We start from the raw sequence: 115343 nt of genomic DNA, 5'->3' as shown, positions 1-115343 counted from the left end.
AGATATGATTGACGCAATTCGATGTAGGAATCCAAAAATCCGCATACTTCTTCTGCCCCCCAAACATGTATATTTTTTATTCTATCTTGATATTTAGGAATTAAGACATTATCAATTCTGTCTTTCAATCCTTTTTGAAAAACAGGGGTTAAAGGCACATTAGTAATAAGTATGTAATTATCACACTGAATCTTATATACATTGATAATTTTATCTAGTTCGCTATCTAATTCAGAAAAAAGTAATTTTCGAGCTTCTTTTTGCCCTATCTGTAAGGTGTCATGGAATTTAGACTGAAATATCCATTTTCCATCCCAAGTTTCTCTTGTAGATGGATAATTCGCTCTGCCTTCATAGGTAGCTTCCCGCCCACCATCACTGCCCATACCATAAACCTTAACTCCTGGACCAATAACATTCTGTACTAGTGATTGTGACAATTCTTCAAAGCGCTGATGCCCTAAAGAAATCAAGTTATATTTAGTCATATTTTTCTGTCCACCTCTTATAAAATTATGGAATAGTCCCTGTATACCAGGACTTACGATCTATTATCCAATAAAAAAAACTTATTTCCACTATGAAATACATTTTTGAGCAATAAAACCTGCTTATGACAGGACGTATCTCACTCTCTCCATTAAACAATACACTTATTCGCCACCGCCACCATCTTCGCGGGCATCTCTTCCCGCAGTCGCCATACAAAGCTCATCGGTTTGTTCCCCTCATGACTGACATAATCGGCTTCACCCAGGAAGACAAATGGAGACGTATAATTATGCTCCTCCTTATACTCACGGACAAAGAGGGCAATTCGATTACCTTTATCTCTGTGTTGAATATAACGCTGCGCCGTAGCCGTATGCTCTGACACCCGGCTCTGAGTCTGCCAGTGAAATAGCCGCTCGTTAATCGCATAATCCTCATACAGCGTAGATGGAGAGAAATCTTTATCCGATTTGTTCAATGTAATGAAGAAGATATCGGTATGTTCATCGGCAAAATACTTCACGCCTTCACGGAAGGCGGGTGATCGCTGGGCATTCCAATAACCGAAGGCGGCGAGAACTTGGTCGATGGAGTACATACAGTGGATATCCAGTGGACAAGTGTACGGGAATGGATTGCTTTTATCCACAAATCGCAGATGAGCCAAATTATATTTGAAAATATCCACAAGCTCTGCTCGGAATGCTTCACAAGACAGCACACGCTGCACACCCTCTTCGATGCTGCTCAACCCTAATCTCTCGGGCGCAGCCCGGTGGAAGGTGTAATAGAACATGATCAACATGCGCCGTTCATCGGTGGTCGTTGGTTCTTTACCTTTTTCGATATAGTCGATTAGAAAGTTCAGCCAGCTTCGGGAGTTAATCGTCAGCACAGATGGCAGTCTGCGGATGTACTCTTCGTGTTCATCTTCAATGGGTGCTGTTAATCCGGCTTCGGCCAACATGCCGCGGAAATACCTTTTCCCCGTGCGTCCACCATACAATTCATAGAGAGTCATCCCGTGATGTTCCACAAAATGAGCCAAGGTCAGTGGCAGTCCGGTGTCTTTCTGGAACGTTTGCAGCTTCTGGATCAACGCTCTGCGATTACGACTCATCTGCTTCAAGTTGCGCATAATGTATTCCTTCGCTTGCTTTTCCAATTGAATGAACGTGCCGCGTGGCAGGTTCGAGAAGCCGTTCTCGACGTAGTACGAGATGGAATGTTTGGTAGCGCCGATCAGAGCACGGAACTTATCCTGGAACCTGTACTCCTGATGCGCTTGCCCGATGAAGTCGAGCACGGTCAGGCACTCTTTGCCAACCGCCATCCGTAGTCCACGTCCCAACTGTTGCAGGAATACGGTCAGGCTCTCAGTAGGACGCAGGAACAGGATGGTGTTCACCTCAGGGATATCCACGCCTTCATTGTACAGATCAACGACAAAGATCATGCGCAGTTCCCCGTTCACCAGCTGTCCTTTCGCAGAATGACGCTCCTGTTCGCTCGACCCACCATGCAGGGCCATGGATGGAATGCCGGCTTCTTTAAATATTTTTGCCATATACATTGCATGATCCACCCCTACGCAGAAACCAAGCCCCTTCACATCGTCCAGATCAGTTACGTATTTGTTCAGACTTTGGATGATCTGGTTGGCACGGATTTTGTTATGGGTATAGAGCTTCTCCAGTTCATTCAGATCGTAGCCTTTACGCGACCACTTCACCTGAGATAGATCGACAGTATCGGTGACGCCAAAATATTGAAACGGACTCAGTAGCTTCCGGTCAATGGCATCGGTTAGTCGGATCTCGGCGGCAATCGTATGATCGAAGTAGGCGGTAATGTCTTTGCCATCCATCCGTTCCGGTGTTGCAGTAAGTCCTAGCAAAATCTTCGGTTCGTAGTGGGACAATAGTTTCTGGTATGAAGGTGCAGCGGCATGGTGGAATTCATCCACAATGATGTAATCGTAATTGTCTGGGCCGGTGATCTCCGTCAGCTTCATAGCGTTAAGGCTCTGAATGCTAACAAACAAGTGGTCCAGCGCCTCTGCTCGGTGATTCCCGACATGCAGCTCACCAAAGTTCATATCCTTTAGGATATACCGGAACGTGTCCCTGCTTTGCTTCAAGATTTCTTCCCGATGGGCGACAAAAAGCAGCTTGGCTCCCGCATGGCTTGCCCGGAATCGCTTATAGTCGAAGGCAGAGATGACCGTTTTGCCAACGCCTGTGGCGGCAACGATCAGGTTGCGGGTTCGTCCATACAGCGTACGCTCGGCGTCCAGCTGCTCCAGCACTTCTTTCTGATAATCATAAGGCTGGATGTCGAGGTGAAAGTAGTTGGACTGATCTTTTTTACGATTCAGAGCCGCCTTCAGCTGTGCCTCATGTCCTTCATCCTCAGCAACATATCGCGTAAATTCGCGGTCATTCCAGTAACTCTCGAAGGTCGCTTCAATCTTGCGCAGCACATCGAGTGAATCCTTCTCCGTCACCTTGAGGTTCCACTCCATACCACTGGTCAGCGCCGGGTTGGACAGGTTAGAGGAGCCGACATAGGCTGTCGTGAATCCAGTATCACGGTGGAAAATGTACGTTTTGGCGTGCAGCCGAGTCACTTTGGTATCATACGAAATCTGGATCTCTGTGTTAGGTAATTTGCTAAGTTCAGTGATGGCCTTCAGGTCGGTTGCTTCCATGTATGTAGTTGTGATGATACGCAGCTTGCCACCGCTCATCGTGAATTGTTGAAGCTGTTCCAGAAGTAGGCGAAGCCCGCTGAATTTGATAAATGACACCAACCAGTCGATCCGATCGGCGGTCACGATCTCCTTTTGCAGCTCCAGTAACATACTCGGCTCGGACTTGGCACCTGTGAACAAAGAGCTTTGGGAGATCGGCGTATCTGGACGAACGATTTTGGTATCCCGGACCGCACGAATGCTGTTCAGCTTGGAGTACACATGGGTCAGCACTTCCCCCTGCTCATCCAGTTGTAATTCGTTGTATTCTTCTTCCCCCAGTGTGCCTTTCAGGGTAGCAATAATCTCATTACACGTTCGAATCTGCGCCAACACTACTGTCTTATCTTCCGTCTGTTCCCGTACAATCTTGAGCGCTCGCCGAGTCACCGCCGCCAAATACGTGGACAGCAGCTTGCGCGCTTCCTCTGCATCCAACTTCTCGGTCCCAATGTTATACACATCCGGGTCCAACGCCGAAATCTCCTGTCTGGTGATTGTGTTGATAAGCTGTTCATATATGCCTTGTTTCATGAATGTACCTCGTGTGGGTGTAGGATGGTTGTGGATAGTTCTCTATGTATATGATGAGCTAAAAATTGTTTCTTCTATATTATCGACCAATCTATGGAAGATTTCATTAGTTGTTTGATTTCATAGGAAAAAGCACCTCTACTTTTGGTTTGGTAGAAGTGCTCAATGATATGACTTTAAGTCATGCATAGATACGCGCAGCTCATATCATCTTTTCACTGTATCGATTGGATTATAAGTTAGTATGACAGTCTACTCTCTTAAATTGAAAATAAGGTTATCATTTTATCTTTAATAGAGATTGATAAGTAATTGCTTGTTTTTTGAGTTTGAATATCAACAAACAGGCTAGTTATCTCCTTTTGTAGTACCAAAAGCTCGGCTGGAATAACAAAAACATTCATTTTCTTTATATTCAGACCCTCATCATCAATTTCGATCTCAATTCTCTGTATATCATCGTCAGCACGCAAAATATCAGCTAGACAATAGACAATCTTATCTTCTCTAGCCTCCTTAACCACTTTTTCTCCTAATAACCCTAAGAGAACTTGATAATTCGGATCTCCGTCTTTAAATATATTAATTAACTCAATGATTAGGTCATTCAGAGAAATATTTCTTAATTTCTCTTCCATCCTCTCTCTTGAATCATCTAGAAACCACGATTCGAGGTCCACTAATGTATCGTCTATCACTCCTAGAACATATGGCTTAGTGTAAAGAAAATCCTTATTCATTGTTCAACCCACCTTTTTGAATGGCGTGTCACTTATATAGTCGAGTATATTTTACTGCCCTTACGCTAGAGTAAGTTCTTTCATCACGATGTCTGATTTCTCTTGCCACCCGTTCATAAAGAAAAGCACTTCTAATTTAGAATCTCTCTTGTAGAAGTGCTTAATCCCTTTAAATGAATTATCTATAGATGTATAAGACTATACAATCTTTTCACTGCACCACTTCGGGTCATATGGCATCTTACTTAATTTTAAAATATCGTCAGCGGTGTAATACCATTCGGCATCATCAAACCATAAATAATCCTCGCCGTTATCTTTAAAATACTCTACAACGAATCTAAAGATAAATTTGTACTCATGATTTATATTTTCAATATCTAAAGCCCAGAAGTAATTTTCGTCTTGAGTAAGCCAAGTGAAACTATCAATTGAGTCTTCTTCTACTTGATTAACATTAAATGTGAAATACTTTAAGTTGTCTTTATTATCTATGGTTTTAAAAGTAGATTCATCAACTTCTGATAGAGTCCCTTCAGCAGATATAAAGAGATCATCACGGTATTTATCTTTTATCAAGATGCAAAACATATTCGCTTTTTGCGCTGCTTTCTTAAAATCCTCAATGGCTTTTTCAGGAACATAATTTTCTATCTTTTTTAGGAATATGACAGAACTCATCTCAAACAGCCCACTTTCAATTCTTCTCGATTAGATTTCCCGCTCTCATAATCCGTCTCCGAAGTTGATTTTGCAACTCCTAAAATTTAGATCCTCTACCCTATAAAAACAATTACGTCCTGTCTTTGAAATGCAAGTGGCAACTTTTCTCGAAGTCCCTCTATTCTTTCGACTATTTTATCCCTTTGCTCACCTTTTTAATTCTTTATAGCCCATTCCTTTACCAGAAGTAGTTCCTCAATAATCATCGGCACATCTTCCCCTTCTATATCAACACCAGTTGAGAAGAGATCTATCCATTTTAAATCTAATACTTCAACTGCGGGTGACCATCAATCCTTAAAAAAAGTTTCTGTTGCAACTGGAACAAAAAACTCTTTTCAAAATCATTTTGTGGTTCATGTATCACAGCACTAATAGACATTCCTTAATTCCCTCCGAAATTTGCGAATTATCCCAGGCCTAACGTCCACAATTTTGCCCACTGTCATAGCATATGTAAGACTGGTTACACTATTGTAAGTTTCTTCATCCTTATCAAAGAAAAGTTTCTCTTTTCTACATATGTTCCGAGCAGCACTCGATAAAAGATAAGTCGGCATGCTCTTTCCAAGTCTAAATAGTATAAAAGATGATATCCCCATGAATTAAATCTCCCAATAATAAGATGATACAACTCTTCACTGCTTGCCGACCATAATTAGGAATGAGCTCTACATCATCTATTGTATAGATTCATTTTCTATACTCTCAACTTCTAACATCTTTTGTTCAACCCATTTCATAACCATTTCTGCCTCCTTTAAAGCAATCACTCCCTTTTTACTTTTAAATTTGTAAGTTTCGTAAGCCCATAGTAATATAATTTTCACAAATTCAACTGTCTCTAATTTACAGATCGGTTCAATTTCATCTTCTTCCTCATCATAAAATGGATCTTCAATTATTGTATAGTCTTTATGTGATATAACGCTGGATGCATTTCCTCCATGTCTATATTCGGAGATTCCTCCCCTTAATACTTCAAAATAATTCTCAATATCTTTTCTCAAATCTTCAAATCTCCAAGAAATATCAGATCCTAAAGGATCACTTATCATAGTGGCGAACTCAAGTGTTTTTTCCTCGTCAAAATCCATTACAACCAAATTAAATTCATCCATATATTTTAATTTATATTTATATTTTATCTTCACTAATGTACCCTCCAATTCATGGGTATGCTGAGATTATCTTATCATTTCTCAAAATAAGCTCTATTTCCATACCTGTGCTTGTTTTCCCTATATATTTATTGTTTTATTATATTTACTTTACTATTAAAAGCTTCATTTACTGAATCAATTACCTGTTGTGGTGTCCATTCCTTTGGAAAAAATGTGGATTTGGGTCCTTTTGGTACTCCATTAATTTCAACATTGGCTTGATAGACACCAAACTCATTAGGTGTATCAACTTTCCCAACAATCTTACCGTTAATATTTGGTATCCCGGAACACACGAATACTGTTCAACTTGGAATACACATGGGTCAGTACTTCCCCCTGCTCATCCAGTTGCAATTCATTGTACTCTTCTTCCCCAGCATGCCTTATGTAAGTGGTACCATTAGATGCTTGTTATTAGTAAATATGGTCTCTGCTCTATTATCGTCCAGCATGGGAGAAAATTCATTAGTTGTTTGGTTATAAAAAAAGAGCACTCTCTACCCATTCTGAACGGTAGTAGTGCTACACTTTGGGTGTGAGCTATTATGAAATTAACATGAGTAATCGGCTTCCTGCCCAAAGTAAGTACCCAAATTGAATCGTGACATACATGATGTATTCTATAACCGTTAGTTTCCTTTGCCTTTTGATTTTACGTAACTCTAGAAAGTAAAAGAAGGTACCAATTAGTAAAAGAATCACTGCTAATTCATTAATTGTTTCTAGGATGGATATACTCCTCATCTCCTTTCATACTAAAGAACCTTTTAAATTTTATTAGACATCAATCACACTCATAATTATCATTCGTACCTTGGATTCAAAGCATCTCTCCAAACGTATTCATCCACGAAATTAACCTTTTTCTCACTAAAATAAGCTCGGGTCACTTGCTCCAGATCATTCAAGATTTGGGGCCAATCATTCTCATTAATTTCCTTGGATTCAAAGTCCCCAACAATGTTCAGCCATCGATGATTTAACTGCTGGTACTCCTCGATTCTGGCTTTAAGTTCAGCTTTTACAGGATAACTGGTTATATCCAGCCTCTCGAACGTCATTCGCATGCGGTGAAGTGTAGGTGGCAAAATGTCATCTTGGCCTAAGTCGTTAGTATATAATGCTGCGGGTTTTACCAGCCAGTTGGCTTCTTCGCTGAAACTTAGATTCATCAAGTTATACTTATCTATAATCTGCGTCATATCTGTAAAGTTGTAATAGAGCTGGCTGGCTTGTTCGCCATCCTCAACCATCTCGTTTGTTATTATTTCATTCTTAAGTATTCGGTTAAATAAAATATCATTATTTATAATCGCACTCTTCATATCAACCATATCTTGTCGTACATTCATCGTTAGATACTGCTCATACATTCTTTTTTCTTTATAGAGGCTATAAGTTAGAACAAGTAAGATCACCAAGGCAATACAACATCCGATTATTAAAAGTCGTTTTTTTAGTATCATGGCAAGCTTTTCTCCTAAGATTTTATAGTAAGAAGCACCTCTACGTTTGTGTGTAGAAGTGCCTTTAAGTAGTATCATTATTCCATTTACCTGCTGATTTTTTTAGCTTGATAGCTCCCTTTCAATATAAGGACGGTCAAGTAGAAGAAGAAGGCTTGAAGTTAGATATTTAGTTTGATATTCATCCAACTGATTATTGACCGTCAACAGACCATTCTTCATTCTAAGTAGTTGAGTAGAACCATCTTCTAGGAATAAAAGATTACCCTCAGTATGTTTTATAAGCTTACTAATAATTCTGAAAGTATACTCTATCCCTTTATAAAAAGTACTCCCAAACAATTGAAGCCTAATACATACATTAACATCTAAGTTATAATGTTTTTTAACAAAAGCGATATCGGAAATATCCTCTATCTCAAGAGTCAATGAGAAAAAATCAGAACCAATTACAATTTCTTCATCGTTACTATTAAAAAAAGCCGATCCGTTAACAAATTCAGTGGTATATCTTTTTAACAGTTTCCCTAGAGAATTAAGATCTAAATTAGATCGTAGAAATAATTCGAAATCCATTTTATTTTTCTTCCCCAAATTCGACTTTGTAGCCCACGCAAACTTCTGAGCATCACCTAGATTATATCTCCAACCTGATAACTTAGTCCTAATCTATGAAAAGGGAATTCAACTGAACCATTTAGCTTTTTATCATCCACAGTTATTACACTGTTTTTTCGCATTAATATTGGTTTATCATTCAACTCTAGAAGACAGTCTCCATCATTACCATTAATTAATTTTCCAATGAAGACCATTAGCTCGTCTGCCCAATGACTATAAGAAGATATAATATCAATGTAACAACTAAACTTTAATTCAATATTATAATCTTCACTTGCAAACATAGTACCAGGCCCTCCCTCATTAATGGATAGTGTGAACCCGTCGCAAGGGACCGTTAGCTTATTATTCTCTTCTATTATTTCAACATTTTGAAATAATTTAGTTAATGAATTTTTTAATTCTCTGTATTCAGAGTAACCTCCAAAATAAAAATTACCAAACATATTTTTCCTCCTTTCTAAGGTTTTAATCTCGTTATCTGTCCAATCTAGGATTTTATAGTAAGAAGCACCTCTACGCGGTAGAAGTGCCTTTATGCATTATCTGTAATTCAGTTGTGAGATTTTGTAAAAGCCGAATACTCGATATTCTTAAGAAGTTCTCCATAATGCGTCTGGAGCAATTCAAGGTATGTTCCGTCGAACGTATACTTTCCGTTCTTAAAGAAAAATATCTCTTCTCCAGAAGTGTGATAGAAGACGCCATCTACTCTAAGTGATTCTAATATAGCGAAGGAAATTTCATACATTGTTTTATACCATGATTCATATTGCTGGTTATTCTCCAATTCATAAGATATCGTTTGTTGATAAATAAAATCCTCTTCTTGAAACATCGTTTCATAAGATGCTGCTGGATGATCAGGTGGAAAATTATTATCATAAGTAGTTATTTTCAAACCACCGCTTAGATCAAACTCATCAATGGACAATGAATTGTATTTTCGGTTCATATAATTCACTTCAACATTCTTACTTTCAATTAATTTTTTTAACCATGACGCATCTTGTTTTCCATTCAACTTCAGTGAATATTCCATAACTTGTCTCCTCTACTTTAAGGGAATACTGATATAATCTTACCATCCTTTTTAATTGCAATAACTTCTTCTAAACCTTGGATTTCCCATTCTTTAAATTGCTTAAGCAACGCAGCGTCATCTCCAGACCACTTTGTTAAATTAATTACTACATTCTTGGTTTGTTGCTTAATCACAACCTTTTCTTGAACCTCACTCCAAATACCTCTAATGCCTTTATTTTCAGTTGGTGCATAGCAGTCAAATATACGCCCTTCAATTCTAAAATCGGGATCTCTGTTGGAATCAATTCCATCACTATCCCGAACTTTTGGGTTCTGTTCAATTCGATATCCACTTCTCGCCAATTGATCAGCAGCATCATTTTCTAATTCCAAAGACTGTTTGGTCGCCTTATCCGCATTATTCGGAATTTTTGTTCTCATTCCACTTGGTGAGGCTTCTGGATTACGTGTTCCACTAGGCTTTATTAAATCTCTTGGACTATCATTTCCCTTCCAAGACTCTTTTTTACCTCCTGTTGATCCACCACCAGATCCAATGTCATCCTTCGAACGAAAAGCTTTGCCAAACAAAACATACGCTAGTGCCTGACCTGTCATCGCTCCACCGTAATATCCTGCTCCACTCTCATCGATCTGTTTCTTCTGCTCATCCACAAATTGCTCTATGTCAGACCTGGCTGTTCCTGTGCCCCAGGCGGCATCCCATGCGAATCCGATACCTCGTCCAACATCAACCACTCTTCCTACTGTCATGGCATAGGCCAGACTGGTTAACGTACTAAACGGATTGTAGAATAACGTTTCTGCCGTCTGGCCCATTCCGGTTATCGTTTCGCCAATGGATTTATCGAGCAGCCCTACAGCGAAATTCCGTTTTAATTCTTCCGGTATGTACAATGCTACCTCGCCTGAGCCATCGGTTGTCCTGAAATTCCTTGCGATAAATGTAAACTCATTTTGGATGTTGTCCAGCAGTCCAAGTGTAGCAGGAAAAACTTCTTTCACCTGCATAAAATCCCAGAAGAACCGCTCTCCAGTGACACCAGACCATTCGGACTGCAACAGGTAAATTGACTTTTCCAGTTCCCGTACCATTCGCTCCAGTTCCAGCTTCTTCTGCTGGACGAGCCGGGCTTTTTCCTCTAATACATCGGGATGTACCTGAATACGCTGCATTCTATCTTCACCGCCAACCTGACCGTAGTATATGTACCTAAATTTTAACAAGTTAGAAGGAGGATTGGAATCAAACGGAGGATTCATTTTCACATAGTCTAACTGGAAGTTGGTAAAGATCCTTAGGCAGATATATTGCGCATTCGTGCATGTTACTCCAAAATTCGATCAATTGGTTAAAATGTCCGAAGGCTCGCCATTGCCTAATTCGATTACCCACACCAAGCTCTAAGGTATAATAAACGAAAACATACTAACTGCCACCCTCGTCTCACAGGAGCTAAAATTCCAATTCAAAGGAGGCTCATCTATGAAATTAGAACGACTTGATCATCTCGTGTTAACCGTAGAGAATCTGGAAGCAACGATTGCATTTTATACGAATGTATTAGGCATGCAAGCGGTCGAATTCGGCCAGGGCCGAAAAGCGTTACAGTTTGGACAGCAAAAAATCAATCTGCATGAGCGGGGCAAAGAGTTTGAACCCAAAGCCCATATCCCCACACCGGGTTCAGCAGATCTTTGTTTTCTGGTCAGCACACCTCTGGAGGAAGTCATTACACATTTAACACACCAGAACACGAAGATCGAAGAAGGACCAGTCAAAAGAACAGGTGCACTGGGGCCAATCTGTTCGGTGTATATACGTGATCCTGACGGTAATCTGATCGAACTATCCAATGCTTTGTATGCATAAACCACCAGCTCTCGCTCTCCAGATAGCAGCAAAAAGATCCTGAAAAGCCTCGGCTTCGCAGGATCTTTTTTGATTTACAGCATGAATAATTACATAGCTCAACTATTTACGGTTAGATACCGCTCTCATCACTTGGGAATCGAAAAGGTACTGCCTGCCTTCTCACAACCGATTAACACGTTAAAAACACGTTGCTCACTCTTCATCGTACCGATCCCTTCGCAGGTGTTGGTCGTGATCCCCTGTTTGGAGCCATAGGCATCCCTTGACTTATCATAAGTCGATTGAATGACTGAGCCATCGTATATCAATTCATAGATGACGGCCCCACCTTCGATGGTATACATCGTCACACGAACCTGATCCTGCTGTTTGTTCTTCACATTCTTCACAAAAGTATTCCACTTATCCTTGTTTCGCATGCCTTCGAGAAGCACAACGACATCCCCGCTTTGCTCCGCTTGCTCAGGGTTATGTGGCTCAATAATTTCCGGAAATGAATTCAAAACCACTGGAGAATCCACTGTCGGATCATTTGCCTCACAGGCTGTTAACATTATTAACGCTAACAAAAGCGTGAGCAGTACTCTTTTCATCCAATCACCTCATGAATTAAGACGCTAAATTCTCCGTACATGTTACCTATGTGCTGTTAGAAATAGCTTAAAACACTCAGTACGGATCTTCAATATAAAGGAATTTTTATTATTTGTATGTAACTTCATCCTTCCATAGAGTGTTTATATAACAATGCATTATTTACGTCCATCTCATCCGAAAAAGAGGCGATACACATGCGTTCGGTTAACCCATCCGATGACATAGCAAAAGAAAAACAACGCCCCACTTCACGCTTGAATCATAGACCTAATAGTAAAAGTAAATCGTCCCGACGATTCGCCATTGCAATGGCTGCAGCACTAGTTGCGTCCAGCTTGTTGTTGGAGATGACAGCTGAGCCAATTACTCACGCAGCCCCTAACGTACAGCATTCCGCCAGTAACACTTCTGTTCAATCGAATGCAGTAAATACAGAGAAGAAACTCCACTATACCGCTGTAGAGGGAGCTTATTATTACACAGTCGCCTTGAGAAGTGATGGTTCGGTCTGGACCTGGGGCCGCAATTTGTTGGGAGAGCTGGGTGTGAGCGAGAACATTCGATATCGTCATACATTTAGTCCCATCCGCGTACCGGAACTATCTAATGTAATAGCTATTTCAGCCGCCGGTGGTGGAATCAACGCAGCAGTTCAGGCAGATGGAACGGTCTGGGAGTGGGGTGCTGGCAAACTACCAAGCAAAGTCGAAAGCATCAACTCTGCGAAGGATGTAGTGACTGGTTCTTTCACTGTCGCCCTTCTCCAAAACGGGACAGTCTGGTCATGGCAGCGCCCTAACGCTCAAGGAATCAATTCAGATGATCTCATACGTAAACCACATGCGATTAGCGGACTGAAAGATGTTATCCAGGTTGGATCCGCAGGTCTGCATGGATATGCTTTGAAGAAAGATGGCTCCGTATGGACGTGGAACGAGCCCGACGAATCCGGGAATGTCCTGTCCAAACCTACCAAGATAAAAGGTCTGACCAACATATCTTCGATCACAAGAACAGATACGTCCCTGCTTGCACTGGATAAGAACGGGAAAGTCTGGGGTGTGGACGAGACAGGGAAAGTATTCGCCTTTCATTACGACTTCAAGGTGAAGAAGATGGATGGAAATACGCAATATATGTTAATACTCACGACATCCGGTGAGGTGTACAGCTACGGAAGAAGTGTGAACGGTAAAGAAGGAAAAGTAAACCATTTATCCGGTATTACTGATATTTCAGCAGGATATTACCACAGTCTTGCCTTATCCTCGGATGGAACCGTCTGGGGCTGGGGAAGTGATAAATACGAGGAAGCGGGTGCACCTGCAACGTCATCTGGAGGAATGGTCTACAAACCCGTTCAAGCCAAAATTGGTACAGATGTATATCTTAACGGTGAGCTGTTCCAGTCAATGTATGCCGCTGTTGAAACGCCTAAGACCGTGCAACTGCCAATCAAAGCCATCGCCACAGCACTTGGAGCAAAATTTGAGATTCATCAGGTGAAAGGTAGCCCGAACCACTATACGTTGAATTATGACAATCGGACAATCACAATCCGACCTAACGAGACACAGTATGTTATAACCTCCGCCGATTCCTCTGGGGAGCGAGTCGTGCAGATACCTGAACCCATAAATAACTACTCGGGAGCAACTACAGTGCCTTTTGAGATATTGCGTGGTTTGGGATTGAACGTGTCCTGGGATTCAGAGAAAGCGATGCTGACCATTGACGATGCTGGTAAGAAAGATTCAGGAAGCTAAACGAATCGTTTAACATACAAAAAAATCCCCTTCAGGTAGACGTCTTGTTCTTAACAAATACCGTTTACTTGAAGAGGATTGATATAAAATCATCTCTATCCCTGAACTACTATATCTGGCGTCCTACTTCTCGAACCGGAACCAGCCAAAGTCAAACTGACTACCCGGTAGGAAAATAAAGGTCACCTTCTGCACACCTTTAACCTGCTCAAGCTCAAACACCCGCTCCTCATATCCATCGGACTGTGTGAAATCGACCAGCTGATTGCTCTGTCCATCCTCACCTGCAAAGCGGATATGAATCGTGTTTTTATCGATTGTTGAACGTCCATAGATCACAAGCTTGGACGTGCCTTCTGCCGTGAAGTCCATATTTTCAAACTCCAACGACACATTGTTTCCGATCCCCTCGACATGATCACCCTCGATCTTGAACGTATCCCCATAAAGATGATCGCATGATGCAGCCGTATTCTGTTCAAATGCCCGGCTTTGGCGCTCGAATGAGAAGCCTTTGATATGAATCTTCTGCTTCAGTACAAAGCAGATCGACGTAATCCCGTTCAGCCGCTTGGACAGATGATACGTCTCTTCCTGATACACATTCCATCTGGATTCTTTGTCATACACCACATCTGCCAGCAGTGTACTTCCCTCTTCATCCGGCATGCCTTCCCAGATCTGAATGAAGTACTCTTCACTGGACAACGCAAAGATTGGAATCGTAATGGTATCGGAGCCGTACGGCCCGAAGTCGATATTGCGGAAGCCCACATGTGTCTCCCCGTCCCGGCTTGTCGCTACCCCACGTTCATTGCCGTTACCGACATCCCCTTTGGTGTAATCGTACAGCCCGCCCGTAATAAAGCCGTATGGATCTTTGTAAGCCGTGCCCAGACCCGTTGCTTTGAACTCCAGTTGGGAGATGAGTTTGGTTTTATCCGTACCGTTACTGCTCGTCGCACGAAGACGGAATTCTCCATCGCCCAGAGCAGATACGTTGACCTCCAGGCCATTAGCTTCGACCTTGGCAATGTTGGATTCAATACCTGCATCGTTCACCACTGCCCACTCAATATCCCGATAGGATGTGTTCTCCGGATACAGCTTGGCTTTCACCGTCATCTGCTGTTTCGATGGATCGAATAGCTGTCCACCTTCGCTGATAATCTCGATTTTCCGCAAAGGAATCTCCTGCAGACGTCCCGTCAGAACCGGACGTTCTGTATTACTCATGAGTACGATATGCTCCTGACCTGCAGCGGCACCGGAATCACCTAAGGTACGATCTACTGCGCCTGCAACAGCTCGTGATTCGAACTCGGCAGCTGCACTTTCCAATCCTTCCGATGTCACCTCGATCCGTACCGTTCCCGATTCGTTCGTTGCCCCGATGATGGCCATCAGCTTGCCGCTGAACAGTCTTCTGCTCAGTCCTTTGTATGGATCATAGTCCGTGCTATCTCCATTATCCAGACCCAATAGACGACCTGCACCTGTCACTTGGACCTGCACACGGTTGTTTGCATTTTGCACGGGATTGCCCGCTTCATCTTCCACTTGGATTTCCACGAAAATAAGATCCGTACCGTCCGCTTGCAGCTGCTCCCGATCGGCTTGCAGACGAATCTTCTTCGCATCTGTATAGGATCTTTGCACATCCGTTGCAATAACGTTGCCGTGTTCATCATAAGCGATCGCTTTGAGCTCGCCTTCTTCATATGGCACTTTCCACCAGCCTGCCAGCTGGGTTCCCTTTGCATGGTCGATATCATACGTGCCAATTGTCTTGCCATTCAGCTGCAATTCAATCTTCGGCGCATTACTGCACACGCGTACATCGATCAGCTGACCAGGACTGAAATCCCAGTAAGGGAACAGGTGAACCATCGGACTTTTCTTGTAATCCGTCCAGGCTGCTTGGTAGATATAGTAGGAATCTTTCGGGAACGTTGCTGTATCCAGCTGTCCAAAATACGAATTCTTTGTATGATACGGTGTTGGTTCTCCAATATAATCGAATCCGGTCCACAGGAACTGCCCCAAGGAATACGGCGTATCTCGTTCTGCCAAAATGCAATATTCTGCGGACTTCGCGCCCCAACTTGTTGTACTGTTACCCAAAGCCGAGCACTGCTCATCATCATCTGCCAGTATGGATTGCTCGAACGGGAAGTGATAGATCCCACGGCTCTGCACTACAGACGACGTTTCACTACCATAGATAATCCAGTCCGGATGTTCTTCGTGATGTTTGTCGTAGTATTTCTCCGCGTAGTTATAACCTGCGAGCTTCACGATGTCTGCACATTTTTGTGCGTTTTCCCATGGCATGTAGTTCGAACCAATCGTCACGCCTGCATTCCCTTTTGGATCAAATTCCAATACATAATCCATCAGCATGCGGGTTACTTCCTGCCCCCGCTCATCCGCATGAGTGTCGTAAATCTCGTTACCGATACTCCACATAATCAGACTTGCATGGTTACGGTCACGCTTCACCCAGCTCTTCACATCAGTATGTGCCCATTCCGGGAAAAATCTCGCATAGTCGTAAGGGGTCTTGGCTCTCTCCCACATATCGAACGCTTCCGAAACGATCAGCATACCCATCTCATCCGCAAGTTCCATGAACTCTTTGGCAGGCATGTTATGAGCGGTCCGGATAGCGTTAACGCCCATTTCCTTCAACAGCACAAATCTTCTGCGCAGCGCAGTTAGGTTAAAAGCAGCCCCCAGCGCCCCAAGATCATGGTGTTCACACACGCCGTTCAGCTTCATCTTGACCCCATTCAGGTGGAATCCTTCGTTTGCATCCAACTTGATATTCCTGAAACCAATCCGCTGTGTGACGGTCTCGATCGTCTCATAGCCCTGCTCACCTGTAGCTACTTGCAGTTCCGTTACCAGATCATACAGATTCGGTTCATCCGGGCTCCATAACTTCGGAAGATCGACCTTCAGCTGTTGGCTGTTCGATTGTATCTCTTCATGTCCGGTGTCTGTACCCGCTGCAGCCGTAACGTTCGCTTTGCTGGATACGATCTGATTACCCTGATACCAAATCGTGTGCACAAGTTGTGCGTTCTGATTGAGACTCAGCTCCGTATCCACCTCAACCTGCCAGCCTTCTGGCTGCTGCTGAATCGATACATAGGTACCGTCTGTGACGATATGATTCCGATCTCTCGTTTTGAGCCACACATTGCGATAAATTCCGGCCCCGGAATACCATCTGCTGTTGGGACTCTGATGCACAACTTTGACTACAATTTCGTTGTCACCTTCCACCAAAGCACTCGTGATCTCATGCTCAAAAGCCGAATAACCGTACTTCCATTCCCCCACAAGCTGACCGTTCACATATACGGAAGAATCCATATATACCCCGTCAAAGCAAAGCAGAACCTGCTGCTCATCCTTCGTATATGGGAATGTCTTGCGATACCATCCGATGCTGTCCTCATACAGTTCAAGCGTATTATATATCAGCCAATCATGAGGAAGCTCAACCGGTTCAAACGTTAACCCCGCAGACTCCGTAACCTCCAGCTTACTTTTCGCAAATTGCCATCCATCCGTAAAAAGCTTTTTCTGATTCATCTCAGCTCTCACTTTCTGTGTGTATTATGATTGCGGTTACAAACAAAAACAGACCATTTTCCGAAAACCTTTTCGAAAATAACTTGGTGAGACAATAACACTTTACCCGATTATACCATCTGACCACCTTTGTACGTCACTTTTTGAGCAGATTGAAGAAAAAAAAGGGCCCGCTTTAGATATCCAAGTCGGGACCTTACGAATTCCACCATATATATAACTACATTAATCGTTCATTGCTCGAATCGGTCTGTAGAATGCCCGAATATCATCAGCCAGCAACTCCGGTTCTTCCAAAGCCGTAAAATGCCCTCCACTAGGCATGGAGGTCCAGCGCGTTACGTTCAGGTTTTGCATCGCCCAAGACTTGGGCGGCAGCACGATATCCGCAGGAAATATGGCAATGCCTGTCGGAACTTCTATACGTCCCAATGGTGGCAAGGAATGTGAATTTTCGTAGTACATACTTGTGGATGATCCTATGGTGTTCGTAACCCAATAGATCATAATATGAGTCAGCAACTCATCCTTGCTAAATAGTTGATTGAGGTCACCTTTACAGTCGCTCCAAGCACGAAATTTCTCAATGATCCAAGCGGCCAAACCTACTGGCGAATCGGAAAGCCCATAGGCAAGTGTCTGAGGTTTGGTTGATTGAATGGACATATAACCCCCCTCTTGTGAAATCCATGTTGAAGCATTTTTCTTGTACTCTCGTTCTTCCTCTGAGCGTTCTGCCTCATCCTGGGAAGATAAGAGATCTCTTATGATACCAATATCCGTTAAGTGGATTCCAACTAGAAGTTCAGGATTATTCGATGCCAGATAACGTGTAACGCCAGAACCAATATCTCCACCTGCAGCAGCGAATTTATTGTAGCCTAATTCTTTGGTCATTAGTTTGGCCCACATCTGGGAGACACGAGAATTGTTGAAGCCAGGTTGGTCAGGGCGACTAGAGAATCCAAATCCAGGCAGTGAAGGCACAATGACATCAAAAGAGTCCTCCGGATTACCTCCATGACTCGCGGGATCGGTCAGGAGAGGGATAATCTTTTGATAACGAAGATAGCTATCGGGCCAGCCATGGGTAAGAATAATCGGCAGAGGGTTAGGCCCTTTACCACGTTCATGTACGAAGTGCACATCCACCCCATCCAACTGGCAATGAAACTGGGAAAATTGATTCAGCCTGGACTCTTGTGCTCGCCAGTCATAATGATCTCTCCAATAGGAAACGAGTGATTTTAAATAACTAATATCTGTTCCTCGCCCCCAGCCGGAGTCTACCAATTGATCTGGCCAACGGATGTGATGCAGCCGATATTGCAAATCGTCCAGAATCTCATCGGAGACATGAATATGAAAACGTTCAACAGTCATCAAGATTTCCTCCCTTTTTGTTGATTCACAACGTTATTATATCCTTTTATTGCTATTCATAGATTCCATCTCTGTCAATCGATTCCTGTAATTTCTTGTCGTGCTATGTTAGATTATCCATTGGAATAATATCACATATATAGATAGGGGAAATTAGAACGTGAAGAAATCATGGGTACTATCAATCATTATGAGTTTTGTTTTGCTCGGCGGGGTATTCGCACCTGCAGGGTCCTATGCCGCTGCTGCGGATGACTCAACTACTACATATTCGGAAGACGAATACTATGAAGAAGTTGACACGTCAGAACAAGAACCGATCCCTACAGTCGAAGAAGAAGATTTCCTCAACTACCTGGATCAGTTGGATAGCGCATCGGTATATGAAGAGAAAGCCTTCAACGCTCTTGGAGGAGGATTTTACATTACATCTTCCAATCGCAAGTCCGTTTTCCTGAAATTGACCAACACAGCGATTCCTAACTACACCAAATATGTATCCAAGCTGAAGCTGATTAAACCGCAAAATGCGGAACTGCAAAAAATCCATGCCAACTTGATTAAAGGTAGTTATGCACAGCTGGAAGGATTCCAACTCGCTAAAAAGGCTGTCTCCAAAACAACGGTAAACAGCGCTGTCCTGAAACAAGCCAATGCCAAAATTGATACCGGCAAGAAAAGTATCGAGAAATATCATAAAGAAATCTCTGCTTATGCCAATAAGCTTGGGTATGATTTTTAAATAATAGTCCACCAAAATGTGTGTTGATTGTGAATCATTCTAACTCACACATGAAGCAGGACACACCATTTGTTCCACAATAAACAAATTGAGATTTCAGGAAAAAAAGTGTTTTCTTTTTCCAATTTAGTTCGTATAATAGCACTATAATCAAAAGGCTATGCTGCCGAAAGGTACAACCTCGTGAACATTGGGGTTGTGCCTTTTTTGCGTTTATAGCCATATGATCCATCCCAGATAAGGAGTGAATGCTATGTTACTTGAAGCTATTTATCATCGTCCCAAAATGAATTGGTCCTACGTATATGACCGTTCCACCATGCACCTGAGGCTCCGTTCCAAGCGGGGCGACCTGGATGCTGTTATCGCCATCATCGGGGATAAATATGCATGGGATCGTACGGTTCTCCACCTTCCGATGCGAATCTTTGCCCGTGATGCCCTGTTCGATTATTGGGAAGTGGAAGCGCAACCACCCTACCGCAGATTACGCTACGGCTTCCAACTGATCGAGGGAGAGAAATCGGTCTGGATGACGGAACGGGGATTCGAACAGGCTCTGCCTGATCATCCGTTGGAATTTTTCGATTTTCCATTTATGAATCCGGTGGATTTCTTCGAGGCACCTGCTTGGGTTAAGGATGCGGTGTTCTATCAGATCTTCCCTGAACGTTTTGCCAATGGTGATCCGTCGATCAGTCCAAAGAATGCTGAACCCTGGGGCGGTGAACCGACGCCTGTCAATTTTTTCGGAGGTGACCTTCAAGGCGTTCTGGACCACCTCGATCATCTGAGTACACTTGGCATTAACGCCATTTATTTCTGCCCAGTGTTCCAGGCTACAACCAACCATAAGTACAATACCGCAGACTATATGAGGGTCGATCCGCACTTTGGCACCAATGAGAAATTGAAGGAACTTGTGGATGCATGCCATGAACGCGGCATACGGGTAGTTCTGGACGCGGTGTTTAACCATTCAGGCAGAGAGTTCCTTCCATTCGCGGATGTGCTTGAAAAAGGGGCTGCTTCCCGTTATGCGGATTGGTTCCATGTCAGAGAATGGCCGGCACGTATCGAGGATGGTATTCCCACATATGATACCTTTGCCTTTGAACCTCTTATGCCTAAACTGAACACAGAGCATCCCGAGGTTAAGGAATATTTGCTGGAGGTGGCCCGTTACTGGATTCAGGATATGGGTATCGACGGTTGGAGGCTGGATGTTGCCAATGAGGTAGACCATCAATTCTGGCGTGAATTCCGGCAAACGGTCAAATCACTTAACCCGGATGCCTATCTACTAGGCGAAATCTGGCATGATTCCATCATGTGGCTGCAGGGGGATCAGTTTGATGCAGTCATGAACTACCCTTTCACGAATTCAGTCATGGATTACGCTGTGCTTGGCAAGCTGGACGGCCTCGGATTTGCCAACGAGGTTGGCAAACTGCTTGCTGCGTATTCACAGCCTGTAACCGAAGCAGCTTTCAACCTGCTCGGCAGTCATGACACGCCAAGACTGCTCACCCTATGTGAAGGGGATGTACGCAAGATGAAGCTGGCAGTCATTCTGCTGCTTACGTACCCAGGTGCTCCTTGTATTTACTATGGTGACGAGGTAGGGCTGGATGGTGGCTATGATCCAGGTTGTCGCAAATGTATGGAGTGGGACGAACAGAAGCAGAACAAGGATCTGCTCGATTTCTTCACCCAAGCCATTGCCCTGCGTAAACAACACGCTGCATTGCGCAGTGCGGACATCTCCATGATTTACGCGGAAGCCGGAGACCCGTGCATTGCCATCGGACGCAAGGATCAAGATACCGGGGAACAATTCGTGCTTGTCCTGAATGCAAGTGAAGAACCATGCAGTATGGAGTTGCCACTACACCAAGGAACTTGGCGTAATGTATTCTCAGCCACAACTCGGGAAACTCAGCAGAACAAGCTGAAGCTGGACTTGGAAGCGTACGGTTTCTCCCTGTTGCAGTTGGATGTCAAATCACACGTGAAGGCATAACATCTTGCTTCATTCTAAATCCGTTCTCCGATGAGACTGTTGGTACGTCGTATGAGGCTATCTCCCATTAAATTGTGTGAAAGGATATCTCTCGTACGAATCACTTCGACTCTGTTCAACAAAAGGGGAACCGTAGATGCGTAATGCATCCAACGGTTCCCCTCTCCAATTACAACTCATGATGTCCCCTGCTGTATTGGCATTCATGGAGTCACTTTATTCATTCGTTCAATCAGTGCTGTGTCCCTTCCAAATCTTCCTCCAAGCTTGCCGCAACCTCATCCTGAACAGATGAGCTTGGAACGGGATTTCTTATTTTCTTCATTCTTGGGCTTGTTAATGTCTCCTGAGTAATCACAATCTTTTGTGGAATTTTGTACTGAGGCAGCTTGTCTCGGCAAAAATCCCAGATTTGTCTGCGCAGTTCCGTAAGAGGCTGCTCACCTGTAAGTCTGACCGTGGCCTTTACCATCTGTCCCATGATCCCACTCGGCTCGCCACTCACGACTGCCGTTTCAATGAATTCCATTTGTTCCAGAATACTCTCCACTTCCGCAGGATAAACCTTACGTCCGCCTACATTAATGATCTCGGAGCGGCGACCCAAAATGCGAATGTAACCATCCTCCATCTCTGCTTCATCCCCGGTCTGGAGCCAGCCATCTTCCGTGAACGGAGACGGAGCGTTCAGATACCCGATCATGGCCGTTTTCGTTTGGATCTCAAGCAGCCCGTCCACAATCCGATAATGGACTTCCCCATCACGAACCGTAAATTGCAATGAACCGGAATCTTTGGAGCGTGTCGGCAGAATGCCAAGCTCCGACATGCCGTAAGCCTGCACCGTACGTACATTCGGAAACTGTCTATTCCATGCGGTAAGCAGCGCCTCTGGCATGACCTCTGAACCATAGGAGACCACTTCGAGACTGGATAGATCGAACTCCCGATAGACTCCACTAAGGAGCAGCAAATTCATGAACGTTGGTGAGACTGGCAAGGCCTGAACACGATACTTTTCAATGGTTTTGCATACTTCTAGGGGGGAGCGATTCGGTATGACGCATAAACAGCCGCCGCTGGACAGGGATTGCAGCATCGTATTCAATCCGCCAATGTGATCAAACATCATGAACGGAATGGTACAGAGCGGCCGAACTTGCCGCCTGAACCCGTGCAACAGACGATCCGCGCTGTGAACAGCAGCTTTGCTTTGCCCTGTCGATCCGGATGAGAAGATTACCAGACCTGCGTTCTTTTCCTGACTCAGCCTTGCCAAAATCGGGGACCGAGAGCCTTGCACGGAGCAACGTCTGGCTATAGCTGCCCCTTTCCCAACACTCATGCGCCATTCTGCCTGAGCGAGCGCTGTATAATCATTCCGTTTAGCCTCAACCAAGTGTCGATCCATCGGAACCACAATACAATTTTGCTCCAGAAGAGCGATCAATGCTGCTGCGGCATAAGGAGAATAATCCTCTTCCAGCACAACGATCGCCCCTTCGAGCCCTTCACTGGAAATCCATTGGCTAAAGGTGTGAATCTGATCCAATAACCAGTTATAACTATAATGTTCGCCCTTCCATATCAACGCAGGACGATGGTCATACGCGGCGAACCGTTCCAGAAGAAAAGTGATATTCATCCCTCATCATCCTTTGGGCAAGGTTTCAATTGCGCCTCCAGATACTCAACCAGTGATTCCACCGTTCGATAAGGACTTTCTGGCATGGAAGCAGCCGCCATTTCAGCGAGGGTTATCCCTACACCGAACGTATCTTCAACACTTTGCTCGATAACCGCAAGTAGAGTTACAAGTTCAAGGGAGTCCAGTCTTCCACGACTTCCATATAGGGGTGCCTGCAAGCCATGCTCTAGTGGAATGGGCGCGTTATGGTACCGATTAAGCTCATCGCAGCTGTCCAGCACAATCCGCTCAATGACTTCCCGATGTGAAGGCGTAGGCCCGGGATTTTCCACAGTCGATGGGATCTGTCTGAAGCGATCGGCATGCTGATGTGTCGTCATTAGCGCTTCGTACCAGCGTAATTCGTCCGCCGCCAATTGTTCGATAATATCCGTTAACTGCTCCCGCCATTCAGGGCTTCGTTTCATTCTGGCGATCTGCAGCAGCTTATGCGCCTGTTCCCACCGGGCTATCATTGCACCGAATTCCTCAACATATTGATCATGAGGAGAATTGAGCCATTTGGCTGCTTCCTCCAGCAAATCGCGGAAAAAGTAGCGGCTCCAGCGCATGTCGAACAGGAACGCGGAGATGGCTTTCTCCTGTTCCCGATCCACCTCGGCATCCGGGTGCAATCTTTGTAACAATTGTGATGTGACAGCCTGTCCAAAATAATAGCTTCGATTGCCCTCCCAGATCGTTCTGCCCGCGATGAATTCATAGGCCTGTGTCGCCAGCGCAGAGCGCAACATGTTCCGATAGCCTGCGGAGTCGAGTGTTTCCACAGCACGGATCTCCATCGTGCCATATGTTCGTAATGTTTCTTTGCGCCGGGCTATTTCGAGCTCGGAGATATTTTTGTTTCCTTTCCAGAACTCTTGGAAATCAGGTGATGACACAGCTCCCATGTATTTGGAGGGAACGGGGTCATAGACATAGAAATGCTCCTCATCCATTCCGTACACAGCCAGCCAATGATCGACCAGATGCAGGCGTGAGTCTTGTTTAACGAGTTTATGAATATACTCGGGATTTCGATAATCATCCCCATAAGGCAAGCAATAACTTGTGCCTGTAACGACCAAAGGCCCCTCATTTTCAAGCCGTTCCCGAATATATGCCTTTCCTTGTTCGAAGCTGTCAAACTCCCGTTCTCCAAACACTTCCCACATCGGCTCCTCATAATCCAGCTTATGAAAGTAAGGCTTGATCAGGCCACGATCCGAACAGGAAGTCAGACTATACAAGCGGCTGGAAGCTAACAGGCCGAGACTGCTTATCGAGCCCTGACGCTGAAGGATTTCGTGAATCAAAGGAAAATTACAGGGATAATAATACGGAATATCCATCGTTGGTTGAAATGGTTGACTAATCATGGCTACCTCCTGTTCCCGGCTTTGGCAGCCGTGCTGCCCCAAGACTGGATTATGTAATGAAGAGACAGGTTATCATGGGCACGAAACACCCGATTGGGCAGTGCCTTGCCATCTGCATCGGTTTCAAACTGCCGGAAACCTCTCGTGAACCTGAACCGAAATCCGCTGTCACGTGGAACCTCGAAGCAGCCCTCATAATCGCCACCTCCGGTGTGCAGAAGCTTCATGCCCATGCCTCCGTAGATCGAGTCATCATACATGTCTTGAAACGGTACCTCGGCACTCATGCAGACTGTCACGTGACCCGATAATTCTTCCACAACCGTGTACATCCGTGATGCCGTCAACTCTCCCACCGTCAGGGTAACAATTGCATGTCCCATCTTGACAGGAACCAGTTCCCCAGTGGGTCGAACCTCAAGAACATCGGGTTGATCGGAATGATATTCCCCTTCAAGCACACTCATGGTGAACCCGCTGTCGTAATGAAGCAGCGCATTGATGTGCACGCTCATGCCTCCCTTCAATCCAATAACGTCCCTTCCCATCAGCTCCAGAGAGACTGGATTGCCGATTCGGCCGAACATATACAGTAGCGGAATATGAACTCGCTCTCCCCAATCCGCCTCCTGATGACCTGCATCCGGCTGTTCCAGAAATGCGATGTCCTTGCCAGACTTATATCCCAGTTCAAGCATCTGATGGGCTACATTCCTTACCTGGTAAGGAAGAAATAATCCTTCTGCATCTCCTATATCCATCCACATTTGAATGGGAGCACTGCCCTCAGGCAAGAGGTACATATCCTCCTCCTGTAACCTGCTCTCCGACGTTTCATCCAGCTGCACATCCACGAAAAAGGGAGAGAGCATGATCAGTTTGCCAAAAATATCAGGATGACGTGTTCCTATATGGAAGGTGCTGAGTGCCGCTGCGGAAGAACCAAGCAGTCCCGTATTGTCCTTGTCTGGAAGTGTGCGGTAATGCTCGTCAATAAATGGTTTCAGTTCATGAATGATAAAGTGTTCATAATCCAGGCCTGAGCAGCCCACACTCACCGCTTCTCTTGCAGGCGCAATAAAATGATAGAATTCATTGTGTGTAACCGGACGAACATGGGCAATTCCGACAATGATCAATCCATCCATCAAGCCTTGATCAATCAGTTGGTCTGCCGCCTGATCCACGTGCCACGTTTCATTTCCCGCAGTCGAAGAGCCGAAGGCTCTCTGACCCGCATGCATGTATAACACCGGATAGCGTTGATCCACATGCTCCTTATAGCCTGGTGGCAAATAGATAAAAATCTTCCTTGTGTTGTCCAGCCTGGACGCCTTGAAACCTTCCACACATTCGATAACAGAATGAGTGTTCACTGATCCATCAACCGCCTCTCCTATAGACTTCGCTTTTACACTACCGGGGTTTTCTGTTAGTTCTGATTCGTTCTTCCCTCGGCTACATCGACAAACAACCCCGTCTCTGAAGAGACGGGGTTGTTTTAAAACACCGAAATGTTCTAAAATGCATAGCCCTTATATTGGTGGGTCTGCGAATAGTTTAAATCTGTTGAGCCTGATTTGTAAATATGGAAATAGAAAAAAAATGCTCAAGAAAAAGTTATTGACAACCAAACCATTATTTAATTATCATAACGTTGTGATTATAACTAGAGGGCCATGCTTTTAAACCCAATCGGTTTAGGACAACCCCGGTAACTCCAGTAGGAGGTGCCGGGGTTGTTGGCGTTCATAAAGGGGGGATATCGTTAAGAATAACCTACCAACGTCCAATGTTGAAAGCGCTTTTCCAATCAAAAAAGAGATCACAAATCTATATAAATTGAACTACACATTTGCACGAGAACGGAGAGGACAGAAATAACCTGAAGAAGTGAAGCTAAAAGCTTTCTGAAGGAAAGCTCCATCGGAAGCATACGCTTCGCCTTTATCCCCGGATTTCCCCCTTTGAAAAGGGCATCAAAAAAATCTGGGGATAACAGCGATCGGAAGGTTGTTCTGTCATCGGAGTGGTAAGTGTAAATATTCTTTAGTTCAATTTATATAATAAACGAAGGGTGGATTACCAATGTTCAAATGGACCAAGCGAATCATCCTCAGTACCACGTTGAGCTTCAGCTTGCTGGCCGGAAGTGCACTGCCATTATTCCCGGCGGCCTCCGTATTTGCAGATGCTGATACGGCTGTAAGCAACAAGCAGAACTTCAGCACCGATGTTATTTATCAGGTATTTACCGACCGCTTTCTGGACGGCAATCCCTCCAACAACCCTACCGGGGGAGCCTATGACGCCTCCTGTTCTAACCTGAAGCTCTATTGCGGGGGCGACTGGCAAGGACTGATCAACAAGATCAACGACAACTATTTTTCCGATCTCGGCATTACGGCACTCTGGATTTCCCAGCCTGTGGAGAACATTTACTCGCTGATTAACTATTCCGGTGTTAACAATACGGCTTATCACGGCTATTGGGCACGTGACTTCAAGAAGACCAATCCTGCTTTCGGTACGATGACCGATTTCCAGAATCTGATCAATACGGCACATGCCAAAGGCATTAAAGTCATCATTGATTTTGCTCCCAACCATACCTCTCCTGCCATGGAAACCGACACCTCGTTCGCAGAGAATGGAAAGTTGTACAATAACGGTACGCTGCTTGGTGGCTACACCAATGATACGAACAAACTTTTCCACCACAATGGCGGTTCCGACTTCTCCACACTGGAGAACGGTATCTACAAAAACCTCTATGATCTTGCTGACCTGAATCACAATAACAGCACCATTGACACCTACTTCAAGGATGCGATCAAGCTCTGGCTGGATATGGGTATTGACGGAATCCGGGTGGATGCGGTGAAGCATATGCCGATGGGATGGCAAAAGAACTGGATGTCCTCCATCTATGGCTACAAACCGGTATTCACGTTTGGTGAATGGTTCCTGGGTTCATCCGCATCCGATGCGGACAATACCAACTTCGCCAACCAGTCCGGCATGAGTCTGCTTGACTTCCGTTTCAACAATGAAGTACGTAACGTGTTCCGTGATAACACATCCACGATGGTTGCCCTGGATTCCATGATCACCAGCACTGCCGCTGATTATGCACAGGTGAATGACCAAGTGACTTTTATTGATAACCATGACATGGATCGCTTCAAAACAAGTGCCGTTAACAACCGTCGCTTGGAACAAGCTCTTGCATTTACACTTACCTCACGGGGCGTACCAGCCATCTATTATGGCACTGAGCAGTATATGACAGGTAACGGTGACCCGGATAACCGTGCTAAAATGCCTTCGTTCTCCAAAACAACAACTGCTTTTAACGTCATCAGCAAGCTCGCTCCATTGCGCAAAACCAATCCAGCCATCGCCTATGGAACAACCCAGCAGCGCTGGATTAACAACGATGTGTATGTGTATGAACGTAAATTCGGCAACAACGTGGCCGTCGTAGCGGTTAACCGTAATCTTTCGACTCCCACATCCATCAGTGGTCTGACCACTTCGCTTCCTTCGGGTACATACAACGATGTTCTTGCAGGTGCATTAAGTGGTAATAACATTACCTCTACAGGAGGTAACGTCGCTAACTTCACTTTGGCAGCAGGAGCTACAGCAGTCTGGCAGTATACAGCCAATACCACTACACCAACCATCGGGCATGTGGGCCCTGTAATGGGTAAAGCGGGTAATACCGTTACCATTGATGGTCGTGGATTTGGTACTACCAAAGGCACTGTCTATTTCGGAACAACCGCTGTTACCGGTTCATCCATTACATCATGGGAAGATACTCAGATCAAAGTGACCATCCCTGCAGTTGCTGCCGGCAACTATGCAGTCAAAGTTGCAGCGAGCGGAGTCAACAGCAACACTTATAACAATTTCACGATTCTTAGTGGCAACCAGGTTTCCGTGCGGTTTGTCATCAACAATGCATCCACGACACTCGGTCAGAATCTCTATCTGACGGGCAATGTCGCGGAACTGGGTAACTGGTCCACAGGCCCTCTCGCCATTGGTCCGGCGTTCAATCAGGTGATCTATTCCTATCCAACCTGGTATTATGACGTGAGTGTGCCAGCCGGAACGAATCTGGAATTCAAGTTCTTCAAAAAGAACGGCTCTACCATCACGTGGGAAAATGGCAACAACCATACCTTCACCACACCAGCCAGTGGAACGGCTACCGTTACAGTGGACTGGCAGCCTTAATTCCTTCACCGTCCTATCAAAGAACCCGGAGTCAGACGCAATGAGCGTCTGCTTCCGGGTTCTTTGATTAGGCTCGTCCTTATCTATGGCATGCATTAACTATCGATAGGTCCGAATGGATTTTAATCCTGCTGCTGCAATAATCCCTACCACCAGCAGCAATGATCCCAGACTCTCCAGCACGGTTTGGGCACCCCACTGATCAGCCAAAACGGAAACCACCGTTAATCCCAGGATTGGGGCTGTACTTGTTATGGTTCCAAGCACCCCGTAGATTCTCCCCTGCAGCTCATCGGGAACCTCGGCACGCATCATGATCTGGGTTAACATCGTACAGCACGCAAACATGGCTCCCCCAGCAATGATCAGCGGCAAGGCCACCAAAGGAGAAGATACATTGGCTAACAGCATATACAGTGGGCCGAGAACCAGCAGACCGATGAACACCCATCTCCCCCTTCGTTTCAGCCGATTGCCTGAGGCAATCAGAATCCCGGAACCCAGCATGTACCCCAGTGGAATACATGTCTCAATCAGTCCGAACTGGACTGGATTCGCCTGCCATACTTTGACGGCCATGACCTGAACAAGCATGATGGCTGACATGAAGAAAAGAATCAGCAGCGGATTAAGAATAACGATAGAGCGAATCAGTGGATGTGCAAAGATGTAGGAAAATGAACCACCCCACTCCTTTACAAACGATCCTCTATGCATCGAAGAGCGTTGTACATCCGGAAAACTCCCGGCCAACATTACACATATCGCAGATAGCAGAAAGGTCACACCCGTAATCATAATAGCCGTAAACCCTCCAAATGCAGAAACCGCAATCCCCGCTGCTGCCAGTCCACTTATACGTGCAATATTATCGACAAGATGAATGGTTCCTGTAGCTTGCTGCAGATGCTCCCTCCCCACCAGACTGGTTACCGAAGCATGAAATGCAGGCGCCTGAAACAGGCTGGAGAACATCGAAAGGGAAAGCATGAGCAGTACGATTGGAAAAGGAGCATGCAGCACAAACAGACTCACCGCGATGATAAACGCCATAGCCCCACGAAACAAATCCGACGACAACATCAATGTTCTGCGATCCAGCCTGTCGGCAAACGTACCCGCGAATGATCCGAACAGAAAACTGACGACCATATTACATACTTGTACAGCTGCCATGCTCTTCGCACTTCCCGTGGTCTGCAATACCCACAGACTGATGGCAATGCCGTTGAAACAATCACCAAATACCGAGATGCCATAGCCACACAAAATTCTGCGATAAGCAACATTGCGCCAAAGCGCCCTGTTGGCCATTTTCTGACTTTCCGCAGCCGCAAGAGCCCCGTTCGGTCCCAATTCCGGTTCTGGGGACTGTAGCGTTCCCATCGATCTTTTCCTCCTCTTGTCATTTGGATCTCAAACAGCAGGCAGGCGCTTCCGGAGCAGTTCCAGCGATGAATGGAACCTCTCAGAAGCGCCTGATTGGTGGCCTGAATATGTTCTACAGGCTGTCTATGCGATTTGGGTGTTTATCCTCTTAACCTTTTATCCTTTGGAAGCGCCAGAGGTCAGCCCCTGCACCAGGAAGCGTTGCAGGAATACAAACAATAACGTAATTGGAATGGCGATCAGTACCGCCCCGGCAGCAAACATCGTAAAGTTACTGTCCTGATAACGGCTAACCAGGTCCCACATGCCAACTGCAAGTGTCCAGTTCTCTTTTGTCCGAAGTACCAGTCGGGCAAAAATAAAGTCCATCCACGCACCAGTGAAGCTGGTTAAGGCTACATAGGTCAGCATCGGCCGGGACAACGGCAGAATGATACTGGTGAACACACGCAGATGACTGGCACCATCAATTCGTGCTGCTTCATCCAAACTGCGCGGGATGGTATCAAAGAACCCTTTGACAATAAATCCACCCAACACGGCTCCGGACGAATAAACCAGAATCAACGCGGCATGGGTGTCCAGCAATTTGATCTGAAGCAAAATAATATAAATGGCAATCATGCTCATGAAGCTGGGAAACATCCCCAGAATCAACATCGTGGATAGAATGGTCTTACGACCGCGAAAACGGAAACGGGACAAGGCATACATGCCCAAAGTAACCATAAGCGTGGAGAAAATCATCGTGAAAAAGGCGATCTTCAACGTGTTCAGATACCAAGTGCCATACATGAACGACGGGTTGGTAAACAATTCCCCGTAATGGGCCAGCGTGAACGCTTCAGGCCACAGACGTTCGCTGTAGAGCGCTGCCCCTGGACGCAGGGACGAGAGAAATATCCACAAGACGGGATACACCGATACGATGGCAATGATGACCAGCAGCACATAACTGATCGCCAGACGCATGGGATTATTGCGCTTTTTCATTGAATCATGTCCTCCTCCTTGAACGATTTGGAACGACGGAAATTCCAGATGGAGAACGACGCAATAATCAGGAAAATAATGATGCCTACCGCCGAAGCCATATTGAACTTGTTGTTATCCAACGTTAATTTATACAACCAGGTCACGAGAAGATCGGTTGATCCCGCATATTGATAATCACCACGCAGCGGATTACCGTTCGTCAGCAGGAAGATGACGTTGAAGTTGTTGAAATTCCCGGCAAATTGCATAATGAGCACCGGTGTCGTAGCGAACATGATAAAAGGAAGCGTAATGATGCGGAACTTCTGAAAGCCGGACGCACCGTCTACCTCAGCCGCTTCATACAAATCCCGTGGAATCGCCGTCAGCACGCCCAGTATGAGAACCATGCTGACTGGAATTCCAATCCACATGTTTACAATGACGACTGTAACTTTTGCCCAGAATGGATCGGTTAACCATGGCAACCCCTCAAGGCCAAAAGCCTTCATATACGTATTAATCGGACCAAACTGTCCGTTGAACAGGTTACGCATCAGAAGCAGTGAGATAATCTGTGGAATGGCATAAGGAAGAATGAATATCGTCCGCCATACCTTTTTGAAACGAATACCTTTCTGCTCGATGAGAAGTGCAACCAGCACCCCGCCGAAATACGTAGTGACCGTTGCCAGGATGGCCCAGATTACGGTCCACGTTAATACGCCAAAGAAGGTATGGCTCCACGATTTAAGCTGGACCAGATCCGTGAATGTCTTGAAGCCGACCCAGTCCACCAGCTTGGCAGGCGGAATATGATCCGGTGCCGAGTAATTGGTGAAGGCCAGGGTAATCGTAAACAAAATCGGCATAATGGTGAAAAACAGGATGCCGAGCGCAGGGATGGATAAGAAAAGATACGGGAATTGTTTATCGAGCAGATATCTCAGGGAAGCAGAAGCTCTGGTGGCTTGCTTGCCTTCCTCTCTTAATTTTCCCGTGATGTACGCATCCCGGATATTGAATATATACAGAAGAAGAAAAACGAAAAATACCAAAAGTACTATGATTCCGTTGAGCAGCAAAAAGATGGAGTGGTCGCCCTGCTGCAGCACCGTTGATCCATTGACCTTGACGAAACGCTGCGTCTGCTCGCCCAGCGTCCATACCCCCCATACAGCATGATTCAAACGGGGTATCAGATATGCGAGTCCCACTCCCTCTAGGATCAGAAAACAAATTCCCTTGATCCATTGACGGTTATACAACTGTCCAAGTCCTTGCAGGACAACGGACAACACAGCCGCTGTCATACGATGCTGTCTTTCTCGATTCGGCTTAACAGTGACTGGAACATGCTGTTGTTTCATTCATTCCTACTCCTTCCCGGCAAGCGAAGTTACCGATCAGTTATAGCAGAGTGCAGAGGACATGTTAGCTTCCTCTGCACCTGCTCATTTTTTATTTTATTGGGTGGTTGCAAGGCTCTCCTTGACTTGTTTGACTGCGTTATCCAGAGAGGTTTTTACATCCTTGCCTCCATCCCATATGTCGGTAATCGCCGCGCTGATGGGACCCCACACGCTATCCATGGCAGGAAGCGAAGGCATTGGGGTGGAGTTGTTGAATTGCTCAAGGAATGCCTTCGTGATTTCATCCCCTTGAATCTTCGGATCTGCCGCCACGTCTTTATTGGCCGGGAGAGTTCCGTTCATCTCAAAGTTGACCATCTGGGATTCGGCACTGGAGAGATAGGCCGCAAACAGCTTGGCAGCATTCGGATAGGTTGTAAATGCATTGACGTAATATGCCTTGACTCCAGAGAAGGAGGTCATCGGTTTGCCTTCAATCGCCGGAAGTGGCGCAACACCGAAGTCAATGCCAGCATTCCGATAATCGGCGATGGACCAAGGTCCGTTAATATCCATAGCCAGTTTCCCGCTTGAAAAGAGGCCTTTCTTGATGTCATAGTTCACATCACCCATCTTCACAGGCAGTACTTCCGATTTCAGCGTTTGCAAGAACTGACCGCCCTTGATGGCTCCCTCATTGTTAAGACCAATATCCTCGCTGTTCATGCCTTCATCGCCAAAGATATATCCGCCCTGAGAAGCCAGATAAGCAAAGTTGTAATAAAACTGCTGAAGCTCCCACATCAAGGTGTATTTGTTGTTTTTGGTATCATTAAATGTTTTGGCAAAGCTGATAATGTCATCAAATGATTTCGGTGCTTCGGGATAAAGCTTTTTGTTATAAAACAATGCATAGGTTTCTACGCTGTAGGGATATCCGTATAAGATGTCTTTGAAAGTTACGGCTTTAACCGCATTGTCACTGGTAGATTGTGTAGTCTGCTGCTCAAAAATATCGTTCGGCAAGATCAGTCCGGCTTCTGAAGCGCTACCAATCTTGTCATGCGGGAAAACGACTACATCCGCAGCCAATCCTGCGGGTCCGTCCGTAGTGAGCTTGGTCACTTGATCGGTCGGTGGCAATTCCTCGATCTTTACAGTAACGCCGTACTCCTCTTCAAATTTCTTCGCACGCTCCTCGATAAAGCTGCGCTGATTTTTATCCTCCCATATGACAAGGCTCGCGCCCTCTTCTGGCTGAATATTTTCCGCGGTCACTATGGTTTCCCCAGTCTCACCGCTGTCTGTTGTGGTTGGCGCAGCGCCTCCACCTCCGCTTGAACATGCGGTAAGTGCAAGTGCCATGAAACCTGCAAGTGCTGCTTGCTGCCATTTTCTCATTGAATTTCCCCCTTTTCGTAGTCTTGATCGATGCTGTACTCGCGCTTTTCACCCGTTTTTCTGTGTACTGTTCCTGTACTCCGAAGTTCAGTGTGTATCCGTTTGAAAGTAATACAAACGTTTGCTCATATTAACCTCAGACTGGTCCAATCCTTATGTAATCGGGATGAATATTCTAGGAAGTATGTTGATTTAATTCATGTAAGCGCTATAATAACAATAACATCATACAACAGCAAACTTTGTTTGTACAAACGTTTGCACAAGTCATTTTCGTTCATTTTCCGTCACTTTTGTGGTGTTTCTTTCTGTAATTTCCTATTTGCTTGATCTCCCACCATCTTCCTTTATTTTTCGTTTCTCCTCTTTACCATGAAGTAGTTAGCAATTGATTTATCGAAGTCTTTGAATTAACATAGGAGACATGTTGAAATGCTTGTACAGAAGGGATTTTTCACATGATTACAATCAAAGATATTGCCAAATTGGCGGGTGTATCCCCTTCTACGGTCTCACGGGTTATTTCCAACCATCCCAGAATCAGTACGGAAACATCACTCAAAGTGAAGCAAATCATGAAAGAAATGAATTATCATCCAAATATGATGGCCAAAAGCCTTGTTTCCAAAACGACTCAAACCCTGGGTATCATGCTGCCCCGACCTGCTGAAGAGCTATTTCAGAACTACTTTTTCGGAGAATTGCTTCGGGGAATCATTACCCATGCCACCCGTATGAATTATGAACTTCTTCTCTCCACCGAAACGTCTTCCAGCGATGAATTGAATGCCATATCTCGCCTGGTACATGGGCGGCGCGTGGATGGCATTTTGCTGCTTGGCTCCAAACGGGAAGATCCGATTATTTCGTTTTTGGAGGCGGAAAAGTTTCCTTTTGTACTGATCGGCCGCAGCGAAACGCATCCTGATGCTCCGATGGTGGACAACAACAATGTACAGACAGCTTTCGATGCAACCACACATCTGATTGCCCAAGGGCATAAACGAGTTGGATTTGTTAGCGGACCACCAGATTTGACGTTGTCTCATGATCGCCTGCTTGGATACAAAAATGCGCTTGAAGAAGCGGGGCTTGATGCTAACAATGACTGGATCGTGGAGGGAGAATTCCTGCAGGAAAGCGGCTTCCGGTCGATGTCCCTGTTCATGTCACTACCCGACAGGCCTACTGCCCTCGTTGTCATCGACGACAATGTTGCGTTTGGCGTGCTTCGCGCTCTGGCCGAGCTGGGATACAACGTTCCTGAAGATATAAGTGTTGTGAGCTTTAACAACATTGCCTTGTCGGAACTTGCTTCGCCGCCGCTTAGTTCGATTGATATCGGAACTTATCAGCTGGGCTATACTGCGGTTCAGGTATTGTTAAAAATTCTAAACGGTGAACACCTGCCTCAGAATCCTGTTATTATTCCGCACCGCTTGATTGTTCGGGATTCGTCCCTATTTACGTTATCCGGGAATGCGTAGACATGTTTGTGCAAACGTTTGTCCTACTGCCCTAATGTTCCACATTCACGCCTGTTGTGGACATGCAAAAAGAAGCCCATACATTGGTATGAGCTTCTTTCCATATTTCAGTTATAAACGATGGATTAGTAAGAGCTCCATCCTGCATCTGCCGTTACAACTGTTCCGTTCACGAAGCTGGATTCATCGGAACCAAGGAACAGCGCCACCTGTGCAATTTCTTCACTCGTCCCCACACGTGGATTGATCGCCATGCCCAGCTGTTGTCGCCCTGCACCAAATGGGCTTATCCCGTCCATGGACGAACTGATGTTGGTTGCCACCCCGCCTGGAGCAATGGCATTACAACGAATGCCTTGTTCGGCATACATGAAGCCAGTGTTTTTCGTTAATCCTACCACTGCATGTTTGGAGGCCGTATAGGCTGCACCTGCTCGTCCACCGTTTAACCCACCTGCTGAGGCGATATTCACAATGACTCCTTTTTGTTTCTCCAGGAAGATTGGCAACACTTTGCGTGTTGCACGCATGACACTGGTCGTGTTGATTGCAAATACTCTTTCCCACTTGTCATCCAGAACATCGGCAACTGGCTCCATGCCGTCCATAATGCCTGCATTATTGACCAGAATGTCCACGGTTCCATAGGTGTTAACCGTCGTATCGATCAGGTTCTGAATATCCTCTTCCTTCGCCACATTCGCAACCACAAACGTCGCTTCTCCACCATTTGCCTTGATATCCTCAGCAACTGCCTTCGCTGAAGCTTCATTGATATCCGATACAACCACCTTAGCACCTTCTTGCGCGTAAAGTGTTGCAATTGCTTTGCCCATGCCAGAACCCGCACCTGTTACTACAGCTACTTTATCTTGAAGTCTCATAATTGTATCAACCTCCATGTATTCGTTTACAATAAGTTAACAAACAAATGTTCATTAACTCTTATCATTAGTATAATAAGTCATAGCATTCCTGTTCAATCAGTAAAAGCTTGTCCAATTGTACGTTAATCAACACTTCTAATTCCAAATGTACTTTATCTTAAAATACCTGTTTACGAGGAGTACTGCATATGACCGAACTTCCGAGTTCCATGGATCGAAGAATTAAGAAATCCAAAGCGGCACTAAAGGATGCCCTCATCCAATTGATGCAAAAGCAGCCGTTCAAAGAAATATCCATTACCGATATCGTACAGCTGGCGGATCTGAATCGGGGCACCTTTTACAGACACTATCAATACAAAGAAGACCTGTTCAATGAGATCATCGATGACATCATTAAGGATCTGGTCTTCTCCTATCGTGAACCTTATCTGGATAAAGAAATATTTGAAGTAAGTCATATGCCCTCTTCGGCAATCAAAATATTCGAACATGTGCATCAGCATGCGCAATTCTACACCCTTGTTGTGAAATCGGAGGCATCATCCAATTTTCAGCAAATGATCTGCGATGTTCTGCGTGACCTTGCCCTTCAGGACCTCAACGAAATATTTCCGTCCCACATCAATCGCGAGCTGTTGGCAAGTTATCAATCCCATGCGATATTCGGCATGATTATTGAATGGATTCGGCAGGAATTCAAACATACTCCGGCTTATATGGCAGATGAGTTATTTAAAATCATTAATTTCAAACCTGGTAATGTCGTGTACCATACCTCGTATAAGTCGCCCTAAGTACAACACGTACAGACAAACCAGCATAAGTTTTGAATGAAAGTCTCTCTTTTTCCTCATATTAATCAGGAATCAATTGAATAGTTTCTCAAAATATGGGTAAAAGGTATGAACGCCATATTTAACTATTTACATGTGTACCTAATATAATATGAGGAGGAATCATGATGACATCTTTCAAATATCGACTTGAACAAAAAGAACCCCGTACAGGCCCAGGCGGTATTACCCGCGGTGCTTCCGTTCGGGATTTTCCTGCGTCCATTGGAATAGCTGGCGTATCCATGCGCCTGGAACCGGGAGGCATGCGTGAATTGCACTGGCATGCCAATGCGGCGGAATGGGCTTATGTGATCAGCGGCTCCTGTCGCACCACTGTCATTCATCCGGACGGACATGCGTACACCGATACATTTGAGCCAGGAGATGTGTGGTATTTCCCACGTGGTTACGGACACTCCATTCAGGGATTGGGACCGGACGAATGCCATTTTATTCTGATATTTGATAATGGTGATTTCTCGGAAGATCACACGTTCAGCATTACCGATTTCCTGTCTCATACACCAAACAACATTGTTGCCCAGAATCTTGGGATTACCCCGGAGCGAGCAGCGAAATTGCCTCAGGGCGAAGCCTACTTCGTCAAAGGACCTGTCCCTAATGACAGCTCCTCTTCTGGAACCTATCGCCGCAATTCAGAGCTGACGACTCCCCACCGATACCCGCTGCATGCCAAGCAGCCCAGACGTGCCCCAGGAGGTGGAACACAGCGTACGGTTACTGTCGAAGATTTCCCCATCTCCACCACGATGGCCGGATCATTGATCGAGCTGCAACCAGGCGCATTGCGAGAGATGCATTGGCATCCAAACGCCGACGAATGGCAGTATTACATTAGCGGCACTGCCGAAATGACCGTATTTCTGGCAGAAGGTCATGCGGTGACAGAGCAATTCGAAGCAGGTGATGTGGGTTATGCCCCGATGGGTGCAGGTCACTATATCAAAAATACGGGAGATGAGGTCTGCCGTGTGTTAATCGGGTTCAACAGCGGACATTATGAAGCTATTGATCTAAGCGAGTGGCTCGCAGGCAATCCGGATGATGTGCTATCCACAAATCTGGAAATGTCCAAAGAGGAAGCCGAACAGCTTCCGAATGATACTCTTTTTATCGCACCTGACCCGAATAAATCGAAGTCATAGTTCAACTACCCGGTACCTATTGAACATAGGGCTGAGTTATTAAATCCTTCTGTCTTATTTCACGGAACCAATCCATTATCATGGAAAAGGGGTTGGACATCATGGCTTCTGCTTCCGATTCGACCAGTGATCGCAAACATGTGGGGCATACCGTAGAACGACTGGAGCCGGGTCTTTCCCGGCTTCTACTGTCATGTGTGCTTGTGCTGATCTCCGGTTTCATTGATGCGGTCGGATATCTGCAGCTGGGGAAAATATATCTGTCTTTCATGAGTGGTAACAGTACCAAGCTTGGCATCGCGCTATTTGAAGGAGACTCCGCTGTATTAACGAATATAGGTCTAGTCATCTTTTTATTCGTTGTAGGCGCCTTTATCGGTACGTTAATCACAGATCGAGCGGGAAAATGGCGCCTGGCGGGCATCTTGGGCTTTGAATCCCTGCTGTTTGCCGGTGCTATTGCATTCTTGCTGTTCCTCCATACCCAGAGCGTGCTTTTCCCGATTGCCGTTGCCATGGGTATGCAAAACACTATGCACCAGATGGTTGCTCATGCTGATGTGGGCAAAGGATTTGTAACAGGCACATTATTCGGTATTGGACAGGCACTGGCCAAAGCCGTTCGGGGTAAGGCTCCTGCTTCCGAATGGGCAGTACTCGCCCTGTCCTGGGTTATTTTTGTGATCGGTGCAGCTCTGGGAGCACTGTTATTAACCCAAGGAAGCCTGCTACTTGCCCTGATAGCTTCACTGGCTCTGCTTCTTCTGCTGATCCCCTACGTCCTCCACGTTCAACGTGATTTGACCTAAACAGCAGGAAAGCAAAAAAAAACGGTTGAACCAGATCTTATCTGAGTTCAACCGTTTTTTGAGGTCATGCATGTAACTTCCTTGTGTTCTTCTCACTGCCTTTCAAACTACAGCCCCAGCTTCTGCCCTTTCTCCAACCGCTGAATCTGTTGCTCTCCGGTATCCGCCAGTTCACGGAACTGATTAATCGTCTCCCGCATCCGTGGCAAGGCCTCCTGCTTATAGAGACTGATGGAGTCGAGCGCGGAAAGCACATCTGTGAAGGCCTGCTTCATCGTATCAACGGAAATGCTGGCCTCATAAGCTTGCTTCTGGATGGCAATGCCCTGATCTTTCAGCATTTTGGACGTACCTGCGATCAGGTCGTTGGTCGTCCGGTTAAGCAGTTCAATCTTCTGCAATACAATCTTCTGATTGTAAAGTGCACTCGCGACGGTGACGGCAATTTTCAATGCCGAGATCGTTACATTTTTGGCGCGATCCACACCGCGGATCAATTCCTTGTTGTTGCGGATGACAACTTCAATTGCCATGATGCCCTGTTGGTTCACCACCAGCATTTGCTGTAAATCCATGACCCGCTGACGAAGTGGGAACAGCACTTCTTCCGTGATAAAACGGACTTTCTCCGGGTCCTCATTCCGTACTTTGGCGGCTTCGATCTGTGCGTCAATCGACTCATCCATCAGCACGCCAAGCTGAATTTCCTTTTGCAGTCGTTTGGTGAGTTCCCGCAGATTTTGCTGTTCAATCTCCAGTGTTGTATTGTCGTTTCTCAGGGTCGCTCTGCCTTTATCCAGCGAAGTCACGATATCGGCGATAACCGCGTCGGCCTTCTGGTATTTCAGGAAATAGGCCCGGAGCGGATTGAACAATTTACCAAGGAATCCGGTCTTGGCAAAATCGACCACGCTAGGGTCGAGATCCTTCAGTTGCATATGCAGCTCGGTCAAGCCTTTGGCGACCTGACCGCCCTCGTCTCCCGTCTTGGAAAGATGTCCAACGGAGACTTGAAGCAACGCGTTTTTCTCAGAAGAAGATCTCATCGTGTTCATGCCAAAGCCGTCAATGGATTGCAGAATCTCCTTACGTTTCTCCAACGATTCGAGATCGAGTGTCATGATCATCTCCACATTGGCATTTGCGACTTGCTGCAGTTCCGCCACCTCGGCAGGTACGGGCTTTATTTCCTCCTCTATTACCTTCTGAATTTCCTTCTGGCTAGGTATCTCCATCGAAAACGACATCCAAGTTCCCCCTTCAATTACGTGCTATATAAAATGGAATAATGAACCTTACATTAGGTCACTTCAAGTGCAGTCCCCGTGCTACATCTGCACGTTGAACAGGTTACCGATTTTGTACACCACATCGTCTGTATCGGCGTTAATGCTAGCTGCTTCGTTAATGCTGGAGATGCTCTCCAAAGCTTTGATGTCCGCGTTATAACCGATCGTGTAGATTGGCACTTTGTACGTCTCAACCAGATCACGAATATCCTTCAGTGTATGACCCTCATTGGTCTCTCCATCACTTAGGACAAAGATCAGTGGTTTCACATTTGGATTGGTAGCCATATAATCTTCAAGCATCTTCATCGCCACGACGATCCCATCAAAGGTTGCCGTACCGCCACCCGCTTGCAGGCTATCCACCGTACCAACAAACATCGACTGCTGATTCGTATCATACTTGGCAATTGGCAGATTCACCGTTACTCCACTAGAGTAGGAGACGAGGCCGATGCTGTTATCTGTGCCAAGGAACTTCTGGCCTTTGCGCAATGATTCCTTGAGTCGGTTCAGCGGTTCGCCGTCCATACTGCCGGATACGTCGGTTACAAATACGGCGGCAATCGGTTTACTGCCGTTCTTTTTCTCTTTCCACACTTTCTGAGCGGACAACAAGGTGCCACCATCCACTGTGTTCAATTCAGACTTGTAGTCCTGCAAGCCGTTGAAGCCGAATTCCTCAGCCGATTGCTGATAATTCGCTTGGGTTACGAATTCTGCATACTTCTTAATAATCTCTTGCTTGTTCTGCGGCAGTTGCCCCAGTGCATACAGCGGGCTGTCATGTCTTACGCCAAAAGGGGTAAAGACGTATCCACTTTTCAGATCTGCGGTGTTTACGTAAGTCTGGTACTCCAGTACAAATGCGTCCAGTCGGCCTGACTTGGCTGCCTCACGCATCTGAATGGTTGTGGACGCCGTAAACGGTACGTTCGCTTGGAACTTCTCAAAACCCTCAATCGCTTTCTCACCAAGCGGATTGGAGCTGTCGTATGTGTTGAGTGCCGTCACGAGAAAGTTTAGGCCCGTGGAACTGGCAAATGGATCGGTGTACCCCATCGCGAGCTCATTGTTGGCAATCGCTTCGGTCACGGTTTTTACATTAACCGATCCGTACGTGTCGACCAGCGTATCATATTTAGCTTTCGAGATGACGATACCAGGAACGTTCCCCACCAGTCTTTTGGATACCAGGTCTGTCTTTACTCCGCTTGCAGCTACCATCTCGCCCCATAACTCATTCGAAGGGGTAAACGCATCAGGCACATATTTACCAGACTTAATATAATCAGCCGCCGTACCGGATGCGATATTGCGTAATTTTACCGAAACCTGCTTGCCACCAACGGTAATGTTAGCCTTGTTGAACTCTTCGGTAACCTCGGTCAACCAGCCATCTGCTCCGGTTCCCGCCTTTTCGATGGAAGAAAAGATCTCTACATAATCATTCGTTGTATTCTCGACCGTGATCGGAAATTTGGAGATGTCCGGCAGTGATTCAGCCACATCCACCGGGTCGAGATCAATCTGTCCCTTCACGGGTTCAGCCGTTGCCGGCGCAATGTCCGCATACAGCTTGCCTAACTCTTTGCCTGCATTCTCTGTCGTTACCTGTGTACTGGATTTACCAACGTTCGACGTCAGCGTAATCCCTGCATATACGAGGCCAAACACGAGTACCAGCATCACGATCGATATGAAAAAAAACTTTCCCTTCTTAGCCATACGTACAACCCCTCACTGTCTGTATAATTTGGTGTGCTTGATTAATTGGTCAATTTCTTGCATACATGGCATCTGTTCAATATCTCCTGCTTCAAAGCTGTCCAAGCGGGAGATTTCCAGCATCAATTGGTCAAGCTTCAAAAGAATTTCCTCATTGGTATGAAGCGAGTTTTTCACATAGCTTAGATAGTCGTTATATACTTTGGTCTTTTCCTGAAAGAGCTTCTGGGGAAGTGTAGCGGATTTGGACTTCATCAGGCTGGCGTACTCCGCTTCATCGAACACATTGAGGCGGTTAAGTACACTTCGGATGTTGAGGTATAACAGCTTCTCCACCTCGAGGGTGACCGAAGCAAATTTCTTGTAACTCAGTTCCCCTGGATCAAATCGCTGATTCAACACGTTCAGGAGGGTTTCCTTCTTTTTCTTCATGCGGCTTAGTTGAGATAATCCCAGTGTGATATCTTCCTCAAGTACTTTAATTCGTCGATAAAAGGATAACGCTTCCACATAGTCTTCATGGGTTTCGATATTCTTCACAGGCAAGACTACCGGCTGTCTGAACAATAAAGTGTAGCTTCCATAGAAGAGAGCCATCACGCTACCGAACAGAAATGTCACCGAGAGCGCTGTTGTAAATGCTCCCCCGCCAAACTCCAGTCCGATGAATCCTGGTGAGAACAATAGAACATTCATGACCACAACGCCGAAGATCAGCCCCAGCAGTTTTATGTACTTTATCATGTAAATCATCAGACCTCCTTTCGCGCTATGTGTTGGACCTTTATGTCGATATTTACCATTGGAACTTTATTTCATTGTACATGATGTTGCCGCATTCGGGTGGATTAATATGGATATTCATAATATACGTGGCTTGGGCTTATCCCATTTCATCTTTAGAGGGACAACGTGGATAAGATTTTGTAACCTCTGGGAAATGAGCCTGGTACCCTTGAACAATCGGTGGCGGAAAAAGAAATGTTATCAGGTAATACGTGGAAATTTGCTGTGCGTGTCATTTTTTATATAGGGCTTATACGATACGATAAAAATCAAAAAAACACCCCGACGCCAGCGCCGGAGTGATGATGATGTGTGTGCTCATTTTATTTTACGAAAAGATGGATTCCGGTTTACTTCGCGTTGTACGTACCTCCACCACTTTCCCGGCACATCCGTTGTCGTCAAACGCCTGGAATGCAACTCGAACGTTGTCTTTGCCTGACGTAAGCTTCTCAGGGACATGATAGGTTACGTAGAATACTTCACCGATCTTGTTCATATGAATTCGCTGTTCACCGACCACATGTCCATCGACGGCGATACTAAAGATTCTTTCATGCATCGTTCCTTCCCGTTCAAATGGAGAATGATCCCCGCCCCAGTATGCCACGCATACATAGTTCGGCGCAGAACCATCCACCGCCAGCTGGTAGCTGAAGTAAGCTCCGCTGACACCAAATGCTTCCCGCCACATATGCAGCTTGTTGCGGCTGTCTGTATATGAACCGTTATGATGTTCTGCGCGGCAATTGCTATCCAGATGATGTCCAATCTCATCCTGCTGACCGTCAGGCTGCACCCTGTCGATGGTGATATCATTCAATTCCTTCTCCAGTGCATCCCCTTCATCGTTAAACGGCCAATAGATTGTATAGAACTCATGATGCACATCATAGAACGGAATCAGTTTCACCGGGTTACCGTCTGATGTGACATCCTTGCTGATCTCAAACGTCAACGTACTTGCGTCTACGGCCTTGATCCACTCGCGTACATCCTCCTGCTCTGTCCAGATCACAGGTACAGATGCCGTTTTGGGATTCAGTGCCGTTTCGTCCACGATGGTATCCTCGGGCAGCCCTTCGCTTCCCAGAGCCCCTGCCAGTACAATCGGGCCGTACAGGAATGCCACCTTGTGTGCATCATCCCGGGATGTGTATTGGTGGAGCGACATCGGCAGCGTGATGGTGATGACATCACCAGCGGTCCATGTGCGCTCGATGTTGAGGTATCCGGGTTCCATCCGGGTATGCGGATGGGCCGTATCCCCGTTGACTGTTGCCGTCATTGGCTCCTGTAGCCATGAGGGCACACGTAGTCTAAGATTGGCCGAGGCGCTGCCTTCGGTGATCGTAAGGGTTACCTTTTCCGAATAAGGAAAGTCGGTTTCGAGCTTCAGTGATATGCCTTGGGATTTCCAGTCCAATTGGGAAGCGATATATAGATTTACGTACAGATCCTGCTCATCCTCGAAGTAGATTGCCTCGGCGTATTTGCCCGGGTTCTCCATGCCAGATCCTGTGCAGCACCACCAGGCAGTATCGTGAGTACCGTAGATTTTGTAGTGGCCTTGCAGTGTTGATGCAAAATACGTTTTGTTGCCTGTGTCCGGGTCCTGTGTGCCCAGGATATGGTTGTAGATCGCATTTTCATAATAGTCCATGTAGGCACTGTCGGGATTCCATGTGTAGAGCTGCTTCGTCAGATGCATCATGTTGTGGGTACAGCAGCTCTCTCCGGTTTTGATGCCGAGACTCTCCATGCCTTTCGCTTCATAATGCTCCGAAATGCTCGTAGCACCAAATACATAAGACCGATGATGAATCGTAGTGTCCCAGAAAAACTCCGCCGCTGTCCGGTAGCTCTCGTGATTATGATCCTGATTGTATATTTCAGCTGCACCGATGACTTTCGGAATCTGCGTATTCGCATGTTTGCCCTGAAGATCGTCCTGCTTGTGCTCCAACGGTTCGAGGATTAATTGATGTGTGAATTTGTTGGCTATCTCAAGGTATACAGACTTCCCGGTGATTCCATACAAATGGGCAAACACTTCATTCATGCCACCCTGTTCACATTGAAGCATGATCTGCATCTGTTCCTCGGTCATCGGGCTCAGACCTTCTACCGCCCAATCTGCAAACCGCGTTACCACGTCAAGGGCCTGCCGGTTGCCCGTTAATTTGTATGCATCAATTAGTCCGCGATAGATCTTGTGCACGCTGTACCATGGAACCCAATATTCACCGATGTTAAAACCACCAATGTGTTCTGCCCGAAATGCAATGCGGAAAGCTTCTTCGGATAAGCCGCCGACATACCCGCTGCCCGTTGTCTGTTGAATTGATGCAAGCTCGCTGACGGCATAATCCAGCGTTTGCTTTAACGTTTCATTACCTGTCGCCTGATAGGTCACTGCCAAGGCAGACAGATAGTGTCCAAGGGAATGCCCGCTAATCGAGCGTGCCTCCCAACCCGCGTATCGTTCCTTTTTCGCCGGTAACCCATGGGCCTCAAAACACGGTGCCAGAAAACGATCAATGTCCAGTGATAACAAATACTTTTCTCCAACTTCCTGTGACGTTTGAAAAACGCCATTTAACAGATTGACATGCTCAGGTCCCAGAAATCCCTTTTTGGTTTCAATCATTCTGCTCGCTCCTCCTCGGTATGTAGTGGATATTTAGAAGTATTTATATAAGTGTACAAAGGGTAAAATCCGTTTTTAAATTCATGTGTCCCTTACGAACTTTCTTCATACAGGCCTTGAATATCCTCATATTATCAAATAAAATACAACTACATCAGACTCATAATCCAAGAAAAGGTGGAGAAATCCGTCCTATGCAAAAGCCATTGGAACATTACTTGTGCGGCAAGTTCATAACCGAAGGCAATTGGAGCCATATGAAGCGCAGCATGCCTGTTCACGAGGTCATTTTAATGTTGGAAGGCGAGATGTACATTGCCGAGGAGGACGAGCAGTTTGTGGTTCGTGCAAATGATCTGCTATTTCTGAGGGCTGGACACATCCATTATGGCTATCAGGTCAGCGATGCTCCCGTCAGCTTTTATTGGGTTCATTATGATTCGATTGAGAAAGAGTTCGACCAGTATCCCACCCATGCGACTATTCAGGTTCCGTCCACCGCCAATCAGCTGTTCAAGCAATTGCTGCATAGTTCATCGTTCTCACCGGAAGAAGCAGACGCGGCATTGCTGCTGCTGCTCAAAGAACTGGAACGCAACACACAGGCGGGTTATCGGCCGCACAATGCGATCGTTGACCACATCTGCAAGTGGGTGGATATTCATCTGCATACCGACATTACGGTTGGAAAGATTGCCGAGACTTTTAATTTTAACAAGGACTATATCTCCAAAATGGTAAAACGTGAGAAAGGCATTGGGCTCAAAACCTATATCCTCACGGAACGGATTCGCCGGGCTAAGCAGATGCTGCTCAATACCAATGCCAGTGTGAAAGAAATTGCGGGGCAATGCGGTTTTTCGGATTACAAACTCTTCCTGCGCATGTTCAAACAATACGAAGGCAATACGCCCACCGAATATCGCAATAATTTGTATTCCACACAGCTCAATCGCCTATAATGAACCTTATACGTGCGAACCTTGGATGTCTTGTGCGGAAGTACCAACTCATAGAATTTCATGAGTCATATATAGAAAATTTGAATTAATCCAGTACCATTGGGTGTGATACAATTCAAGTCAACTATATCTCTTATCAAACCAAGATTAAATCAGAAGGAGAACTTGAGATGACAACGGCAGTAACGATTCATCCCGCTACAGAAGCTGACCATGAAGAAATTGTACATATTCTCATTGAAAGTTACTCCGAGTACCGGGACACGTTCCAAACACAGGAACAATGGGAACATTATTTGAAGGACATTCGGGAATCGCCGAGCAATCCTTATATCAAGCAATTATGGATTGCCAAAATAGATAATCAGATTGTTGGAACGGTCCAATTGTTTGAGACTGCGCATAAGGCTTATCCGAGCTTCGAGTTGCCTATTGATTATCCGTTTATTCGACTGCTGGGCGTTGATCCCAAGTGGAGAGGTCACGGTATTGCCAGAGAATTGCTTCAACAATGTGTTGAGTCTGCTAAAGACATGGGCAAAAATACGGTGTATTTATATACGGGCGGCCAGATGGTCAACGCGATCCGATTATACGAACGTTTCGGTTTTGTAGAAGACCCGGAATTCAGTTCCGAGAGTGGTGGAGGCAAAGCGATTTGCTACCGATATGATTCATAATTCTCGCAAATGGTACTAAGCGCGGATAACACAAAAAGGGATGCCCATAAGTCATTAACATGACAGAGGGTATCCCTTTTTAGCGATTATTCTGAGCTAAAGAATCGGAATAGAGCCGCAAAGGCTATTCGCTCCATTTCCCACACTATTAACCGCCGATTTCCACCAGAATTTTCGCATGGCTCTTGTCGGTCATGAGCAGTTCAAGTCCTTCCTGAACGATGTCGTCCAGCTTGATTTTTCTGGTGATCACCTGTTTCACATCAAGTGCTCCCTCAGCAATTAAAGAGATGACTTCAGGGAAGATATGACGGTAGGCCAGCGTTGCTGTCAGGTTCGCTTCTTTCACTAACAGATCGAAGAAATTCACCTGTAGTGGATTCGGAATTGCTGCGATGACAACAACTTCTCCACCTTTTTTGATCACAGCTACGGCGCTATCCATGGTTGGCTGTACACCTGCCGCTTCATATGCTACATCTATTCCGCCAGACTGCTGCAAAATCACTTCAGTGGCATTAACTTTGGCACTATTTACCGGAATGGCTCCCAGCTTGGCAGCCAAATTCAAGCGTTCTTCAAATACATCGACTGCATAGATCGTGGAAGCTCCAGCAGCTTTGGCTGAAAGGATCGTCAGCAGTCCAATCGGACCTGCACCATATACGGCAACCTTCTGACCCACTTTTAATTTGCTATGGCGAACCGCATGGAAAGCTACCGCTGTAGGCTCAACCAGTGCGCCCTCTTCAAAGGAGACGTTATCCGGCAATTTGTGCACCATATACGCCTCAACCACAACGTATTCAGCAAAGCCTCCGTCACCGTTCAGTCCCACAAATCCGAACTCGGTACATTGGTTATAGCGTCCCTGAATACAGTACTCACACTTTCCGCAATGATACAGCGGTTCAACAACGACACGGTCCCCTATACTGATACCGCTTACATCACTTCCCAATTCACTGACGGTTCCTGCAAACTCATGACCAAGTGTCAGCGGCGCTTTCTGTCCTGAAAGCGGGTGGTTCTGCCCTTCCTGAATGCCTACGCCATGATGGTAAGCATGTAAGTCACTACCGCAGATTCCTGCGTACTCGACTTTAATTTTCACTTGTCCTGATTGGGCTACCGGTATTTCCCGTTCTTCGACCCGGACATCTTTTTTGGCATACCATACTGCTGCTTTCATGAGATACATCCCCTTTGGTTTATCTTGTCTACCTGAGATTCAACTACTGTCTATTAATTATATCGCTGTTCACGTATTATTCATATTTATAGATACTAATGTTAATATTACTTGTACTAATGCTAAAACGGAGATGAAACCATGAATCTGGAACAACTTGAATATGTCGTTGAAATTGCCAAAACCCAATCGTTCTCGGCTGCCTCGGAGCACCTGCATGTCACTCAGTCGGCAATCAGCCAATCTGTACATCGACTTGAAAATGAGCTGGGTATGATCCTGTTCGAACGCTCGCGCCATGGGACGTTCCCCACCCCTGAAGGTAAACAGTTTATTGCCAAGGCACTCGATATTTTGCAGCGAATTGATGAATTGAAATCACTGAATGCCGAGACATCCTCGATAACCGGAGACCTGCATGTTGCTACTTTTCCAAGTGTGATGCCTTACCTTGTTCAGACTGCTGCAGATATGAAACGTGAGCACCCTCAATTGAATATTGCCATTGAAGAGAAAGGTTCCATGGAAATTATCGAGGACATCCGTAACAACAGAACCCACCTGGGCTTCATCGCCATCTACGCCAAACAATTGAGGGAATTCGATGGACTGCACTTCAGTCCTATGTATTCAGGCAAACTGGTTGTATGCACTCATCACCAATCCGAACTAGCCAAGCTTAACCGGGTTACTCCCGAACAATTAAAAGAACATAAGCTTGCTCTGTATCGTGATGGATTTATCGAAGATTTCCTGCAGGAGTTCACGTATGATTATGGCCCTCTGTCCATCCTGTTCAAAACGAACAACTCGGAAGCGATCAGCACCGTTCTAAGAAACAATATTGCCGCCACCATCGGTCATGACTTTTCCTTCTACCAACATCCGCTATGGAAAGAAGGCATTGCAAAAATGGTAGAGATCGCCTCGATCGACCAACCTAAAATGCAAATCGGCTTCGTACAGACTGAATCCAAGGAGGTTGCTGTGGCCGCAGAGCGATTTGCTCAACGCTTCAGACAGGCAATTGAGCTGGATCAGTTATGATGGCAGAGTCTAAGTCATAATTGGGATGTCAAAAAAAACACTCCGGTGTTTGCACCAGAGTGTTCCACATTTGATAAGGATTCAACTTACTGCTTACTGCTTGCTTCCTTTATACCTTTACTTTTCTTACAGCTTCGCTCAACTCAATCGTATGCTGCCTCAGCAAGGTGGACGTTTGTGCCACCTTCTGGAACATGCTCGACTGCTCCCCTGTCAAACGATAAATGTCATCCGAATGATCTGAAACGCCGGATGAAATTTGCGAGATCGTATTGACCGATGCTGCCGCTTCCTCGGAACCCGCCGATATTTCCTCCGCTGCTGCGGATACCTCCTGGATACGATGTGTTACCACACGAAACGCCTCAACCATATGAGTAAAGGCAAGCTCTGCTTCTGCTGTGCTCGTCACCCCCTGGCCGATCTCTTGCGAGGTAACATCCATCTGTGATCCGATATGCTGGGACTCCTTCTGAATACCGAGCAACAAATCCGATATCGTCTGCACAGATGTGCCTGAAGCCTCAGCCAATTTTCGTACTTCATCCGCTACAACGGCAAATCCCTTCCCATGCTCTCCTGCATGAGCGGCTTCAATTGAAGCATTCAGCGCCAGCAGCTTGGTCTGACTCGCAAAATCCCGCACCGTATGAAGTGCACCGCCGATTTGCTGTGAGAAGTTGTTAAGCACCTGGACCATGGCTACAACTTCAGCAGATACAGCCGAAATGCTCTCCATCTGTTTCTTCATTTGCGTCATGCTCTGCTTACCCGATTGTGCCGTAGCAAGCGCAGTTGTTGCAGCGTCGGACACGGCTGTAGATGACTCTGAAATATCGGTAATCCCTTTAGCGATTTCTTCCATCGCATTGGCGCTGTCGCTAGCACCTTGCTTCTGGGTATGCGCTCCCTGTCTGATCTGCTGCACGGATTGGTCAACACTCTTATTCATCTCAAGCATATCTTCTGCATCACGATTGAATTGCTCCGTTGATTCCGCGAGAATATCCGTGGTTACCGAAACACCCGCGACCATGTCGCCAATCATTTTATTTAAGTCCCCAGACATATGAATCATCGCCTTGAATGTGCTGCCAATCTCATCCTCACTTTGCAGCCGATACGCGGTCAGGATTCGATTGGCTTCCGCCAGCTCACCTTGCGCCATTTGTTCGACGCTTGCCTTCAACGGTTTCAGCGGTCGCAGGCCTCTTACGATGAACCACAATACAACTGCGATGCCTGCAACCGTGATGAACAACAACAGGGCATACAACGGAATGCTGGATTTCATAATATCTGACTCAATACTTCCAATGACCGACACAGCTGTATCGATTCCTAACACACCCGTTAAGGCCCCATTACTGTCCAGAATCGGAGCGTATGAGGAAATATATTCACCATACTCCTCATTATTAATGATAGGGGAACTGGCTGTTTTCCCTTGCAAGAGCTTTTGGACTGCATCACCTGGGATATCCGTCACTTCATTGATCGGTGATGCTTTATCTGCATCTTTCATGCCGTCCACCATAATGAAAGGTGTGCCTGTATCGTCTATTTTTACAAAATACACATACATCGCACCGATGCTCACACGAAAATCATCCAGCTCATCACGAATCTTCAAGAACACGTCATTTTCCTTGGGGTCTTTGGCAAATTCCACATACGGTCCTGTATCCAGCTGTTTCACATAACTCTCGGCAATTTGAATATTGTAACTCGATATGGCCTCCTGCGCGGCTAGCTTCATATTCGCCAGCTGAAGCAGCATGCTTCCCGCAGATATAATCACAATGACCAAGGTAACAATGGCAACAATGCGAACAACCAAACGTTTCTTGAAAAAACCGACCATCCAATCCTCTTCCTCTCACACCTGTATGTAAGCCTTTTCGACTACGCCCTATCCAAAAACTACATGCTTGAAGCACTATGTAATGTGAAAATAGTATATGAAGTTGTCGAATTAGGCAAGAAAATATTGGATAGAGATTAGAACACTATCATCACTGTGTTAGCTTTATTTTTATAGAAGTATATCCATCTTTGTTTCGATGAAACTGTTACGCTTTTATACAAAGAAAAACTCCGACGTATGCGTCAGAGTTTAGTCAACATGGGTAGGTTAAACCTGGTTTTCGTAAGTGATCTCACAGATTCATCACCAATCAAACCCATTAAGAGATATCTGTGTACACCACTGAGTTAATAGGGATTTCAGATTGGTTTATTGACTTACCAACGCATATACCAATGCTCTTCTTATTCATTAATGAACTTGAGATTTGTACAGAAACCACATCTATTGGAAATTCCTTATTGTCAGGTGTTCGAACAACAATATGATTATGGATTCGCTTTTTGATCTGATCATGGCTTAGGTCATCAAGATCAGGATTGATACCCACTAAAATAGTGCCATATTCGGATGATTCAAAAACGTCTCCAACCTTCATCAATTTATGCAAATTCATCATCCTTTCTATTTGTGTTGGATATAAAGTTCATTCTTCACATCTTGTACACGGAGATCTGCGTTTTTTAATCTCGTTACTGCATCTCTAAGTAGTGTCATTCTCTCTACAGAAGCTAATTCTGGTGCAAACCTCGCTGCTCTTATGCTGGCTTGTGCTTCGTCCAAAGTAAAATTTCGTGCATACGTTGCATCATCAAGATTATAGTTCAAAGGCCCTTCCGCTTTTAAACGCTTCATCTGAAAAACCTGGCTTTGGGCTGCTTCAAACTGTCTGGAGACTGATAACAGCTGTTCCGGTGTTACTTTTATCGTCGTCATGTGGTACCTCGTTTGAAATATATTCGTTGTTATATGATTCCAAGGGAGGAGTATGATTTATGTAAGATTCAAACGTACTTCTGGTCCTTTATTATAAAAGCAGCTCATGCCATTTCGTAGCTATTGGCGATTTATTTTATCTAGTTCGCATTACCCCTATTTTTCCATAATATAACATCAAACTTCAAATCAGTCCCTATTAAAACTTTTCTTTCTCAAAAAAAACACCCCAGCGTGAACGCTGAGATGTCTTGTTACTGCAAAGCTATTATGATTCTTCTACAAAAACTAAACTTCTTGCCCACGTTTCTTCCTGAATCGAATTAGAGACCAGAGAATCAGTAACACGAGTACAGTTAGACAGATGCTGATGCTAAAACGATTGCCTTCATCAAATACAAACATGACTGAAATGACGCCGAGACAGAGTACAGCAGCTCCAGTTACGTAAGGAAATCCCCAAACCTTAAATGTCGGCTGTACCGGATATCTCTTGCGCAGCTTCATCTGTGATGTGGCGATACAAATCCACACAAGCATCACGACAAACCCCGGAACCGCCAGCAGCACGCGGAAGAGCTGATCTTGTGCGAATAGCCCCAGCATGGAGCCCCCAAGTAGAATCACAGCACATACCAGCAGTGTATTTACCGGACTGCCGTTGCGATTCGTATGTGATAAAGCCTTGGGAGCTTCACCACCTACCGCCATAGAATGCATCATACGGGATGCGCCATAAATGCCGGAATTTGCAGCAGACAGAACGGCGGTCACCAAAATAAAGTTCATAATATGTGCTGCACCCGGAAGTCCCGTGGAAGCCAGCACCTGTACAAAAGGACTACTCTCGGGCCCTAATTCATTCCACGGAATGAGCCCACAGATGATGAGAATCGGCAGCGTGAAAAATAAAATGATTCTCAGCATAAAGTTCCCTACAATTTTGGGCATCACCTTGTCCGTATTTTCCGTCTCCGTTAAGGTTAAGCCAATAAGCTCAGATCCTCCATAAGAGAACATGACGACCAATAATGCCGAAAAGATCGATGACCATCCATTAGGGAAGAAACCGCCTGCTTGCGTGTAATTATGCAGATAAGGCGTGTTATCACTTGGAATGATCCCGAAGATCAGACCAGCCCCGAGGATAATAAAAATAATAATCATGGCGATTTTAATGCCCGCCAGCCAAAATTCAAATTCCCCAAATACGCCCACACTCAGCAGATTAATCAGTATAATAAACACTGCACACGCAAGGCTCAACGCCCACAGTGGCACTTCCGTGAACCAATACTGCAAAAAGCTCCCTGCTGCAATCACCTCAATCACACATACCGACAACCAGAGGAAACAATACATCCATCCCATGATAAAGGAGACTCTGCTGCCGAACGCTTCCTGCACAAAGTCTTTCATATTTTTATTCTTGTATACCGTAGCCATCTCCGCCATCGCAGCCATGACAACCAGTAACAATAATCCTGCAAAAATGTACGTTACAATAACTCCTGGACCTGCAAGTCCAATTGTTTCGGCGCTTCCTTTGAAAATTCCGGTTCCAATGACACCGCCCATAGCCATAAAGCTAATATGCCTTGGTTTAAGTTTCTTCTGCAATGTTCCTTCTGTCTGAGCCAATTCAAGTCCTCCTGATGTAAAAAACGTCTGCATTTCTGTTTCATGTTTATATAAACATAATGTCCAGTATACCCTATTGTCCATGCCTCAGCCCAGCAGTTCCGTACGGCCAATTCATCCCAAACGAATGCTGACATAACCTATGTTTTATACCCCACAGTGAGACAAAGCAATCTGTATGCAGTCCAATTCGTTCATTTGAATACATTCTACTCTTCTTGCGATCTCCAATATGTATGATTTGTTGCAGTCCATCACTTCGCAAAACAATTAATAAACGTAAAAAACCAGCTGTCTGTATGCAACAGAATACTGGTTTCCTTTGTCCCTGCTATGTTTTACTTCCTATCATGTAATTTATAATTCCTTCGTCATAAAAGCGCTGTTCGGGTCCAAACTATAATCTGCGAATGGCTCACAGTATACAAACCCAAAGTCCTCATACAGCTTACGCGCCGGAATAAAAGAATCCATCGAACCTGTCTCCAGACTGATTCGTTTATATCCCCGATTCTTGGCAACCTCAATAATATGGGCAAGAATTTGTCTTGCTACGCCTTTTCTCAGGTGGGCTGATGCTGTACGCATCGATTTCAATTCTGCATGCTCCGAATTCAATTCCTTCATGGCCCCGCAACCAAGCAGCTCCTCCGCTTCCCATGCACACCAGAATGTTATCTCAGGTTTCTTTAACCCATCGAGATCCAGGGCATGAATGCTTTCCGGCGGCGAATCTGCTGCCATTCCCTGCAGATGTTCTGCAATTAATCCAATGACTTGATGACCGCTCAAATCGTCTACTTTGATCTCCATATCTACCACTCCTGCCGACATTTTGTTGTGTGTTGTATCACTGAATACATGTCTATTGTTTATATAGTACTACCATGATAGGTTTCCTGACAACAACTTCAGAAACACGAATGAAATGTCTATTGTGACACCCTTAAATTTCCATTATAGTGAAGCTATCTGAAACCAAAAGGAGCGAAGAATATTGCGTAGCAGTCATATAGCTAATTGTCGTACCGAGGTGAAGCGAACTTAATTTGTGAAAAGGAGACTATCATGACACTATCGACTGAAAATCTGTTTTATAGCAAACGCTTGAAAATGACTCCGCCCCGTGCTGAAGACGTGCAGACCATGCTACAATGGAATGAAGATCCTGAGTATTTGCGAAATGTGGATACGGATATTGCCATTCCATTTTCGGAAAAGCAGCTTGAGGATGAAGGCGAGACAAAGGACAAGGAAGTTTACTTTCGGCTTCGAACGCTTGAGGATGAACAACTGATCGGATTCGTTGTCATTCACAGCATTGAGTGGAACAACCGCAGCGGACAACTTGCCATTGGCATTGGACTCGCAGAACATCGCAACAAGGGGTACGGCACGGAAGCGTTGAATCTTATTTTGCGGTATGGCTTCCATGAATTGAATCTGGACCGGGTCGGTCTGGATGTCATCGCCTATAATGCCAAAGGCATCCGTGCCTATGAGAAGGTTGGCTTTCAGTTGGAAGGTCGTGCTAGATCAGCCGTGTATCGTGATGGAAAACGCTATGATCGCTTATTGATGGGAATTCTAAGACCGGAATGGGAAGCACACAATCAGATCAATGTGGAGGGTGGACAAGCATGAATATGAATGCGGAAGTTACTGAATTTATCGAACAGATCCCGGTTCCCTGGCAAGCCCAGGTTGCAAGTAAACTGCGGGAGTTGGTACATGAGTCCATCCCTGAAGTAGAGGAACGTGTGCAATACAAGAAACCTCATTTCCTGAAAAACGGTAAATATTCAGCAGTCATCTCCCCTTCCAAGCCATCAGTATCCTTCACGATCTTCAATGCAACCGGACTTGAGCTGCCAGATGGGATATTTGAAGGCCCAGCGGAACGTAAAACAATCAAGATCAAGGAAAAAGATACGCCTGATTATGAGTGGCTGGCTGCACTTCTGACACAGGCATCGGCAGAACTTTAAGCTGGTATCGAGGATATAACGTGTCATAGATTTTTCTAACCGACTATAGCAACTATTAAAAAGGCCAACCAGGATATCTGGTTGACCTAGTCATACGAGGGGGCTTCCTAGAATGTTAAATACATATAGGATAGCCCCTTTTGGGTATGCAGCTGTCAATACAACTAAGTCGCTCTATGCAATAACAGATCATTAGAGATCACAGTCAGGATTGTTGATAAGATACCGCGGTCATCTGACACGGCTCGCAAATGAACATGTAATACATGCCATCCCCGTACTCCTCAACCTCGCTCCAGTCCATTTGTCCAACGGCCCTCATCCTATAAGAGCAGCATGGACAGTTCGGGTACTCCGCGTCCTGAACCCATCCGGGGTGGCCCCCGATCTGGGATGTAGAAGGCTCCATCGCCCACTCACTGCCATGGAACGCATGACGTGGAGCAGTCGCAATCCGAAACTGCCGGCCTGCATCCGGTGCAAGCTGAACATTGTCGTCCGGGTCAAGATCATCCGCTCCCATCGGCATCACATTATGCGCACTCCAGAACGGTTCACCTGCTGAATCCATCTCCATATAAACGACGCCATAACAACTGCAACTAACGCAAGTCTGCACTTGAAGTCGCTCACTGTTCCAAGCATCCTGCAATGCTGGATGACGTACATCCAGATCAATTAAGGTTGTTAACTGACTGCCACACCACTCACAGTTATCGGTACTGGTCAACAGCATGGAGATCGGGTCGCCAATTGATGTGTCGTCAGCCCCTTCATTCTCTTTTACTTTATAGAGTGAATAACTTGGGGTGATAAATAAATCCTTGCGCTGGCCTTCATTCGTTAACTCCCAACCGGCTTCGGTTGTATAGTGCTCTGGTGCGACATGCAGCTGATCTGCCCAGCGAGGTGGCGACTGCCTCCATTGCTGGAACTGACGTACGACAACGTCATCTCCAATATAGGCGAGCATGAGCAACAGATTATTCCGATTCTCATCATCGGTGTTCACCAGCTGCAAGAGTTGATCACGTACTTCGGCCGAGGCACTCTTATACAAAATGACAGGGTAGTAGATTTCGTGCTCCAACAGCTCAGGAATCTGTGCAGACAACGACGTATCATGGTAACAGACCAGATACACCAAAATATCTTTACCTGTATCGTCATCCCCCATACGAATCAGTTGCATCGCATAATCGATCATGAGGGCTTGCTGCTCCGTAGACAAGGATAGATATACTTCTTCTTTGGAATGCTCGTATGCCACATAACGGATTAGTGGATCATGAACCTGGCGTGTATGCATAATTTTCAAAATCTCCACAGGGTCCGTGATTCCCTCATACAAATCCACGTCGCGCCGATTGGCTTCAATGTATCTCTGATGTGCCTCGCGTTCCATCTCCTGCTTGCAAGGCTTGCAGTATCCACCTGTTCTGGCAGCCGTTGCTGGCAAAATTGTATTTGGGCACTCCTCTCGTATGCACGGAATACGTTCTGTCATCTATGGGTACCTCCTCTGCTATTGATCACGCTTCACGATCCATCGAGTCCATTCGATATCAATCAGCGGGAAGGTAGATTAGTGATGTCCCAGTTGATCCTTCGTAAATTCATAAAATGCGATCGCATCTTCGCTGCTGGCAAAACCCGCCTGTGCCATCTTATCGCTGCCGCCACCTTTGCCCTGGTAGGCTCCGAGATTGCCCTTGAAGAAAGGTCCACAAGCCCACTCCGGCGGCTGCCCGTTCTGCGCCAATACAACTTTGGCCTCCGAGATGCTCGCAAAGAGTACAAGGCCCTCATGTTCTGATGTCAGCTTGGTCGCCAGACTCTGCATATCCTTGAGCGATTTGTCCTCAAAGATTTGAGCAATGACAAGCCCTTCCCGTGCAAATAAAAGCTCTTGCGCATAATAAGCGTCATTGGAAGATTTCGCAGCGTTCAGCTCTGCTTGCAGCTGCTTTTGTTCTGCTTCCATTTTGTCGATCCGATCCGCAAGCTCTTCCCGGCTGGTCTTCAATTTGGCTGTAATTCCGGTCAGCACGCTTTGTGCGGCGTTGAACTCATTCAGTGCTCGGTATCCGCATTTAAAATAAATCCGGGTGCCGCCCTTCACTTTCTCGGTTTTCAACAGTTTAATAATCCCGATCTCTCCTGTGGCTGACACATGTGTTCCACCACAAGCGTTATATTCCACGCCCTCGATCTCCACGATGCGAATATCTTCGGTTACGGAAGGTTGCTTCACCAGCGGCAGACGTGCCGCTTCTTCCGCTGTGACCCAGGAACTGCTGATTTGGGCATTCCGGTAAATCTGCTGATTGACCTCCATTTCAATTGCAGCCAGTTGGTTCGCTCCCAGTTCGGCTGCGGCCACATCAATCGTGATATAATCTGTCCCCAGATGAAAGCTGAGCGTCATCGCATCTGCCAGCTTCAGCGTAATAGCTGACAGCAAATGCTGCCCGCTATGCTGCTGCATATGATCGAATCTGCGCTGCCAATCGATGTGGCAATCCACGTCATTCTGGTCCGGCGCACGCTCCAGCTTGTGCAGCACCTCACCATCTTCACTAATCACATCCAACACATCAATGCCGCCGATCTGCCCCAGATCACAAGGCTGTCCACCCCCATGCGGATAAAAAGCAGTCTCTGCCAGCGTGACATATATACCGTCTTCCTTGTCCACTCTGCCTGTAATTTGTGTATGCCACTCCCGTGTGTACGCGGAGTCATAATAGATTTTTTGCGTCATCGAATCATCCCGATCCCTTCTCGTTCAAATGGCTATCCATACTCTCCAGATTACACTATCTGGAACCGCCAAGCCAAATTTTCCGCCTCACTTCTCCGTTTTCCATATCAAAAAGACCACTCTGTAAGCCAAGCTACAGAGCGGTCTCCTTACTTGTATCCACTATCCGCGTTTAATGAAACGTTGGATATGGTTTGTACCTATGATTACACCAAAACGAGATGCAGTCATATTAATTTGGTATAGACAGAAGAGCGAAACAGACAGAAAGGACCTGAAGAAGCGGAGCGTGCTCCTTTATCACCGGATTTCTCCCTTCAGGGGAAAATCATTGAAATCCGGGGGTAAGAGAGATCGAAAGGTTTTCTGTCTGTGTAGTTCCTGAGTGTCTAAATCAAGCATGGTCTGCAATCGGAGTGGCCAAGTGTAATCCCGTTGCACTCCATATTTATTTCATTGACTCGGATAGCTCTGTGAAAATAACACCCAGCGCATATGCGCCAGCATCCGGGTATCCGAGACTGCGATCGCCAACAGCACCCGCGCGGCCCATACGTGCCACAATGTCTTCTGTTTTCTTCGCGCCTTCTACCGCGGCTTCAGCACCTTTGGCAAACGCCGTTTTGAAGTCATCTCCAGACTTCGAACTTTGCGTCCATGCGTCTGTACAAGGGACAAGTGCGTCAATTAATGTCTTGTCACCTACAACGGCACCACGTCCGAAGGAACGTTCACCTGTAGACTGAATCCCCTGCACTGCCGCCTGCATCATGTCAGCGAACTCTGCAACGTTCAATTGCTGCTTGTCACCAACGGCTTTGCCTGCTGCCCGGAATGCCGAACCCCAGATTGGGCCGGATGCACCACCGCAGTATTCCATAATGACAAGAGAGCATGCATCGAGGAATGAACCGATATTCTTTTTCTCTTCGTTCACGATATGGTTCCATTCGCGTTTGAGCTGTCTAAAGCCCTTCGCTACGCTCATGCCAAAATCGCCGTCACCTGCATGGGAATCCAGTTCACAGAATGGTACTTCGTTCTTGATGATGATCTCACTCATCTTATCGATCAGGTAGACGATATTATCCACGGAGAATTGATTGTTGTTGATCACCGCAGACGTTGCAGGTGTCTCCACTTCATAGGATACTGGCGCATCTTCAGTCACGACGGCTTCCAGTGCTTCGGAATATGTCACTTGTGCTACTGGAGGACCAGACACTTTGAAAGCAGGTGTATCACTTTCCTTAAACAACAACGTTTTCAGTTCATCGTCCAGTTTCAGGATGGTTACCGATGCGCCTGCCATATCGATGCTCGTCATGTAATTGCCAACAAACGTAGTGGCTACACCCAGACCTGAATGCTTTGCCAGCTCACGCTGAACCGAGTTGTTGAGCAGATAGAGCTCCTGCAACGGTGTAGCGCCAAAGCCATTGACAAGCACAGCAATCTCATCGGATGTATCGTTGTCCAGCTTCATGTCTGCAAGCAGTGCTTCAACCATACGTCCTGCAAGCTCATCCGCAGATACTAATTTCTCGCGGCGAATGCCTGGTTCACCATGAATTCCCACACCGAATTCCATCTCATCTTCAGCGATTTCAAATGTCGGTGTTCCTTTGGCGGGCACGGTGCAGGAAGTGAATCCAAATCCGATGCTGCGAACGTTCTGGGCTGCTTTCTCGGCTACGGATTTCACCTCTGCCAGACTGCGGCCTTCTTCGGCTGCGGCTCCAGCGATTTTGTGCACCAGTACAGTTCCGGCAACGCCGCGGCGTCCTACCGTATACAGACTGTCTTGAACAGCAATGTCGTCCTCAACCCGCACATATTGCACGTCAATGCCATCTTCCTCTGCAAGATGCGCCGCATTCTTGAAGTTCATCATGTCGCCGCTATAGTTCTTGATGATTAGCAGCGTACCCTTATTGCTGGCTGTGGCCTTGATCGCCTGGTATACCTGAATCTGGGAAGGGGATGCGAATACATCTCCGCAGACCGCAGCATCCAGCATACCTTTGCCAACGTAACCCGCATGAGCAGGTTCATGACCACTGCCGCCTCCGCTGATGAGGCTGACTTTGTCCCCATTAATCTCTCTGCGTTTAATGACCTTATATTTTTTCAAAAATTCAAGCTCCGGGTGCGCCAGCGCAATCCCGTTGCACATTTCCATGACAACATTTTCAGCCTGATTGATAATTTTTTTCATTTATTTCGCCTCCCGGCGAGCTTTTTTGTAGTCCCGTCCCATACGGTCAGCAGCCGCAATGGCAGCAGCCACTTCAGGAACAGTAATCGGGAACGGCATGGCGTGAATGGATTCTTCCGGAATACATGCGATCTCGGCCACCTTCAACAACTCTTCCTGAGTAATGGTATCTACACCGATATCCGCCAAGCTTACAGGCAGTCCCACTGCGAGACAGAAGTCCATGACTTCATGCAGCTCTTCGGTTGGTGCATTTTCAAGGACGAGTTGTGCAATCGTACCGAATGATACTTTTTCACCGTGGAAGAAGTGATGTGTACCCTCCAGAACAGTCAAACCATTGTGGATCGCATGGGCTGCAGCCAGACCGCCACTCTCAAATCCAAGACCAGACAACAGAATGTTTGTCTCAACGATGTTTTCCAGCGCTTGAGTCACGACGTTGCTGTCACTGGCTACTTTCGCTTTTAATCCATCCGTCAGCAGCATTTCATAACACAGTTTTGCAAGAGCAAGTGCTGCATTCGTACCTACTGCGGATGGCGTGTATCCTTCACGGGAACCCATCGGCAGACTTGCGTTAACACGAGAGTACGACTTTGCTGTAGCTCTTGCTTCGAAGTACGTAGACAACGCGTCACCCATACCCGATACAAGGAAACGTGTTGGTGCGTTTGCAATAACCGTTGTGTCCACGAGAACAACACTAGGGCTTTGTTTGAAATACGCATAGTCATCAAAAGCACCTTCCGGCGTATACAACACAGCAGAGTGACTTGTTGGCGCATCCGTTGCTGCGATGGTAGGACAGATGATTAGCGCTTCGCCTTCTGCCACACATTTGGCTGCATCGATCGCTTTACCGCCACCGAGGCCAATTGTACATGTGCATCCTTTTTCTTTCGCAATTTCCTGGAGACGAGCAACTTCCTCGCGGGAACATTCCCCTCTAAAACCGCTTTCAACAAACGTAATATTGAATTTTTGTGCCGTTTCATCGAGCTTCGCCTTTACACGCTGTACATCATCCGGATGTGCGATCAGCAATGCAGATTCACCAAAGGATTTCACAAAGTAACCGAGGTTCAACAATTCGTCTTCGCCTTGCACATATTTCGTTGGACTAATAAATGCTTTTCTCATAATGATATAAACCTCCTATGGATGATATAAGTTCGTTTTCGTTTACTGCATAAATGTCCTGCATACCTTCAACATTAAATACTCACAATTAACCTAAATATATACCATGCATATGAGGTTTACAGTGGACTTTGATAACAAATTATTATAATTTGCAATCGTAATTTTTTGCTTTTCAATGGAATCATGGTATCTTATTGTCATGCGATAGGTTAATTTTTGACATCATCTATACATTACCCGTCATTAACTCATCTTAATATGTACAACTTGCTAACTTTTAACGAACGAAATCATTCATCAGGTTAGCTATGGAGGGTTCCACCCATGATTAAAGAATATCTGCACATCAATAAAATCCTCGACCTGAATAAATGGAAGCGTCTACAGGATTCTCTTGCCACTGTGACCAAGCTGGCTATTCTAACCGTTGATTATAAAGGCATTCCCGTAACCAGCCATAGCAGCTGTCAGGCCTTTTGCCAAAATGTTCGCAAAGATCCCGAACTGCTCCCCTACTGCCAGAAATGTGATTCTCGTGGTGGTCTGGAAGCCGTTCGATTGAACGAACCTTATGTATATCTGTGTCATTTTAATATCGTGGATATCGCGATTCCAATCACCATTGATGGAAAATATATTGGTGCGGTAATGGCAGGACAGGTGAAGCTCGCTGACCCGGAGAAAGGGACGGAACTGGAACAGATCGTCACGTCCAAGAACGTGCCTATGCATGCTGCAAAGCTAAAGGAATTACAGGACGATTACGACCAGTTGCCTGTCATGACCTATGAAGAGGTTGTGAAAATTTCCAACATGCTTTCTTTACTCTGTAATTACATCGTGGAGGAAGCACTGAACAAAAATTTGCTGGTGGAAATGTTCGAGAAAGCTTCGGGTCATCAGGAGTCTCTGAATCTGTCCACTATTTTGCCTGGATACTCCATCCGTAATATTGAGTCGATCAAAAAAGAAATGACCAATGCGATTGCAGATGCCTATCTTAAAAACAGTCCAAGTGATACAGAGAGCTCCAGTCCGGTGCTCCAACCTGCCTTTGAATATATCCACAGTCACAAGAGTGAGCAAGTCTCGCTTAAACAAATGGCCGATCTGTGCCACCTGAGTCCAAGTTATTTCAGCAGGCTGTTTGCTAAGGAAACAGGTGAGAACTTCACGACTTATATTGCACGACTCAAAATCAAATGGGCCAAGCAATTGCTGGAAGTTACGGACATGCCCGTGTCACAGATCAGTGATGAACTGGGGTTCAATGAATCGGGGTATTTTATCAAAATATTCAAAAAATTTGAGGAGATTACGCCTGCCTTATATCGCAAATACATGCAGGAACAATGAGCACGTTTAACCAAACGTTTTCGTTACAAGAGAAAACTCAGTGATATCTTTTTCATATTAAAGATGGGGTTAAAAGATATTTCACCTATTAATCTGCCATTGCTACAATGGAGTCCAGATTACTTAGGGAGGCGTCACGCATGGAATATCGCAAATTGGGAAACAGCGGTCTAACCGTCAGTGAGATTTCACTGGGCAACTGGATTACACATGGAGCACAAGTGGAAGATGGAACCGCAAAAGCTTTTGTCCGAGCTGCTTTGGAGGCAGGCATCACGACATTTGATACGGCAGACGTCTATTCCAACACCAAGGCAGAAACTGTGTTAGGACATGCTCTAAAGGAGACTCGAAGAGAAAGTATTGAGCTGTGTACCAAAGTCTGTCATCCAACTGGCTCAGGTCGCAACGACAGAGGACTTTCCCGCAAACATATCATGGAGGCCTGCAACGCTTCATTGCAAAGATTGCAAACCGATTATATCGATGTCTATTATGCTCATCGTTATGATCCAAATACGCCGCTGGAGGAAACATTCCTTGCGTTTGCCGATCTGGTTCGCCAGGGCAAGGTTCACTATATTGGAGTTAGCGAATGGACTGCGGCTCAGATTGAAGAAGGTTCCGCATTAGCTAAGGAGCTTCGCGTGCCTTTTATTGCGAGCCAACCACAGTATTCCATGTTATGGCGGGTTATTGAGCAGGAAGTTGTACCAGCAAGTACACAAGCAGGTCTTGGCCACATTACATGGTCTCCCTTGGCTCAGGGCATACTATCTGGTAAATATATTCCGCACGAAGCACTGCCAGCCGGATCACGTGCAGCTGCCGAGGCTGGCGCACCCTTTTTCAATAATCTTGCTGGTCGGTGGTTACGTGACGACGTTCTGACTGCTGTTCAGCAGCTTATTCCACTCGCGAAAGAGATCGGGCTGACGCTCCCTCAACTTGCCGTCGCCTGGGTTCTTCAGCATCCGTATGTGTCATCCGTCATTATTGGGGCATCCCGTCCAGAGCAAGTCCTTGAGAATGTGAAAGCCTCTGGTGTTCAACTGGATCGGGACATCCTGTCCCGCATTGATGAAATATTAGGTGAATGGATTGAGAGAAACCCTGCCAAGACGGGTTAGTAGCTCTTCTTAAACTACTCTAACCATACTCTATAAGTTGAACTAATCATTTTCACGACAACCCTTCAACAATTTCATCTACAATATTCATAAAACGGGAAATCACTTCCTGATTCATGTCCGTCCGCCATGCCGTGTATAACGGTACGGAGGGCGGACTTTCTACTAGTGGTAGAAATACCACACCCCTCCGCTCGAACACATCTACTGAAGAAGGAACGATGGATACCCCCATGCCCGCTGCAACGAGATTCACAATCGTGTACATCTGAATGGCTTCCTGTGTAATACGAGGATCTACACCATGCTCCCTGCAATAATCCAGGATAAGACGATGGAACGGAGAGCCCAGATGCCGCGGGAATAAAATAAAATCTTCGTCCTCCAGCTCGGTGATTGACACCTGAGTCTGTGCAGCTAAAGGGTGATGGTCTGGCAGCACTGCGAGTAATGTTTCCGTCTGACAGACCCGGAACGACAAATCTCCGTTGTGATCCTGATACCGCAAAAATCCAATATGGATCTGTCCATCTGCTAGTGCCTGCAATTGTTGGGACGAGGTCATCTCACGCAACGTAAGTTCAATCTGCGGGTACGCCGCACGGAATTTTCTCAACACATTGACCATAATACTCCCCGAAGCCGAATCCACAAAAGCAACCGTTAAATGTCCAATGATGCCCTGGTCAGCCTTCTGCGTAAGCTGGATGGATCGCTCAAGTTGGGCCATGATCAGCCTCGCCTGTTCCAGAAATACGGCACCGGCTGCCGTGAGACGAACCATTTTTTTCGTGCGTTCCAATAGCTTCACGCCGAGCTCTTCCTCCAGATTCTGAATCTGCTGGCTCAGCGGCGGCTGCGTCATATTTAATTTCTCAGCCGCACGGTGGAAATGAAGCTCCTCCGCCACGGTGATAAAGTATCGTAATTTTCGAATATCCATTCGCCTGATGTACTTCCCTTCTGTCTGACCTCTTACTTCATCTGTTCCTGAACCCAAACGGCTGATTCAGCCAGCATCGTCATTAATTCATTAAAGTCCACGGCTATCTCACGAAGAGGTAGTTCTCCCGCATCGTGGATTAACATCAGAACCTTGCCAGAATTTTGATCCAGTATAGCAATGCTTCCTTCGCCAAACCCACCAATTGGAAATGGTTGCAGCTCAGCGGGCAACTCGTATTCCTTCTCATATTCACGGTATACTTCCAGGAACTCGGGATATGCCCAATTCAATTCTTTCACCGAATACAAGGCAGGATCGCCGAAGTTGCATGCACCAAATTCAAGCAAGAGCTCACGATACACTGCGGGCAATTTCACGTTATACTTTTGCTCAAAATCCTCAATGCTCTGTTGCGTTTCAGGAGTACACCCTTCTCCCATTGTTGTATTGTAAGCTTCAACCAAAAGATCACGAATGGGTTCCAAACCTATCGACTCCACTTGAACTCCTCCTCTATAAATGAAAATCAATGAAATTGTGGTCCACGAATATGTTCACTATTAACGACGCGATGATACCAGAAGCTGCATTATTGCTGTTATTGCTGCATTAAAGTACCTTTCGTCAGCTATCCTTCTTTTCCTGCAACAAAAATGCCCTATCCAGCAAGTGGATAAGGCAGAATAAGCATAGCTTTATTTTAGTTCACATGTTTCCGTAGTTCTCCATCCAGCCATTGTAGCGCTGAATGCAGCTTGTCCTTGGGTACATTCTGATATCGATCCCCCGTTGACAATTCAAAGGCACAACTATGAGCACTGGTCTGCTGCAAGTATGAAGTAATCCCCAACCCGAATTGCTGAGTCATGGATGCCAGAATACGCTCCATCTCGGCTTGAGCCAAGGGAAAATGTACGTGAAACATATTGGAGACGGGTACTTCCGGCAATGTACGTATACCGTGACACGCATTTAACAAGGAAGCAAGTTCCTTCGCCTGCTCATAATAAAGCCCCATTTTGCCAAACCGTTCATTGAAATAATATTGAGAACTAAGAATATATGGATATAGGCCGATCAGATCGCCGCCGTGCCGACGCTTCCATATTTTCGATTCTTGCATAACGTCCGTATCTCCTGCCAATATAGCCCCAGCAATTCCTCCAATGCCTTTGTAAAAAGACACGTAGACACTATCGAACAGACTGCAAATCTCGGCGGGAGTCTTCTGATAATAAGGCGTGATTTCGAACAAACGTGCCCCGTCCAGATGAAGCTTGATTCCACGTTCACGGCAATAGGCTGAGATTGCCTCCAACTCTTCATAGGCAGGCAATTGCCCACCAATCTCGCGTTGTGGCAGTTCAAGCAGTAGGCAGGAAATTTCCTCATTCATCCCCTCTACATCTTCCAATCGAATCAGTCGGTTCTCCTCCGCCAGCAAAATGGATTCAATCTGATGTAACTCTTTCAGTCCGTCTTCCTCATGGATTTCCAGATGAGATAAAGGATGATAAGCTACCCGCTTGATGCCTTTGCGGTCACACCAGATACGTAAGGCGATTTGCTGTGCCATCGTACCACTGGGGAAAAATACAGCCGATTCCTTGCCCAGAACGTCAGCCATCTGCTGCTGGAATTGATCAATGATTTTACCGTTGCCATAATGATCACTATATTGTTCCCCATCCACCTGCTCCAGCGCTTCCTGAAGTACTTTGACTTTACGACTTCCGTGACCGCCTATAATAAACTCTGCCTGATTAAAAGCTTCCGCTAATGTTAACTCTGTATTCTTCAAGGTTATTTACTCCTTTGTTGTTCTGGTTTTTTGGTTCGTTACCATCTGCACCAGTGCACCCAGCGCTCCGTATTGATGCTCACTCCTGGAATGCACAAATCCTACTTCCAACCTGCGATATGGATCAGGCAAAGATAACACTGTAACCTCACCTCTCCTTTCGGCTTTCGTAACCGAGGATCGTGGGAGCAATGACACACCTATTCCCGCAGATACGCCATTCATAATGGTGTCCAGTGTTCCATATTCCGTAACGTTGAGGGTGTGCACGCCTTGATCTTTCAAAAAGGCTTCTGCCTGTTCGCGATGAGTACAGCCTACTTCAAAAAACAACATGGGTTTGCACAATAAATCATGCAACTCATGGGTTCCGGGTTCGGCAATCAGCACCAATTCTTCGTTGTACACTTTCATATAGTTCAGCTCAGGATGGTCAATTGGGCCATATATTAAAGCTCCATGCAGCTCATGTTGAATGACCTTCTGATTGAGTTCATGTGTACCCCCTGTAATTAACGAATGCTGAACCTTGGGGTAACATAAACGGTATTCAGCGAGCAGCGGCGTCAGATAACTGGAGGCTGCGGTCTCAATCGCACCAAGACGAAGCATCCCTGCGGGCGGATGGCCCATTTGCGTTGCCTGTTCTGCTTCATATAACAAATGTAATATTTTATCTGCATATCCCAGCAAATTTTCACCCGCTGGTGTGAGCGACATGCCCCGGTTGGAGCGATGAAACAGCGGTACTTGCAGCTGATCCTCCAACTGTTTAATTCGTGTTGTTACATTGGATTGCACATAATTCAGCGCTAATGCTGCTTTGCTGATACTGCCTTCGCGGGCAACCGCCTGAAATACTTTTAAATCTCCTGCATCCATGCCCTGATCACCTGCTTGTTATCTATTATCTGAATTGATACTGACATTCATTTTTGTTCATTTTACGTGAATCTGCCCCATCTGTACAATGAGGCTCAGTAGTGAAGTTTTTAAATACACAAGGAGGAATTTTGTCAATGAAAGCTATTATACATTCCGGCCAGAGCGGACTTGAAGGTCTTCAATATACAGAGTCAACATCTCGGGCAACGGAAGCCGGTGAAGTACAGATCCAACTGAAATCTGCTGGAATTAATCATCGTGATCTGTTCATCATGGCAGGACGTACATTCCAAGACTCACCACTCATTCTTGGTTCCGATGGAGCAGGTGTAATCATAGCGATTGGAGAAGGTGTAGAGGACTTATCCGTAGGTGATGAGGTCATTATCCACCCTACTCTCGGTTGGGACCACGCAGTAGACGTGCCCATTGTGCCCGATATTGTAGGAGGCCCTACGGATGGAACTCTCGCACAATATATTACGCTGCCTGCTAGAAATGCCTTGCCCAAACCCTCTCATCTATCCTGGGCGGAAGCAGGAGTGTTGTCCCTTTCGGCTTTGACAGCATACCGCGCCTTATTCACTCGTGGCGGACTTAAGCAGGGTGAACATATCCTTATTCCCGGTATTGGCGGCGGTGTAGCGACCTATGCCCTGCTCATGGCCGTAACTGCTGGTGCCAAGGTAACTGTTACATCCAGAAGAGAAGCCAAGAGACATGAGGCTCTGCGTCTGGGCGCTTTCCAAGCTCTGGACAGTCATGCAGACTGGAGTGTGCAGAACGGTCTTGATCCTGTTGATTTCATCTTGGATAGCATCGGACAAGCCATGTTCCCCAAATATTTTGATATAATCAGACCAGGTGGTCGTATCGTGATGTATGGCGCAAGCTCGGGAGATGATCTGAATGTTCCAATCCGCTCCATCTTTTTCCCGCAAGTTAGCCTGATTGGCACCTCCATGGGCAGCCGTGAAGAGTTTGTCCAGATGCTGCAATGGGTGGAAGAACATAATTTACATCCTGTGATCGATAGCATATATCAGCTACAGGACACAGCGAAAGCTTTCGAACGTATGGAAAAGGGAGAGCAGTTTGGCAATCTTGCTATACTCGTGGAGTGACATCTGGTTTAGATGGACCTTCCTTAATTGGTACAAATCATTTTACGATAATGGGGGAATCCATCTGACCCGTCTCGCTAAACGTACAGCCATTGTTCTGGTCGCAATTATACTTTTGTCCCAAATTCCTATGTTGAAAGCAACCTTTGCTCGAGGGATAACTACGCTATATTTGAACATAAAGTATCCGGAACGCTCCTATCAATACAGGGATTTCATCTATGAATCTCATTTTGGAAGCTATTTCATTTCTTATGCTAATCAAGACGAGCAACTCATAAGCCTGATACTAGAGCCCAAATTTTTACCGGTGATCGTTACGTATGATTCATTGGATCAACCCATGAAAGACTAAATTATTTACTCTATGAATCATTCAGGAGGTATCGACATGTCCAACCATTTGCACTTGGTAGAATTAGTTCGAAAGTTGATGAATGCCGAAGGAACAGAAAATGAACTGGATGAGATGCTAAACGAGCTACAGCAACAGATGCCTTATGCTGAGATCAGTAATCTGATTTTCTGGGATAATCGAGACCTGACACCCGAACAGATTGTGGAAGAGGCGCTGTCTGCTCGTCCGATCATTCTTCCGCCCAGTCCTAACATACTTTAGGAGGTGAATGATCGGATATGTCTGACATGAATCATAAAAACAATGAACAAACTGATTTTAACGCTATCAGTGGAGAAGAAAAACTACAGGCACTTCGTGATCTGATCGAGCTGACGGATAACCATCTTACTCAGCAAGTTCTCAATATTGGTATGGATCCACACGAAGAAGATCTCATACGCATCGAAGCATGGCGCGCTCTTGATATGGCAGGCTCCTCTGCTTTTCTGGATAAGATCCTTCATGCTGCCGTGCAACTTGTTCGTGATCCTGAAGAAGATGAGGATGTACAAAATTATGTCTTTCAAACTCTCGCCTTATTACCTATTACCGAGGCCGAGATCAAGTTGGCTCAGGAGGTGTTGGAGGGGGATGCGTATATTTTGGTTAAAAGTGCAGCCTTTGCTGTTCTTGTTGCACATCAACAAGTTACTGGAGCCGCGTCCGCGTTAAAATCGCTTCAATCCGATCCTGATTTTGGCTATTCCGCCAAGAGGGTATTACATTCGAAGCAAGGAAGTGATAATTAATGAGTAAGCAGGACGAACCTCCCCGTAATACACATAAACCTAACAAGTACCCTGACCAGTCCAGTGAAGAATCGGGAGAAAATGCTACGAAGCCGGTTCACCTTACCCAAGGCGAGATCAATGCATTACAGAAGGCCCTTCTCTATCTCAAGTTTGAATGTGTAGAGACTGATTCCCTGCTATACGCGGGGAGCCCTCTGTTAAACAGCGTGCTGGAAAAGGTACGTGAGGTCAGCGCATTCCGAGAGTTCGCCAAAGACTTTCACTCTCGTCCTAATGCATATGCAGAGACATTTATGCGCAACAAGCTGGAGCGTTCCTACGCAGAAGAACTTGCTCCACGTGAACGTACAGAATTGCAGAAGGCAGAGATTCTTAGATCATGTATGCATCCATATCCATTAAAATAAAAAAGACCTCCATACTCGTTTAAGAGCATGGAGGTTTAGACTATTTTCAATAGTACCAATATTACTTTATTTCCAAAAATTTACGGAGTATGGGAGCCTAAATATTGCATGGTTCCTTTCGGGAGTTCATTCCATTCTCCTGTCAAAGAGAACTGTTGTGAACCTGTGTAAATCCCGCGTTTACGAATCAGTGTTCCTCCTTCAGATAAGAATCTATCATGTGAAGTAGGGTCTCCCAATACATCAACAATTCTACCATCTTTTTTGAGAACCAATGCAACGACTTGATACTCATTTGGATTTAGAGGGTTATAGAGAAGCAACTCACTATTAAACCACTGGATTTTTGTTATATCCATGTATTCATAGAAAAATTCATTAATATAAATGGCAAGTGCATTGGGGTTAACATCAAACAAATTCTTTGTGACTATATTCATCTTTGAACTTTGTTCCATCCATTGATATACTTCCAGTTGATATCCTGTTGCTTTGTGAGACGGATTCCCATCCCCCGTATAATACAATTGCACTACAATTTGCTCAGCACCTGCATCCATGTATTGAGAGAAAAACAACTCGGGTGAGCCTTGTGGAAGCGAATTGACCTTAACTACCACGGCTCTACCATCATTTCCAATAATCCAGAAGTACAACGGAGATGCGGTTAAAGGAATTTGAGTCGTATTCATCGTATCCGGTCCCGTAAACGTCGAATCTGGTGTGCCACTATATAGTTTGAAACTTGTCTGTCCCGGGAACAAATTCGAGGTTGAATAGGTTAGAGCATCCTGCACCCCTGATTTTGTATTGATCTGCATCACTCCAGCATTCACCAGAGAAGCGGTACGAACATTAAAGGAATACTCTGCCTCTCCACCTTTTCCATCCTTCGCCGTCAGGGTTAATGGGGCTACTGCATTACCTGTCCCCGGCTTCAAGGTTAACAGGCTACCATTAATGCTTGCATTAACTGCTTCGCTCGAACTGCTGCTAATTGCAAATTGTAACGAATCTCCATCGGGATCACTAAACAATTGACTCAAATCAAACGTACGATCATTCGTTACCGTTGGCGTTAACACTTGTTCGTAAATGTTGCTTACAACCTCTGGTGATATATTAGGGCCAGCAGGCTCGCCTTGTATGGTCATGCCAAAGGATACTTGCTCCCTTCGTCCAGACTGATCATAAACCGACAACGTCACGGTGGTCTGTCCTTCCGCAACTGGAGCGACAGATACCTTTGGACCAGCGGTAGAAACTTCCGCAATATTGACGTCTCCAGAAGAGGCATCAACCGTTAAAGTACTTATATCAAAATTTAACAGGTAAGGAGTAAGATCTATATCCAAAGTCGACCAAGGCCACATGATTGTTTGATCTGGGATAGAACCAATACTTCCTGATTCTAAGACCTCCACATCAATAGAGGCTGTTGCCTCTTTTCCATATACATCTTTTGCTATAATGTTAGCTTCAAATTGACCAACCCGCTTGGGATGAATAATCAGCTTGTTTTCTTGAATGCTCATCTCTGCTATCAGGAAATTATTAAAGTCAATTGGCGTTTGAAACTCTAACACATCTCCGTCAGGATCACTAAAATATTGTGAGAGATCAATGACAATATCCTCCTTACCCAGAAACAACGTTTGAGCAGGTAGATCACTCGTAAGAACTGGAGAAGCATTAGGCTTAGGATTAACGCTTATTGGAAATCCAGTGGAAACGAAACCTCCCCTACCATCTTCCACCGAATAGTTAATGGTATATTCTCCAAATTTCAAAGCAGTCAAATTCAGTACTCCGGAAACTTCCTCCACTATTAATCCATCCGGATCAGATGAACTGGCGCTGAATGTAAGTGGGTCACCGTCCGGATCAATATAATAATCATTTAAGTTAACAGATGGAATTCGATCTGGTAGGAAACCCAAGTATACGTTAATCGAACTAGGTGACTGTCCTACCGGATTCAAATTCGGTATAGGATCTACATTAATATCAAATGTTCCACTTGTTACTCCACCCTTGCCGTCATTTACGGAATACGATATGGTATACGTTCCAAGTTGAAGAGCAGTTAACTTCAACTCACCTGCATTTTCCTCCACAGTAACCCCATCTGAATTGGATGAAGCTGCTGAATACATTAAAGCATCACCATCTGGATCGGTATATAGCTCGTTCAGTTTCACTACAGGGATGTTATCACCCAGATAGACGTCTATTTTCGATGGAGCTTCTCCCATAGGCGCACGATTTAGTGGTGGAAGAACAACAACCCTCATGTCGAGTTCTGTAACACCCGTACTGCCATCATCTGCGATTTGCCCATCATCCACTTTGATTTTAAGAACAACCTCTCCCGCCTTTTTAGGCGTTAACCTCAATACAGATTGCCCATATTCCGATTTTACGATCTCTGTATCCACGATTTCCGGGGCACTATTCAATACACTGTAAAGCAGCTCCGATTCATATTTCTCATCATCCATAACATAGACCATGAGATGGACATCTGTGCTGTCTGACCCGGCTACAAGCTCTTGATCCGGAATCGGTGATGGAAGAGGTGGTGCATTCACGTTGACGTCAAATGTGGACCTCAGCCTTTTGCCGCGACCATCATTCGAGGACACAGTTATTGTGGCTGTACCATGTTCCAAGGGTATAATTTCGAGATTTGATCCACTAAGCACAACCTTAGCTACTGAGGATTTGGACGAAGCAACCGTATACGTTATTGAATCACCATCCGGATCAGTCACATAGTCGTTCAGGTTTAACGTCTTACCCTGACCATTTGCCGTAAACTTGCGATTTTCAAATGGCTTCAGCAGTTCAGGTGATCGATTGGCAACAACAGGAGTTGTCTCGCTCCCTCCCGTTCCACCTGACGAAGAAGATGTCGCATTGGAAGTTACTGTTCCGGTGTTTCCACTTACGGCCGAAGATGGTACTCCAGCAGCCAGAGAAACCTCGGCAACCTTAATATTCCCTGTTATACTAACCTGTGCTGCTGCATTATTCACCTGAAGTTGTTGAATGGTGCCCGCTACATTAAGATTAACAGCACCAACCCCATCTACCGTTAATTGTTGCAGGCTGACATTACCCTTAAGTTGCAGAGGCTGTGACGTATTCAACTTGACTTTATCTACAGTTCCCTGCAATTCTACCTTACTTGCGCCATCTACAATGTTCAGCAAAGACAGCTCAGCTGTGTTTGCAATTTCAAGAGTACTATCGGATTCAATGCTAACCTCTTGAGCATTCGTACTGCCCGAGAACACCACATGTACATCACTTTTATCTATATTCACATTGTTTAGAACAGAGTCTTCGAACACAACGGTATTGCTGTCGCCACCCTGAACTGAAATAGATTGTTCTACTTTTATATTTTTGGCATAGAAATCATGTTCCATCTCTGGTGCTATCGTCAGTTTGCCTTTGATCTTAAGCCCTTGTACCGAAGTGAAGTCCGCCTTAATCGTCAGATCTCCATTCAATGTGGTTTCCTCAGCATTCAATAACAGATTACGGCTGAATTCCGCCTCTCCTGTCTGTGCTGATTTTCCGCCTTTTCTAATTTCCAAGGCGTTAATTTCGGTAATTGTATGATCTTGGCTCTTAAACTGTATACCAGCCTGATCAAGTACAGCCTTGTTGCGTTCATTCAGAAGACCTGCCACTTGTTCAGATATCTGATAGACAACTCCGTTGATCTGAGCTTGGCTTCCATGGATTGACTGAACCACAGACAGGCGGGTTTCTGGGAAGATGGCTGACAACATCATACCTATGGCTTCGCCCCGAACAAGACCTTGTTTAACTTTATTCTCTCCCTGATATTCACTTAGAAGATTAGCCTTCTCAGCAGCTTGGATATAAGGAGCCGCCCACGCACTTGCCCCTTTCCATTCCGAAGGAAGCGACTTTATTTGATTGCCTTGTGTAGCATAAGCCGTTGCTCTCACCAAAACGGTGATTAATTCCTGTCCGGTAATCTCCGCTCGTGGATGGAAATACCCTTTTGCATCTCCCTGCAAAAGACCAGCCTTCTTCACCGCTTGAATGGAAGGTGCTGACCAACTAGCTGAGTTCACATCTACAAATGGCTCTGAAACTTTCTTACTTGTTGTTAGTCCGAGAGCCTGCGCAAGAACAACCGCCAGTTCCTGACGGGTGATCGGATCGATCGCCCGAAGGTTCCCATCCGGATCTCCTTTGATAAACCCCATGCCTACAGCCTTATTCATCGAATCATTTAATTGATTTGTAGCATTGGGGCCTGAAGATATGCTAGATGGGGTTATCTTCTGATCTGCTGAATCCTGACTCTGTGCTGCAACTGGAACAGTATTACTTAAGAGCAATGCAATCATGGCTAATTGTGCTGTTCTTTTCATTTTTCGCATTAGTATTCTCCTTCTCTATCTGCTGTTGAATTAAACGAAATTAAGGAGTAATTAAAGAATCGAATTTGCCCAAGTTATCATAATTGTTTTCTCCGATATTGCTCCATTCGGATGGCTCATAAGAAACCTTGTCGCCTTGAACAGTATCCCATTTTCTTGTCAAAGATTGAGTTGGTACAATAACTGCCGTATCCATGATTTCCCCTTTGTAATATAGCGTCAGCGTTACCGGTTCCATATTCTCAACCAGATCCAAAATCAAATAATAATAATCTTCATCTGAAAATTCACTAAACTCTTCTGCGAGAACCAACGTACTATTCGATGGAATGATTGTGCCTGAGTCCAGCGTAATGGGAGCATTGGAATCACTGCGTACAATTGTGATATCCCCTCCGTTAAGCGGTTTGGATGTAGGATTATACAACTCAATTGCCTGATTGAACTCCTCACCCCAGACTACCTCAGAAATAAATAATCCCTTTCCTGCATCCGGGTCTTCCACGTTAACCGTAAATGTGGTCTCAGCTTCTTCACCATCAGGATCGGTAGCTTTGACCGTAACCGTAGCTGAACCAGTAACGTTTTTGAAGCCCAATGTCAATGTTTCTCCTTGCACACTGGTATCTACTACATTGGAATCCGAAGATTCTGCTGTATACGTCAGAATGTCTCCATCTGAATCTTCGAACACGCCAGCCAGGCTTACCGTATCGCTAACCTTTCCCAAAGTTACATTCAACTTAGAAATCTGCCCTGCTACCGTAGGTTTATGATTAATAACTACAGGGGCTTTGACCTCGACAGTGAACTCGCTCTTCACTGCTGCACCGATATTGTCCTTGGCAGTTACAGTCAACTTGGCACTTCCAACAGAATAAATATTCAGTGTCATCATACTGTCTGTAATATCAGCACTCGCGACTTGATTATCGGATGAGGATACAACGAAGGTCAGTTCATCTCCGTCCGGGTCTGAGAAAATAGTTTTTAAATCTATCGGATCACTTACAGCACCCAATTCAATTTCTACAGTTTGCAGTGTTTTCACCACTTCAGGAGCATGGTTTATTGGAGGTAGTGGCGGTACAATCGGTGGTATAACTGGCGGTATCGGTGGGGTTATAACGAACGGATTCACAAAATAGCCAAAGGATGTTGTTATACTTCCTCCCTTTCCGTCCGTAGCTTTCACCGTAACCGTCGTATTACCTAAAGCAATAGGCTGGATTCTCAATGTTGAACCCTGAATATCCACAGTAGCAATGTTATGATCGATTTCTGAAATCTCATAACTGAGTTCATCTTCATCCGCATCCGTAAAAACAGTGCTCAGATCAATCTCTTGTGCACCCTCTCCCAAAAATACAATTTTGTCGGGGATGGTCGATTGAACAACCGGCGGTTGATTCTCGGGAGACGGAGGTCCAATGACAACAGGTGGTTCTGGTTCAGGTGTTGGTGTGGATGGTCCTGATGAGCCACCTGAACCTGAATTAGAGTTGCTAGTCCACGTATTACTGGATGGAGTCGTTACAGTCGGTGTACTGCGGATAATCTGTGTTGATGCTCCTCCCTTTGGAAGAATAACCTTGTCCGTTTTTACAGTCTCAGGCAATTGAATAACAGACTTCGCATCTTTCATTACAATCTGTTTCCACGTCCCACTTCCCTGAACGTTAACTTTGTTAGTGGTGTTTATGATTACTTCGTCGATGTCCCCTTCGATTGTCACTTCACTCGAGCCTGGTTTGAAGACAACCTGTGGCAATGTATCGGCTTTCAAAACAACATGGTCCGCCGAGACTGAAATCACGCCCTTATAAGATGAACCTTTCAGATCCAATGTCACTGGATCTTTAGCCGTCCCTGCTTGAACAATCTGAATTTCCGACAAGGAAGACAGATTACGTGTTCGAGCATCATAAGTGATCACAGCGTTCTGTAATGCATCTTTATTCCCATCATTCAAAATACTTTGAAGCTCTTTACTAATTACAAAAGGACGTCCGTCGATGTAGGCAACATCTCCATCCAATTTAGTCAGAGAAGCTGTTCTCTCTCCCGTTTGAAAAACGTCTACTAGAATTCCAGCAATATCTTGCCGCTCCACCAAAGCCTTGGAACTGAACCTTCCTTCACTGGATTCCAACAATCCAAGCTTTAATGCAGTATGTACCTGCTCTTTGGCCCAACTACTCACCATGGATTCATCTAAAAGTGTCTGTTGTTGACCTCCCTTTATTCCTTGTGCTCCTGTAACTCTAACCAAGATGGAAGCGAGTTCTTCCCGTCGAATTGGATCGTTGGCACGGAAATTACCGGATGCATCTCCAGTCATCCAGCCTACTTTTCGAATAGCATCAATATAAGGAGTAGCCCAGTCCGAATTATTCCGAACCGATTGCGATGGTTCATCAAGTGTTAAATGGGATGCTTTAGCAAGCAATACGGCCATTTCTCTCCGAGTCAAATGCTGGCTCGGATGAAAGGAGCCATCAGGATATCCCGCAATTAATCCTTGGTTTACCGCTTCCTGAACCGCTTGCAAGGAAGTGGAACGGATATCGGTTTGATCTGTGAACACCGATGATATATGATTTGCTACTCCTCCCGTTTGATCGGCTGCGTTGACGATCTGATTTCCCCACAGCATGCCCACTACAATTGAAGTAAGTAGTATTTTTTTCCAATCTTGATTCATGCTTGTTCCTCCCCAAAAACTTCGTTTTCGGCACATAGTTTATCAAGATTTTCTGAACAAATTCTGAACAAAAAAACTAACATATTATCCAATTAAAAGGTGCTTACTAATAATCCCTTCACCCCCACTTCACTTAACATTGGATCAAAAAGTTAAATACAAAAAGGATTGCCCATCGGATTGAAATAGGTGCAATTAAATTATGAAAAAATAAATAATATCAGTTCATATAATACGTATTCACGTAAAACGCACATTGCGCTTTCTTACATTCTTTTTCTGAAATCACGTGTATCTGCCTCAAAATTCGTTATAATGAAAAGAACTTGGTGAGATTTGTAAGTTTATGCAATTATTCAACTTAGCTATTGGAGGAGAATTATGGAAACGGAAGGTTTACGCAACGTAGAGAAGCTGGCGCTGAAGAAACACAAGATTTACAAACAAAGCTTGATCAGGTACCTTGCACGCTCCATGCTCGCCAGCATGTTTATCGGGTTTGGCGTCATCGTGGCGTTCAAGACGGGTAACTTCTTTTATATGGAGGATTCCCCTTTTACATACCCTATGGCGGCTCTCACGTTCGGCGCGGCAATTATTCTGATCGCCTATGGTGGAGGTGATTTGTTCACAGGAAATACGTTCTATTACACCTATGCCGCCTTACGCAAGAAATTGAAATGGTTCGAAGTGGTGAAGCTGTGGATTGCAAGTTACAGTGGAAATCTGATGGGTGCGGCGGTATTTGCCTTGTTAATCTACCTGACGGGTCTGTTCGATTCATCTCAGGTGAATGGTTTTCTGCTGAGTGTCGTAGAGCACAAGATGGAGGCTCCGGCCATGCAGCTTTTCTTCCGGGGCATTCTGTGTAACTGGCTCGTATGTCTGGCGTTCTTTGTGCCAATGTTCATGAAGGAGAATGGTGCAAAAATGTTCGCCATGATGCTCTTTGTTTTCTGTTTCTTCATCTCGGGATATGAGCACAGCGTCGCCAATATGTGTACGTTTGCGATTGCGCTGGTACTGAACCATCCAGGGACGATCTCATTCGGCGGGGTTATTCACAACCTGATTCCGGTGACACTCGGCAATCTAGTGGGCGGCGTGCTGCTGATGGGTTTCATGTATTATGCGGTGAACAAACCGTTTCTGGACGAAGAGACACACTAATCTTTGGGGCAAAAAAAGCCCCCTTACTGGCCCGGTCACCTGACCGTGGCTGGACGGTAAGCCCCAAACACCCGTGCAACCTTCCATCCTGTGTTGAAGGTTGCGCGGGTGTTTATTTATGGGCAGGCTCCCTATATGCCTGCCCTCGGTTATATCTGCCTTGTACCCGTACGGAGGCTACAAGGCTTGCTCCGTGGCTTAGTTATACTCACGCCACGGAATATATTCAATATCGTTGTCGCCACGCGTGACCACGATCATATTCTCGATTTTGCCCGTATCCTTGTTGGTTCGGTAAATCATCGTACGCGTCTCGCCTTCTTCCGGCACGGAGAACAGGAACTTGTCCGCAACAAAGGAGGAACCGAGCCCTGTCGCATGTTCTGTAAAGGCAGATCCGCTCTTGCTGGTCAACAGCAGGCCAATTCCATAAGCTGTAGCCGTTTGTGCTCCTTTGCCAAAGAGATGCTCCCCTTGACTGGTCGTATGGGTTTGTTCCCAATACTCGTATTTTTTCGTATCCTTGTTGTAATCCACGACGTTACCCTGTTTATCCAAGCTGATGCTGGTCGTTTCACCCTTGTCGCTTTTAACCTGATACGTACCTACAATCGAATCCTCGGTAATCTTCACCGTCTTGCCCGTGTTCGGATCAATCTGGTAGATTTCGTCCTCATATTGAAGCCGAATAACATTCATGCTGGCCTGAAGCTGCTGCGCAAGTTTCTCGTCACCCATCTCCTCGGCTTTCTTTAACATTTCCTCATAGTTTTTGTAATCCTCGGCGTCCTTCTTATCCCAATCCTCCATATTCTCCGGAGGACCTGACGTTTTGCCCGGGCCATCACCTTTATGTTTACCGAGGGACGTAAGAGTCTGTGCCGCAGCCAAAGCCACCATAAGAGCCTTGTTCACAACATCTTCATCTGTGGTGCGGAAACGCTCAGCAATTTTCTTGAGTTCCGACTGAATGGACAAGACCAGCTCAAGGACAGACTTCATTGTACCTTGAGCCGTTGCATAATCGTTATAAAAGCGTTCCCGCTCCATTCCGTCCCAATTGCTGCGCATGACACGGATCTGGCTATCCAATGTGGACATGAACCCCGACAATTGCTGATGTGCCTGGGCGAATTGCCCACTAACTGTATCCAGTTGTTCCGGTGTTACCTTAATCTGTGTCATCCTGCACACTCCTCTTCGTCATATTCCTCCTGTTTCGTGGTCCACCGATGATTATCTTGCAGCCTGATCTGCCTTAATCTCCAGATGCAGCAGCGGAAACGGATTACCGGAACCATCCAACTCAGAACGACCAATTTGTACAAATCCCATTTTCTCGTAGAATCGGGCCGCTCCAGCATTCTGCTCATTGACATCCACCTTGAGGTGACGGCCTTTGATGTTAAGGGTATGGTTGATTAGAAGACGTCCCAGACCCTGTCCGTGCTGACTGACATCTATAAACAACATCTCAATAAAGTTATCATCCAATCCGATAAAACCAACGGGTTCATTGTCAGCATTCAGCGCTTCCCATACCTCAACTTGCCTTTGCTGCAACACATCGCTCACTACTTTTTTATAAAACTGGATGTGATGTTCTTCCAAAAACGTGTGTGTTGCCCGAACGGCCCTCTCCCAAATCTCGACCAACTTGTCATGATCCTTTTCACGATATGAAGCGATTAACATGTCCAAAGTAATCTCCTTTTCCTTTTCCATATAACGATTATGTAACCATCCGATCCTGCGATTGGATTTGGTTAATACATCAATTTTTATATCATTCTACGCATATTTTACCATGCCCAACACTCAATCTGTACCCACCATTGCCAATCTTGAGTCAACTCGCCACTACTTTTAAGGATCCCTTACCAAAAAAAAAGAAAGCAAAAGACAGCCAAAGACACCTTGGACCGGTGCTTTAGCTGCCTGATATTCGATAGGTTCATCCTGCTTCGTCAACTAATGCCACTTGGCTACGGCATCATTTCAACAATGCTAATCATTGCTGCAATTGTGCAAGGATTTGCGGATCCTTGATTTTCTTGTCTTCAGCCAATAACATCACTTTCGATAAAATCTCAGCCGTTCTCGGATCTTCATCAAGGAATGGCAAGAAGATCCTACCTCGATGCTGACTGTGCACAGGTACGATATGAAGCGCGCCTGTCGCCTGTTTGAACACATTGCCGCTACCAAGATGAACGGCATACTCGCCCAGTTCACCATCAATTCGAGCGTAATTTCCATCGAGCCGTACGTTATCGACCTTCAACAGACGCAGTGACTCATTCACAATCACATGACGCATCTCAATCGTGGTTAAGCTGGCTTCCGGATCTACTCCGCCAACATGCGCAACGCTAACCACCAAATCAATGTCACGCATGACTTCCGAGAAGAAGACTGGCGGTACATCTTTTAACGCGACAGGTTTATACGTTTTCCGATCATAGAACTGCAACGTCTCCAGGGTAGGCGCTTCTGTATCTGCGGGTGAGAACCAGTCTGCCATAGCATAGAGATTGGCAATCAGATTATGCTCATAGCTTACCTTTTGCAGTCCTTCCTCATAGCTGACGGTCCATTGACGTCCTTTAAGCAGAGCAACTGCTTTTTTCGGCTGAATCTGATAACCTGCATACCGACGGGATACCGTTCCATTAGCCAGCTCATCCTCATTTGGAAGATAGAGTTCACGGAATACCTGCTTGAATGGCTGACGTTCCTGACGGTTGAACAGATCCCGTTGGAATTCACTCCAGCTTCCACTCTGGAACAGATGCAATGGATGCGCAATCAGTAGGCGATCATGTGCCGCCAAGGTTTGTATCGTGCTTGTCGAATCATCCGAAGCTGGAGTAACCAACCCACCGGACGTTACATCGAATCTTCCAAGCTTGTCATCTGCTTGGAACACAAGCGTGCGAACCAGTGGACGAAGAACCGGATTCTGCAGCAGGCTTGAAACTTCCTCACTCGTAAAGGATGTTCCTGCCGTCATGGAACGCTCCAATTCCTGTCTTGCCCGGCGATACTGATCAACCAGATCTGTTTTTAATTCCTTCAATTCGGTGATGTATCCATCTTTCTTGAACCGAGCAGGTACAGATTTGAGTGTTTTCCCTTTGCTTACGATGAGCAGTTCCGGCTGGCCTTCTTCATCAATGACCAATTGGGCTGTAGTAGCCTCATCCAGTTCATGCGGCTCAAAATAGGATTTCATCTCATCCAGCTTGCGAGCTTCCATATCCCACATCAGCCGGGTAACATCGGCATATCCTGCATTACGGGCAAGGTTGCCCAGCGCTATCTGGGATACCAGACCTTCACTGGCACGGCGCTGTGCACCAAACTGTTTGCTCTGCATCAGAAACTTCTGAATGAAGTCGTACCGCTCACGCAGGTCCTGTTCCCGTTCTTCTGCAAATGGAATCAGGCTGTAGGTCAACAAATGATCTTTATTACGCTTATCTTCCACGGACTGACGCATATCTTCAAGCTTCAGCTTCCCAAGTGCCGCATCCGCGAACAACTGTGATCTGCGATGATTGGCTCCCCCAGAGATATATTTGGCACAATCGTACAACAGACTGAACCGTTCCTCACCGACGGCTTCATATGCCTCCTCGAACCAGGCGATATCAAACGCACCTTCGTTAAAGTCCTGAGGTGAAATTGGAGAATAATGCGCCACAATGGTTTCCTTTTCAGCAGTGAACCGTTCATTGATATGAGCATGGAAGTACCAGGCTGCACTGCGCAGTCCTTCCCATCCGAGATGCTTCGCAACAATCTCCATCCATTGCGGTGCGTACATTGCGGCTTCCAGGAGCTTCTTCTCCTGGATGGGATGCTTCGCCAGCAATTGTCCCAACAGTACTTCGTCCTCTCCATCACGTGGATGGCAAACCTGGATCAGATGGCTGAACGTTTCTTTACGTGTCGTATTGTCACCGTAGCTGTAGATATATCCACGGACAAAGGTATCCTGATCCATGGCTGCAACGAGATGCACCCAATGCTCCATACCTTCAATGCGTTCAAGCTTCATGGCCAGCGTACTTACTTCTGTTGAGAGCTCTCCTCGGGTTAACTCAATCTCCAAAATTCGTTCAACAACTGTTCTTCGCAGTTCTGCCAATACCGGTTTCTCCGTAATCCAGTCGGACCGGCTTGATGTCAATTCCCGAATAAACTGGGCACGAGAATCTCCCACAAGCAGCTGCTTGTAGACTTCCTGTGCATCAATGAAGTCCAATTCATAAGCACGCAGGTAATCGTCCAGAGTGAGGAAGGAGCCTCGGTTACTTTCCTTATTTAATCGGTCGAATTGGCTTATCGTCTGGAAGTATCGCATGAAACTCTCATCGTCATATACACGATCCCGGACAATATAGAACCATGGACCAGACAAGAGAGCAAGTATGCCCGATTCCTTTTCCATTTGTTCCTCAGGCATCATTTTCATCAACGCATACAATGTCCGCTCAGCGATTTCAAATGTATCTGACTTATCACTGTCCTCATAAACGGCCTCAATCAGCGTTTTCACCTGATCTGTGTAACGAAGCTCACTGACCATCTTTTTCATGTCCTGGATATACTGAACCGGATAGACCTCTTCGGCAAATTCTTTGCGCCATCCTTCCAGCAGCCAGTGTTTCTCCAATTCACTATATTCGTATATGTTGGAATAGTAACGGTAATAACTATCCAGCTTCTTGTTCAGATCCTCCAAACGAATCACAAACAAAATTTGCAGCAGTTCTTTACTATCCAGACCACTCTTCTGAACATATTCTCCCCATATTTTATGGAGAGGGAACTGCTCCAATAATGCTATATCTTGCCGCTGATCATAAGGAATGAAGACCATGGCACGCAATGTCGCACCTACAAGCAAGGTTTCTTTGTAACCGGCATAATATTCTGCCTCATATTCATGGTCTCTGTGCTCATGTAACAACGCATCCAAACCATCAAGAAACTGCTTCGCTTTTTCCAGGGAAAGGGTAAACATGTCCTTCGGCTTGAAGCTGCCGAGATCACGTTCTTCCTGAAGCAATGGATTTTCCCATGAAGGATCATACAAACCGAATCCATTAGCCGTCGTATACCTGCTGCTCTGCTCTGTAAGCTTGTCCAGCAGCTTCTGCTCCTTGGCTGTTGGTGTCTTGATTAACGCTATGATTGGCTGCATCTGCTCCTGCTGCTCCATGCGTTGTGAATCTGCGGAGATCTCGGTCAACAGTTCCAGCGCACCCAATCGTTGCAATTCAGTTTTGGATTGTACAAGTCGTTTCAGGGATACCATCAGCTGATCGGTTGGCTGAAGCAGTAACACCTGAATGGTCTTCTGACGCAAAGATCCCGTTTTCAGTTTGAGTAACGCCTCCATTTGCAGCATCTCTTCGAGCGTAAGCGTCAGCAGCTTGGCTTTGAGCAGAGCATTCTCACGATTGTTCATGCTCTTATCCGACAGACTATCAAAAATAAACTGTCTTTGTACTTCGTTCTCGGGATGATGGACAAATTGGGACAACAATTCTCCTCGCAAATCCGGGCTTAGTTTGTCCTTGAGTGCAATGACCTCGCCAATCCATTCCGGGTCCATGTCATACGCAGCAAGGTACAGCATTTTTTTCACTACATCATCCGGATCGATCCGATATTGAACAAATTCAAGAACATCGGATGGTCCACCTGTCCCTCCCTGCGGAATGTAGGCCAGCATTTGTTTAAACAGATCAAAGTCACGACGACGCACGGCTTTATCTCCAAAAACAGGCAGGGGCCAGACGTGAACACTACGTTGATTCTCCCCATTTTCAAAGCTCCAGTTAAACATGTACATGGCATCATAATTCTCAATCAGCCAATGCAGCAACTCCAGATCCTGTACTTCAAGATACTGACGTGCCATGTTTAAGCGCAGCCCTCTGTTCTGACTGTTAGCAAGTACGTATTGTGCAACAATCTGCTGATATACTTTCCCGTGATCCATGATTTGGATGACTTTTCGCTCCAATTCATTCTCTTCGATGACTGCGGTTGCCCAAAGACTAATGAATAATTGGTTTGCATTGGCACTTTGCTGCCATTCCTCTCGCACCGCAGAATCAGTCAATGCTTGATGCGCTTGTGTAATTAATTGCGCAGCAACACGCTGATTCGCCGCTTCAATTCCAATACCTGTCCATACGGCGAGCGCTCTCACCACTGAACTGAACCGAATCAGGTTGTTGTCGATGATTATTTTTAATATGTATATATACGCCTCAAGCGTTCCTTCATCCATCCGTTCTACAATGCTCTGGCGCAACCCCTCCTGCAGTCTGGCTGCTACCAGCAATTCCCCAACCATTTGATAAGCATCCACCTGATTGCTCATGAAGATACCCTTGATCATTTCATTGGTCAGCAATGCATTCTGATTGTCGCCATAGATGATATCATGCAGCGCCTGCTTCATATCACCGGTTTCATGATCCAGTTCATTGGCAATACAATCCGGTAAAACGGCTCTGATCTCATGAAGATAATCAAACTTGTACTCCCGCATGGATACATATTCGTTCAGAGAGAAGCCATGCATCTCCATACGGAATAAGGCAATCATTTTACGAAGAACCTGTCCAATATGCTGCTCGGGATCGGTTGTACGAAATGGTCTGCGCTCATAATGTTTGCTATAAGGAAAATTCACGGCACGTTCTGCAATGTAACGGAATCGAGCCAGGAAGGATCCACTGACCAGTTGCTCCAGCACATCCAGCAATGGACGGAACAATGGAGTTTTCTTCTCAGCGGACATACATTGCAATTGCTGCACTAAATCCAAATAGGCCTTTTCGTCTTCGCGCAAATAGGTGAATCCAGCCATCTCTGCAACATAGCCTGCGAGTTCCTGCTCCACACCCTTCAGCGATTTCACTTTTTCCTGCAACTCTTGTTGATACTGTTGAACTTTATCTTCCTGATTCATTCCATTCTCCTCCTCGTCACTCTCTACCACATACGTCCGGCAAGCATTGTAAAGCGGATAAACACCACATTATCGTCTTCCTGTATAATCAACGGCTCATCCAATGCCTGCAACTCTTCATCATTGAGAAATACCTTAAATAACCCATCTTCATATGCGGTTACAGCTGTATCCATGGCGCCTTCTACATCGGGAACCCCTTCGTTATATATTGTGCCAAAGCCTATTTTTCCTGCTGCTCCCTGCTCTTGAATGTCTTCGGGCATCAGGTAGGCAAGCCATTCCGCTTCACTCTTCTTGTCCTGAAGAGCCTTGAGCTGCTCAGCCACCATGTTCTTAATAAGCTTTCTCAGCGTATCGGTTGTTTCCGGAAGTTCGGCAGCTTGTTTGGCAAGTGCCGGCTTGCGTTTACCCAGACTTTTCACCGTAATCCATACGTTCACTGCTTAACCTCCTATGTATAGCTTTATGTTAGAAGAAGCCTCTATCAGCCCTTATATCTATACCACCATGGAAAATGGACCAAACTTAAGCTTCGGCCTATTTCGTTATCCATTCAAATATACGCACATATGTGCCCCTATTGAATATTCTAACGAATATCCCGACCATATTCATGGGCCATTTCTCATGTTTACATGCAACTAGCGAACTAATGACCTATATTACACTTTCGCAGCCGGAACAGTCTTCGCACAGCAAATAAAAAGAGAACAGTGCGCCTTCGGGCAGTCACTGCTCTCTGTAAGTTTACGATGAATATTTCTGTAAAATAATGACCGCATTATGACCACCGAAGCCAAATGAGTTGGACATGCCAATCTTCAGGTCAGCTTCTCTTGCAACGTTGGGTACATAATCGAGATCACATTCCGGATCGCTCTGCTCTTGATTGATTGTCGGTGGAATGATGCCGCTACGCAAGCTTTGAATGAGCGATATAGCTTCCGCACCACCAGCCGCCCCCAGCATATGTCCGGTCATCGATTTGTTTGCCGTTACCGGAATATAATAGGCTTCCGCACCAAACAGCTGCTTGATTGCTCGTGTCTCGGAAAGATCACCCGCTTCCGTACTGGTAGCATGAGCATTAATGACATCAATGTCTTGCGGCTGAAGCTGTGCATCCGCCAGAGCGGCTTTCATGGCCAAGTATGCACCACGTCCTTCGGGATGGGTTGCTACCATATGATACGCGTCTGAACTGGCACCATAACCTACGATCTCTGCAAGGATGTTTGCACCTCTCGCAAGGGCGTGGGACAAAGACTCTACAACCAAGACCCCGGCACCCTCAGCCATGACAAAACCATCTCTGCCTGCATCAAATGGTCGACTCGCTCCTTCGTACGCTTCGTTTCGTGTAGATAGCGCCGTCGCATTGCCGAAGCTTGCCAGTGATACTTCGGTGACAGCTGCCTCCGTCCCTCCAGCAAAAATCACATCTGCTCCACCGTGACGGATCAGCCGGAAAGCCTCACCTATGGCGGTGTTGCCGATCGAACAGGCTGTCACTGGCGAGAGAGTAGGTCCCCAACAGCCAAATCTCATGCTCACCATAGCCGCCGCCATATTGGATATCATCATGGGCACCAGTGTTGGACTGACTCTTGCAGGCCCACGTTCAGACAGGAGTTTGCCTTGTTCCATCAGGGTCTGGATTCCGCCGATGCCGGAACCGATATACACGCCAACGCGCTCCCTGTCCACATGCTCCATCTCGAGACCGGAGTCAGATAAAGCCTGATCTGCTGCCGCAACAGCAAATTGCACGAATCGGTCCATACGCCGTGCTTCCTTCCGTCCAAACCGTTCTTCTCCGTCAAAATCACGGACCACCCCTGCTATCTTTGTTTTATAGGACGTTGTATCAAACGCTTCAATTGGCGAAACTCCTGATTTGCCTTCCACCAATCCATTCCAAAATGTATGCACATCATTCCCCAAAGGAGAGATAATCCCCATTCCTGTAATAACAACACGCTCCATAATGCATCCTCCTTTAGTGCTCTTTCCATACTTGTTTAGTTAGTTATGCACTTATATTGCCATTCGTATTATCCTATTACAAGTTGTCAATTATAATAGTATAATGACTACCATGATAAACTCAGGAACGAAGGTGATGGAATGAACCATGATGTCAGGCTGCAGGCACTGTCCGCTTTTCTGAAAAACCAGCGCTCCAAAATCTCGCCAGAATCTGTCGGATTACCCGCGGGCTCCCGGAGAAGAACGCCTGGATTAAGAAGAGAAGAAGTATCCCAATTGGCAGGTGTGAGCACCACATGGTACACCTGGCTTGAACAGGGCCGGGATATTCAGGTATCCCATTCCGTATTGGATAACATCGCCTCAGCTCTCAGGCTGACAGCGGATGAACGGAAGTATTTGTTTTCCCTTGGTCTGGACTACCATTCGGAACTTCATATCCTGGATGAGAAGCCACTCCAAATACATCCCTCTTTGCAAAAAATATTGCAGGAACTTCGCAATTGTCCCACAATCATCTCAGACCGACGCTGCCACATTGTGGGCTGGAATGACGCAGCGCGGCATGTGTTTATGGACTTTGAACAGATTCCGGCTGAACAGCGGAACATGATCAGCTTGTTGTTTGAACGAAAAGAATTTCGAAGACTGGCCGTCAATTGGGAGGATTTTGTCAGCGGATTCCTGGCTATTTTCCGTGCTTATTATGGTCAATATGTCGATGATGAATGGTACAACTTGTTTTTGGATGACATGATGGACAGATATCCCGATTTTCAACCCCTTTGGAAACAAAGCAGTGTTAGCAGCGCCCCGGACGTGTTGATTGAATTTAGACATTCCAAAGCTGGCAAAATGCTTTTTGATCTTACCTCACTTCAGGTTCAGGGAAATGCCGATTTGCGGTGCAGTATCTACACACCTGCAACGGACACTGCTACCGAGCGTAAATTGATCCGCCTCATGGAGCCAAAGGTAGAACCTGACTCTGACAAAAGCTGATGCTGCTCTTCTCCTTTACTCCGTAATACAAGTTAACAAAAAAAGACCCAGGCAATGAGGCCTGGGTCTTCATGTTTGTCCTGAATCCTATCTGTACAATCATTTCAGTTGCTGATTAACGGATGTTATTTAAACGCCGGGATTGCAATATCTGCATACTTCTCTTCAAAGAAGGCTTTCACTTCTGGACCAGCCATACGCTTCGCCAGCTTCTGAATAGCTTCCGAATCCTTGTTATCTTCCCGGGCAACCAAGGTAATGGCAAAATGGGAATCATCCTTCTCAGTGAACAGCGCATCCTTCTTCGGTGTAAGTCCAAGCGGACTCGCATAGGCTGGCGTCATGGCAACCAGATCCGCATCATCCAACATACGGGCGAGCATCAACAGATCCACTTCTTTGAACTTGAAGTTCTTCGTGTTTTCCGTGATGTCTGCTTGCGTCGCATTAAAACCGACGCCTTCTTTCAGCTTGATCAGGCCGTTCTGTTCCATCATCACCAGCGAGCGCCCAATGTTGGACGGATCGTTGGCAATCGCTACCGTTGCACCTTCAGGCAATTCTTCAATGGATTTATACTTCTTGGAATATGCTCCGTAGATGGCATTGTAGATCGGTTGAACAGCCACCAAGTTAGCGTTATTTGCTTCATTGTACTGATTCATGTAAGGTACGTGCTGGAAGAAGTTTGCGTCTACTTCTTTGTTCGCCAGTGCAGTATTCGGTTGAACGTTATCGGAAAGTACAACAACTTCCAGATTAACGCCATCTTCTTTCAGCAATGGTTTCACAATATCCAGCACATCCGTCATTGGCGGAATCAAAGTAGCTACTTTCAACGTCACTTCTTGTCCGGCTTGAGTGCTTTCCTTATTTCCTTCCGCCGCAGGTGTTTCTTCTTTTTTGCCGCATCCGGCTGCTACCAGCGTCACTGCCAGCAGCATGAGCATTAGTTTTGCTTTCATCTGATATAAACCCCTTCATCATGTAATCTGTATTGTTCATGCTGTAATTCAATCTTTCTGCAATGCTTGTCCTTCTTCAGGATCTGCGATCGAGCCAGCGGGACAGTCTGCTGCCAGTAAATTGGATCATCTGTACCAGGATAATCATAATGATAATCGTAAATACCATAATCTCCGTCTCGAATCGCTGATAACCGTAACGAATCGCAAAATCACCAACACCGCCACCACCGACAATACCCATGACCGTAGAGTAAGAGATAAAGCTAATGGTTGCCGTAGTTAAGCCGAGTACAAGACTTGAGCGAGCCTCCACATACAGGAATTTCACCACAAGCTGTATGGTCGATGCACCCATAGAAGAAGCAGCTTCAACCACCCCTTTCGGGACATCAAGCAATGCCTGTTCTACCAGTCTGGCGTAATAAGCAATGGCGATGACCGAGAGCGGCACGGTTGCCGCGAGCGTCCCGATGGATGTTCCAACGAGCAGACGTGTGAACGGAATCATAAATACCACTAGCAGCAGAAACGGGAAGGAACGAATGATGTTGACGAGACTTCCCAGAATCGTGAACAGAGGTCGATTCTGATAACGTTGCCCTTTTCTGAACAGATACAGCAGTGTACCCAGAGGCAACCCGATTAACACGGCTGCCGTGATGGAGATCCCCACCATGACAAACGTCTCTCCGATGGCCTGCCAAATTTCATGCTGATACTTCACAACGGACTCAGGTATCATCGTTTTGCTCCTCCTGGCCGCCATGAAGAGAGGTATTTCGTCCACTCATGGATACATCTTCGCCCATCAACAAGGATGTTAGAAGATCAGGCTTCGGTGCCGGTATGCTGCGTACTTCCGCTTCCGACAGCGTTTTGATGATCCTTCCCTCTTTCATCACCGATATCCGGTTGCAGAGCTTTCGGGCAACCTCCATCTCATGTGTAACGAGTACAATAGTTACCCTCAGCGTTTCATTGACATGACGCAACACATCCAGAATTCCACTCGTGGTCTGCGGATCAAGCGAAGATGTTGGTTCATCACAGAGCAGCACATCCGGGCGGCTGGCTAGTGCTCTGGCAATGGCAACACGTTGCTTTTGCCCTCCACTTAACTGTGCAGGATACTGGTTGGCCTTATCTTCAAGTCCGACAAATCTCAACACTTCAAGTCCCCGTGCAACCCGCTCGGTACGGGATACGCCAGCGAGTTCCAGAGGCATGCAGACATTGCCACTTACGGTCCGATTGCTGACCAGATTGAAGTGCTGAAAAATCATGCCAATGGACCTCCGTGCCTGACGCAGACTATTCTCACTCATCCGGGTCAGATGCTGCCCATTCACAATGACTTCGCCGTCATCCGGCTTCTCCAATCCATTGAGCATGCGCAGAAGTGTGGATTTCCCTGCACCACTAGAGCCGATAATGCCGTGGATCTCTCCCTGGCCTACTTCCAGGGAAACCGAGCTTAACGCTTCGAATCCCTGATCTTCACGGGACCCACGCTCGTTATAACGCTTGCTTACCCCGTATAATGAAATCATGGGAGATTCCTCCTGCGATTAATCGTACATGGTCCTTCAAGAACACATGAAGAAAGCCCGCACAGCCGATAACCGGAGCGCGAGCAATCCTGTTTATTTATAATAAATCATCATCCCACATGAAACAAGCTTTAACGTGAGATATCTGTGTGCAAATCATTTGCATCATATATACTAAACCGTCCGTTGGACGACCCAATATAGACTTCATTTCCAAATCGATTCATGGTTCCATTCTTCGCATCCCGATCCCGGTGCTCCGGTGTGCCCATCACAACATCATGCACACGGCCAATCAAGGTACCGTTATTTTTATCCATAACCAGTAGATCCTCTCCCATCGGCAGCAAAAGCTGATCTTCAATCACCACGTAACTCCCCTGATTGGTAGGGTATCGAAGTGACGAAATCGTGTTTTGTGTATTCCAACGTGTCTCTCCTGTATCATATGCAAGGGCTGCCGGATAACCGTTTTTGACTACATATAATTGATCGTCCTCCACAAATCCTCGTTCGATCTTGCCCTTTTTCGTCCAACGTTTTGTGCCGCTCTTGGCATCGTACAGAGTGGTTGTGAAATCTGCGTAATCGCCGTATATATCCCCTTTCTTGTTTTCACGAATGAGCAGCTTGCCGTCGCTCAGCACCTCAAATTGCTGTCCATTCCGAGCAGGGAATTGTGCAAGCTTCTTGCCAGTATTCAGATCAAGCAACGCCCACTGATCTCTCAACAACATCCAGCGTTCTGGCTGAGTTGACGCAAAGGGATCAAGACGGTATATTCCATCAAAGTATGAATTGTTCTCAGGATGATCCACAGTTGGTTTACCAACCTTGATGCTCCATACGGTTCGGCCAGACAGAGGGTCCGCTGCGACCAGTTGGTTTTTCTCCCAATACATCACATAAGGGTCATCTGAACCTTTGTTTAACAGTTGATATCCTGTACTAAGTTTTCTTGTCCATAATGTTTTTCCATTTGCACTGTCCAACACCGTTAACCAGCTATTACTTGAGCCTTCGACAACTGGGCTACTCACAACAACTACATTCTTTGCGGCAGTGATGCCGTTCAATCTGAATTTTTGCTTGGGAGCATACTCCCATACGACATCACCGCTCTTCAACTGGAGGTGGCGTATACGATCTACGTATTCTTTCTTGTCAGGGTCATAGTCTGTATACATTGTAACGTATTGGCGTCCTGCATCCACTTCTACCTGCTGTCTCCCATACCCCGCATTGATCTCCCATAATTTCTTACCGGAATGTCGGTCAAGAGCATACATTGAACTCTCATAATGAAAACCACTAAATCCACCGTCATCCCCTTTCATCAGGAGCACATCATCTGTCGCTGCTTTCAAAAAGGTATAGTTGATATCGCCTTGATTTGTCCATATTGGTTTCCAAGGTAGCGTTATCGGCAATGACTTGCCTGTGATTTTGGTTGTGAATTCATATTCATCCGAACGACTGAAGCTCCAATCCGTCACCACATGGTTCCGATCATCTTGCGGTATATTCCAGCGTGTTCTAGCAAGTTTGCCGTTCTTATTGAATGTCACCAAAAATTGCGCGTCTGCTCGCTCATATCGCCAAGTCTGTCCAATACTCATCGTATAACCGGTGTCATTCAAATTGGCCGAATTCTCTTTCCAATCCGGTTCGCCGAGCCATTGTTTGACTTGTTTGGAGGTTGTTTTTTTGTTCAGTGTGATATCCGTCAAATGACGTACAGCCAAAGCGGACTGCGATGCATCCTGTTGAAACCAACCATCCGCTACAATGGCTTGCTGCTCTACAGCCTGTGCTTTAACCCACAGCAATGCAGGACGATAGGTGAATGATTCCTTATTCCAGACGCGCGGGGCAATAGAAACGCCATACCAATCCTTCGTCGCTGCAACAATCAAAGCCTGGTCTGTCAGCGTTGGACTTGGAGTCCAACTTGTCGTACTTCCAGGAGCCAGATACAGCTTACTTCCGGGACGAAGACTGAACGTCTGGGGAGTTACAGTCTTCAGGCTTCGGCTTTCCTTGGATGCATACCAGGCGGGAATCCAGAGTTCACCTCTGTTGTAATCCTGGAATTGGATCCATTCGCCGCGAACGGCTTGTACTTTGATTTTCTCGTTGCTGGAAGTGTAGTACTGTATTCCCATCAAATCAACGGGCATTTTGTTACCTATAACTTGGGTGTATAGGGGTATACCTGCCTCCAAATTCAATGTATCACCCGGTTTATAGGTCGTTTTCGTTTGCGCAGATAAGGATTGAGTTGTCGAACCGGAGCCCTGTCCTGCCTGTATTTCCGTATTCGTATCCAGCAGCATGAATCCTGTAAACAGCACGGCCGATATTCCGCTTACAGTGATCCATAGGTACCCCGTCTTTTGCCACTTCGACCCTGTCTTCACACTCGTTCACCTCATCTATTTGAAGTTATTTCCATTAAAGACGTTTTGAACAAGGAAAAGTTACTGTTACCCCCAAATATATTTATAAGGTGCAAATAATTACAGGTCTCACCTTACATCCAATAGGGTTGAATTATAAGGAAATGTGGTTCCAAATATATAAGCAGCGGTTAACATGATGATAAAATATCCCACAAACCATACATCCGCTCGGGAATACCCGATCTGAACGTAATAGGTCCGGCTCCCACCTTCCTTGAATCCTTTTGCTTCCATCGCCACCGCCATACGCTGAGCACGGCGAATACTCTGTGCAAGTAGTGGAATAGCATATCGTTTCAATATGCCGTACACATTCCAACGGGAGCCGCGCTGCCTCGTTCCCCGAATACGGATGGCATACCGCAACGTCTGGAATTCATCCAGCAAAATCGGAATCATGCGCATCGCCGCCAGAAAGCTATAAGCATACTTGGGTGGGAGCCTCCACTGCTGCATGAGGGAATAAAAGAGACGCACAGGCTTCGTCGTCAGGCCGAACAACAATCCAGCTGCCGCCATACTTAGAGAACGAAATCCCAGATGCAACCCGCGATAGAAGCTCTCTTCGGTAATATGAATCAATCCGCACTGAAACCAGGTGGTCTCGCCTTTACCAAACATGATCATACCTGTGGAAGTTGATATAAATACCAAAATGAACGGGGACGCATACAGCAATAATCTGGGCCATGGGTGACCCGTCCAGCCCAGCAGTAACAGCATGACAACTGCCACATTAGCCATTACATTCAGGTTGTGAACAAGGATGACGAAGACAAACAGCAATGTCAGGAAAATCATTTTCAACCCCGGATTCACCGCGTGAAGCCAGGTCTCACGATGAGGAAACGAGAGCTGCATCCGTTAACCTCCCCTCATCCACCTTCCAGATTCGGTTGCAATAACGTTTTACGATTTCATGATCATGCGTAACCATCACGATGGCTGTCCCTTCACGCCGCAGCCGCTCCAGCTGTGATAACATGGCAAAGGTATTCCGCGCATCCTGTCCAAAGGTAGGTTCATCCAGTAACAAAATACGCTGTTCCCGTACCAGTGCTGATGCTACACTCAGCCGTCGTTTCTGTCCCATCGACAATTGATATGGATGTCTCCCCGACAGCTCAGTCAGTCCGAATTGCTCCAGCATTTGATCGGTTCGAATACCTCTTTCTGCGGCAGTTAACTTGCCGCTCAGCAAGGAAAATCCCACTTCATCCCGGACCGTATTCGTCACGAATTGGAATTCAGGATTCTGGAATACAAAGGCAATACGATCTGCAAGTTGCTCGGTTTTTCCGGCCGATTGTCCTTCCACACCATAATGACCTGTCGTTTTTAGAATATTCATCATGGACAGCAATAATGAACTTTTACCTGCCCCGTTAGCCCCGACAATCCCCACCCAATCTCCGTGCCATACCTTGGCCTGCTCCACCTGAATGAATGGCGTTTTCCCGCGCCATCCGGTGAATTGCTGCATTTCCAGTGCTGGTTGGGACAGCGCAGAGGTTTCCCTCTCCTTATAATCTATACTTTCAGTTTCTGTTGCCCCATAACGAATAAACTCTCCTGTGACCAACGTCTGTGCTTTCGTCTGCCCTCGTTCTTCCCAAACCCCTGGATACCAGATTCCGTGTTCCCTGAGCATATTCCGCTCATCTGTAAACACCTGATTCGCCGGGCCATCTGCCACAATCTTTCCTTCAGGCGAAAATACGATGATTCGGTCCACCCACTCGACGATTTCATTAATTTTATGTTCCACGATAATAAGTGTTTTGTCCTGTGCAATCTGTTTCACCATATTCCACACCTGAGAGGTTCCTTCATCATCCAGCAGTGCCGTTGGTTCATCCAAAAAGAGTACGTCTGGCTCCATGGCCAGAATCGAGGCCATAGCAAGACGCTGCTTCATACCCTGTGACATGGATTGAATGAGTGTGCGATTATGCTCAAAGCATAACCCGACCTGTTCCAGGTATCGATGAATAAGAGCAGACATCTGCTCGCGTGGAATATTCCGGTTTTCCAGTACAAAAGCAATCTCTTCATCCGTATACGACATACAGAACTGGGTATCCGGATCTTGAAAAACAATGCCCGGCTGCTCAGGAACCTGAATGTCATCACATTTCATCGGAATCTCCACAGATCGCGGAATCAGACCGCTCAGAATTTGCAGCAAGGTTGATTTGCCAGAGCCACTTGGTCCAAGCAACAACACTTTCTCCCCTTGACGCACAGAGAGAGACAAGCCTTGAAACACCAAGGCCTTCTCTCCCGGGAACTTGCATCTTAGATTCGTAACACCTACTGCTTGCACTTTCTCCACTTCATTCATCTAGTCCAGCGCCTCATAATCCTGCTTCGACACCGGTCTAAGGGATCGTGTTACACCTGTAAGCTCCAGCGCTTTGGCGAGATAATAGGCGAATACACCTGCAATCAGAATACTGCCAATGAAGCGGAACCCGATAAACAGTGTATAGTTCCAAGCCGAGAGGGAATCAATGTACCCGTACTGATAATCCAGTACAAGCGAAGCCGCTGCTGCACCAATAGCCCCAAGGCAAGTGACGAGCAGATTGCTTTTCCGATACAGAAATGCGGCGAAGAAAATCTCTGCACCCAGCCCTTGCAGCAGCCCATATACCAGTGTGGACATGCCCCACTCACTTCCGAGAAAAGCACTCACCGTGGATGCCGCAACTTCTGCCAGAATGGCTACACCTGGCTTCCGAATGATTACAAAGGCAAAGGTGCCCGCCATGAACCACATACCGTAAATCATCTGCTCCGCATGAACGCCGAATGGCTTCATCAGATCATATGTAGGTCCCCATATTTTGTAGATCACCCCGAAAACCACTGCAATCACAATCGTTACCAAAATATCGGTTAACTTCAATCTGTTGCTACCCACTGCTGTTGACATGTTCTCTACTTCCTCCCTCTGTTTCCCTTGATTTAAAATAAATAATAAAACAAACAAAAAAGCCTCCCCGGTTCCCAGGCAGGCCATACGCACAGTTTACAATTCTCACGATGCTGCGCATTAGGCAGATATAGAGAAAGGAGACAACAAACGACACCATCCCCGTTACATCAGAAAAATTCCGCTGCACTCAAGAAACGCTGACATTTATTATTTATCCCTTATCGCTTAAATATTGCACATCGCAAATCATGTTCTCTACGCTGGCATTACCCAGATCAGATATACGGTCAGCGGCACAAGGCCGCTCTCTCAGCCCAACTTCATTGAGCTCCCGGTTCACTTATTTCATTGCTTCTACTGTACAACACATGGGTATTTGTGACAATCCCGATAAGGAAAAATCAGTTTAACCTAGAAGAAAGAGTGATTAACTATATGTTCTTCTTTGTACAAATATGCTTCTGCTTCAAGAAGTAACGTCTCTGTGATTCGTTACATCTCAGAAAGGTGCAAATGTGAGTGAAAAACGTGTGTCAGGTTCATTAAACCAAAATAACGCAAACAAGGGCTGTCCCCCGTCATATTCATGACTGATGGGACAGCCCCTTTAATTGTTTATGCATCATATTGTTTAGAGGAAAATTCTTGCGAACCGGTAAGCTCCGTTTTAATATTGTGTATTCCCGGATTGACTTGTTTTGCCCGATGCAAAGCCTTTAAACAAGGTCGGTACTTTGGAATAACGGGTATTTGTAATTTTGCCTTGCGATGTACTGCTATCCGTACGCATAATGGAATCTTTGACATTGGAAATGTCCGAGTTGTCGAGCGTCATGTTCACGGCGAAGGTTGTTCCGCCATTCTGGCGTACCAGCTTGCCAATATCGTCTGCACGGAAATTTTTAATGTTAATCGTTCCGGCTGCATTCATTTGAAATACTTTATCATAGGCCTTGTAAGCTGCTCCACCAGTGATGTTTACGGTTCCGGAAGACTTCAGCGTCAGTGCATCCTCGCCCACGTCTTGCCATACCACATTCGAAATAGAACAGTTACCGTAACAATGAACACCGTCAGCTGCAGGTGAACCGATAATTACATTTTTGAGTGTGGCGCCTGCCTCCAACCGAAATACCGGCTTCTGATCTTCCGCTTGAGATCCATCTCCCAGGGTGGAAGGGTTGGCTACATACGTTTGGCCTTTGCCATCAAAAGTTTCTCCCTTGGCTACAATAATCGTTGAGTTCACAACAGTAGGTGCAGCAAAAGCTGGAATTGCACCGAACAATGAAGCAACCAGACCGGCGGACAGCAACAACGTCAACATTTTTTTCATCACTTAAATCCTCCCTTATTCAGATGAATTGGCGTACAAGCATAAGCTTGTCTCAAGGAACCGATCAGAGGTGCACCTCTGGCTCGGAACCTACCCTGATCCTACCAAAAAAGGAGTGTTACGATAATAATCATTAGCTTAGATATCAAAATGACAGCATTATGTCTGTGATTTCGGCATTTTTTGTATCGTACTCCATTGTGTAATGTGCCGATCTCAACTTCGGGTATGCTTCTTTTACAACTTGTAATTTAGGGCTATATGTTCCTGTATAGGCCTATAAAAAAAACGAAAGACCACTTCATCTGTTTCCAGACAACGTGATCTCTATTATTTTGCATCTCATTTTATTTATTAAATTACGCTTTAAGCGCCAAACCGCTGACGATATCCACACTTCCGACATAATTCCTCCACTGCTTCCCGTTTGGAGAAACCATAGAACAGATTGTTGGCTCGTTCACCATCCACAATCTCCGAGAACGATTTTTCATGAACGTTACCCAAGTTAATTACACCCTCACCATCGAGGCAGCATGGAACTACAGTTCCATCGACAAGCACGGCAGCCTGACTGCGAAGCGCATGACAGAAGCCTTTACCATCATCTTCGGGTGCATCCAGACTCGGCCACTGGAATTCATGGTCCTGATTCAGATACACATTCGGGGCAATTTTGACACCGCTCCCTGGCACCACCTTCTCCTCAATACGGAAATCCAGATTGAACTCACGTTCAAGAACCTCCAGCGTCTCCCGGTTTCGGTTCATCTGCGCATTCGTGAAGTTATCCTGTGTCAAATTCCAGAGTCGGAATGAAATAATGACATTGTGCTTCACTGCTTCCCGGACAAAAGACAACACATTGCCCAGATAACCCTCACGGTCTGTAGAACCTTCGTGACCATCAAAGCTGTGCAGGGAGAAGTTCATCTGACGCAGTGCCGGTTTGCCGAGCAGTTTGTGCTGGGTTTTGGGCAGCAGCGTACCGTTTGTCGTAATGTTAACCTTGAATCCCTTTTCATGCGCTGAATCCAGTAACAGATCAATTTTGGGATGAAGCAGCGGCTCACCTTTGACATGTAAATAAATATGTTTGGTATGGGGTTTGATCTGATCCAATATATTGTTGAAGACTTCAGGGTCAATGAAATTTTTGGCACGTTTGGTCTGCGGACAGAAGCTGCATGCCAGATTACATATACTTGTGATCTCAATATATACTTTCTTGAACGTTTTCAACTCGGGGTCCCCATTCTGCTTAGAGGGAGAACAGTCCCACCCTCATTTGTGATCCGGCCCATATGTGCCACCACTATTATATCGGGTTCAGGTGCCAAGGTAAATCCGAGAACCGGTTTATCCCGTTAGGTCCATTTTATTTGGCTAATGCCAGATTAACAGATTCAATGGCATGTATTCGTGTTGTATCAAATAAGGGCACTTCTGAATCCTCCGGTTTTACTAATAAACCAATTTCGGTGCAACCTAATATTATCCCCTCGGCTCCATGATCAACTAATCTCTTAATAACCTCTTTATAATAATCCCTTGATTCTTGTTGAATTTTCCCTAAACACAATTCCTCATATATTACTTTATTTATGCCTGTTCGATCCTCTTCATTCGGCACCAAAACCTTAATACCATTAAACTCAATTCGTTTTTTATAGAAGTCCTGTTCCATCGTATATTTAGTGCCAAGTAAACCAACTGTACTTATTTTGGACTTTAGAATCTGATTGGCTGTTGAATCAGCAATGTGCACAACGGGTAAGCTAACTTTTTCTTCAATATGATTAATTACTTTATGCATCGTATTTGTACAAATTACAATCATTTCAGCTCCTGCCTTTTCCAAAGACTGAGCAGCATTGCCTAATAATTTCCCAGCGCTTTCCCATTCTCCTTCAGCTTGATAGCGCTCGATTTCTTCGAAATCCACGCTATATAAAATGCACTTGGCTGAATGCAATCCTCCCAATTTAGTTTTTACTTCTTCGTTAATAATTCGATAATATTCTAACGATGACTCCCAACTCATTCCGCCAATAAGGCCAATAGTTTTCATAAGCACTCCCCTCTCCATTGGTCATATCCCGAAAGCAACCTATAGAAATTATTAGACATTGTACCGTATCTTACATCTTAAATAAACCTGCCTCCGTAACGTAAGCAAAGTAAAGAGTCGATTGCCCCTCGTTCCCCCGTTCTATTATTACTTATAGATTCTTTCAATCGAAGTATAGGATGTATTGATTGTCCGGGTTATTGTGGTTGCTGAAACGCAATGCTAGAATCTAAACAATTTAAAACCAAGTTAAAACGTAAGAATAATAAGCTATGAGGAGAGTGTATTCATGATTACTGTTAAGGCACCTGCAGTATATGTACACGAAGCTAACATTCTTGAGCAAAGTGGTCCACGGATTGCACAGCTTGGGCAGCATGTTCTGATCATCGCCGGTGAGTCTGCATTAAAAGCAGTAAAACCTTATCTTCTTCCTTCACTGGAAGAGCATAAGATCAAGTTCCATGTGCAATTGTTTTACGGTGAGGTTACGACAGGCCAGATTGATACTTTTACGCAGCAAGCTTTCGATCTGGATGTTGATCTGATTATCGGCGTCGGTGGTGGTAAAGTGCTCGATCTGTCCAAAGCGGTAGCCGAGCAAGCCCAATTGCCCATTGTAACGGTCCCTACGATTGCCGCAACCTGCGCTGCCTGGTCCGCCTTAACCGTGCTCTATGATGAACAGGGCCAAGCTGCAGGATATCGTCCCCTGCGCCGTTCGCCCAATCTCGTTCTGGCTGATCCTCATATTCTGGCGAGTGCACCAAGGCGGTATTTGGCCGCTGGGATCGGTGACACACTCGTAAAATGGCATGAGTTCGCCGTTAATCTAAGTGGCAACGCCACCAGCCTCACTCTCCGAAACAGTGTCAGCACTGCCAAGCTTGCACTCGATATTCTTGAAGCGCACGCCATCGATGTCTATGAATCCACCGATACAACCGGTAGTACACCTCAATTCCGTGATGTTGCCGATGCCATCATTGTGCTCGCAGGACTTGTAGGCAGCATTAGCGATGGATCACTTCATGCTGCGATTGCTCACGGGCTGCATGATAGCCTCACCAAATTACCCGAAACACACGCTTCGCTACATGGAGAAAAGGTAGCCTTTGGACTCTTCACCCAGTGGATTCTTGAAGGCAAAGCAGGGGATGAGCTTCATGAGTTGACCACTCTGTTACATAAGCTGAATCTGCCCATCACTCTTGCCCAACTTGGGATACAACAACAGCCTCAGGAAGCTGCTGCGCGCATTGCAGCAGGACTACAGCTGCGGGAAGGCAGTGCGGCACATCTCTCCTTCGGAGTTAGCACGGCGCAGGTAACCGAAGCCATTCTTCAGGCAGACCGCATCGGCCAAACATTCATAGAATCCAGTCAGTCTAGTGAAAGCAGTACATACACCAAGGAGGTTTCCTCCCTATGATCCGTCCAAACCGCCAGTACACTCTTCCCTTAACTGCCTTTCTGTGCGCGCTTCTGTTGTTGCTGATTTCCGGCTGCTCTCCCGGAACTGATAATCAGGCCACCGGTACAGGCACAACACCGACAGTAGCATCAGCTGCTTCGAATAAAGACGTTACTATTCGGGTTGGTCAGACCGGATGGGGCAATCTCGAATTGGGGCTAAAAGCCGCCGGACTCGATGACACCCCCTATAAAGTCACTTATAACGTATTTCAGGGAGGTAACCTGATCCTCGAAGCGATGGCTGCAAATCAATTGGACTTTGGTGTGACCAGTGAAATTCCGCCCATTTTTGCATCTCAGGCTGCCAATGGTGGAAGCTTCAAAATTATAGCGGTACAACAAGGCAGCACCTTAAATCAGGAGGTCGTTGTTCCCAAAGATTCTTCGATCAAATCGGTTGCTGACCTGAAAGGCAAGAAAGTTGCTTTCGTAAAAAATACAACGGCCCACTATTTCCTGCTCAAAATGCTGGAGGAAGCCGGATTAACCTGGAGTGACATCAGTCCGGTCGAACTTTCAACAGCCGATGGACTCAGCGCCCTGATTAGCGGGAAAGTGGATGCCCTTGCCAGTTACGGCAATGCCATCATCTCCGCACATCAGAATGAAGCAACAACGCTCGCCAGCGCCAAAGATATCCTGTCAGGCAGCTTCCTTGTAGCCGCCTCCGATCAGGCTATTGCAAATGCGGAACAGAAAGAGGCCCTTGCTGATTATCTGGAGCGAATCAACAAATTCAATGATTGGGCTCGTGCCAATAAGGATGCATGGGCTCAAATTACAGCAGACAACACCCACCAGCCGGTGGAACAAGCCCTTAAAACCTACACGGATGGAGAAGCACAACGCCCATCACGTATTGTTGCCATTTCTGATGAGGCCATCAAGTCCGAACAGGACGTAGCAGATACGTTTCAGCAAGCGGGAATTTTTGGGCAGGCAGTCGATGTGAGCACATTCTGGAGTGATGCACTTCAAGATCAACTTCCAGCTCCAGGTAGTCAATAACGAAGGAAGCAAGGAGGTAGGCATAACGTGCGGTCCAAAACCTTTAACCGGGCATGGTTTAACCAGTTCATTCCTTTTGTTGTACCACTACTCATTCTGGCTCTGTGGCAATGGCTGACTGCATCCGGAGTTGTTGCAGCCAATATTTTGCCCCGTCCCGCTCAAGTACTGGAGGCCTTCATTCGTCTGCTTGGTAACGGTGAACTACTGAACAATATCAGTATTAGCGCCAGACGGGCTTTGGGAGGATTCCTCATTGGTGGGGGTCTGGGTTTTCTGCTGGGAGTGCTGAACGGCATCTCCTCCCTTGCGGAAAAGATCGCCGACTCCTCGGTACAGATGATCCGTAACATTCCGCATCTGTCCTTGATCCCCCTCGTTATTGTGTGGTTCGGGATCGGTGAAGAAGCCAAATTATTCCTCGTTTCCCTGGGGGTATTCTTTCCGGTATATCTGAATACGTTCCACGGCATACGATCGGTCGATCCCGGTCTGATTGAAATGGGCAAAGTATATGGCCTCAGTCGTTGGTCCCTTTATAAAGACATTATCCTGCCTGGTGCACTGCCTTCCATTCTGGTGGGTGTTCGTTATGCACTTGGCATTATGTGGCTGACCCTCATCGTAGCCGAGACGGTTGCGGCGGATGCGGGGATTGGATATATGGCAATGAACGCGCGGGAATTCATGCAGATGGACGTAATCGTCTTAAGCATTCTGCTGTATGCCTTGCTGGGCAAGCTGTCCGATACCATCGCCAAATGGCTGGAACGGCGCTGGCTGCGCTGGAACCCGGCTCTATCCCGCAAGTAAAGCCAAAGGAGCGTGAATTAATCCATGAGCACAAGTCAGATCAGTCCTTTTCTTCAAGTAGATGGGGTTCAGAAATCGTATGATCAGCGGACGATTCTATCCGACATTAACGTCAACGTAAGACAAGGGGAATTTGTAGCCATCGTTGGACGAAGCGGCTGCGGCAAAAGTACTTTGCTGCGTCTGATCGCCGGGCTGGAACCTCCCTCTTCCGGGAGCATTATGCTGAGTAACAGAAAGCTTGGCAGTACAGCACCCGAGACACGATTTCTGTTTCAGGAAGCCCGGCTGCTGCCTTGGAAATCCGTGCTCGACAATGTACGATTGGGCATCCCCGACAAGAACAAGGAAGATGCACGCCAGTCGCTTCGCAATGTAGGACTTGAAGAGCGTGAAGGTGATTGGCCGGGGGTATTATCTGGCGGACAAAAACAACGTGTCGCCTTGGCACGAGCACTCGCAAGTCATCCGCGCTTACTGCTGCTGGATGAACCGCTGGGTGCACTCGATGCATTAACCCGAATTGAGATGCAGCAGTTAATCGAACGCTTGTGGGCTGAAGAAGATCTGACCGTCATTCTGGTCACGCATGATGTCAGCGAGGCGGTTGCGCTGGCAGACAGGGTGCTTTTAATCGAGGATGGTCATATAACGATGGATACCCGAATTACGCTGGAGCGGCCTCGCGTTCGGGACAGCGGGTTTGCTCATTTTGAAAACCTGATTCTGAATCGATTGTTGACTCCTCCACAAGAGACACCACAGCAGATTGCCCAGAAACAGATATCATTCTCGATCTAATTCCACTGGAAAGAAGGCATGATTATGCAATCCCTTTCATCCGTTCCCTCTCCACCTGTTAAAGACTTGTTAAATCGAATTCCGGCTTATACGCCTGCCAAATCCATGGAACAGATCCGGAGGGAGTTGGGACTGGAAAGTGTAGATCGACTTGCAGCGAACGAAAATCCGTTTGGTTCTTCTCCCCTGGCAGCAGAAGCGGTCAGATCGCTGGGTTCCGATCTTTTGGCTCAATACCCCGACGGTTCCAGCCAACTGCTCCGTGACAAACTTGCGGAACGTCTAGGTGTGCGTACCTCCCAACTGGTATTTGGCAGTGGATCATTCGAGCTCCTAACCCTTACCGCCCAAGCCTATCTTAATCCCGGCGAGGAATCACTCATTCCGGTGCCCTCCTTTAACTGGTATAAGGGCGCTACGCTGCTGGCAGGCGGGGTTATTCATGAAGTGCCTTTGGTCAACCATTCGCTGGACCTGGAGCAATTCCGGCACCGGATTAATGCTTCTACCCGAATCATCTGGCTGTGCAATCCGAATAATCCAACCGGAACCATTTTCACGGCAGATGCCCTGCTTGGTTTACTCGAACATGTTCCCTCCCATGTCGTGGTTGTCCTGGACGAAGCGTATTATGAATTCGCGGAAAGTGAAGATTATCCTGATACGGTTAAGCTGCTGGAGCAGTACAATAATCTGATTATTTTACGGACCTTCTCCAAAATATATGGACTTGCCGGCCTACGAATCGGATATGGCATCGGGAATGAAAGCATCATTGAAGGCATTAACCGGGTCAAGCTGCCTATCAGTCTGACAGCCACATCCCAAGCCGCTGCTTCGGCCAGCCTGGATGATCATGAATTTGTTTCTCATTGCCTGCACTACAATCGTCAGGGACGGGAAACGTTAATGCAGTCCTTTGATCATTGGAACTTACCCTACATCCCTTCCGAAACAAATTTCATTATGGTGGATCTGTTGCAGGATAGTGGCCCGATTACCCAAGAATTGTTGAACAGAGGCATCTCTGTTCGCGGCGGTGCCGAATTCGGTATGCCTACCTGGCTTCGGATTACGATTGGCACACCTGAGCAGATTGCCCGGCTGATCGGTGAGCTTGATTCACTGTTACATTCCAACGATTAGAATCCTAGGTTACTTTCCTAACTCACATTACGCACACTTCTTTTAAGCCGCCCTCTTTACATTCCACTTGCATGTGATATATGCTGAACACACAACTGCATATCTTGAACATTGCACTAGGGGAGCCTTGCGGCTGAGACGAATCGAACGATTCGGACCCTTTGAACCTGATCTGGATCATACCAGCGGAGGGAAGTGGAGCGGCCTCTCAGTAAGCGGATTTTTTCATGTTGATGATGAAATTTAATGTGAATTGACTTACAGACCCACTCATTTCTCCGGAAATGGGTGGGTCTTTTTCGCGTTCTGCGGGCAGATCAGAAGGTGTAATTAAAGATCCCGCGGTTTGAGGTTGAATTTTGAATAACAAGGGGGACGGAACGAGATGGATAACGATATAACCCTTCACAACATGAGCTACGCTTTCCCGGGAAAAAGGGATTCCCCAGTGCTCTCCAATGTGTCGATGCGTGTAGCCAAAGGAGAATTCGTTTCGCTCATCGGTTCCAGCGGCTCCGGTAAAAGTACCCTCTTCAAGCTGCTGGCAGGCTTGCTTGAGCCAACACACGGAACCATTGACATTCCTTGGGTTCAAGAAGGAAAGCGACTGGGGCAGGTGGCCTACATGCCACAAAAGGACCTCCTGTTATCCTGGAGAACCGTCCTGGAGAATTGCATGCTCCCCGCTGAACTTGCTCCAGGTCGGCAGGATAAGGTAAGGATTCGAGCGGACATTCTGGCCGGTCTCGACCGATTTGGCTTATCCGGTCACGCGCATGCTTACCCGGACGAGCTGTCAGGTGGCATGCGCCAGCGTGTCGCGCTGCTTCGTACTTTGCTGACAGGTGGCCAACTCATGCTCCTGGATGAACCATTCGGCGCACTCGATGCCATGACCAAACGTGAGATGCATCGGTGGCTGCTGGAGCTCTGGGAGGGCCTGGGCAAAACCGTGTTGTTCATCACACATGACATTGAAGAAGCCCTGCTGCTCAGTGATCGGATTATCCTGTTAACTCCGGTGGGCCAAGGCCAACAGCTGCAGGATCTGACGGTACCTTTGCCACGTCCAAGACATTCGGACATGATCTACGAACCGGCTCTCGTTCAGATGAGACGACTACTGGAGGAACAATTGCATGCGAGACGGTAACTTGAGAGATAGCATGAAGCATAGCGTAAGAGGTTGGCTTGCCCGTTATGGTCTGTTTCTTTTGCTCATGATCTTGCTGCTTGCTCTCTGGGAGTGGATTGTGTGTATGGGATGGGTGCCTTCCTTCATCATTCCAGCCCCGACGGCGATTGTCCGTTCGCTGTATGAACATCACCACCTTCTGCTGGCTACACATCTGCCCGCTACCTTGATGGAGGTTATCGTTGGTTTTGGCTTGTCCATTGGTGCCGGGACTGCACTTGCAACGGGTATGCATATGAATCGGTCGATTGAAAAAGCGTTATATCCCTTCATCGTGATCAGTCAGACGATCCCGCTGATTGCCCTTTCCCCCGTCTTCATCCTGTGGTTTGGCTACACGCTGTGGAGTAAAGTGGCGGTGGTGTTCCTGATCGCATTTTTCCCGATTGTAGTGAGCACCTACGATGGCTTGCGCCAGGGTGATCCGGAGCAGCGTGAACTGCTGCTGACGATGGGGGCCACCAAGTGGGATATTTTTCGCAAACTCCAGATTCCACTTGCCCTTCCCTCCTTCTTTTCGGGACTGAAAATGTCTGTGGTGTATTGTGTGGTCGGTGCAACGATCGGTGAATGGCTCGGTGGAAGCAAGGGGCTTGGCTACTTCAGCCGCAGAATGTCGAGCAATATGAACACGGATGCGATGTTCGCCGCCATTATGCTATTATCCCTACTTGGTATCGCCCTGTTTGTACTCATTGCATGGATGGAGAGAAGATTTGGTACACCACGTCATGCAGGTAGAAGAAAAGCTGGATAACTTTCGGATTTCAAAACAAAAAACAAAAGAAACGAGGAACTTTACGTTATGAATAAAAAGCATATCTATTCCCTGCTCCCCATTCTGCTCATGTCTCTTTTGCTGATCGTCAGCGGATGCGGTAAAACGGGCATCAATACGCCCTCCACAGGCTCAACTTCCAATGCAAACGATACAGACTCATCTGCGATAGAAACGCCATCGGAATCCAAAGAGAAGCTGTCCATCATGCTCGATTGGTACCCAAATGCAGTACATTCCTTCATCTATGTTGCTCAGGAAAAAGGTTACTTCGCGGATCAAGATCTGGACGTGGAAATCCAGATGCCTGCTGATACGAATGATGCCCTCAAACTTGTTGCCGCCGGGAAGATCGATTTGGCACTAAGCTACCAGCCGCAAATTTTGCTCGCGCGTGGGGAGAACATTCCTGTACGTTCAATTGCTGCGGTCGTTCGTCATCCGCTCGTGCATCTGTTGACCGAACTCAACGGTAAAGTGAAATCGCCAAAAGATCTTGAAACGCTGACGGTTGGCTATTCCTCAATCCCTCTGTATGAAGCGATGGTGCGTACCATGATCAGCCAAGATGGCGGTAATGCCGACAAGATGAATCTGGTCGATGTAGGATTTGACCTGATTCCTTCCCTAGCCTCCGGACAGGCAGATGCCATTATGGGTGGTTTTATTAACCATGAACAATTGATTCTGGAAAAGGAAGGTCATGCCATGAAATCGATCAATCCCGTCGATTACGGCGTACCTGATTATTATGAACTGGTCCTCACTGCAAGTGATGCGGGCATTGAAGCGAAAAAGGATCAGCTTACCCGCTTCATCAAAGCGATACAGGAAGGACAGAAATATGTAACAGAGCACCCCGAGGACGCGCTGAACATTCTGCTCGCACATGAGAACGAAACGTCTCCTCTTGACCCGGAGATCGAAACCAAAAGTCTGAATATTTTACTGCCACTGATGAATGAAGAAGGTCAGCCGTTTGGCAGGCAGGACGCCTCTTCTTGGGAAAATGTACGTGCATGGTTGGTTCAAAGTGAACTGATTCCGGATTCCGTAAAGGCTGAGGATGCTTTTATCAACTTGCAGGGTGAGTAAGGAAGATGTCGCCCACAAGAGTAGTTTCGGGATTACATTTGGACGAATAGAATCTTTAACGAGGATGAGGGCCTTCTATTAGGAATTTTCTATATGGACTTTGCAGCTATCCGGGAATAACGTTTAACACCCGTCATTAATTGGAAACCAGCAACGTTGCAGAACTAACAACTGATTATAATGGCAACCTTCCCTGCTTTTATTGATCAAATTACTTATTTATAAGGAGGAACTTATATGTCTTATCTGGAACGTGTTCGTACGCAAAATCCGCTTGTTCATAACATTACGAATATTGTCGTCGCTCCGTTTACGGCCAACGGTTTGCTCGCACTAGGTGCATCTCCCTTTATGGCTTATGCGCATGAAGAAGTTGCTGATGTTGCCAAGATGTCGGGAGCAGTTGTACTGAACATTGGCACACTGGACGAAAAGGTGGTTGAGGCGATCCGTTTGGCTGGTCGATCAGCTAATTCAAATAACGTACCTGTTGTGCTCGATCCGGTTGGAGCTGGCGCAACCGCCTATCGTACGGAAATCGTTCAGATGCTCGTTCGTGAGCTTCGCCTCACGGTGTTGCGGGGCAATGTGGCAGAAGTCGCCAATGTCATCGGTGAGCGTTGGAGCATCAAAGGTGTGGATGCAGGTCAAGGCGAAGGAGATCGAATCGGAATAGCGAAACGGGCAGCACTAAAACTCGGCTGTGTGGTCGTCATTACCGGACGCGAGGATGTCATTACGGATGGACAAACGACGTTCCTGGCGAGTAATGGACATGCCTTGCTTACCCAAGTGACTGGTGCAGGCTGCTTGCTCAGCTCGGTAATTGGTGCTTTTGCAGCCATTGCGAAACCGGGAGAAGACTTGCTGAACAGTGTTGTGGAGGCACTCGCTTTCTATGGCGTTGCAGCAGAGATTGCGGCGGAACGCACCGCTGACCTTGGACCGGGCAGCTTCCAGATCGAATTGCTGAATCAACTGGCCCAAGTGACACCTGACGTTCTCGCAGAGCGAGCACAGGTTCGCCAGTTTGATGGAGGTGCGTAATGAGTATTGCGCAGGCTTTGACGATTGCTGGTTCCGATAATGGTGGCGGCGCCGGAATTCAAGCTGATCTGAAGACCTTTCAGGAGCTTGGTGTGTACGGCATGACTATAATTACAGCTATCGCTGCCCAAAATACAACAGGTGTGCAGGGCGTCTTCCCTATTTCATATGAAGGTATTGCTCAACAGTTGGATTCGACTGGTGATGATTTTCAGCCTACAGCCGTGAAGACGGGCATGCTCTATAGTGCTGAAATAATTAAACTGGTTGCCGAGAAATGGCAGCAATATGGATGGTCCAATTTGGTCATCGATCCGGTTATGGTTGCCAAAGGCGGCGCCCCTCTGCTGCAACAGGAGGCCGTTCAAGCGTTAATTACAGAGCTGCTGCCTCATGCACTGATCACGACACCGAACATTCCGGAAGCCGAGCTTCTTACTGGAATGTCCATTTTGAATTTGAGTCAGCGCGAAGAAGCCGCAAGACGAATCGTGCAGATGGGCTCCACGTATGCTTTGGTGAAAGGTGGTCATGATGAGGGAAGTGGCATGATTGTCGATGTGCTTTATGATGGGCAATCTTTTCACTATTTGGAGAACGTTCGGGTAGTGACAAGGCATACTCATGGAACGGGATGTACGTATTCTGCGGCCATTACTGCCGAATTGGCGAAGGGCTCAACTGTACTGGCTGCCGTCACCACCGCGCGAGCATTCATTCAGGCAGCCATCGAAGATGAGCTGGGGATTGGGGACGGACATGGGCCGACGAATCATTTTGCGTATCAGCGCAGACTGCGGGGTGAACAGTAATGCGCCCTCTGGATGCAGAAGCAATACGGCATGCGCTGCAGGTGTATTTGGTCATGGGCAGCGTGAATACGACGCGTGACCCGGTGGAAGTGCTGCGCCAAGCCATCGCTGGCGGCATTACGCTGTTCCAGTTCCGGGAAAAAGGAACTGGCGCTCTGGTTGGCGAAGCACGCATCACGCTTGCGAGGCGGCTTCGCGAGATGTGCAGCCAGCACGGAATACCGTTCATCGTGAACGATGATGTGGAGCTGGCTGTGGCGGTGGAGGCCGACGGCATACATGTCGGCCAGGACGATGCGGACGCGGTGCTGGTACGCGCCCGCATCGGAGAAGGGCGGATGCTTGGCGTATCCGCCCACTCCGCGCTGGAAGCCCGCCGTGCAGTTCAGGCGGGCGCCAACTATCTTGGCGTCGGGCCAATGTACCCGACGCGTTCCAAAGCGGATGCCCACGCTGTGCTGGGCCCCGCCGGGGTAGCCGAACTGCGCGCCGCAGGCATCGCAGTTCCGGTGGTGGGTATCGGCGGCATTACGCCCGATACCACGGCCGCCGTGATGGCGGCAGGAGCCGACGGCGTAGCCGTCATCTCCGCCATCGCGGGCGCGGCCGATGTGCGCGCAGCGGCTGCGCAGTTCGCTGCGGCGGTGCGCGGGATGCAGGCGTAGCCATGCGCTCCCTGCACCGCCAGCCGTGTGCTGCACCAGATAGATGGTGCAACACATTCAATCATTCTCAAGATGCAGCCTCTGTGCCTGCATCTTATTTTTTCATTTTTACTAGTTGACTCTCACGTAACGTGACGCTGTACAATCGGTGGTGTAAGGAGGTTTCCCATCATGGCCATGAAAGTAAAAGAAGTGGCCGAACTTGTCGGGATCAGTGTGCGCACACTGCATCATTATGATGAGATCGGACTGTTAACACCGGACGAAGTGACTTCTGCCGGATATCGACTGTATTCAGATGCCAATCTTGAAATGCTGCAGCAGATTATATTTTTTAAAGAACTCGATTTCTCTCTGAAAGATATCAAGGAGATTATAAACAATCCATCGTTCGATCGAGAAGAAGCTCTAAATATGCATCGCCGTATTTTGCTGGAGAAACGCCAGCGGTTGGACCAAATGATCGCCACCATTGATAAATCGGTTCAACACGTGAGAGGAGAAATTAAGATGACAGCCAAAGAACAATTTGAAGGGTTTAACTTCAGTCATAGTCCGTATGAACAGGAAGCGAGGGAACGTTGGGGAGACCAAGCAGTGGATCAGGCTAATCAAAAGTTAAAAAACCAGTCTCCTGGGGAGCAAAAAGCTCTATCCGATCAAATGAATTCAATCTACACTCGTCTTGCAGCAATTCGTCACACGGATCCAAACTCTGCCGAAGCTCAATCCGGAATCTCGGAATGGTACAGCTATCTGAACAACATGGGCAATTATTCTCCTGAAGTCTTCAGAGGGTTGGGCCAAATGTATGTAGACGACGAACGTTTTACAAGTAATATTGATCAATTCGGTGAAGGCTTGGCTGTATTTATGAGGGATGCCATGGCTATGTTTGCTGATCGAAACAGTTAATCTAGGCCTACATGGATTCCACCTATAGCATTATCCGTATTATTCGATGCCCCTCGCAATCAGGTATCGTTGTAGACAAGTTGTTCTATATCGATCTTTCTATTGCTAATGAAAACTTACTCTCTCGATATAGGCAATATGCTCGTATTATATAGAACCCCGTTCTGCCACATCTTATCCGTGTTCATGGAATGTGCTGGACAGCCGAGGGATTCAACATTACTCAGTTTACACAAAAAAGGGACGTACGCCCTAAGACGTCACGTCCCTCTTGTAGTATCTCAGCCGCAATGTGAATAAGCCATTACAGTTATTCACTCTGAGTACTTTTTTAATGAAGGCAGTCCCTGTATTACACAAGTCTTGCTTCCTGCTAGCCATTGGTTAAGCTCTAGGAGCGTGATCAGACGAAGAAGCATCCGAGGCCAGACTGGTCTTCGCCATCCGTCCTGGAATCTGCCATGCCGATACAATCGCCAGTACGATGAATAACAGGTCAACCGGCTCGCTGAAATAATCCGTAAAGGTATCCACAAATGCACTAACCATCTCACCATCGAACACCAGATCCAACATGCTTGCATCGCTGAACAACTCTGAAGTAAAATACACCACCGTCAGATACTTCCCAAGCAAAATGCCGATAAGGGCAAAGATAACTGCAATGGCTTTATGTGCCGTCGCGATCCGTTTGTTCGAGAACAATACAACCGCGTAGCCTGCGAGCGCCCCAATGACGATAGCAATGAGCCCTAGCTCCCTTTCCGTCATGGCAGCGATTACTGCCCACACAATTCCTCCTACAATTGCTGCCAATAATCCACCAACGATTGGCATGCCGATCTTGATCCCTTGTTTCTCTTCCACGTTGTCTTTCCCTCCTGAGTCATGCTTATGCTTCTTTTCCAGAATTCACCTTTCCTATGAAACCACAAATACTCCTTTTATTCAACAAAATTCTCTCTGCTTTTGTTTCGTCCCCTCACTCTTTAAGAAATAGGCACATCCGCCTAATAACCGCATATTCTGGTTAAAACGTGTTTGGAAGGAGTACTCCCCATGTACTATGTTCCCTATTACCGAAATGACAACTTGCTGTTAGCGCAAATTTCCAAAGCTATTAATGGAGAATCCTCAGCAATTGCCTGTTACGCCAAACTGGCAGAATTAGCACCCTCAGAAGTGGAAAAAGCTCGTATTCTGGAGATACGTCTTGATGAATTAGAGCATCTTCAAAAATTCACCGCCATTTATGTTTCGTTAACAGGTACGCAACCTACGGTCCAAATCTCTTCGGATTGTCCATCAGAGTATTTCGCGGGAATAGATTATGCTTTTAGTGATGAGCAAAACACGGTTGAGTTTTACTCACAAGTCGCAGATCAAGCAAATGACCCTTACATTAAGGAATCGTTTCGACGTGCAGCAACGGATGAACAGAGACATGCCGTCTGGTTCCTGTATTACTTAACAAAGCATAAGTCAAAAACATCTTCTGAGAATTCTCCTCTTACCAAATAACGAAAAAAATCCCCTCTAGAAGCTTTCGCTGGCGTAGAGGGGAATACTATATAAATCTAATTATCTCATGTCAAAAGGCATTTTATATAAATCAAGCTCCCTTGGCAGGATTAATGACAGCAGCAATCTGCGCCAAAATGGCATCCACCGATGCTGGGTCATTCACATCATACTCATCAATGTTCAAACGCAGCACTGGACAAGCCGTAAATTGATTAATCCATACCGAATAGCGCTCATGCATATGCTCCCAGTAGGAACGGTCGGTCTGAATCTCCATCTCCCGTCCGCGTTCCGTAATTCGATTCAGAATGGATGGCAAGCTGCCTTCCAGGTAAATCAGTACGTCCGGATGAGGGAAATACGGTGTCATCACCATAGCTTCAAACAAACTGCTGTACGTCTCAAAATCCGTAGCCGACATTGTGCCCTGATCCGCATGCATTTGCGCAAAGATACCTGTATCCTCATAGATGGAACGATCTTGTACAAATCCACCGCCCAATTCAAAGATTTTCTTCTGTTCCTTGAAACGCTCTGCCAGGAAATAAATCTGCAAATGGAAGCTCCAACGTTCAAAGTCATGATAGAACTTCTCCAGATATGGATTGTGGTCGACTTGCTCGAGTGAAGTCTTGAAGCTCAAACGCTCAGCCAGTGCGGCTGTCAGAGTGGATTTGCCCACCCCAACGGTACCTGCTACCGTAATTAATGCATTCGCCGGAATGCCATAGTTATTCATGTGATATACTCCTTTACCTGATTAACAATCTGTTTGAAATGTTCGGGATGTTCTACAAAATCGAGTTGTTCCGCATTCACCTTGATAATTATCGGCGGATTTGGGCTGCTGGCCAGGTAAGCCATACCTGTTTTATAATCTGCAATTAACTGCTCCATATAAGCCGGGTCCATATCCTGCTCAAAAGACCGTCCACGTTTGTTGATCCGGTTCATCAATGTATCGAGTTCAGCCTCAATATAGAGAACCAGATTGGGTTTCGGCAGATCATCCGTTAAGAGATGATAGATTTGACGGTATTTGTCCCGTTTCGTTCCCTTTAAGGTACGTTCAGCAAAAATCATATTTTTATAGATATGATAGTCTGAAATGACGGGTGTATTCTTCTTAATATAGTGCACGCCTGTGTCTTCCAGTTGCTTAAACCGGTTACACAGAAAAAACATTTCAAGCTGGAAGCTCCACTCATCTATATCCTGATAGAAGGAAGCCAAAAAAGGATTCTCTTCTACAATTTCCTTGACCAGCGGAAGGTTCAATTCCTGAGAAAGCATCGTTGCTAACGTTGTTTTCCCCGCACCAATCGGACCCTCCACGGCAATAAACGGGGCTGATTTCATCGTAATTCAGTTCCTCCTCGTACTCATGCGTGTTTCCGTTTCTATATAGACCCCACCTATTGTATCACAGCTTGGATGATGGGAAGGCCAGTATTTTATGTATAAAATGAGTTTTATCTCTAAGACGAAGATATATAAAACAGCCTACAGGAGTTATATTCATTCCCATGATCATAATAACAGAAAAAGACACGATCGCTTAATTACGATCGTGTCTTTTGATTGCTTGGCGGCGTCCTACTCTCCC

At 46.2% G+C, this 115343-nt stretch carries 95 protein-coding genes, 1 pseudogene and 1 riboswitch (1 of these 97 running past the window's edge); of the genes and pseudogenes, 35 read left to right on the top strand and 61 right to left on the bottom strand.

The window, feature by feature from the left end; translation table 11 throughout:
• The 11 genes from CS562_RS10360 to CS562_RS10295 all read right to left on the bottom strand — a co-directional run.
• Positions 1-488, bottom strand: partial view of an NACHT domain-containing protein gene (locus CS562_RS10360; protein ID WP_099855476.1) — the 5' portion only. The gene continues 3571 nt to the left of window position 1, outside the view; 488 of the gene's 4059 nt are visible here — the first part of the coding sequence; the start codon lies at positions 486-488; the stop codon falls past the left edge of the window.
• A 152-nt stretch (positions 489-640) separates the two neighbouring features.
• A complete protein-coding gene (locus CS562_RS10355; RefSeq protein ID WP_099855474.1) occupies positions 641-3778 on the bottom strand; it encodes a DUF3427 domain-containing protein in 3138 nt (1045 codons plus the stop codon).
• A 260-nt stretch (positions 3779-4038) separates the two neighbouring features.
• Complete coding sequence (locus CS562_RS10350) at positions 4039-4518, bottom strand: hypothetical protein (RefSeq protein ID WP_099855473.1); 480 nt, start codon at positions 4516-4518, stop codon at positions 4039-4041.
• A 198-nt stretch (positions 4519-4716) separates the two neighbouring features.
• A complete protein-coding gene (locus CS562_RS10345; protein WP_099855471.1) occupies positions 4717-5199 on the bottom strand; it encodes a hypothetical protein in 483 nt (160 codons plus the stop codon).
• Positions 5200-5921: 722 nt separating this feature from the next.
• Positions 5922-6362 (bottom strand): hypothetical protein, encoded by a 441-nt coding sequence (locus tag CS562_RS10330; RefSeq protein ID WP_099855925.1) that lies wholly within the window; start codon positions 6360-6362, stop codon positions 5922-5924.
• Positions 6363-6490: 128 nt separating this feature from the next.
• Entirely contained in the window at positions 6491-6700 is a 210-nt protein-coding gene (locus CS562_RS10325; protein WP_257219447.1) for an EndoU domain-containing protein, read from the bottom strand.
• A gap of 510 nt (positions 6701-7210) precedes the next feature.
• Positions 7211-7873 carry a hypothetical protein gene (locus tag CS562_RS10315; RefSeq protein ID WP_099855467.1) on the bottom strand — a complete coding sequence of 221 codons (663 nt, stop codon included), beginning with the start codon at positions 7871-7873 and terminating at the stop codon, positions 7211-7213.
• 102 nt (positions 7874-7975) lie between these two features.
• Entirely contained in the window at positions 7976-8449 is a 474-nt protein-coding gene (locus CS562_RS10310; RefSeq protein WP_090807711.1) for a hypothetical protein, read from the bottom strand.
• A gap of 56 nt (positions 8450-8505) precedes the next feature.
• Positions 8506-8940 carry a hypothetical protein gene (locus tag CS562_RS10305; protein WP_099855465.1) on the bottom strand — a complete coding sequence of 145 codons (435 nt, stop codon included), beginning with the start codon at positions 8938-8940 and terminating at the stop codon, positions 8506-8508.
• 107 nt (positions 8941-9047) lie between these two features.
• Positions 9048-9536: a hypothetical protein gene (locus CS562_RS10300; RefSeq protein ID WP_099855463.1), complete on the bottom strand. Its 489-nt coding sequence runs from the start codon at positions 9534-9536 to the stop codon at positions 9048-9050.
• A 17-nt stretch (positions 9537-9553) separates the two neighbouring features.
• Entirely contained in the window at positions 9554-10717 is a 1164-nt protein-coding gene (locus tag CS562_RS10295) for a CdiA C-terminal domain-containing protein (protein ID WP_180287091.1), read from the bottom strand.
• A gap of 310 nt (positions 10718-11027) precedes the next feature.
• Between CS562_RS10295 and CS562_RS10290 the strand changes: the two genes are divergently transcribed.
• Positions 11028-11414 carry a VOC family protein gene (locus tag CS562_RS10290; protein WP_099855460.1) on the top strand — a complete coding sequence of 129 codons (387 nt, stop codon included), beginning with the start codon at positions 11028-11030 and terminating at the stop codon, positions 11412-11414.
• 128 nt (positions 11415-11542) lie between these two features.
• On the opposite strand, the gene CS562_RS10285 is transcribed toward CS562_RS10290, so the two are convergent.
• The gene (locus CS562_RS10285) at positions 11543-12010 is read right to left on the bottom strand and encodes a DUF4362 domain-containing protein (RefSeq protein ID WP_099855458.1); all 468 of its coding nucleotides are present in this window, start codon (positions 12008-12010) and stop codon (positions 11543-11545) included.
• A gap of 198 nt (positions 12011-12208) precedes the next feature.
• Here CS562_RS10285 and CS562_RS10280 point away from each other — a divergent pair, with 198 nt between their 5' ends.
• Entirely contained in the window at positions 12209-13780 is a 1572-nt protein-coding gene (locus CS562_RS10280) for a stalk domain-containing protein (RefSeq protein WP_099855456.1), read from the top strand.
• Between the two features lie 123 nt (positions 13781-13903).
• On the opposite strand, the gene CS562_RS10275 is transcribed toward CS562_RS10280, so the two are convergent.
• Together CS562_RS10275 and CS562_RS10270 are read right to left on the bottom strand one after the other, a co-directional pair.
• The gene (locus tag CS562_RS10275) at positions 13904-17383 is read right to left on the bottom strand and encodes a glycoside hydrolase family 2 TIM barrel-domain containing protein (protein WP_099855454.1); all 3480 of its coding nucleotides are present in this window, start codon (positions 17381-17383) and stop codon (positions 13904-13906) included.
• 225 nt (positions 17384-17608) lie between these two features.
• A complete protein-coding gene (locus CS562_RS10270; RefSeq protein ID WP_099855452.1) occupies positions 17609-18766 on the bottom strand; it encodes an epoxide hydrolase family protein in 1158 nt (385 codons plus the stop codon).
• 160 nt (positions 18767-18926) lie between these two features.
• Between CS562_RS10270 and CS562_RS10265 the strand changes: the two genes are divergently transcribed.
• Together CS562_RS10265 and CS562_RS10260 are read left to right on the top strand one after the other, a co-directional pair.
• The gene (locus CS562_RS10265; RefSeq protein ID WP_099855450.1) at positions 18927-19508 is read left to right on the top strand and encodes a hypothetical protein; all 582 of its coding nucleotides are present in this window, start codon (positions 18927-18929) and stop codon (positions 19506-19508) included.
• A gap of 253 nt (positions 19509-19761) precedes the next feature.
• Positions 19762-21531, top strand: a complete 1770-nt coding sequence (locus CS562_RS10260) for an alpha-glycosidase (protein ID WP_064640510.1) — start codon at positions 19762-19764, stop codon at positions 21529-21531.
• Between the two features lie 232 nt (positions 21532-21763).
• Here CS562_RS10260 and CS562_RS10255 read toward each other — a convergent pair whose 3' ends face one another.
• From CS562_RS10255 to CS562_RS10245, 3 genes are read right to left on the bottom strand one after another with little or no spacing between them, the layout of a single operon-like run.
• Positions 21764-23176 (bottom strand): ANL family adenylate-forming protein, encoded by a 1413-nt coding sequence (locus CS562_RS10255; RefSeq protein ID WP_099855448.1) that lies wholly within the window; start codon positions 23174-23176, stop codon positions 21764-21766.
• Positions 23173-24594 carry a cysteine peptidase family C39 domain-containing protein gene (locus CS562_RS10250; protein WP_099855446.1) on the bottom strand — a complete coding sequence of 474 codons (1422 nt, stop codon included), beginning with the start codon at positions 24592-24594 and terminating at the stop codon, positions 23173-23175. Before CS562_RS10250 ends, CS562_RS10255 begins: the two co-directional genes overlap by 4 nt.
• A gap of 2 nt (positions 24595-24596) precedes the next feature.
• Positions 24597-25970 carry an alpha/beta hydrolase gene (locus CS562_RS10245; RefSeq protein WP_099855444.1) on the bottom strand — a complete coding sequence of 458 codons (1374 nt, stop codon included), beginning with the start codon at positions 25968-25970 and terminating at the stop codon, positions 24597-24599.
• A 712-nt stretch (positions 25971-26682) separates the two neighbouring features.
• On the opposite strand from CS562_RS10245, the gene CS562_RS10240 reads away from it, so the two are divergent.
• Entirely contained in the window at positions 26683-28842 is a 2160-nt protein-coding gene (locus CS562_RS10240; protein ID WP_099855442.1) for an alpha-amylase family glycosyl hydrolase, read from the top strand.
• A 99-nt stretch (positions 28843-28941) separates the two neighbouring features.
• Here CS562_RS10240 and CS562_RS10235 read toward each other — a convergent pair whose 3' ends face one another.
• The 4 genes from CS562_RS10235 to CS562_RS10220 form a co-directional block, all read right to left on the bottom strand.
• On the bottom strand, positions 28942-30228 hold the full coding sequence (locus tag CS562_RS10235; protein WP_099855440.1) for an MFS transporter: 1287 nt from the start codon (positions 30226-30228) through the stop codon (positions 28942-28944).
• A gap of 159 nt (positions 30229-30387) precedes the next feature.
• Positions 30388-31224, bottom strand: a complete 837-nt coding sequence (locus tag CS562_RS10230) for a sugar ABC transporter permease (protein WP_076290382.1) — start codon at positions 31222-31224, stop codon at positions 30388-30390.
• A complete protein-coding gene (locus CS562_RS10225; protein ID WP_076290383.1) occupies positions 31221-32576 on the bottom strand; it encodes a carbohydrate ABC transporter permease in 1356 nt (451 codons plus the stop codon). Before CS562_RS10225 ends, CS562_RS10230 begins: the two co-directional genes overlap by 4 nt.
• 96 nt (positions 32577-32672) lie before the next feature.
• Positions 32673-33959: a sugar ABC transporter substrate-binding protein gene (locus tag CS562_RS10220; RefSeq protein WP_076290384.1), complete on the bottom strand. Its 1287-nt coding sequence runs from the start codon at positions 33957-33959 to the stop codon at positions 32673-32675.
• A 458-nt stretch (positions 33960-34417) separates the two neighbouring features.
• Here CS562_RS10220 and CS562_RS10215 point away from each other — a divergent pair, with 458 nt between their 5' ends.
• Entirely contained in the window at positions 34418-35446 is a 1029-nt protein-coding gene (locus tag CS562_RS10215) for a LacI family DNA-binding transcriptional regulator (protein WP_099855439.1), read from the top strand.
• Positions 35447-35571: 125 nt separating this feature from the next.
• Here the strand turns inward: CS562_RS10215 and CS562_RS10210 are convergent, their stop codons facing one another.
• A complete protein-coding gene (locus CS562_RS10210; protein WP_076290385.1) occupies positions 35572-36330 on the bottom strand; it encodes an SDR family oxidoreductase in 759 nt (252 codons plus the stop codon).
• 191 nt (positions 36331-36521) lie between these two features.
• Here CS562_RS10210 and CS562_RS10205 point away from each other — a divergent pair, with 191 nt between their 5' ends.
• From CS562_RS10205 to CS562_RS10195, 3 genes are all read left to right on the top strand, one after another.
• The gene (locus tag CS562_RS10205; protein WP_076290386.1) at positions 36522-37130 is read left to right on the top strand and encodes a TetR/AcrR family transcriptional regulator; all 609 of its coding nucleotides are present in this window, start codon (positions 36522-36524) and stop codon (positions 37128-37130) included.
• Between the two features lie 167 nt (positions 37131-37297).
• On the top strand, positions 37298-38338 hold the full coding sequence (locus CS562_RS10200) for a cupin domain-containing protein (protein ID WP_063566019.1): 1041 nt from the start codon (positions 37298-37300) through the stop codon (positions 38336-38338).
• A gap of 101 nt (positions 38339-38439) precedes the next feature.
• Positions 38440-39147 carry a YoaK family protein gene (locus CS562_RS10195; RefSeq protein ID WP_180287090.1) on the top strand — a complete coding sequence of 236 codons (708 nt, stop codon included), beginning with the start codon at positions 38440-38442 and terminating at the stop codon, positions 39145-39147.
• A 107-nt stretch (positions 39148-39254) separates the two neighbouring features.
• Here CS562_RS10195 and CS562_RS10190 read toward each other — a convergent pair whose 3' ends face one another.
• The 4 genes from CS562_RS10190 to CS562_RS10175 all read right to left on the bottom strand — a co-directional run bounded on the left by CS562_RS10190 (position 39255) and on the right by CS562_RS10175 (position 45600).
• Entirely contained in the window at positions 39255-40394 is a 1140-nt protein-coding gene (locus tag CS562_RS10190) for a toxic anion resistance protein (protein ID WP_063566020.1), read from the bottom strand.
• Between the two features lie 81 nt (positions 40395-40475).
• Positions 40476-42164: a vWA domain-containing protein gene (locus tag CS562_RS10185; protein ID WP_099855435.1), complete on the bottom strand. Its 1689-nt coding sequence runs from the start codon at positions 42162-42164 to the stop codon at positions 40476-40478.
• Positions 42165-42176: 12 nt separating this feature from the next.
• A complete protein-coding gene (locus CS562_RS10180) occupies positions 42177-42908 on the bottom strand; it encodes a hypothetical protein (RefSeq protein WP_063566066.1) in 732 nt (243 codons plus the stop codon).
• Between the two features lie 370 nt (positions 42909-43278).
• Positions 43279-45600 carry a glycoside hydrolase family 127 protein gene (locus CS562_RS10175; protein ID WP_099855432.1) on the bottom strand — a complete coding sequence of 774 codons (2322 nt, stop codon included), beginning with the start codon at positions 45598-45600 and terminating at the stop codon, positions 43279-43281.
• A gap of 194 nt (positions 45601-45794) precedes the next feature.
• On the opposite strand from CS562_RS10175, the gene CS562_RS10170 reads away from it, so the two are divergent.
• Together CS562_RS10170 and CS562_RS10165 are read left to right on the top strand one after the other, a co-directional pair.
• The gene (locus CS562_RS10170; protein ID WP_099855429.1) at positions 45795-46562 is read left to right on the top strand and encodes a helix-turn-helix transcriptional regulator; all 768 of its coding nucleotides are present in this window, start codon (positions 45795-45797) and stop codon (positions 46560-46562) included.
• A gap of 170 nt (positions 46563-46732) precedes the next feature.
• A complete protein-coding gene (locus CS562_RS10165; protein WP_063566024.1) occupies positions 46733-47242 on the top strand; it encodes a GNAT family N-acetyltransferase in 510 nt (169 codons plus the stop codon).
• A 148-nt stretch (positions 47243-47390) separates the two neighbouring features.
• On the opposite strand, the gene CS562_RS10160 is transcribed toward CS562_RS10165, so the two are convergent.
• On the bottom strand, positions 47391-48434 hold the full coding sequence (locus CS562_RS10160) for a 2,3-butanediol dehydrogenase (RefSeq protein WP_099855427.1): 1044 nt from the start codon (positions 48432-48434) through the stop codon (positions 47391-47393).
• A 141-nt stretch (positions 48435-48575) separates the two neighbouring features.
• Between CS562_RS10160 and CS562_RS10155 the strand changes: the two genes are divergently transcribed.
• Positions 48576-49481 (top strand): LysR family transcriptional regulator, encoded by a 906-nt coding sequence (locus tag CS562_RS10155; RefSeq protein WP_099855426.1) that lies wholly within the window; start codon positions 48576-48578, stop codon positions 49479-49481.
• 109 nt (positions 49482-49590) lie between these two features.
• Here the strand turns inward: CS562_RS10155 and CS562_RS10150 are convergent, their stop codons facing one another.
• The 5 genes from CS562_RS10150 to CS562_RS10130 form a co-directional block, all read right to left on the bottom strand.
• Positions 49591-51345 (bottom strand): methyl-accepting chemotaxis protein, encoded by a 1755-nt coding sequence (locus tag CS562_RS10150; RefSeq protein ID WP_099855424.1) that lies wholly within the window; start codon positions 51343-51345, stop codon positions 49591-49593.
• Between the two features lie 322 nt (positions 51346-51667).
• A complete protein-coding gene (locus CS562_RS10145; protein ID WP_099855422.1) occupies positions 51668-51958 on the bottom strand; it encodes a hypothetical protein in 291 nt (96 codons plus the stop codon).
• 14 nt (positions 51959-51972) lie between these two features.
• Positions 51973-52284, bottom strand: coding sequence for a hypothetical protein (locus CS562_RS33405; RefSeq protein WP_257219446.1), 312 nt, complete (start codon positions 52282-52284; stop codon positions 51973-51975).
• 288 nt (positions 52285-52572) lie between these two features.
• Positions 52573-53958, bottom strand: coding sequence for an amino acid permease (locus CS562_RS10135; RefSeq protein WP_099855919.1), 1386 nt, complete (start codon positions 53956-53958; stop codon positions 52573-52575).
• 324 nt (positions 53959-54282) lie between these two features.
• Positions 54283-54738 carry a GNAT family N-acetyltransferase gene (locus tag CS562_RS10130; protein ID WP_079694988.1) on the bottom strand — a complete coding sequence of 152 codons (456 nt, stop codon included), beginning with the start codon at positions 54736-54738 and terminating at the stop codon, positions 54283-54285.
• A 255-nt stretch (positions 54739-54993) separates the two neighbouring features.
• On the opposite strand from CS562_RS10130, the gene CS562_RS10125 reads away from it, so the two are divergent.
• Both CS562_RS10125 and CS562_RS10120 read left to right on the top strand, forming a co-directional pair.
• A complete protein-coding gene (locus tag CS562_RS10125; protein WP_099855421.1) occupies positions 54994-55569 on the top strand; it encodes a GNAT family N-acetyltransferase in 576 nt (191 codons plus the stop codon).
• 2 nt (positions 55570-55571) lie between these two features.
• Complete coding sequence (locus CS562_RS10120) at positions 55572-55913, top strand: DUF1801 domain-containing protein (RefSeq protein WP_099855917.1); 342 nt, start codon at positions 55572-55574, stop codon at positions 55911-55913.
• 205 nt (positions 55914-56118) lie between these two features.
• On the opposite strand, the gene CS562_RS10115 is transcribed toward CS562_RS10120, so the two are convergent.
• The 4 genes from CS562_RS10115 to CS562_RS10100 all read right to left on the bottom strand — a co-directional run bounded on the left by CS562_RS10115 (position 56119) and on the right by CS562_RS10100 (position 62038).
• The gene (locus CS562_RS10115) at positions 56119-57420 is read right to left on the bottom strand and encodes a DUF1963 domain-containing protein (RefSeq protein WP_099855419.1); all 1302 of its coding nucleotides are present in this window, start codon (positions 57418-57420) and stop codon (positions 56119-56121) included.
• Positions 57421-57498: 78 nt separating this feature from the next.
• Positions 57499-58677 (bottom strand): alanyl-tRNA editing protein, encoded by a 1179-nt coding sequence (locus CS562_RS10110; protein ID WP_099855417.1) that lies wholly within the window; start codon positions 58675-58677, stop codon positions 57499-57501.
• 448 nt (positions 58678-59125) lie between these two features.
• Positions 59126-60895: a dihydroxyacetone kinase subunit DhaK gene (gene dhaK, locus CS562_RS10105; protein ID WP_099855415.1), complete on the bottom strand. Its 1770-nt coding sequence runs from the start codon at positions 60893-60895 to the stop codon at positions 59126-59128.
• The gene (locus CS562_RS10100) at positions 60896-62038 is read right to left on the bottom strand and encodes a glycerol dehydrogenase (protein ID WP_099855413.1); all 1143 of its coding nucleotides are present in this window, start codon (positions 62036-62038) and stop codon (positions 60896-60898) included.
• A gap of 327 nt (positions 62039-62365) precedes the next feature.
• On the opposite strand from CS562_RS10100, the gene CS562_RS10095 reads away from it, so the two are divergent.
• Together CS562_RS10095 and CS562_RS10090 are read left to right on the top strand one after the other, a co-directional pair.
• Positions 62366-63397 carry a PocR ligand-binding domain-containing protein gene (locus tag CS562_RS10095; protein WP_063566033.1) on the top strand — a complete coding sequence of 344 codons (1032 nt, stop codon included), beginning with the start codon at positions 62366-62368 and terminating at the stop codon, positions 63395-63397.
• A gap of 140 nt (positions 63398-63537) precedes the next feature.
• Positions 63538-64527, top strand: coding sequence for an aldo/keto reductase family protein (locus tag CS562_RS10090; RefSeq protein ID WP_099855411.1), 990 nt, complete (start codon positions 63538-63540; stop codon positions 64525-64527).
• 52 nt (positions 64528-64579) lie between these two features.
• On the opposite strand, the gene CS562_RS10085 is transcribed toward CS562_RS10090, so the two are convergent.
• The 5 genes and pseudogenes from CS562_RS10085 to CS562_RS33820 all read right to left on the bottom strand — a co-directional run.
• On the bottom strand, positions 64580-65470 hold the full coding sequence (locus tag CS562_RS10085) for a LysR substrate-binding domain-containing protein (protein ID WP_099855410.1): 891 nt from the start codon (positions 65468-65470) through the stop codon (positions 64580-64582).
• A 32-nt stretch (positions 65471-65502) separates the two neighbouring features.
• The gene (locus tag CS562_RS10080; RefSeq protein ID WP_076290404.1) at positions 65503-65973 is read right to left on the bottom strand and encodes an SMI1/KNR4 family protein; all 471 of its coding nucleotides are present in this window, start codon (positions 65971-65973) and stop codon (positions 65503-65505) included.
• A 200-nt stretch (positions 65974-66173) separates the two neighbouring features.
• Complete coding sequence (locus tag CS562_RS10075) at positions 66174-67274, bottom strand: threonine aldolase family protein (protein WP_099855408.1); 1101 nt, start codon at positions 67272-67274, stop codon at positions 66174-66176.
• 6 nt (positions 67275-67280) lie between these two features.
• Complete coding sequence (locus CS562_RS10070) at positions 67281-67886, bottom strand: LysR substrate-binding domain-containing protein (RefSeq protein WP_373561720.1); 606 nt, start codon at positions 67884-67886, stop codon at positions 67281-67283.
• A 96-nt stretch (positions 67887-67982) separates the two neighbouring features.
• A pseudogene (locus CS562_RS33820) lies at positions 67983-68156 on the bottom strand (LysR family transcriptional regulator); the annotation flags it as partial.
• A 137-nt stretch (positions 68157-68293) separates the two neighbouring features.
• Here CS562_RS33820 and CS562_RS10065 point away from each other — a divergent pair.
• The 4 genes from CS562_RS10065 (at position 68294) to CS562_RS10045 (ending at position 70842) form a co-directional block, all read left to right on the top strand.
• The gene (locus tag CS562_RS10065; protein WP_099855405.1) at positions 68294-69283 is read left to right on the top strand and encodes a zinc-binding dehydrogenase; all 990 of its coding nucleotides are present in this window, start codon (positions 68294-68296) and stop codon (positions 69281-69283) included.
• Positions 69284-69674: 391 nt separating this feature from the next.
• Positions 69675-69902: a bacteriocin immunity protein gene (locus CS562_RS10055; RefSeq protein WP_099855401.1), complete on the top strand. Its 228-nt coding sequence runs from the start codon at positions 69675-69677 to the stop codon at positions 69900-69902.
• A 17-nt stretch (positions 69903-69919) separates the two neighbouring features.
• On the top strand, positions 69920-70432 hold the full coding sequence (locus CS562_RS10050) for a hypothetical protein (RefSeq protein ID WP_099855399.1): 513 nt from the start codon (positions 69920-69922) through the stop codon (positions 70430-70432).
• Positions 70432-70842 carry a hypothetical protein gene (locus CS562_RS10045; RefSeq protein ID WP_099855397.1) on the top strand — a complete coding sequence of 137 codons (411 nt, stop codon included), beginning with the start codon at positions 70432-70434 and terminating at the stop codon, positions 70840-70842. The genes CS562_RS10050 and CS562_RS10045 overlap by 1 nt, the downstream gene beginning before the upstream one ends.
• Positions 70843-70922: 80 nt before the next feature.
• Here the strand turns inward: CS562_RS10045 and CS562_RS10040 are convergent, their stop codons facing one another.
• The gene (locus tag CS562_RS10040) at positions 70923-75269 is read right to left on the bottom strand and encodes an S-layer homology domain-containing protein (protein WP_099855396.1); all 4347 of its coding nucleotides are present in this window, start codon (positions 75267-75269) and stop codon (positions 70923-70925) included.
• Between the two features lie 40 nt (positions 75270-75309).
• A complete protein-coding gene (locus tag CS562_RS10035) occupies positions 75310-77973 on the bottom strand; it encodes an S-layer homology domain-containing protein (protein WP_180287088.1) in 2664 nt (887 codons plus the stop codon).
• 381 nt (positions 77974-78354) lie between these two features.
• Here CS562_RS10035 and CS562_RS10030 point away from each other — a divergent pair, with 381 nt between their 5' ends.
• Positions 78355-79143, top strand: a complete 789-nt coding sequence (locus CS562_RS10030) for a formate/nitrite transporter family protein (protein ID WP_053784134.1) — start codon at positions 78355-78357, stop codon at positions 79141-79143.
• Between the two features lie 198 nt (positions 79144-79341).
• On the opposite strand, the gene CS562_RS10025 is transcribed toward CS562_RS10030, so the two are convergent.
• The 5 genes from CS562_RS10025 to fabF all read right to left on the bottom strand — a co-directional run bounded on the left by CS562_RS10025 (position 79342) and on the right by fabF (position 88129).
• Positions 79342-80328: a WXG100 family type VII secretion target gene (locus tag CS562_RS10025; RefSeq protein ID WP_099855393.1), complete on the bottom strand. Its 987-nt coding sequence runs from the start codon at positions 80326-80328 to the stop codon at positions 79342-79344.
• A gap of 51 nt (positions 80329-80379) precedes the next feature.
• Complete coding sequence (locus tag CS562_RS10020) at positions 80380-80838, bottom strand: acetyltransferase (protein ID WP_373561711.1); 459 nt, start codon at positions 80836-80838, stop codon at positions 80380-80382.
• Between the two features lie 316 nt (positions 80839-81154).
• Positions 81155-86140 (bottom strand): DUF4132 domain-containing protein, encoded by a 4986-nt coding sequence (locus CS562_RS10015; protein WP_099855389.1) that lies wholly within the window; start codon positions 86138-86140, stop codon positions 81155-81157.
• Between the two features lie 23 nt (positions 86141-86163).
• Positions 86164-86583: a hypothetical protein gene (locus CS562_RS10010; RefSeq protein WP_099855387.1), complete on the bottom strand. Its 420-nt coding sequence runs from the start codon at positions 86581-86583 to the stop codon at positions 86164-86166.
• A 307-nt stretch (positions 86584-86890) separates the two neighbouring features.
• Positions 86891-88129 (bottom strand): beta-ketoacyl-ACP synthase II, encoded by a 1239-nt coding sequence (gene fabF / locus CS562_RS10005; RefSeq protein ID WP_099855386.1) that lies wholly within the window; start codon positions 88127-88129, stop codon positions 86891-86893.
• Positions 88130-88270: 141 nt separating this feature from the next.
• On the opposite strand from fabF, the gene CS562_RS10000 reads away from it, so the two are divergent.
• Positions 88271-89134, top strand: coding sequence for a helix-turn-helix transcriptional regulator (locus tag CS562_RS10000; RefSeq protein ID WP_099855384.1), 864 nt, complete (start codon positions 88271-88273; stop codon positions 89132-89134).
• A gap of 125 nt (positions 89135-89259) precedes the next feature.
• Here CS562_RS10000 and CS562_RS09995 read toward each other — a convergent pair whose 3' ends face one another.
• The 10 genes from CS562_RS09995 to CS562_RS09950 all read right to left on the bottom strand — a co-directional run bounded on the left by CS562_RS09995 (position 89260) and on the right by CS562_RS09950 (position 100462).
• Entirely contained in the window at positions 89260-90099 is an 840-nt protein-coding gene (locus CS562_RS09995; RefSeq protein WP_076290419.1) for a MetQ/NlpA family ABC transporter substrate-binding protein, read from the bottom strand.
• A 76-nt stretch (positions 90100-90175) separates the two neighbouring features.
• Entirely contained in the window at positions 90176-90844 is a 669-nt protein-coding gene (locus CS562_RS09990) for a methionine ABC transporter permease (protein ID WP_083678999.1), read from the bottom strand.
• The gene (locus CS562_RS09985) at positions 90834-91652 is read right to left on the bottom strand and encodes a methionine ABC transporter ATP-binding protein (RefSeq protein WP_099855383.1); all 819 of its coding nucleotides are present in this window, start codon (positions 91650-91652) and stop codon (positions 90834-90836) included. The genes CS562_RS09990 and CS562_RS09985 overlap by 11 nt, the downstream gene beginning before the upstream one ends.
• 131 nt (positions 91653-91783) lie before the next feature.
• A complete protein-coding gene (locus CS562_RS09980) occupies positions 91784-94072 on the bottom strand; it encodes an outer membrane protein assembly factor BamB family protein (protein WP_099855381.1) in 2289 nt (762 codons plus the stop codon).
• A 108-nt stretch (positions 94073-94180) separates the two neighbouring features.
• Positions 94181-94975: an energy-coupling factor transporter transmembrane component T family protein gene (locus CS562_RS09975; protein WP_099855379.1), complete on the bottom strand. Its 795-nt coding sequence runs from the start codon at positions 94973-94975 to the stop codon at positions 94181-94183.
• Complete coding sequence (locus CS562_RS09970) at positions 94950-96458, bottom strand: ABC transporter ATP-binding protein (RefSeq protein WP_099855377.1); 1509 nt, start codon at positions 96456-96458, stop codon at positions 94950-94952. The genes CS562_RS09975 and CS562_RS09970 overlap by 26 nt, the downstream gene beginning before the upstream one ends.
• Entirely contained in the window at positions 96459-97052 is a 594-nt protein-coding gene (locus CS562_RS09965; protein ID WP_099855375.1) for an ECF transporter S component, read from the bottom strand.
• Positions 97053-97722: 670 nt separating this feature from the next.
• A complete protein-coding gene (locus CS562_RS09960) occupies positions 97723-98391 on the bottom strand; it encodes a pectate lyase (RefSeq protein WP_076290425.1) in 669 nt (222 codons plus the stop codon).
• Between the two features lie 366 nt (positions 98392-98757).
• On the bottom strand, positions 98758-99633 hold the full coding sequence (locus CS562_RS09955; RefSeq protein ID WP_064640556.1) for a radical SAM/SPASM domain-containing protein: 876 nt from the start codon (positions 99631-99633) through the stop codon (positions 98758-98760).
• 136 nt (positions 99634-99769) lie between these two features.
• Positions 99770-100462, bottom strand: a complete 693-nt coding sequence (locus CS562_RS09950; protein ID WP_076290427.1) for an aspartate/glutamate racemase family protein — start codon at positions 100460-100462, stop codon at positions 99770-99772.
• 289 nt (positions 100463-100751) lie between these two features.
• Between CS562_RS09950 and CS562_RS09945 the strand changes: the two genes are divergently transcribed.
• From CS562_RS09945 to CS562_RS09890, 12 genes are all read left to right on the top strand, one after another.
• Positions 100752-101894: an iron-containing alcohol dehydrogenase family protein gene (locus CS562_RS09945; protein WP_099855373.1), complete on the top strand. Its 1143-nt coding sequence runs from the start codon at positions 100752-100754 to the stop codon at positions 101892-101894.
• Positions 101891-102946: an ABC transporter substrate-binding protein gene (locus tag CS562_RS09940; RefSeq protein WP_099855371.1), complete on the top strand. Its 1056-nt coding sequence runs from the start codon at positions 101891-101893 to the stop codon at positions 102944-102946. The genes CS562_RS09945 and CS562_RS09940 overlap by 4 nt, the downstream gene beginning before the upstream one ends.
• Positions 102947-102973: 27 nt before the next feature.
• Positions 102974-103759: an ABC transporter permease subunit gene (locus tag CS562_RS09935; RefSeq protein ID WP_076290430.1), complete on the top strand. Its 786-nt coding sequence runs from the start codon at positions 102974-102976 to the stop codon at positions 103757-103759.
• A 24-nt stretch (positions 103760-103783) separates the two neighbouring features.
• Positions 103784-104560, top strand: a complete 777-nt coding sequence (locus CS562_RS09930; RefSeq protein WP_076290431.1) for an ATP-binding cassette domain-containing protein — start codon at positions 103784-103786, stop codon at positions 104558-104560.
• 24 nt (positions 104561-104584) lie between these two features.
• A complete protein-coding gene (gene hisC, locus CS562_RS09925) occupies positions 104585-105706 on the top strand; it encodes a histidinol-phosphate transaminase (RefSeq protein ID WP_099855369.1) in 1122 nt (373 codons plus the stop codon).
• A gap of 108 nt (positions 105707-105814) precedes the next feature.
• A riboswitch (TPP riboswitch) is annotated at positions 105815-105917 on the top strand.
• Between the two features lie 174 nt (positions 105918-106091).
• Complete coding sequence (locus CS562_RS09920; protein WP_099855367.1) at positions 106092-106859, top strand: ABC transporter ATP-binding protein; 768 nt, start codon at positions 106092-106094, stop codon at positions 106857-106859.
• A complete protein-coding gene (locus tag CS562_RS09915) occupies positions 106846-107658 on the top strand; it encodes an ABC transporter permease (RefSeq protein ID WP_373561710.1) in 813 nt (270 codons plus the stop codon). The genes CS562_RS09920 and CS562_RS09915 overlap by 14 nt, the downstream gene beginning before the upstream one ends.
• 48 nt (positions 107659-107706) lie before the next feature.
• Positions 107707-108774, top strand: coding sequence for an ABC transporter substrate-binding protein (locus CS562_RS09910; RefSeq protein WP_099855365.1), 1068 nt, complete (start codon positions 107707-107709; stop codon positions 108772-108774).
• 237 nt (positions 108775-109011) lie between these two features.
• On the top strand, positions 109012-109821 hold the full coding sequence (gene thiM, locus CS562_RS09905) for a hydroxyethylthiazole kinase (protein WP_099855363.1): 810 nt from the start codon (positions 109012-109014) through the stop codon (positions 109819-109821).
• Positions 109821-110633, top strand: coding sequence for a bifunctional hydroxymethylpyrimidine kinase/phosphomethylpyrimidine kinase (gene thiD / locus CS562_RS09900; protein ID WP_076290435.1), 813 nt, complete (start codon positions 109821-109823; stop codon positions 110631-110633). The genes thiM and thiD overlap by 1 nt, the downstream gene beginning before the upstream one ends.
• The gene (thiE, locus tag CS562_RS09895) at positions 110633-111298 is read left to right on the top strand and encodes a thiamine phosphate synthase (protein WP_099855361.1); all 666 of its coding nucleotides are present in this window, start codon (positions 110633-110635) and stop codon (positions 111296-111298) included. Before thiD ends, thiE begins: the two co-directional genes overlap by 1 nt.
• A 171-nt stretch (positions 111299-111469) precedes the next feature.
• Entirely contained in the window at positions 111470-112213 is a 744-nt protein-coding gene (locus tag CS562_RS09890) for a MerR family transcriptional regulator (RefSeq protein WP_099855359.1), read from the top strand.
• A 384-nt stretch (positions 112214-112597) separates the two neighbouring features.
• Here the strand turns inward: CS562_RS09890 and CS562_RS09885 are convergent, their stop codons facing one another.
• A complete protein-coding gene (locus CS562_RS09885; RefSeq protein ID WP_256716863.1) occupies positions 112598-113080 on the bottom strand; it encodes a hypothetical protein in 483 nt (160 codons plus the stop codon).
• A 192-nt stretch (positions 113081-113272) separates the two neighbouring features.
• On the opposite strand from CS562_RS09885, the gene CS562_RS09880 reads away from it, so the two are divergent.
• On the top strand, positions 113273-113734 hold the full coding sequence (locus CS562_RS09880) for a ferritin-like domain-containing protein (protein ID WP_076290438.1): 462 nt from the start codon (positions 113273-113275) through the stop codon (positions 113732-113734).
• Between the two features lie 91 nt (positions 113735-113825).
• On the opposite strand, the gene CS562_RS09875 is transcribed toward CS562_RS09880, so the two are convergent.
• Entirely contained in the window at positions 113826-114476 is a 651-nt protein-coding gene (locus CS562_RS09875) for a deoxynucleoside kinase (RefSeq protein WP_076290439.1), read from the bottom strand.
• Positions 114473-115096, bottom strand: a complete 624-nt coding sequence (locus tag CS562_RS09870; protein WP_076290440.1) for a deoxynucleoside kinase — start codon at positions 115094-115096, stop codon at positions 114473-114475. Before CS562_RS09870 ends, CS562_RS09875 begins: the two co-directional genes overlap by 4 nt.
• Positions 115097-115343: the final 247 nt, after the last annotated feature.

The sequence above is a fragment of the Paenibacillus sp. LK1 genome, from assembly GCF_002750415.1.
In the GTDB taxonomy this organism is placed as follows: Bacteria; Bacillota; Bacilli; order Paenibacillales; family Paenibacillaceae; genus Paenibacillus; species Paenibacillus taichungensis.
The sequence above is the reverse complement of the archived record's forward strand: the minus strand, read 5'-3'. Positions and strand labels throughout refer to the sequence as shown.

Excerpts from the sequence above, each read along its gene's own strand:
- CS562_RS10355 (WP_099855474.1), bottom strand. The coding sequence starts at position 3,778 with ATGAAACAAGGCATATATGAACAGCTTATCAACACAATCACCAGACAG.
- CS562_RS10350 (WP_099855473.1), bottom strand. The coding sequence starts at position 4,518 with ATGAATAAGGATTTTCTTTACACTAAGCCATATGTTCTAGGAGTGATA.
- CS562_RS10345 (WP_099855471.1), bottom strand. The coding sequence starts at position 5,199 with ATGAGTTCTGTCATATTCCTAAAAAAGATAGAAAATTATGTTCCTGAA.
- CS562_RS10330 (WP_099855925.1), bottom strand. The coding sequence starts at position 6,362 with ATGGATGAATTTAATTTGGTTGTAATGGATTTTGACGAGGAAAAAACA.
- CS562_RS10315 (WP_099855467.1), bottom strand. The coding sequence starts at position 7,873 with ATGATACTAAAAAAACGACTTTTAATAATCGGATGTTGTATTGCCTTG.
- CS562_RS10310 (WP_090807711.1), bottom strand. The coding sequence starts at position 8,449 with ATGGATTTCGAATTATTTCTACGATCTAATTTAGATCTTAATTCTCTA.
- CS562_RS10305 (WP_099855465.1), bottom strand. The coding sequence starts at position 8,940 with ATGTTTGGTAATTTTTATTTTGGAGGTTACTCTGAATACAGAGAATTA.
- CS562_RS10300 (WP_099855463.1), bottom strand. The coding sequence starts at position 9,536 with ATGGAATATTCACTGAAGTTGAATGGAAAACAAGATGCGTCATGGTTA.
- CS562_RS10295 (WP_180287091.1), bottom strand. The coding sequence starts at position 10,717 with ATGCAGCGTATTCAGGTACATCCCGATGTATTAGAGGAAAAAGCCCGG.
- CS562_RS10290 (WP_099855460.1), top strand. The coding sequence starts at position 11,028 with ATGAAATTAGAACGACTTGATCATCTCGTGTTAACCGTAGAGAATCTG.
- CS562_RS10285 (WP_099855458.1), bottom strand. The coding sequence starts at position 12,010 with ATGAAAAGAGTACTGCTCACGCTTTTGTTAGCGTTAATAATGTTAACA.
- CS562_RS10280 (WP_099855456.1), top strand. The coding sequence starts at position 12,209 with ATGCGTTCGGTTAACCCATCCGATGACATAGCAAAAGAAAAACAACGC.
- CS562_RS10275 (WP_099855454.1), bottom strand. The coding sequence starts at position 17,383 with ATGAATCAGAAAAAGCTTTTTACGGATGGATGGCAATTTGCGAAAAGT.
- CS562_RS10270 (WP_099855452.1), bottom strand. The coding sequence starts at position 18,766 with ATGACTGTTGAACGTTTTCATATTCATGTCTCCGATGAGATTCTGGAC.
- CS562_RS10260 (WP_064640510.1), top strand. The coding sequence starts at position 19,762 with ATGTTACTTGAAGCTATTTATCATCGTCCCAAAATGAATTGGTCCTAC.
- CS562_RS10255 (WP_099855448.1), bottom strand. The coding sequence starts at position 23,176 with ATGAATATCACTTTTCTTCTGGAACGGTTCGCCGCGTATGACCATCGT.
- CS562_RS10250 (WP_099855446.1), bottom strand. The coding sequence starts at position 24,594 with ATGATTAGTCAACCATTTCAACCAACGATGGATATTCCGTATTATTAT.
- CS562_RS10240 (WP_099855442.1), top strand. The coding sequence starts at position 26,683 with ATGTTCAAATGGACCAAGCGAATCATCCTCAGTACCACGTTGAGCTTC.
- CS562_RS10235 (WP_099855440.1), bottom strand. The coding sequence starts at position 30,228 with ATGGGAACGCTACAGTCCCCAGAACCGGAATTGGGACCGAACGGGGCT.
- CS562_RS10230 (WP_076290382.1), bottom strand. The coding sequence starts at position 31,224 with ATGAAAAAGCGCAATAATCCCATGCGTCTGGCGATCAGTTATGTGCTG.
- CS562_RS10225 (WP_076290383.1), bottom strand. The coding sequence starts at position 32,576 with ATGAAACAACAGCATGTTCCAGTCACTGTTAAGCCGAATCGAGAAAGA.
- CS562_RS10220 (WP_076290384.1), bottom strand. The coding sequence starts at position 33,959 with ATGAGAAAATGGCAGCAAGCAGCACTTGCAGGTTTCATGGCACTTGCA.
- CS562_RS10215 (WP_099855439.1), top strand. The coding sequence starts at position 34,418 with ATGATTACAATCAAAGATATTGCCAAATTGGCGGGTGTATCCCCTTCT.
- CS562_RS10210 (WP_076290385.1), bottom strand. The coding sequence starts at position 36,330 with ATGAGACTTCAAGATAAAGTAGCTGTAGTAACAGGTGCGGGTTCTGGC.
- CS562_RS10205 (WP_076290386.1), top strand. The coding sequence starts at position 36,522 with ATGACCGAACTTCCGAGTTCCATGGATCGAAGAATTAAGAAATCCAAA.
- CS562_RS10200 (WP_063566019.1), top strand. The coding sequence starts at position 37,298 with ATGACATCTTTCAAATATCGACTTGAACAAAAAGAACCCCGTACAGGC.
- CS562_RS10195 (WP_180287090.1), top strand. The coding sequence starts at position 38,440 with ATGGCTTCTGCTTCCGATTCGACCAGTGATCGCAAACATGTGGGGCAT.
- CS562_RS10190 (WP_063566020.1), bottom strand. The coding sequence starts at position 40,394 with ATGTCGTTTTCGATGGAGATACCTAGCCAGAAGGAAATTCAGAAGGTA.
- CS562_RS10185 (WP_099855435.1), bottom strand. The coding sequence starts at position 42,164 with ATGGCTAAGAAGGGAAAGTTTTTTTTCATATCGATCGTGATGCTGGTA.
- CS562_RS10180 (WP_063566066.1), bottom strand. The coding sequence starts at position 42,908 with ATGATAAAGTACATAAAACTGCTGGGGCTGATCTTCGGCGTTGTGGTC.
- CS562_RS10175 (WP_099855432.1), bottom strand. The coding sequence starts at position 45,600 with ATGATTGAAACCAAAAAGGGATTTCTGGGACCTGAGCATGTCAATCTG.
- CS562_RS10170 (WP_099855429.1), top strand. The coding sequence starts at position 45,795 with ATGCAAAAGCCATTGGAACATTACTTGTGCGGCAAGTTCATAACCGAA.
- CS562_RS10165 (WP_063566024.1), top strand. The coding sequence starts at position 46,733 with ATGACAACGGCAGTAACGATTCATCCCGCTACAGAAGCTGACCATGAA.
- CS562_RS10160 (WP_099855427.1), bottom strand. The coding sequence starts at position 48,434 with ATGAAAGCAGCAGTATGGTATGCCAAAAAAGATGTCCGGGTCGAAGAA.
- CS562_RS10155 (WP_099855426.1), top strand. The coding sequence starts at position 48,576 with ATGAATCTGGAACAACTTGAATATGTCGTTGAAATTGCCAAAACCCAA.
- CS562_RS10150 (WP_099855424.1), bottom strand. The coding sequence starts at position 51,345 with ATGGTCGGTTTTTTCAAGAAACGTTTGGTTGTTCGCATTGTTGCCATT.
- CS562_RS33405 (WP_257219446.1), bottom strand. The coding sequence starts at position 52,284 with ATGACGACGATAAAAGTAACACCGGAACAGCTGTTATCAGTCTCCAGA.
- CS562_RS10135 (WP_099855919.1), bottom strand. The coding sequence starts at position 53,958 with ATGCAGACGTTTTTTACATCAGGAGGACTTGAATTGGCTCAGACAGAA.
- CS562_RS10130 (WP_079694988.1), bottom strand. The coding sequence starts at position 54,738 with ATGGAGATCAAAGTAGACGATTTGAGCGGTCATCAAGTCATTGGATTA.
- CS562_RS10125 (WP_099855421.1), top strand. The coding sequence starts at position 54,994 with ATGACACTATCGACTGAAAATCTGTTTTATAGCAAACGCTTGAAAATG.
- CS562_RS10120 (WP_099855917.1), top strand. The coding sequence starts at position 55,572 with ATGAATGCGGAAGTTACTGAATTTATCGAACAGATCCCGGTTCCCTGG.
- CS562_RS10115 (WP_099855419.1), bottom strand. The coding sequence starts at position 57,420 with ATGACAGAACGTATTCCGTGCATACGAGAGGAGTGCCCAAATACAATT.
- CS562_RS10110 (WP_099855417.1), bottom strand. The coding sequence starts at position 58,677 with ATGACGCAAAAAATCTATTATGACTCCGCGTACACACGGGAGTGGCAT.
- dhaK (WP_099855415.1), bottom strand. The coding sequence starts at position 60,895 with ATGAAAAAAATTATCAATCAGGCTGAAAATGTTGTCATGGAAATGTGC.
- CS562_RS10100 (WP_099855413.1), bottom strand. The coding sequence starts at position 62,038 with ATGAGAAAAGCATTTATTAGTCCAACGAAATATGTGCAAGGCGAAGAC.
- CS562_RS10095 (WP_063566033.1), top strand. The coding sequence starts at position 62,366 with ATGATTAAAGAATATCTGCACATCAATAAAATCCTCGACCTGAATAAA.
- CS562_RS10090 (WP_099855411.1), top strand. The coding sequence starts at position 63,538 with ATGGAATATCGCAAATTGGGAAACAGCGGTCTAACCGTCAGTGAGATT.
- CS562_RS10085 (WP_099855410.1), bottom strand. The coding sequence starts at position 65,470 with ATGGATATTCGAAAATTACGATACTTTATCACCGTGGCGGAGGAGCTT.
- CS562_RS10070 (WP_373561720.1), bottom strand. The coding sequence starts at position 67,886 with ATGCTTCGTCTTGGTGCGATTGAGACCGCAGCCTCCAGTTATCTGACG.
- CS562_RS10065 (WP_099855405.1), top strand. The coding sequence starts at position 68,294 with ATGAAAGCTATTATACATTCCGGCCAGAGCGGACTTGAAGGTCTTCAA.
- CS562_RS10055 (WP_099855401.1), top strand. The coding sequence starts at position 69,675 with ATGTCCAACCATTTGCACTTGGTAGAATTAGTTCGAAAGTTGATGAAT.
- CS562_RS10050 (WP_099855399.1), top strand. The coding sequence starts at position 69,920 with ATGTCTGACATGAATCATAAAAACAATGAACAAACTGATTTTAACGCT.
- CS562_RS10045 (WP_099855397.1), top strand. The coding sequence starts at position 70,432 with ATGAGTAAGCAGGACGAACCTCCCCGTAATACACATAAACCTAACAAG.
- CS562_RS10040 (WP_099855396.1), bottom strand. The coding sequence starts at position 75,269 with ATGCGAAAAATGAAAAGAACAGCACAATTAGCCATGATTGCATTGCTC.
- CS562_RS10035 (WP_180287088.1), bottom strand. The coding sequence starts at position 77,973 with ATGAATCAAGATTGGAAAAAAATACTACTTACTTCAATTGTAGTGGGC.
- CS562_RS10030 (WP_053784134.1), top strand. The coding sequence starts at position 78,355 with ATGGAAACGGAAGGTTTACGCAACGTAGAGAAGCTGGCGCTGAAGAAA.
- CS562_RS10025 (WP_099855393.1), bottom strand. The coding sequence starts at position 80,328 with ATGACACAGATTAAGGTAACACCGGAACAACTGGATACAGTTAGTGGG.
- CS562_RS10020 (WP_373561711.1), bottom strand. The coding sequence starts at position 80,838 with ATGTTAATCGCTTCATATCGTGAAAAGGATCATGACAAGTTGGTCGAG.
- CS562_RS10015 (WP_099855389.1), bottom strand. The coding sequence starts at position 86,140 with ATGAATCAGGAAGATAAAGTTCAACAGTATCAACAAGAGTTGCAGGAA.
- fabF (WP_099855386.1), bottom strand. The coding sequence starts at position 88,129 with ATGGAGCGTGTTGTTATTACAGGAATGGGGATTATCTCTCCTTTGGGG.
- CS562_RS10000 (WP_099855384.1), top strand. The coding sequence starts at position 88,271 with ATGAACCATGATGTCAGGCTGCAGGCACTGTCCGCTTTTCTGAAAAAC.
- CS562_RS09995 (WP_076290419.1), bottom strand. The coding sequence starts at position 90,099 with ATGAAAGCAAAACTAATGCTCATGCTGCTGGCAGTGACGCTGGTAGCA.
- CS562_RS09990 (WP_083678999.1), bottom strand. The coding sequence starts at position 90,844 with ATGATACCTGAGTCCGTTGTGAAGTATCAGCATGAAATTTGGCAGGCC.
- CS562_RS09985 (WP_099855383.1), bottom strand. The coding sequence starts at position 91,652 with ATGATTTCATTATACGGGGTAAGCAAGCGTTATAACGAGCGTGGGTCC.
- CS562_RS09975 (WP_099855379.1), bottom strand. The coding sequence starts at position 94,975 with ATGCAGCTCTCGTTTCCTCATCGTGAGACCTGGCTTCACGCGGTGAAT.
- CS562_RS09970 (WP_099855377.1), bottom strand. The coding sequence starts at position 96,458 with ATGAATGAAGTGGAGAAAGTGCAAGCAGTAGGTGTTACGAATCTAAGA.
- CS562_RS09965 (WP_099855375.1), bottom strand. The coding sequence starts at position 97,052 with ATGTCAACAGCAGTGGGTAGCAACAGATTGAAGTTAACCGATATTTTG.
- CS562_RS09960 (WP_076290425.1), bottom strand. The coding sequence starts at position 98,391 with ATGAAAAAAATGTTGACGTTGTTGCTGTCCGCCGGTCTGGTTGCTTCA.
- CS562_RS09950 (WP_076290427.1), bottom strand. The coding sequence starts at position 100,462 with ATGAAAACTATTGGCCTTATTGGCGGAATGAGTTGGGAGTCATCGTTA.
- CS562_RS09945 (WP_099855373.1), top strand. The coding sequence starts at position 100,752 with ATGATTACTGTTAAGGCACCTGCAGTATATGTACACGAAGCTAACATT.
- CS562_RS09940 (WP_099855371.1), top strand. The coding sequence starts at position 101,891 with ATGATCCGTCCAAACCGCCAGTACACTCTTCCCTTAACTGCCTTTCTG.
- CS562_RS09930 (WP_076290431.1), top strand. The coding sequence starts at position 103,784 with ATGAGCACAAGTCAGATCAGTCCTTTTCTTCAAGTAGATGGGGTTCAG.
- hisC (WP_099855369.1), top strand. The coding sequence starts at position 104,585 with ATGCAATCCCTTTCATCCGTTCCCTCTCCACCTGTTAAAGACTTGTTA.
- CS562_RS09920 (WP_099855367.1), top strand. The coding sequence starts at position 106,092 with ATGGATAACGATATAACCCTTCACAACATGAGCTACGCTTTCCCGGGA.
- CS562_RS09915 (WP_373561710.1), top strand. The coding sequence starts at position 106,846 with ATGCGAGACGGTAACTTGAGAGATAGCATGAAGCATAGCGTAAGAGGT.
- CS562_RS09910 (WP_099855365.1), top strand. The coding sequence starts at position 107,707 with ATGAATAAAAAGCATATCTATTCCCTGCTCCCCATTCTGCTCATGTCT.
- thiM (WP_099855363.1), top strand. The coding sequence starts at position 109,012 with ATGTCTTATCTGGAACGTGTTCGTACGCAAAATCCGCTTGTTCATAAC.
- thiD (WP_076290435.1), top strand. The coding sequence starts at position 109,821 with ATGAGTATTGCGCAGGCTTTGACGATTGCTGGTTCCGATAATGGTGGC.
- thiE (WP_099855361.1), top strand. The coding sequence starts at position 110,633 with ATGCGCCCTCTGGATGCAGAAGCAATACGGCATGCGCTGCAGGTGTAT.
- CS562_RS09890 (WP_099855359.1), top strand. The coding sequence starts at position 111,470 with ATGGCCATGAAAGTAAAAGAAGTGGCCGAACTTGTCGGGATCAGTGTG.
- CS562_RS09880 (WP_076290438.1), top strand. The coding sequence starts at position 113,273 with ATGTACTATGTTCCCTATTACCGAAATGACAACTTGCTGTTAGCGCAA.
- CS562_RS09875 (WP_076290439.1), bottom strand. The coding sequence starts at position 114,476 with ATGAATAACTATGGCATTCCGGCGAATGCATTAATTACGGTAGCAGGT.
- CS562_RS09870 (WP_076290440.1), bottom strand. The coding sequence starts at position 115,096 with ATGAAATCAGCCCCGTTTATTGCCGTGGAGGGTCCGATTGGTGCGGGG.